This window comes from Pseudomonas sp. Pse1 (genome assembly GCF_024519635.1).
GTDB lineage: Bacteria > Pseudomonadota > Gammaproteobacteria > Pseudomonadales > Pseudomonadaceae > Aquipseudomonas.
This window is the reverse complement of record NZ_JALJRO010000010.1, coordinates 56,260-171,602: the sequence shown is the minus strand read 5'-3', so window position 1 is coordinate 171,602 and position 115,343 is coordinate 56,260. Positions and strand designations below refer to the sequence as shown.

Below are 115,343 nucleotides of genomic sequence, written 5' to 3'. Positions count from 1 at the left end.
CGATCTGATGTTGCTCGGCGTAGGCCAGGCCGCGTTCCGGGCCGAGGATCAGCAACAGGGTGGACAAGCCGTCAGCCATCAACGCCGAACGATCAATCACCGCCACCGACGCCAGTTGATGCCGCACCGGCGCACCGGTGCGGGCATCGAAGGTGTGGGAATAACGCTGGCCGTCCTGCTCGAAATAGTTACGGTAGTCGCCTGAAGTGGATACACCATAGCCGTTCAGTTCGATCACCCGCTCCAGCACCTGGCGATCGTCGCGGGGCTCCTCCAGGGCAATCTTCCAGGCACTGCCGTCGAGTTTCCTGCCCACGGCCTTGAGCTCGCCAGTGACTTCGACCAGAAAGCTGTTGATGCCCTGCGCCTGCAGCATCGCGGTTATTCGGTCAACCGTGTAGCCAGCGGCAATGCTGTCGAAGTCGACTTCCACCGCAGCGTCCTTGCACAGCTGGTCGCCTTCGATGCGCAAATGCCCATAGCCGACCCGCTGCCGGGCCGAGGCCAAGGCCTGCGCGCTGGGCACCTGTTCGTCCCGGGCCTGTGGACCAAAGCCCCAAAGGTTCATCAGCGGACCTACCGTCAGATCGTAGGCACCTCCGCTCTGCTGCGACAGCTGCTCGCCGACACTGACCAGTTCCAGAACCGGCGCGGGCATCGCCTGACAGCTATCGGCCGGCGAACGATTGAAACGCTCGATGTCGGAGTCGCCACGATAAGTGGACATTTGCCGATCCACCTCATCCAGAATAGCCTCGACCTGCCGGCGCACTTCCACCGGGCCTGCCACCGTCGGCCTACGAACATATTGGATCGAATAGCTGCTGCCCATGGTCGGACCGCCAAAGCTTTCCTGAGAGTCGCCGCTGCCACAGCTGGTCAGGCCAACTATCATCAGCCCGCAGCAAAGCCCATGCAGCCATTTCATCGACAGCATTAATGCGCAAGCTCACTCAGGATCAGGTGCGCCAACTGCACGCGCGGTTCGTTGGGATAGCTCTTGTTGGCCAGAATCACGATGCCGATTTTCTTCTCCGGCACAAAGGCCACATAGGCCGAGAAGCCGCCGGTCGATCCAGTCTTGTTGACCCAGACCGCCTGCCGCGGTGGCCGTGGTGGATTCAGGGCTGTCACCGGATGGCTGCCCAGGATCATTGCGCTGGAGTTACCGTCGAGCAACGTTTGCAGCGGCGCCGGATAGTCGTACTGCTCCCAGATCAGATCCTGAGTCATCGCGCCCACCTGGTAATAACCGGTACGGGTCTGTTGCAGCGCCTGGGCCAGTTTGGCCTCGACCTTGACCACTCCCAGATTGGCCTCGACGAAGTGGATCATATCGGCGGAACCGGTTTTCACCCCATACGCCTCATCGGCCAGTACCCCGGGATTCAGACGCACAGGCGCGTCCTGCTTGTTATAGCCCTGGGCGTACTGCGCCATCTTGCTCGCCGGCACCTGGACAAAACTGTTGCGCATGCCCAGCGCGGGAAACAGTTGCTGCTCCAGCGCCGAGGCGAACGGCACGCCAAGGCTGGCGGCGGTGATCATGCCCAGGGCGCCGATGCTCGGGTTGGCGTAGGTGCGCTGGGTGCCGGCGGCATAGGACGGCTGCCAGACCTTGAAATAGTCCATCAGTTGACGGTTGTCCTGGACTTCATCCGGCACCTGCAGCGGGAAGCCGCCCGCGGTGTGGGTGCCCAGATTGATCAGATTGACCCTATCGAACGCACTCCCGGCGAGCTCCGGCAGGTATTTGCCGGGATGATCGGTGAGCGACAGCTTGCCTTCAACTTCGGCGTAGGCCGCGAGGGTGGCGGTGAAGGTCTTGCTGATGGAGCCAATTTCGAACAGCGTCTCGTCCGTGACCTTTTGCTGCGTCTGCTTCGAGGCCACGCCATAGCTATAGAAAGTACGATGGCCATCGACCGTCACCGCAATGGCCAGGCCAGGAATGCTGTACTGCTGCATGAGTTCCCGGGCAGCGTTGTGCACCTTGCTCTCCATCGAGCTCTGATCGGCGCTGGCCACGGCCGCTGTGCAGGTTAATGCGAGCAACGCGGTACAGCAGTGTTGGATCAAGCGCATGCCAGTCGTCCTTAGATGTTCAGGTTGCACGAAAAGCGCTCCAACTTATCACTCCACTGCCCGACCACAAACAAAAACGCCCCGAGCATGTCGGGGCGTTTTTTAACTGCGGCTAAGACTTAGCGCGGGAATGCAGGCGGGTTGACCCCGGCCATGTCTTCCATCACGCGAACGACCTGGCAGCTGTAGCCGAACTCGTTGTCGTACCAGACGTACAGTACAACGCGGTTGTCCTGGGTGATGGTCGCTTCCGCGTCCACTACGCCTGCGTGGCGCGAGCCAACGAAGTCGGTGGAAACCACTTCCTGGGAGCTGACGTAGTCGATCTGCTTGTGCAGGTCCGAGTGCATGGCCATCTGGCGCAGGTACTCGTTGATTTCGTCACGGGTGGTGGCTTTCTCAAGGTTCAGGTTGAGGATGGCCATCGACACGTTTGGCGTTGGAACGCGAATCGCGTTACCGGTCAGCTTGCCCTTGAGCACTGGCAGCGCCTTGGCGGCTGCAGTGGCGGCACCGGTCTCGGTGATCACCATGTTCAGTGGCGCGGCACGGCCACGACGGCTGCCCTTGTGGAAGTTGTCGATCAGGTTCTGGTCGTTGGTGAACGAGTGAACGGTTTCGACGTGGCCGTTGACGATGCCGTACTTGTCGTCGACTGCCTTGAGCACCGGCACGATGGCGTTGGTGGTGCAGGACGCTGCCGAGATGATCTTGTCATCGGCAGTGATGTCGCCGTGGTTGATGCCGTGCACGATGTTCTTCAGCGCGCCCTTGCCAGGTGCGGTGAGGATCACGCGGGCAGCGCCCGGGCAAGCCAGGTGCTGGCCCAGGCCGTCGGCGTCACGCCATACGCCGGTGTTGTCGACGATCAGAGCGTTCTCGATGCCGTACTGGGTGTAGTCGACTTCGGCCGGGCTCTTGGCGTAGATAACCTGGATCAGGTTGCCGTTGGCGGTGATGGTGTTGTTGGCTTCGTCGATGGTGATGGTGCCATCGAACGGACCGTGTACCGAGTCGCGGCGCAGCAGGCTCGCGCGCTTGACCAGGTCGTTTTCGGCGCCCTTGCGGACAACGATGGCGCGCAGGCGCAGGCCGTCGCCACCACCGGTTTTTTCGATCAGGATGCGCGCCAGCAGACGGCCGATACGACCGAAGCCGTAGAGGACAACGTCAGTGCCTTTGCGAGCGGAAGCGTTCTGCTGGCCAACCACATCGGCCAGTTCTTCACGGACGAACTGTTCGGCAGTGCGGCCTTCGCCTTGGGCTTTGAACTTGCTCGCCAGCTTGCCCAGGTCGACCGAAGCGGCGCCGAGCTTGAGTTCGCTCATCGCCTTGATCAGCGGGAACGTTTCGTGGACGGACAATTCGGTCTCGTCGGACTGACGGTGACGAGCAAAGCGGTGGGCTTTGAGAATCGCGATGACTGAACGGTTGATCAGGCTGCGGCCATAGATCGAGCTCACCACGTTGTTATTGCGGTAGAGCTGGCCGATCAGCGGAATCATCGCTTCTGCGAGTGCTTCACGGTCGATCCATTCACCAAGACACTGGTCGGGCTTCTGAGTCACGGGAACCTTCCACATGTAGGGGCTGAAAAAAGGGGCTACATTATGCCGCCGTGTCCCTCCCGTAGCAATGCGCGCTTGTCGTGCAAGCGGTAACAATTTTCCTGTACGAAAAAAACGACCCCGCTGAAGCCCAGTAAAACCGGGGCTTTCAGCACACCCCCAAATTCACGGACAGCGCTGTCTTGTCTGTAACCCTCCGTAACACTCACCCGTTTCGGCACTACATAACCGCTAAAATTCCGCGGTTTTTTGTCATTACCACTACATTTCACCCAACCTGCGCATTAGACACAGTCAGCAACTGACAGGCGGCACCCGGGACCGCTACAATTACCGACTTTGTCGCAACGCTGGAGCTCAACCTTCCGTGTCTGTCCTGCGTCTACCGCTTCTCCCTGCCGCGGCAGGTAAACAGCACTGGGGCAATCTGCCCGGTGCCGCCCTGAGCCTGGCCATTGCCGAGGCCGCCAGCGCTGCCAAGCGCTTCACCCTGCTCCTGACCGCCGACAGCCAGAGTGCCGAAAGGCTGGAGCAGGAGCTGGGGTTCTTCGCCCCCGATTTGCCGGTGCTGCATTTCCCCGACTGGGAAACCCTGCCCTACGATCTGTTTTCGCCGCACCAGGACATCATTTCCCAGCGTATTGCCAGCCTGTATCGCTTGCCGGAACTGAGTCACGGCGTGCTAGTGGTGCCGATCACCACAGCCCTGCATCGCCTGGCGCCGACCAAATTCCTGCTCGGCAGCAGCCTGGTGCTGGACATCGGCCAGAAACTCGACGTCGAGCAAATGCGCACGCGCCTGGAAGCCACCGGCTATCGCTACGTCGATACCGTCTATGAGCATGGCGAATTCACCGTGCGCGGCTCGCTAATCGATCTGTTCCCGATGGGCAGCAAGCTGCCGTATCGGATTGACCTGTTCGACGACGAAATCGAAACCCTGCGCACCTTCGACCCGGAGAACCAGCGTTCGATCGACAAGGTCGACTCGGTCAAGCTGTTGCCGGCCAAGGAATTCCCGCTGCAGAAAGAGGCTGTCACCCGTTTCAAGGCGCGCTTTCGCGAGCGCTTCGACGTCGACTTCCGCCGCTGCCCGATTTTCCAGGACCTGAGCAGCGGGATTACCCCGGCCGGTATCGAGTACTACCTGCCGCTGTTCTTTGAAGAAACCTCGACCCTGTTCGACTACCTGCCCCAGGACACACAAGTGTTCTCCCTGCCGGGCATCGAGCAAGCCGCGGAAAATTTCTGGAATGACGTGCGCAACCGTTACGAAGAGCGCCGCGTCGACCCTTCGCGCCCTTTATTGCCACCGGCGGAACTGTTCCTGCCGGTCGAGGACTGCTTCGCCCGCCTGAAAAACTGGCCACGGGTGGTCGCCAGCCAGCAGGACGTGGATACCGGAGCCGGCCGCGAACGCTTCCCGGCGCAGCCGCTGCCGGATCTGGCGATCGAAGCCAAGGCCACCCAGCCGCTGCAGGCCCTGGCCAACTTCCTCGACGAGTTTTCCGGCCGCGTGCTGTTCACCGCCGAATCGGCCGGCCGCCGCGAAGTGTTGCTGGAGCTGCTGGAGCGCCTGAAGCTGCGGCCGAAAACCGTCGACAGCTGGCCGGACTTCGTTGCCGGCAAAGAGCGCCTGGCCATCACCATCGCCCCGCTAGACGAGGGTCTGCTGTTGAACGACCCTGCCCTGGCGCTGGTGGCGGAGAGCCCGCTGTTCGGCCAACGGGTCATGCAGCGCCGGCGTCGCGAGAAGCGTGCCGACGCCAACAACGACGCAGTGATCAAGAACCTGACCGAGCTGCGTGAAGGCGCGCCGGTGGTGCATATCGATCACGGCGTAGGCCGTTACCTCGGCCTTGCCACCCTGGAGATCGAAGACCAGGCCGCCGAATTCCTCACCCTCGAATACGCCGAGGGCGCCAAGCTCTATGTGCCGGTGGCCAACCTGCACCTGATCGCCCGTTACACCGGCAGTGATGACGCCCTCGCTCCGCTGCACCGACTCGGCTCCGAAACCTGGCAGAAAGCCAAACGCAAGGCCGCCGAACAGGTGCGCGACGTGGCCGCCGAGCTGCTCGACATTTACGCTCGAAGGGCTGCCCGCGAAGGTTATGCCTTTGCCGACCCGAAAGCCGACTACGCGACCTTCAGCGCCGGCTTCCCGTTCGAGGAAACCCCGGACCAGCAAACCACCATCGAGGCGGTGCGCGCCGACATGCTCGCGCCCAAGCCGATGGACCGGCTGGTCTGTGGCGACGTTGGCTTCGGCAAGACCGAAGTGGCCATGCGCGCCGCCTTCATTGCCGTGCACGGCGGTCGCCAAGTGGCGATCCTGGTGCCGACTACCCTGCTCGCCCAACAGCACTACAACAGCTTCCGCGACCGCTTCGCCGATTGGCCAGTGACGGTGGAAGTGATGAGCCGCTTCAAGTCGGCCAAGGAAGTCAACGCGGCGGTGGCCGACCTGGCGGAAGGCAAGATCGACATCGTGATCGGCACCCACAAATTGCTGTCCGACGACGTCAAGATCAAGAACCTCGGCCTGGTGATCATCGACGAAGAACACCGCTTCGGTGTGCGTCAGAAAGAACAGCTCAAGGCCCTGCGCAGCGAAGTCGATATCCTCACCCTGACTGCCACGCCAATTCCACGCACGTTGAACATGGCCGTGTCGGGCATGCGCGACCTGTCGATCATCGCCACGCCCCCGGCGCGACGCCTGTCGGTGCGCACCTTCGTCATGGAGCAGAACAAAAGCACGGTCAAAGAAGCCTTGCTCCGTGAGCTGCTGCGCGGCGGCCAGGTCTACTACCTGCACAACGATGTGAAAACCATCGAGAAATGCGCCGCCGACCTCGCCGAACTGGTGCCGGAAGCGCGGATCGGTATCGGTCACGGACAGATGCGCGAGCGCGAACTCGAACAGGTGATGAGCGACTTCTATCACAAGCGCTTCAACGTGCTGATCGCCTCGACCATCATCGAGACCGGGATCGACGTGCCGAGCGCCAACACCATCATCATCGAGCGCGCCGACAAGTTCGGCCTGGCGCAGTTGCACCAGTTGCGCGGACGTGTCGGTCGCAGCCACCACCAAGCCTACGCCTACCTGCTGACGCCACCGCGCCAGCAAATTACCGGTGATGCCGAAAAGCGCCTGGAAGCCATTGCCAATACCCAGGACCTCGGCGCCGGCTTCGTGCTGGCCACCAACGACCTGGAGATCCGTGGCGCCGGCGAATTACTCGGCGACGGTCAAAGCGGGCAGATCCAGGCAGTGGGTTTCACCCTCTACATGGAAATGCTCGAGCGTGCGGTGAAGTCGATCCGCAAGGGCGAACAGCCGAACCTCGAGCAGCCGTTGGGCGGCGGTCCGGAAGTCAACCTGCGGGTGCCTGCACTGATCCCCGAGGACTACCTGCCGGACGTTCATGCACGGCTGATCCTCTACAAACGCATCGCCTCGGCTACCGACGAGGACGGCCTCAAGGACCTGCAAGTGGAGATGATCGACCGCTTCGGCCTGCTGCCGGAACCGACCAAGAACCTGATCCGCATCACGGCACTGAAGCTGCAGGCCGAGCAACTGGGGATCAAGAAGGTCGACGGTGGCCCCCAGGGCGGGCGCATCGAGTTCGGCGCGCAGACGCCGGTCGATCCGCTGGTGCTGATCAAACTGATCCAGAGCCAGCCCAAACGCTACAAATTCGAAGGCGCCACGATGTTCAAATTCCTGGTGCCAATGGAGCGCCCGGAAGAGCGCTTTAATACTGTAGAGGCGCTGTTTGAGCGCCTCATCCCGAAAACTGCTTGAAGGACGCCGCATGCGCCTGTTTCGCTCACTGACCTTGCTGCTGACGCTGATTGCTCCGACTGCGTTCGCCGACGATTTGTACCAGGTTGAAATGATCCTCGTGCGGCAGAACGCCGTACCGGCCATTGCCAGCCCTGCACCACCAGAAGATTGGGCGCGCGGTGCGCAACCGATCAGCGCCGACAGCCTGCGTACGCCAGCCCTCAATGGCGTAGTGGAAAAGCTCACCGCCAGCACCGACTACACCGTGCTGCTGCATAAAAGCTGGCAGCAGAACCTCGGTGAAGTGTCGAGCAAAGTGCTGATCAGCGAAGGCCAGGAACAGTATGGGCAGTTTCCAATCCAGGGCACTCTGGACCTGAAATTGGGCCGCTTTACTGATGTCTACGCCAACTTCTGGGTCAACCAGCTCAACAATGATGGTCTCGTCAGCGGCAGCGAACGCCTGCAACAGGAGAGCCACACCCGCAATGGCCAGCTGAATTTTCTCGACAACGGCCACCTCGGCCTGCTGATCAAGATCACCTCCCTGACGGCGCCCGCGCCGCGCCAGGCGCCTGACGTCGTTCCGGACTGATTGAAGTTCCTATGTCCGCGAGCATGAGCAAACCCCTGGCTCCGTCCTGGGTCACCCGATTCAAGGAACAGAGCCTGGAGCGCGGTCGGCGCTACGCGCTGGAGAACCGCGTCAGGATCGTCGAGGCCGGCGACAGCATCATCACCGCCAGTTGCGAAGGCTCTGGCGGCAACGTCTACCGCCAGACCATCACATTGCGCGAGTCGGCGAAAAACACCCTGCTGCTGGTCGATGCATCCTGCAGTTGCCCAGTGCGAATGAACTGCAAACACTGCGCGGCCGTGCTGATGCAAGTGCAGGACACCCTCGAGTTCCCGGCCGCAGCCAAGGACGCCCTGCTGCTGGAAAAGCTCCAGGCCGTATTGGAAAACCGCGCTCCGCCGCCGCTGCCACAACAGTTGCTGGACAATGTGCAGCCGGTTCCGCGCCTGTGGCTGGCCAGCGTCGAGTTCAGCGCCTTCGAGCCACGCAACGGCAAGATGCAGCGCTACATTCAGCACCGCGCGGCGCTGTCCTTCAGTTACCTGGACGAATACGTCAGCGGACAGAAAAACACCGACGTGGTGATTCGCCAGGAACATCAGACCCTGCGCATCAAACGCCAGACGGATGTGGAAAAAGCCTACCGCGAACAACTACGCGTCCTAGGCTTCAAGATCGCCACCCGGCAAAGCAAAGCCCTGCCGGAAAGTGCCGGCGAACTCTACGAGATGGTCAACGACAGCGCTTGGCTGACCTTCACCCTCAACGAGCTGCCGAAGCTGCGCAGCCAGGGCTGGGAATTGCAGATCGACGACGAGTTCGGTTTCGATCTGACTGCCGTCGACGACTGGTACGCCACGGTCGACGAGGCCCCGGAGCGTGACTGGTTCGACCTTGAACTGGGCATCATCGTCAATGGCGAGCGCCTGAGCCTGCTGCCGATCCTGCTCAACCTGATGCGCTCGCACACCGAGATTCTCAACCCGGAACGCCTGGCCAAGCGTCGCGACGACGAGTTGATCCTGGTCAACATTCCCCATCGCCCCAACTCGGAACAGGGACCGCTGCAAGTGGCGTTGCCGCTCGGTCGCTTGAAACCGGTGCTGGCCACTCTCGGCGAGTTCTATCTGCAGGAACCAGGCGAGACCACCCTGCGCCTGAGCAGCGCCGACGCCACCCGGCTCAATCCGCTGGAAGACATGCCGCTTCTATGGGAAGGCGGCGAGCATATCCGCACCTTTGCCCAGCGCCTGCGGGACATCAAGGACTACAGCGCCGATGCCCCCGAAGGTCTCAACGCGACCCTGCGCCCGTATCAACTCGAGGGCCTGAGCTGGATGCAATCGCTGCGACAGCTGGAGGTAGGCGGGATTCTCGCGGACGACATGGGTCTGGGCAAAACCCTGCAGACCCTGGCCCATGTGCTCAGCGAAAAAAACGCTGGACGCCTCGACCGGCCGTGCATGGTGGTGATGCCCACCAGCCTGATTCCCAACTGGCTCGACGAAGCGGCACACTTTGCCCCGCAGCTCAAGGTCCTGGCCTTGTACGGCGCCACGCGCAAAAAGCATTTCGAGCATCTGGCCGACTACGACCTGATCCTCACCACCTACGCCCTGCTGCCCAAGGATATTGAACGCCTGGCCCTGCAACCCCTGCATATCCTGGTGCTCGACGAAGCCCAATACATCAAGAACCCGACCAGCAAGGCCGCGCAAGCCGCGCGGGAGCTGAACGCGCGCCAGCGCCTGTGCCTGAGTGGCACACCGCTGGAAAACCACCTGGGCGAGCTGTGGTCACTGTTTCATTTCCTGCTGCCGGGCTGGCTCGGCGACGTCAAAAGCTTCAACCGGGACTACCGGGTGCCGATCGAAAAGCATGCCAGCGACGTCCGCCTGCAACACCTCAACGCCCGAATCAAACCGTTCCTGCTGCGCCGCACCAAGGAACAGGTGGCCACTGAACTGCCGCCGAAGACCGAAATCATCCATTGGGTCGACCTCAACGAGGCCCAACGTGACGTTTACGAAACCATGCGCCTGGCCATGGACAAGAAAGTTCGCGACGAAATCACCCGCAAAGGCGTGGCACGCAGCCAGATCATTATCCTTGAGGCACTGCTCAAACTGCGCCAGGTGTGCTGCGATCTGCGCTTGGTCAATGAAGCTGCCCTGCCCGCCCGTGGCAGCACCTCAGGCAAGCTCGACAGCCTGATGGAAATGCTCGAGGAACTGTTCGAGGAAGGCCGCAAGATCCTGCTGTTTTCCCAGTTCACCTCGATGCTCTCGCTGATCGAAGACGAACTGAACAAACGCGGGATCGCCTACGCCCTGCTGACCGGACAAACCCGCGACAGGCGCACACCGGTGAAGGACTTCCAGAGCGGTAAGCGGCAGATCTTTCTGATCAGCCTGAAGGCTGGCGGCGTCGGTCTGAACCTGACAGAAGCCGACACGGTGATCCACTACGACCCCTGGTGGAACCCGGCCACGGAAAACCAGGCCACTGACCGCGCCTACAGAATCGGTCAGGAGAAGCCGGTGTTCGTCTACAAGATGATTGCCCGAGGCACGGTCGAAGAGAAAATCCAGCACCTGCAGAAGGAAAAGTCGGACCTCGCCGCCGGCGTGCTGGACGGCCGCACCACCGGTGACTGGAAGTTGCAGAGTGAGGATATTGATGCGCTGTTTGCGCCACTGCCGGACAAATCGAAGCTGTAGCAAGGCGGCTTGAAGTGCCGCCTTGCAAGGGGCTTAATCGATCAGTTGCGCTTCCTTGAGCGCACCGATGGCGGCGAGCCAGCGCGGATCCTGACGGTAATCGGTGCTGGCGAACGACTGCCCGCGCATCCGTGCAATGCGTGCAGAAGGCGTGACCTTCAAGCGCTGCGCAGCTGACAAGGCCAGTTCGGCGGCCGCCCGATCATTGCACACCAGGCCCATGTCGCAACCCGCACTCAGCGCCGCCTCGATCCGGCTGGCCGCATCGCCCACCACATGGGCGCCCGCCATCGACAGGTCATCACTGAAGATCACGCCGTCGAACTGCAACTCGCCGCGCAGGATGTCCTGCAACCAGCGCCGCGAGAAACCCGCTGGCTGGGTGTCGACCTGCGGATAAATGACATGGGCCGGCATTACTGCCGCCAGCTGTTTGCTCAGGCGTGTGAATGGCACCAGGTCGTTGGCGCGGATTTCGTCCAGGCTGCGCTCATCATTGGGGATGGCGACATGGGAATCGGCCTCGGCCCAGCCGTGACCCGGGAAGTGCTTGCCGGTCGCGGCCATGCCCGCCTGGTTCATGCCTCGGATGAATGCCCCTGCCAGTCGGGCAGCACGCTCAGGGTCACCTTCGAAGGAGCGGGTGCCAACCACCGCACTGCGCTGGTAATCGAGATCCAGCACTGGCGCGAAACTCAGGTCGAGGCCGACCGCCAGCACTTCGGTAGCCATGATCCAGCCACACTGCTCGGCTAAATGCTCCGCGTTCGGATTATCGGCAATTGCGCGCATCGCTGGCAGGCGCACGAAGCCCTGACGCAGACGCTGCACCCGACCACCTTCCTGATCGACGGCGAGCAACAGGTCCGGGCGCACGGCGCGAATCGAGGCGCTCAACTCACGCACCTGGCGTGGGTGCTCAATATTCCGGGCAAAGATGATCAGGCCGCCCACTTCGGGCTGACGCAACAGTTGGCGATCTTCAGCCGTCAGCCAGGTACCGGCGACGTCCACCATCAACGAGCCTTGCAGGCCAGCAGTCATAGAGATTCCTTGATAACGAATGGCGCGCACGCAACGATTCCGCCCGGCACACAGCCCGGCGGATCAGAATAGGTAACGCAGAAATGCAGTAGGCCTGCAACGAGAGTCGGCATGGGCGGCTAGCTTAGCGGATGTCCGCTGCCGCGCCCACCCGCGGCCGCTTAAACCTTGGCGCCAGCCGCTACGGTCTTGCTGCGCGGACGCAACTGGGCAGCGGCCATGGCGTCGTCGGTAACGCCCGTTTCAGCACGCATGCCGGCCGCCAGGAACGGCACCATCAGGCGCATGACTTGCTCGATTGAGGTGTTGACGCCGAAATCGGTCTCGGCAATCGCACGCAACGCCTTGATCCCGGACATGCTGAACGCTGCTGCGCCGAGCATGAAGTGCACGCGCCAGAACAGCTCGATAGGAGGAATTCGCGGGGCAGCTTCGTTGACCAGCAGCATGTAGCGACGGAACACCTTGCCGTACATGTCTTCCAGGTAACGCCGCAGGTGACCCTGGCTTTGGCTGAAGGCCAGGCCCAACAGGCGCATGAAGATCGACAGGTCATTGCCGCTGCGCGGCTGCACCACGAGGGCCTGCTCGACGAGGATTTCCAGCAATTCTTCCAGGCTCGGCTTGTTGTCCGGCTTGGCTGAACGCCGCTCCAGTTCACGGTCGAGACTGATGCAGAACGGACCGAGGAAACGCGAGAAGACTGCCTGGATCAAGGCCTTCTTGGAGCCGAAATGGTAGTTCACCGCCGCCAGATTGACCCCAGCCTTGCTGGTAATCAGCCGCAATGAAGTTTCGGCAAAACCTTTTTCCGCGAACAATTGCTCGGCTGCATCGAGAATGCGTTCAACGGTTTCCGACTGGGCCATGGCTACTCCGCCTGACAAACACTTGTTTGAAACATACGTTTCAGTCTGTGAATTGTCAAGTCCGGCCATTCTTTTTGAGAACGGTCAGTCAGACATTTAACCATAGATACCCGCGGCTGTAGCTGATCTGCGAGACAAGATTTGCCAGACCGCAAACCGACCGTCCGGCGCCCTCCCATAAAAGGAGGATTGCCAAGATCATTCCACTGTATATAATCCCAGTCACTGTATAAAAAGACAGAGCGATCGAGATGCTAAAACTGACGCCACGCCAAGCTGAGATTCTGGCTTTTATCAAACGTTGCCTTGAAGACAACGGCTATCCCCCGACCCGTGCGGAGATAGCCCAGGAGCTCGGTTTCAAATCGCCCAATGCGGCGGAAGAACACCTCAAGGCCCTGGCCCGCAAGGGCGCCATCGAAATGACCCCTGGCGCCTCCCGCGGCATCCGCATTCCGGGTTTCGAAGCCAAGCCAGACGACTCCACCCTGCCCATCATTGGCCGAGTCGCTGCCGGCGCGCCGATTCTCGCGCAGCAGCACATCGAAGAGTCCTGCAACATCAACCCCACCTTCTTTCATCCTCGCGCTGACTACCTGTTGCGTGTCCATGGCATGAGCATGAAGGACGTGGGGATTTTCGATGGCGACCTGTTGGCCGTGCACACCACTCGCGAAGCCCGCAACGGCCAGATAGTCGTGGCGCGGATTGGCGATGAAGTGACGGTCAAACGCTTCAAGCGTGATGGCAGCAAGGTCTGGCTCATCGCCGAAAACCCCGAGTTTGCCCCGATCGAAGTGAACCTGAAAGATCAGGATCTGGTGATCGAAGGCTTGAGTGTCGGCGTCATTCGCCGCTAAAGGAGGCGTTATGCATTTCCCACACGCACCACAGCACACACAACTGACGCTGTTCGAAGCGTTCATGGCCCAGCCATTGGCGCCGGCCCTCAAGGACGTGGTCGAGACACCCTGGAACGCCGAGCCCGAAGCGTTCAGCGAACTGTCTCTACGTGGTGCGGCGGGGAACTGCCTGAGCCTGCTGGCACCCATTCTTCGCGAACTGAGTCAGGACCAGGACGCCCGCTGGCTGACGCTGATTGCCCCGCCCGCCAGCTTGACCCAAGCCTGGCTGCGGGATGCCGGCCTGAACCGCGAGCGCATCCTGCTGCTGCAACCACGCGGTAATCAAAGCGCCCAGCAACTGGCCTGCGAGGCCCTACGCCTGGGCCGCAGCCATACTGTGGTCAGTTGGCTGAATCCTCTGAGCAGCAACGCACGGCAACAGTTAGTCGGTGCTGCCCGCGTCGGGGATGCACAAAGTCTGAATATTCGATTGGGCTAAGCGTAAAAGACACAGGGCTTCTCCAGGACAGAGAAGCCAATCTGTAATGATGTTCTGTGATGATGGCTTGCGAAAACAGCCGACCAGCGGGAATCAATGCAGAACCCGCGGCCCCTCTTCCTTGTCGAGCTCGCCCTCAACCAGACGACCCGCCATTTGCACACCGACGCTCAACATCGCCTTGGCCACTTCAACGTGTTGGCCTTGCAGGAATACCTTGGCGTCTTCGGAGAAGTCCAAAGTAACCAGAGAACCCTCGTCCTCAGCCCGGCGCAGCTCGATTCGGCCGTCTGGCAGTTCAACAATTTCTAGAAAGGACGTTGGCATAAAAGTCTGTTCTCCACGAAAGGCGGGGATTATATAGGCATCGGTGGCGCTGCGCTCGGGATCTTGACCGGCTGCATACCACCTATTGACGGCCTCCATGACCACGCAGCGTCCTGTTACTTCCCCGCTGGGCTCAGCACTCGTTCAAGCCCTCACGGAAACGCAGGGCCAGACTTTTCAGATTCTGACGCCAGCTCTCCAACTCTTCCCTGCTCAACTCAGCCTCAGGCTCTTCATCCAGACTCACCGCAACAATCAACGGCTGAGTGACATCACCCTTGGGCTTGTGCGGCGCACGGGGTGGCTGGAACAAATCGGCATGAGCCTGGAGCAGTTTCGCCAGCCAGGTCTCGCGGTTATGGGCCAGCTCGACCATTTCTGCCATTTCCGGGATGGCAATGGTTTCCAGTACTTCACGGGTCAACAGCATCTCTGCCCGGGGCGCATTGGCCTGGGGCAAGCGGTAGAAGCCGGCAATTTCATGGCACAGGCCCAACAGAGCACCGTACAGATGAAACAGTGCTGATTCGCGTCCCGCCTGGATCAGCGCCGGAGAATTCATGGCCCGCCCATCTTCGGCACGGGCCAGCGCCTCAAGCGACAGACCGGCAAAGTAGATCTTCTGATTGGTACGGGTATAGAGCTCGTGGGCCATGGCGGCAGTCTCCACAACGAAAAAGGGCACGTAATGCTGGCCCGACAGTGTCAAGGATCAGGCAACCCCACTGCAAGCGCAAAAAAAACCGCATGCGAACCCGAGGGTTGGCATGCGGCCTTTTTAAAGACGCGGTGCGGGCTTACTTGGCCACGCGCTTGTCTTCAACTACCCATTTACCGCCGTCGTAGAACGCCTTCCAGCCCGTAGGCTTGCCGTCCACTTCGGTCTGCACGTACTGCTCCTTGGTCTTGCGGCTGTAGCGGATCACCGCCGGCAGGCCGTCCGGATCCTTCTTCGGCGCTTCACAGAGGAAGTGATACTTCGGATCGATCTCATCCTTGTGCGGCACGATCTCGAGCACCAGCGGAGCACGGGTCTCGCGGTTTTTCGGGAACTGACTGGCTGCCAGGAACAGGCCGGAGGCACCGTCACGCAGGATGTAGGTGTCGTTGACCTTCTCGCACTTGAGTTCCGGCATTTTCACCGGATCCATCTTCGGCGGTGCCGCGTCGCCGCTTTTCAGCAGTTTGCGGGTGTTCTTGCAAGTGGCGTTGGTGCAGCCGAAGAATTTGCCGAAACGACCGGTCTTCAATTGCATTTCACTGCCGCACTTGTCGCATTCCAGGCTCGGACCTTCGTAGCCCTTGATGCGATAGCTGCCCTCTTCGATCTCGTAGCCGTCGCAGTCAGGGTTGTTACCGCAGATGTGCAGCTTGCGCTTCTCATCCAGCAGGTAAGCGTCCATCGCGGTGCTGCAGATCGGGCAACGGTGCTTGCCGCGCAGGACCAACGACTCGGACTCACCCTCGTCGTCCGCGGCGATTTCATCGCCTGGCACCAAATTGACAGTGGCCTTGCAGCGTTCTTTCGGCGGCAGGCTGTAGCCCGAGCAACCGAGGAACACGCCAGTCGAAGCGGTACGGATCTGCATTGGACGACCGCAGGTCACGCACGGGATATCGGTCATCACCGGCTGGTTGGCGCGCATGCCGTTTTCCGGGCTCTCGGCCACTTCGAGTTTCTTCTTGAAGTCGCCGTAGAACTCATCCAGCACGTTTTTCCAGTCACGCTCACCCTGAGCGACGTCATCGAGGTTCTCTTCCATGCCTGCGGTAAAACCGTAGTCCATGAGGTTGGAGAAGCTCTCCGACAGACGCTCGGTGACGATGTCGCCCATTTTTTCCGAGTAGAAACGGCGGTTGTGCAGCGCGACGTAGCCACGGTCCTGGATGGTGGAAATGATTGCCGCGTAGGTCGACGGACGACCGATCCCGCGTTTTTCCATTTCCTTGACCAGGCTCGCTTCCGAGTAGCGCGCCGGCGGCTTGGTGAAGTGCTGGCTTGGATCAAGCTTGATCAGCTTGAGCACGTCGCCCTGAGCCATGTCCGGCAACACATCGTCATCGCCCGGCTTGGTCATTTGCGGCATGACCCGGGTGTAGCCGTCGAACTTCAGGATCCGACCCTTGGCACGCAACTCAAAGCCGCTGGCAGCGACGCTGACGGTGGTCGACAGGTATTTCGCCGGGAGCATCTGGCAGGCGACGAATTGGCGCCAGATCAGCTCGTAGAGCCGCTCAGCGTCACGCTCCATGCCCGACAGCTTGCTTGGATCAGTGTTGACGTCGGAAGGACGAATCGCTTCGTGAGCCTCCTGGGCGCCTTCCTTGCTGCTGTAGACGTTCGGGGTTTCCGGCAGGTACTTGCTGCCGAACTCGCCTTCAATATAGGTACGGGCCATCGCCACGGCATCGGCCGAAAGGTTGGTCGAGTCGGTACGCATATACGTGATGTAGCCGGCCTCGTACAGCCGCTGAGCCATCATCATGGTTTTCTTCACGCCAAAGCCCAGGCGGTTACTCGCGGCCTGCTGCAGGGTGGACGTGATGAACGGGGCCGACGGCTTGCTGCTGGTCGGTTTATCTTCGCGCTTGGCGATGGTGTAGCTGGAAGATTTCAGCTTCTCCAGGGCCGCCATGGCCTGGGCTTCGTTGAGCGGCTTGAAGGCTTCGCCGTTTTCGCGGGCCACTTCAAAGCGCACATTGGCGCCCTTGGCGGTGCCGAGGTCGGCGTGCACTTCCCAGTACTCTTCCGGGACGAAGGCACGAATCTCGCGCTCACGCTCCACTACCAGCTTCACCGCCACCGACTGCACTCGACCTGCCGACAGGCCGCGAGCGATCTTCGACCACAGCAATGGCGAGACCATGTAACCCACTACACGGTCAAGGAAGCGCCGCGCCTGCTGCGCGTTGACTCGATCGATATCCAGCTCGCCCGGCTCGGAGAAGGCTTCCTGAATCGCCTTCTTGGTGATTTCGTTGAACACCACGCGCTTGTAGCGGCTGTCATCCCCACCGATGGCTTCGCGCAGGTGCCAGGCAATGGCTTCCCCCTCGCGATCCAAGTCCGTTGCGAGATAGATGGTGTCGGCGTCTTTGGCGAGCCGACGCAGTTCTTCGATGACCTTTTCCTTGCCCGGGAGGATCTCGTACTTGGCTTTCCAGCCATGATCGGGATCGACACCCATGCGCGCGACCAGCTGCTTGCGCGCCTTTTCCTTTGGCGACAGCGCCGGCGCTTCGCCAGCAGCGGCCTTGCCACGCTTGGCGGCAGGCTCCTTGCTGGCGCTCGCCGAACCACTGGTGGGCAGGTCTCGGATATGGCCGATACTCGACTTCACCACGTATTGGTTGCCCAGATACTTGTTGATTGTCTTGGCCTTAGCCGGGGATTCCACAATGACCAGCGATTTGCCCATGGATCAGAAAATTCCTGAATTCGAGAAGTGAAAGGCGGTTGGCGCCTGACGCGGCACCGCTATATATAGTGGCAACAAGGTGAGGTCAAGCGCAGGGTTCGCTGCGCCTTACGCCTACGGCTTGGAAAAAACGCTGGGTTCGGCCTGCACCAAAGCAAAGCGCGGGACCTGCTCGCCGTCAACTTCGACCGACTCCAGAAACATGTTCAACGGCCGCACCCAAAAACCGTAATCGCCATACAGGGCTTGGTAGAAGACCACTTCTTCTTCGGTTTCAGAGTGCCGCGCAACGCTGAAAACACGGTACTGCGGACCTTTGTAATGCTGGTAGAGCCCGGGTTCGATCGGCATGCTCTGGGCCTCATTAAATTCAGTAGAAATAAAAAACAAAAAAAATCTTCGGAAAAACAAAAACCGGGGCACTTGGCCCCGGCTTGCGTCAAACGAACGCTTAAACGCGTTCGAAGACGGTGGAGATGCCTTGGCCGAGACCAATGCACATAGTGGCCACCCCGAAGGTGCCGCTATTCTGCTTCATCACGTTCAACAAGGTGCCGGAGATACGGGCACCGGAGCAACCGAACGGGTGACCCAGGGCGATCGCGCCGCCGTGCAGGTTAACCTTCTCGTTCATCTTGTCGAGCACTTTCAGATCTTTCAGCACTGGCAGGGCCTGTGCGGCGAAAGCTTCGTTGAGCTCGAAGAAGTCGATGTCGGCAATACCCAGGCCCGCACGCTTCAGAGCTTTTTGGGTCGCCGGTACTGGACCATAGCCCATGATCGCCGGATCCACACCCGCCACCGCCATCGAACGGATCACCGCCATTGGCTGGATACCCAGGTCCTGGGCGCGCTGCGCCGACATCACGATCATGCACGAAGCACCATCGGTGATCTGCGACGATGTACCGGCTGTCACGGTGCCGCCCTTGGGATTGAAGGCCGGCTTGAGGGCCGCCAGGCTTTCCAGGGTGGTTTCCGGACGAATGGTTTCGTCGTAGTCGAACAGTTTCAGGAAACCGTTCTCGTCGTAGCCCTGCATCGGGATGATTTCGTCCTTGAACTTGCCTTCCACGGTCGCCTTGTGGGCGAGTTGGTGGGAGCGCACGCCGAAGGCATCCTGCTGCTCGCGGGTAATGCCGTGCATCTTGCCAAGCATTTCTGCGGTCAGGCCCATCATGCCCGAGGCTTTCGCCGCATACAGCGACATGTGCGGATTCGGATCGACACCGTGCATCATGCTCACGTGCCCCATATGCTCGACGCCGCCAACCACGAATACGTCACCGTTACCGGTCATGATTGCTTGTGCAGCGGTGTGCAAGGCGCTCATCGACGAGCCACACAGGCGGCTGACGGTCTGGCCGGCGGCAGTGTGCGGGATCTGCGTCATCAAAGAAGCCATGCGGGCAATGTTCCAGCCCTGCTCCAGGGTCTGGTTGACGCAGCCCCAGATCACGTCCTCGACTTCATTCGGGTCGACCTTGACGTTGCGCTCCAGCAATTTGCTGATCAGGTGCGCCGACATGTCTTCAGCACGGGTGTTGCGGTGCATGCCGCCCTTGGAGCGGCCCATCGGAGTACGACCGAAGTCGACAATCACGACGTCTCTTGGATTCAAGCTCATAAATATTCTCGCTCTAGTCGTGGGCGCTTAACCGAAGAAGCTCTGGCCGTTCTTGGCCATTTCGCGCAGCTTCGCGGTCGGGTGGTACAGCGGGCCCAAATCAGCGTACTGGTCAGCCAGGGCAACGAATTCGGCAACACCGACCGAGTCGATGTAGCGCAGCGCACCGCCACGGAATGGAGGGAAACCAATACCGTAGACCAGGCCCATGTCGGCTTCGGCAGCGGTTTCGACGATACCGTCTTCCAGGCAGCGCACCGTTTCCAGGCACAGCGGGATCATCATCCAGTTGATGATGTCTTCGTCGGTGACTTCGCGCTGTTCATAGACGATCGGCTTGAGCACTTCCAGTACCGACGGGTCGGCAACCTTCTTCTGCTTGCCGCGCTTGTCGGTCTCGTACGCGTAGAAGCCCTTGCCATTTTTCTGGCCCAGGCGCTTGGCTTCGTACAGCACGTCAACGGCCGAGCGACGGTCGTCCTTCATGCGATCCGGGAAGCCCTCAGCCATCACGTCACGACCGTGGTGGCCGGTGTCGATGCCAACGACGTCCATCAGGTACGCCGGGCCCATCGGCCAGCCGAATTTTTCCATGATCTTGTCGATGCGCACGAAGTCCACGCCCGCGCTGACCAGCTTGGCGAAACCGCCGAAGTACGGGAACAGCACGCGGTTGACCAGGAAGCCCGGGCAGTCATTGACCACGATCGGGTTCTTGCCCATTTTCTTGGCGTAGGCAACGGTGGTGGCGACGGCCAGTTCGCTGGACTTCTCGCCACGAATCACTTCCACCAGCGGCATCATGTGCACCGGGTTGAAGAAGTGCATGCCGACGAAGTTTTCCGGGCGCTTGAGGGCCTTGGCCAGCAGGCTGATGGAAATGGTCGAGGTGTTCGAGGCAAGGATAGTGTCTTCCTTGACCTTGTCTTCGACTTCAGCCAGCACCGCTTGCTTGACTTTAGGGTTCTCGACGACCGCTTCAACCACCAGGTCGACGTGACCGAAGTCGCCGTAGGACAAAGTAGGACGAATGCCATTAAGCACTTCAGCCATCTTCGCCGCCGTCATGCGACCTTTCTCAACGCGACTCACCAGCAGCTTGGCGGCCTCGGCCAGCCCCTGCTCGATACCGTGTTCGTTGATGTCCTTCATCAGGATCGGCGTGCCTTTGGAGGCCGACTGGTAGGCGATACCGCCACCCATGATACCGGCGCCCAATACGGCAGCCTGTTTCACATCCTGGGCGATTTCGTCGTAGGCCTTGGCCTTTTTCTTCAGCTCCTGATCGTTCAGGAACAGGCCGATCAAGCTCTGCGCGGCAGAAGTCTTGGCCAGTTTGACGAAACCGGCAGCTTCGACTTCCAGCGCTTTGTCACGACCGAAGTTCGCGGCTTTCTGGATGGTCTTGATCGCTTCAACCGGCGCCGGGTAGTTCGGGCCAGCCTGACCGGCCACGAAACCCTTGGCGGTTTCGAAGGCCATCATTTGTTCAATCGCGTTCAGCTTGAGCTTTTCCAGCTTCGGCTGGCGCTTGGCCTTGTAGTCGAACTCGCCGGAGATGGCGCGCTTGATCAGTTCCAGCGCAGCGGCCTGCAGCTTATCGGCGTCGACCACAGCATCGACTGCACCGACTTTCAAGGCGTCTTCGGCACGGTTCTCCTTGCCAGCGGCAATCCACTCAATGGCGTTGTCGGCACCGATCAGGCGCGGCAGGCGCACGGTACCGCCGAAGCCCGGGTAGATACCCAGCTTGACTTCCGGCAGGCCGATCTTGGCGGTGCTGGACATGACGCGGTAGTCCGCGGCCAGGCACATTTCCAGACCGCCACCCAGCGCGATGCCATTGATCGCGGCGACGGTCGGCACGTTGAGGTCTTCGAAATCGCTGAAAATCTTGTTGGCTTCGAGGTTACCCGCCACAAGCTCGGCATCCGGCAGCTTGAAGTTGTCGACGAATTCAGTGATGTCGGCGCCGACGATGAACACGTCCTTGCCGCTGCTGACGATCACACCTTTGACCGACGCATCTGCCTTGATGGCGTCCACGGCCTGACGCAGTTCGTTCAGGGTTAGACGGTTGAACTTGTTGACGGACTCACCCTTGAGGTCGAACTTGAGTTCGACGATGCCACTTTCAAGAGCCTTAACCGTGATGGCTTTACCTTCGTAAATCATCAACTGATCTCCACGATATGGAAGCTGAACAGTACACGTCGGACGCTGATGTTCTGGGTCGGCACTGACGCTACCGTCGATACTGACACCTATCCACCAGACACACACCCGCCAACGCGATAGTCGGGATTCTGTAGGAGCGGTCTGAAATACAAACGCTCAATTCATACGCCCGTTTGATTTGGGTACGCCACCTTCACGGAATTTCTTACAATTGTCAATCGCCTGAAACACAGGTTGAAACACGACTTTGCAGTCATTTACGCAGCACGAAGACCAGCAACACGCTGGTGCATGCACTGTCATTCATAGAATCAATATTTAGAAACGTCGCCCTAATCTGTTGCAGATCGCGTGCAAGCCGCTACGCTGGCGGGGACGATAGACGAAAGACCGCATGCGTGCGGCCAATGCCCTGACGCGGTTTCAGCTGTAAAACGAAATTCCGGCCTGCCTGGCCAACTCCAGCCCGATGCTGATTGTCGGGCTTTTTATTGCCTGTGATTGACGCTCAGGCGAGCGCCTTGAGGGTTGCGTCGATCTGCTGCAGCACCTCGGCCTCGCCCTTCTCGCCCCAGTACAGGGTGATCATTTGCTTGTCCGCCTCGACTTTGTAGACGTTGCCCGGCAATTTTTCGAAATGAATCAGCATGGCCGGATCTTCACAGACTTCCTGCCACTGATTGACCCATTGCCCCGGGGCCTTCTGCCAGTAACTCCAGCACGCCGGCTGATTGCCACGGCGCGGCCGATGGTACTGCGCACAGGGGTTCGGCGGCTCAGGCAGCAACCAGTGCGGCCACTCCTGGGGTGCCAATTGCATGGCCAGGCCGATGCGGCGCGCTTCCATGCGCAAGGCCATCCGACCACCCTGGCGGCGGGATGGCGCGAGCCATGCCAGGGGGCTGAGCATCACTGCAAGGATTGACACCACTATCCAGACCGTCATATCTGTACTCCCGTTTTTTGATCGGCGCATTGATCTCTGTCGAAACCAATCCGCCTGAAACCAGCCATACTTATTACTATCGCCATCCACAGGAGGTGCACCTCATGCCTTACACCCATATCCTGGTCGCTGTAGACCTGACCGAAGAGTGCGACCCCGTGATTCACCGCGCTCGCGAGCTGGCAACGAGCAATGGCGCCAAACTGTCGCTGGTGCACATCGTTGAGCCAATGGCCATGGCCTTTGGCGGTGACGTACCGATGGACCTGTCGCAACTGCAACAACAGCAGTTCGACCAAGCCAAGGAGCGCCTCGAGCGCCTGATCCTGAAATATCCGGAACTGTCCAAGGAAAACAGCCATTTGACCTATGGTCAGCCGCGCCAGGAAATCCACACTTTGGCCAAGGAGCAAGCCTGCGACCTGATCGTGGTTGGCAGCCATGGTCGCCACGGCCTGGCGCTGCTGCTGGGCTCCACCGCCAATGACGTGCTGCACGGAGCACCCTGTGACGTGCTGGCCGTACGCCTGCAAAGCAAAAGTAAATAACAGCGCTTCTGATATGTGAAAAGCCCGGCACTCATCACTGAGGCCGGGCTGCAGGAGCGAGCTTGCTCGCGATGCACCGGAGAACACCACACAGCGTCGCGACCATCGCGAGCAAGCTCGTTCCTACATCGGAAGAATCAATCAGGCATCCAGCTCGGCCCAACGCTCAACCAAGACGTCCAGCTCAGCCTGCAGCTTTTCCAGTTGTGCGATCACCGCGGCGGTTTCGGTCGATGGACGCTGGTAGAAGCCGGAGTCGGCCATTTGCGCCTCGACCGCTGCGATCTGCTGCTCCATGGCGTCGATCTGCCCTGGCAGGGCTTCCAGCTCGCGCTGCAACTTGTAGCTGAGCTTCTTCTTCGCCGCCGGTGCTTCCACAGCGGCCACGGGTGCCGGGGCTGCGGTAACCACCGCCGAGTTCAGGTCAGCCTTGCCGGACTTACTCTCGGTCACGCCCAGCAGGCGTGGCGAACCACCCTGGCGCAGCCAGTCCTGATAGCCACCGACGTATTCACGGACCTTACCTTCGCCCTCGAAGACCAGGGTGCTGGTGACCACGTTGTCGAGGAATGCCCGGTCGTGGCTGACCATCAGCACGGTGCCGTTGAAGGTCAGCAGCACTTCTTCCAGCAACTCGAGGGTTTCCACATCGAGGTCGTTGGTGGGTTCGTCGAGCACCAGCAGGTTCGCCGGCTTGCTGAACAATTTAGCCAGCAACAAGCGCGCACGCTCGCCGCCCGACAGCGCCTTGACCGGCGTGCGCGCACGCTGCGGGCTGAACAGGAAGTCGCCGAGGTAGCTCAGCACGTGGCGGCTCTGGCCGTCGATATCGATAAAGTCGCGACCTTCGGCAACGTTGTCGATCACAGTCTTTTCCAGATCCAACTGATGACGCAACTGGTCGAAGTAGGCAACGTCGATCCTGGTCCCCTCTTCCACTTTGCCGCTGGTCGGTTGCAGACCGCTGAGCATCAATTTGAGCAAGGTGGTCTTGCCGGTACCGTTGGCGCCGAGCAGACCAATGCGGTCACCGCGCTGCAGGACCATGGAGAAATCCTTGATCAGGAACGGGCCGCCCGGGTGGGCGAAGCTGACGTCCTCGAGGACCATCACCTGCTTGCCGGACTTCTCGGCGGTGTCCAACTGGATGTTGGCCTTGCCAGTGCGCTCACGACGCTCGCTGCGCTCGACACGCAGGGCCTTGAGGGCACGCACACGACCTTCGTTACGGGTACGGCGAGCCTTGATGCCCTGGCGAATCCACACTTCTTCCTGGGCCAGACGCTTGTCGAACAGCGCGTTGGCCGTGGCCTCGGCGGCAAGCTCGGCTTCTTTGTGCACGAGGAAACTGGCGTAGTCGCCGTTCCAGTCGATCAGGCCACCGCGATCCAGTTCGAGGATGCGGGTCGCGAGGTTTTGCAGGAAAGAACGGTCGTGCGTGATAAACAGTACGGCCCCCTGGAAATCCTTCAGCGCTTCTTCAAGCCAGGCGATTGCACCGATGTCCAAGTGGTTGGTCGGTTCGTCGAGCAGCAGCAGATCCGGCTCGGACACCAGCGCCTGCGCCAGCAGCACGCGACGACGCCAGCCGCCGGACAATTCGGCGAGGGTCTTGTCGGCAGGCAGTTGCAGGCGGCTCAGGGTGCTATCGACCAGGGTCTGCAAGCGCCAGCCGTCGCGGGCTTCGAGGTCATGCTGGACGTGCATCAACTTGTCCAGGTCAGCATCGGTGACGATGTTCTGGCTCAGGTGGTGATATTCGGCGAGCAGCGCGCCAACGCCATCCAGGCCTTCAGCGACCACGTCGAACACCGTCCGCTCGTCGGCAACCGGCAATTCTTGCGGCAATTCGCCGATTTTCAGACCGGGGGCACGCCACACCGAGCCGTCATCGGGCTTCTGGTCGCCCTTGACCAGTTTCATCATGCTGGACTTGCCAGTGCCATTGCGGCCGATGATGCACACCCGCTCACCACGGGCGATCTGCCAGGACACCTTGTCCAACAACGGCATCGCGCCGAATGCAAGGGACACATCGCTGAATTTGAGCAGGGTCATGAGCTTCTCCAAAAACCGGGCGCGCATTCTACCTGAGTTGGGACTGCAGAAGGCCGGCATTTTCACTGTGGGAGCACTCTGCCCATTAATTGTTGCGAACTTGTGCCGATGGGCCGGCAAAGCTTTCGCCGGTTGCTGGCAAAAGGCTAAGCTACAAATAATCAGTGCTGGCTCCTACTGGCACTTGTCATGTTTTCTCTGCCCGGATGTCACATGCGCAGTCGCCTTTTCAGCTTTTTATCCTGCCTGCTCCTTTCTGCCTCCGCCGTCCAATCCGCCCAGGCGGTGGACCTCTCCACCCAACGCCAGTATTACGATGAAGCCAAGCGCGCCCTGGCCAAGGGCGACACCGGCCCGTATTTCCGCTACAGCCAGGCCCTCGCCGACTACCCGCTGGAACCTTATCTGGCGTACGACGAACTGACCGCACGGCTGAAAAGCGCGAGCAACGAGGAAATCGAGAAATTCCTCGCCGAGCACGGCGACCTGCCGCAAGCCAACTGGATGAAATTGCGCTGGTTGCGCTGGCTGGCCGATCGCGGCGACTGGTCGACCTTCGTCAAGTATTACGACCCCAAGATGAACTTCACCGAACTGGACTGCCTCAACGCGCAGTACCAGATCAGCCATAACCTCAAGGCCGAAGGCTATGCCAACACCGAAAAGCTGTGGCTGACCGGCAAATCCCAGCCGGCAGCGTGCGATGCGTTGTTCGGCATGTGGGCGGCACAAGGCCAACTGACCGAGCAGAAGCGCTGGGAGCGCGCCAAACTGGCCGCCCAGGCCCACAACTATGCGCTGGCCAATAGCCTGGTCAACAGCATGACCACCCTCGCCCCCCGTGGCCGCCTGCTGGTGGACGTGGCGCAAAAGCCGGAACTGCTGAACACCCCGTCACGCTTCACCCCGGCCGATGAACCGATGGCCGACGTGGTCAGTCTCGGTCTGCGGCGTCTGGCGCGCCAGGACCCGGACAGGGCGATGGCCCTGCTCGACGGCTACGCCAGTAGCATGCACTTTTCCCGCGATGAAAAAGTGGCGATCGCCCGGGAAATTGGCCTGACCCTGGCCCGCCGTTTCGACGGCCGTGCGCTTGATGTCATGACCAAATACGACCCGGAACTGCGCGACAACACCGTGTCCGAATGGCGCCTGCGCCTGCTGCTGCGCCTGGCTCGCTGGGACGACGCCTACCAACTGACCCGCCGTCTGCCACAAGACCTCGCCACCACCAACCGCTGGCGCTACTGGCAGGCCCGCAGCCTGGAACTGGCGCAACCGCAAAACCCGGAAGCGCAGACCCTGTACAAGAACCTCGCGCGCGAACGTGACTTCTACGGCTTCCTCGCCGCAGATCGCTCGCAATCGCCCTATTCACTGAACAATAAGCCGCTGGTATTGAGCCAGGCGTTGATCAACAAGGTACGCAACACACCCGGTGTGCGCCGTGCCCTGGAGTTTCACGCGCGCGGGCAGATCGTCGACGGCCGGCGCGAGTGGTACCACGTCAGTCGCCACTTCAATCGCGATGAAATGGTCGCCCAGGCCAAGCTAGCCTACGACCTGAAATGGTATTTCCCGGCCATTCGCACCATCAGCCAGGCACAGTACTGGGACGATCTGGATATCCGCTTCCCGATGGCCCACCGCAACACTTTGGTCCGCGAAGCCAAGGTCCGTGGCCTGCATTCGAGCTGGGTATTCGCCATCACTCGCCAGGAAAGCGCCTTCATGGATGACGCCCGCTCCGGCGTCGGCGCCAGCGGCCTGATGCAATTGATGCCCGGCACCGCCAAGGAAACCGCGCGCAAGTTCAGCATTCCGCTGGCCTCGCCGCAACAGGTGCTGGATCCGGACAAGAACATCCAACTCGGCGCCGCCTACCTGAGTCAGGTCCACAGCCAGTTCAACGGCAACCGCGTCCTTGCCTCCGCCGCCTACAACGCCGGCCCCGGCCGTGTACGACAGTGGTTACGCGGCGCCGATCACCTGAGTTTCGACGTCTGGGTGGAAAGCATCCCGTTCGACGAAACCCGCCAGTACGTGCAGAACGTCCTGTCCTATTCGGTGATCTACGGCCAGAAGCTCAATTCACCGCAACCGCTGGTGGATTGGCATGAGCGGTATTTTGATGATCAGTGAGGCGATTTGAGGCGCTGATGAAAATGCCCGCATTGAGAAATGCGGGCATTTTTTATTGCAAAAAAATGATAGCGACCTTACGTGCAAACCCGTTCACACCTGCAGATCGTCAAGTGCCCGCAGCGACCTTGCTACTGAGTCCGTTACTTAGTCGGCTACTTGGTCGGTCGAAAGGTGTCCGCCGGTTCAAGCCATTGTCCGCCCATCATTGAACTGCAACGCCGCCAGTCGCGCATATAGCGCATTGCTGGCAATCAGCTCCTGATGGGTGCCTACCGCCACCAACTTGCCCTGGTCCATCACCGCAATCCGGTCAGCGTTTTTCACCGTAGCCAGGCGGTGGGCGATGACCAGGGTGGTGCGGTTTTGCATCAGGCTCGGCAGTGCTTGCTGGATCAGGTGTTCGCTTTGCGCGTCGAGGGCGCTGGTGGCTTCGTCGAGCAGCAGGATCGGCGCATCCACCAGCAAGGCGCGGGCGATGGCCAGGCGTTGGCGCTGGCCGCCGGATAGGCCGAGCCCGCCGTCCCCCAGATGGGTTTGGTAGCCCTGGGGCATCTGTTCGATGAAGTCGTGGGCGTAAGCAATCCGCGCGGCCTCCTGGACTTCTTCCAGGGTCGCATCGGGTTTGCCGTAGCGGATGTTCTCTTCAATGCTGCCGAAAAACAGCGCCGGGGTTTGCGAGACCAGGGCGAAGCAGCGGCGCAAGTCCTCGGGATCGAGTTGGGTCAGTGGCACGCCGTCGAGCAGGATGCGCCCATGCAGCGGGTCGTAGAAACGCAGCAGCAGGTCATAGACCGTCGACTTGCCCGCCCCTGAAGGTCCGACCAGCGCTAGGGTTTCGCCGGCATTGATCGTCAGGCTCACGCCATCGACGGCGTAGCTTTCCGGGCGTGACGGGTAGGAAAAGCGCACCTCTTCCAGTTGCAATTCGCCACGCACCCGTTCGGGCAAGCTGACCTGGCCGCTTTGCGGCGGCTGAATGATGTTCTGCGCACGCAGCAGTTCGGCAATCCGTTCGGCGGCACCGGCCGCCCGCTGCAGTTCGCCAATCACTTCGCTCAGGGTGCCAAAGGCGCTGCCGACGATCAGGCTGTAGAACACGAACGCCGCCAACTCACCGGCACTGATCCGTCCGGCGATCACGTCCATGCCGCCGACCCAGAGCATGACACCCACCGCCCCCAGCACCAGGATGATCACCAGGGTAATCAGCCAGGCACGCTGCAGGATGCGCTTGCGCGCGGTGTCGAACGCCTGCTCCACGGTCACCGCGAAACGCCGCTCGTCCTGCGGCTGATGGTTGTAGGCCTGCACGGTTTTGATCTGGCCCAGGGTTTCCGAGACGTAACTGCCGACATCGGCAATCCGGTCCTGGCTCAGGCGCGACAGGCTGCGCACCCGCCGGCCGAAAATCAGGATCGGGGCCAGCACCAGCGGCAAGGCCACCACCACGATGCTGGTCAATTTGGGGTTGGTGATAAACAGCAGCACGATGCCACCAAGGACCATCAGCGCATTACGCAAAAACAGCGAAAGGGAGGAACCGATCACCGACTGCAACAGCGTGGTATCGGCGGTCAGCCGCGACTGGATCTCGGAACTGCGGTTGTCCTCATAAAAACCCGGATGCAGGTAAATCAGATGGTTGAACACTTGCCGGCGAATGTCCGCCACGCAGCGTTCGCCAATCCACGACACCAGGTAGAACCGGGCAAACGTACCGATCGCCAACCCCACCACGAGCAGCAGGAACAGGCCGATGCTTTCATTGAGCAGATGCGGAGACTGGGTCATGAAGCCCTGGTCGACCAGCAGGCGAATGCCCTGCCCCATCGACAGGGTGATGCCGGCGGTGACGATCAGTGCAAGCAACGCCCCCAGCGCCTGCCAACGATAAGGGGCAATAAAATCCATAGATAAGCGAATGGCACGGCGGTGACGGGCAGACAGCATCAGAATCATCCGAATCGGTAAGTCGTGGAAATGAGCGTACACCGACAAGTGGCCGGGAACCCGGTGAATCGCAATCAGTCGGATTGAATATGTCCGCCAATACTAGAAGCTAGATGCTATCGGTCTAAAGTTCGGCTGGAAGTTACCGGATATTTCTGTTGGACTGAGATACCGCCTACCCACGTGAGCGATTTGTCACAGTGTGGTCATTTGGTGGATTTAGAGTAAGCGCACAACCTGATGAGGAGACAGGCCATGTCCTTGCAACACCGCAGCGATGACAAGATTCAAGTGATCCGCACGCAGCCGCAGCAGTCTCTGGGGTGCGCCATTATCGACGCTCAAGGGCGCGAGGTACCGATCACTGAAGACATGATCCAGGACGCATGCCGCGAACTGGACCAGCGATTGGTCAAGCCTGCCGAACAAAAGTGACTCAAGCCTGAAGTCTTCAAACCCGGCCCCATTTGCGCCGGGTTTTTTATGCCCGCAGCTTTATACCAACTGCGCGCCAAGCGCCTGGACGATCTGGCGTAACTGCGCTGAATCTCCGTCAATCCGCACGCTCAGGCCGTCGATCTCGCGGCGCTCCGGATAATGCTTGCGCAGCAGATCAAAGGCGCTGCGTTGCTCCGCACCGGCGACCACCAGACTGCGGCGGAAGTCGGCATCGTCACGGCGCGGGTCGTAAACGCCACGGCACAGCATGGCCAGGGCCCAGGCCGGATCGCTGCTGGCACTCAGGCCAACCTGCGCCAGCCAGGGAGCGGGCAGCAACTGATCAAGAGACACCGTCGGCGGCTGGCCGAGGAACTGGCAGAACGCCTGATAAATCTGCGCCGTGCCGCGCTGCTTGCCGTCCAGGCTATAGCCGGCAATGTGCGGGGTAGCAATCACGCACAACTCAGCCAGGGCGATGTCGACACTCGGCTCGCCTTCCCAGACATCCAGCACCGCTTGCAGGTCCTCGCGTTCCAGCATCACTTCGCGCAGGGCGCTGTTGTCCACCACCGGGCCACGACTGGCATTGATCAACCAGGCGCCGGGTTTGAGCTGCTGCAAGCGCTGACGGTCGAACAGGTGCCAGGTCGGATGTTCGCCGGCCTGGGTCAGGGGGGTGTGCAGGCTGATGACGTCGCATTGCGCGATGATCTGTTCCAGCGCCACGTAGTCGCCGCCAGCCGCTTCGCGCGGCGGGTCGCAGACCAACACATTCCAGCCCAGCCCCTTGAGCACCTTGACCAACCGACCGCCAACCTCACCGGCACCGACCACGCCGTAAGTGCGTTCGTTCAGCGCCACACCTTCGATCTCAGCCAGAGTCAGCAAACTGCCCAACACATAGTCGACCACGCCCCGAGCGTTGCAACCGGGAGCGCTGGACCAGGTGATCCCGGCCTGTTGAAAATAATCGAGATCCAGATGATCAGTGCCGATAGTGCAAGTGCCGACGAAGCGGACCTTGCTGCCCTCCAGCAGCTCACGGCTGACATGAGTCACCGAGCGCACCAGCAGTACGTCTGCCTGCTCGACCGTGGCGCGGTCGATGGCCCGGCCCGGCACCCGGCGAATTTCGCCGAAACCTTCGAAGAAGGCGTCGAGCAACGGAATATTTTCGTCAGCAACAATCAGCATGGCAGGCTCCTTTGGCGGACCGGCAGTGTAGCGCAGCGCCCTGGAGACGGCTTTACAAATCCCTAACAGAGGAGTTTTCCTGACTGCCGCGTCAAGGCGTAGAATGCGCCGCCTTGCGCATCAAAACCTTTTGGACGCTTCGCCTGTGAATTCCGTGACCAACACCCCCGACACCCTGCCCCGCACCACGCCGGTTCGCCTGGAACTCAAGGGCTTGCTCGCCCTGGCCGTGCCGATCATGATCGCGCAGCTCGCGACCACCGCGATGGGCTTCGTCGATGCGGTCATGGCCGGCCGGGTCAGCCCGCGGGACCTGGCAGCAGTGGCGCTGGGCAACTCGATTTGGATTCCGGTCTACCTGCTGATGACCGGCGTGCTGCTGGCCACTACTCCAAAGGTCGCCCAACGTTTCGGCGCGCAACAGCATGACGAGATTGCCCCGCTGGTGCGCCAGGCGCTGTGGTTGGCGCTGTTTGTCGGCCTGCTCGGCAGCGCCCTGCTGCTCAGCGCCGAGCCGATCCTGCACTGGATGAAAGTCGATCCGCTGTTGATCGAACCGAGCATGGGCTACCTGCAGGGCATCGCCTTCGGCTTCCCCGGTATCGCCTTCTATTATGTGCTGCGCTGCTACAGCGACGGCATGGGCCGCACTCGCCCGAGCATGATCATTGGCGTCTGTGGCTTGCTGCTGAACATCCCGCTGAACTATGCGCTGATCTACGGTCACTTCGGCCTGCCGGCCCTGGGCGGCGTCGGCTGTGGCTGGGCCAGCGGAATTGTCATGTGGTTCATGGCCCTGAGCATGGCCGGCTGGACTCGCTGGGCGCCGTTCTATGCCCGAACGCGAATTCTGGTGCGCTTCGACCGTCCGCAATGGGCGCCCATCAAGCGTCTGGTCAGCATTGGCTTGCCGATCGGTATCGCGGTGTTCGCCGAGTCGAGCATCTTCGCGGTGATTGCGCTGCTGATCGGTAGCCTCGGTTCAACCGTAGTCGCCGGGCACCAGATTGCGCTGAACATCAGCTCGCTGCTGTTCATGATTCCGTATTCGCTGGGAATGGCAGTAACGGTGCGGGTCGGTCAGGCGCTGGGCGCCGGCAATCCTTATCAGGCACGCTTTGCGGCGAAGGTCGGACTGGGCGCGGCGCTGGTGTTTGCGGCCTTCTCGGCAACCTTGATCCTGGTACTGCGCGAACCCATTGCTTCGATTTACACCCCGGACCAGACGGTAATCCAGATTGCTTCGATGCTGATCGTATATGCCGCGCTGTACCAGTTCTCCGACGCGATCCAGGTAATCTGCGCCGGCGCCCTGCGCGGTTACCAGGACACCCGGGTGACGATGATCCTGACCCTGTTCGCCTACTGGGGCATCGGCTTGCCGGTGGGTTATGTGTTGGGACTGACCGACTGGTTCGGCCCGGCCAGCGGCCCGAGCGGGCTGTGGGAAGGCCTGATCGCCGGCCTCAGCTGCGCGGCGCTGATGCTGTCGATCAGGCTGGTGCGCAGTGCGCGCAAGCGGATTCGGCTGGTGCAGTAAGAGCCTTCCTACAGGTTTTGTCTCGATCACCCATGGTGTGAGCGCAAAACCCTGTAGGAGCCAGCCTGCTGGCGATAGCGATGTCTCAGCCAGCAACGATGTTGAATGTGCCGACCTCATCGCGAGCAGCGGAACGCCGCCCGGCTGCTCCTACAGGGGTTATGTTGTCAGGTCTTCTTGCGAATCCAGTACAGATAGGTGCCCGCCTCTTCATGCTGGCCTACCAATTCATGGTCGAGGAACACGCAGAACTTGGGAATATCGCGGCGGGTCGAGGGGTCGGTGGCGATGACTTTGAGCAGGCCACCGGGGACCAGGTCGCGGATGTGCTGGTGCAGCATCATCACCGGCTCCGGGCAATTCAGGCCTGTGGCGTCAAGGGTGCCGTCGACCGGCGTGTTGATCATTTCACTCATGATGGACTCCTGAAACTGACCGGCATTGTCGCGCAATGCCGGGGATAACGTCATCTGGGGTGCCGGCTCAGCGTTTCTTGGGCTTGCTCACGTCGTGCCGACGAAGGTGGCAGGTCACTTCCTCACGGTCGTGGTACAGCTGTTTGCAGCCGATATCGACCTTGATCCCGCGGGCCTTGAAGCCTTCCTCGATACGTTCGAGCAAGCGCTTGACCTCGGCATACCGCTGCTTCATCGGCAACTTCAAGTTGACCACCGCCTCACGGCAATGCCCTTCGCCGATCCACTCTTCGAGCATCGCGGCGTTACGCGCCGGCTTCTCGACGATGTCGCAGACCATCCAGTCCACCGGCTGCTTGGGCTTGAAGGTAAAACCATCAGCCATGAGGTGCTGCACCAGACCTGTGTCCATCAGGCTTTCGGCCATCGGACCGTTGTCGATGGCGGTGACCAGCATGCCGCGATTGACCAGTTGCCAGGTCCAGCCGCCCGGCGCGGCGCCCAGGTCTACGCCGGTCATGTCGCTGTGCAGGCGCTCGTCCCATTGCTCACGGGGTATGAAGTGGTGCCAGGCCTCTTCCAGCTTGAGGGTCGAACGGCTCGGCGCCTCACGAGGAAATTTCAGGCGCGGAATGCCCATTGGCCACATCGCCGAGTTGTTGGCTTCAGCCAGGCCGAGGAACACTTCGCGACCGCTCTTGAAGGTCAGCAGCAGGCGCGGCTTGTGTGCGTCCTCCACCAACTTCCCAGCGGCCATCAGCGCCTTGCGCAGGTGCACTTCGAATTTTTTGCAGAAATTCGACAGCTCTTTGCCGTCATTGGTATCGACCATCTCCAGCCACAGACTGCCACACACCGGGAAGTCGGCCATGTGGGCGAGGATCACACTGATGCGGTCGGTTTCCGGCAAGTCGATGAAGGTGCCGCGCGCCCATTGCCGCGGGAAGATCAACTGCGAGAAGCGCTGGCCACGCATCAGGCGCTCGGCACCGTCGGCTTCAGTGCAGACAAATTCGGCACAGGCGGTGCTTGGCTTGGCCTTGGCGTAACCGGACACATTCAGGTGTGCAGCGAGATCGGCGATTTCCGAGCAGACTTCACCTTCGAAACCTGGACGGCAATGCATAAAGAGCGTGTTCATTAAATCTCCTGGGCAATTGTGCGCAAACTTGCCCTGTAGCAAAGCCTGTCACGAAAACCGGCGCATGATAGCTGACTTCGGAACCTTGGACTTGCCCATAGAGTCCAGTTATTAGCCAGCTACTTAAAACAGCGCTAGCTTTAGTGCTCTGCCCGTCCCGTCAGTCCGTAGCCGTGCGGACTCAAAGGAGTGAATTCAATGCCGTCCCTCGATAGCCTGAAAACCCTTAAGACCCTGCAAGTCGACGACCGGACCTACCATTACTTCAGCTTGCCGGAAGCCGCCAAATCCCTGGGCAACCTCGACTCGTTGCCGATGTCCCTGAAAGTCCTGCTGGAAAACCTGCTGCGCTGGGAGGACGGCAAGACCGTCACCGGCACCGACCTCAAGGCACTCGCCGCCTGGCTCAAGGAGCGACGCAGCGACCGGGAGATCCAATATCGCCCCGCGCGCGTGCTGATGCAGGACTTTACCGGGGTACCGGCGGTGGTCGACCTGGCGGCCATGCGCGCCGCCATGGCCAAGGCCGGTGGCGACCCGCAGCGAATCAATCCGCTGTCGCCGGTGGACCTGGTGATCGACCACTCGGTGATGGTCGATGCCTTCGCCAGCAGCGGCGCGTTCGAGCATAACGTCGACATCGAAATGCAGCGTAACGGGGAGCGTTATGCGTTCCTGCGCTGGGGCCAGAGCGCGTTCGATAATTTCAGCGTGGTGCCGCCCGGCACCGGCATCTGCCACCAGGTCAACCTTGAGTACCTCGGCCGCACGGTCTGGACCAAGGAAGAAGACGGTCGCACCTACGCCTTTCCCGACACCCTGGTGGGCACCGATTCGCACACCACCATGATCAATGGCCTCGGTGTGCTTGGCTGGGGCGTCGGCGGAATCGAGGCGGAAGCGGCGATGCTCGGGCAACCGGTGTCGATGCTGATTCCGGAAGTGATCGGCTTCAAGCTCAGCGGCAAGCTCAAGGAGGGCATCACCGCCACCGACCTGGTGCTGACGGTCACCCAAATGTTGCGCAAGAAAGGCGTGGTGGGAAAATTCGTCGAGTTCTATGGTGACGGCCTTGGCGAACTGCCATTGGCCGACCGCGCGACCCTCGCCAATATGGCGCCGGAGTACGGCGCCACCTGCGGTTTCTTCCCGGTGGATGAAGTCACTCTGGACTACCTGCGCCTGTCCGGGCGGCCCGACGCCTTGGTCAAGCTGGTCGAGGCCTACAGCAAGGCCCAGGGCCTGTGGCGCCTGCCCGGCCAGGAGCCGCAGTTCAGCGACAGCCTGGCGCTGGACATGGGCAGTGTAGAAGCCAGCCTTGCCGGCCCGAAGCGCCCGCAGGACCGGGTATCGCTACCCAACGTCGCCCAGGCCTTCAGCGACTTCCTCGGTCTGGCGGTCAAACCCACCAGCAAGGAAGAGGGTCGCCTTGAAAGTGAGGGCGGCGGCGGTGTCGCGGTGGGCAACGCCGATCTGGTCGGCGAGGCGGACTATCAACATGAAGGCCACACCTACCGCCTGAAAAACGGCGCAGTGGTGATTGCCGCGATCACTTCCTGCACCAACACCTCCAACCCGAGCGTGATGATGGCCGCCGGGTTGCTGGCGAAGAAGGCCGTGGAAAAGGGCCTGACCCGCAAACCCTGGGTCAAGAGTTCCCTGGCCCCCGGCTCCAAGGTGGTCACCGACTATTACAATGCCGCCGGCCTGACGCCTTACCTCGATCAGCTCGGCTTTGCCTTGGTGGGTTATGGCTGCACCACGTGCATCGGCAACTCCGGGCCGTTGCCGGAACCGATTGAGAAAGCCATCCAGGGCTCCGACCTCACCGTCGCCTCGGTGCTGTCGGGCAATCGAAACTTCGAAGGCCGGGTCCACCCGCTGGTGAAAACCAACTGGCTGGCCTCGCCACCGTTGGTAGTGGCCTATGCCCTGGCCGGCACTGTACGGATCGATATCGCCAGCGAACCATTGGGCGACGATAGGGACGGCAATCCGGTGTACCTGCGGGATATCTGGCCGACCAGCCAGGAGATCGCGGCGGCGGTCAGCCAGGTCTCCACCGCCATGTTTCACAAGGAGTATGCCGAGGTGTTTGCCGGCGATGCGCAATGGCAAGCGATTGAAGTGCCACAAGCGGCGACCTACGTCTGGCAGGATTCTTCCACCTACATCCAGCACCCACCGTTTTTCGACGGTATTGGTGGCCCTCCGCCGGTGATCGAGGACGTCAACGGCACGCGCATCCTGGCCCTGCTCGGCGACTCGGTGACCACCGACCACATCTCCCCTGCCGGCAACATCAAGGCCGACAGCCCGGCCGGGCGCTACCTGCGTGAGCAAGGCGTGGAACCACGGGATTTCAACTCCTACGGCTCACGGCGCGGCAACCATGAAGTGATGATGCGCGGCACCTTTGCCAACATCCGGATCCGCAATGAAATGCTTGGCGGCGAGGAAGGGGGCAACACCCTGTACATCCCCAGCGGCGAAAAACTGGCGATCTACGACGCGGCCATGCGCTATCAGGCCAGCGGCACGCCACTGGTGGTCATTGCCGGCCAGGAATACGGCACCGGCTCAAGCCGTGACTGGGCGGCCAAGGGTACCAACCTGCTGGGAATCAAGGCGGTGATCGCCGAGAGCTTCGAGCGGATACACCGCTCCAATCTGGTGGGCATGGGCGTCTTGCCGCTGCAGTTCAAGCTTGATCAGAACCGCAAGAGCCTGAAGCTCACCGGCAAGGAAACCTTGAGCATTCAAGGGCTGAGCGGGGTCGAATTGGCGCCGCGGATGAATTTGCCGCTGATCATTACCCGGGAGGACGGCAGCAGCGAGCGGATTGAGGTGTTGTGCCGCATCGATACCCTGAATGAGGTGGAGTACTTCAAGGCAGGGGGGATTTTGCATTATGTATTGCGGCAGTTGATTGCGGGATGACAGCCATTGTGAGACTGCAATGCTGTTCAAATGGTTAACCCGGTCCATTGTGGGAGCGAGCAGGCTCGCTCCCACAGGGGCAGATCATTCGGCTTCAAAGAACATGACGCACCAGTCATTTTGCGACGCATCACCCATTGTTGAAAAATAATTTCAATATTTCGCCAGGCTGGCCGACACCCTGTCAAAGCCTTGCGGATTGAAACAGCCATGCGTAATAACCAGCCCATCACACAGCGCGAACGGACCTTCCCGGCTCAGCAACGGTTGATCTCCACCACCGATGCCAAGGGTGTGATCAACTACTGCAACGATGCATTCGTCGAGATCAGTGGTTTTTCCCGTGAAGAACTGATCCGTGCGCCGCACAACCTGGTTCGTCACCCTGACGTGCCATCGGCGGTGTTCGCGCACATGTGGGGCACATTGAAACAAGGCCTGCCATGGATGGGCATTGTCAAGAATCGCTGCAAGAACGGTGACCACTATTGGGTCAACGCCTACGTGACGCCGGTGTTCGACGGCAACCAGGTCGTCGGCTATGAGTCGGTGCGGGTCAAGCCGACCGCGGAACAGATCCGGCGCGCCGAAACCCTGTACCAGCGCCTCAACCAGGGGAAGTCCGCTGTTCCCCAGCGCGACAAGTGGTTGCCGGTGCTGCAGGATTGGCTGCCGTTCATTCTGGTCAGCCAGTTGAGTTTTATGATCGGCGCCACCCTCAACTCGCAATGGGGCTTTGCCTTGGCCGCCGGCCTCTCCGTGCCGCTGGGCCTGCTCGGCTTGAGTTGGCAGCAGCGTGGCCTCAAGCGATTGCTGCGCCTGGCCGAGCAAACCACCTCTGACCCACTGATCGCGCAGATGTACACCGACAGCCGCGGCGCGCAGGCGCGTCTGGAGATGTCGATCCTCAGTCAGGAAGCACGCCTGAAAACCTGCCTGACCCGCCTGCAGGACACCGCCGAGCACTTGACCGGACAGGCGCGTCAGTCCGATCAACTGGCCCACGACAGCTCCATTGGCCTTGAGCGTCAGCGCCTCGAGACCGAGCAAGTGGCGACAGCAGTCAACCAGATGGCCGCTACCACCCAGGAAGTCGCCAGCCATGTGCAGCGCACCGCCGACGCTACGCAGGAAGCCAATCGCCTGACCGGACGTGGCCGTGACATCGCCGGGGAAACCCGCGAAGCGATCCAGCGCCTGTCGGTAGTGGTCGGCGAAACCGGCCTGACCGTCACCCAACTGGCCAAGGACAGCGACGAGATCGGCGGTGTTGTCGATGTGATCAAGGGCATTGCCGACCAGACCAACCTGCTGGCCCTCAACGCCGCCATCGAAGCCGCCCGCGCCGGCGAAATGGGCCGGGGCTTTGCCGTAGTCGCCGACGAAGTACGGCAACTGGCGCAACGCACCAGCGAATCCACCGGGCAGATCCACAGCCTGATCGCCAAGCTCCAGCAAACCGCCAGCACCGCCGTACAAACCATGGAAGCCGGGCATCGCCAGGCGGAAGAAGGGGTGGCCCGGGTACTGGAAGCCGATCAGGCGCTGGTGGGGATCAGCGAGGCGGTGGCCAACATCACAGACATGACCACCCAGATCGCCGCCGCCACCGAAGAGCAAAGCGCGGTGGCCGAGGAAATCAGTCGCAACATCAGCAACATTTCCGAGCTGGCCGACCAGACCTCGGAACAGGCGCAGAACTCGGCGCTGTTGAGTGAAGAGCTGACCAAGACCGCGAATACCCAGTATTCGTTGGTGGAGCGGTTTAACCGCTGATCGCCCTGGCAACCCCAAAAAAACCGGATGGCGAGAGCTTCCGGTTTTTTTATTGCCTGGCTGAAAGGTGTGCTCTCGCAGGCCTTATCGCCGGCAAAGGTCTCACTGAAGAAACGCCGCCACCCGCCCCGCCGCCGTCGCCAGATGCTGCTCATGGGTAAAGCCTGAAGCTTTCAACGGCTTCAGGTCATGGTCGCCGGACACCAGCCACAACACCTCAATACTCGGTGACAAGGTATAGCCCGCCACCGCCGCACGATCCCCCAGCGCATCGCGCTCGCCTTGCACGATTAGGGTCGGAGCCTTCAATCCGGGCAAATGCTCGACGCGAGGCTTCTCCGGTTTCCCCACTGCATAAAACGGATAACCCAGACACACCAGCGCATCCGCCCCCAACTCATCCGCTACCATACTGGCCATACGCCCGCCCATTGACTTGCCGCCGATGGCCAGCGGCCCAGCGACATGGCGTCGCACCACCCCATAGACTTCCCGCCAGTGCTCGAGCAGCTTTGGTGTGGTGTTCGGCGGACGCTTGCCGCCGTCCAGGCGTCGCTGCGCCATGTAAGGAAACTCGAAGCGCAGCACGTTGATCCCAAGCGCAGCGAGGCGTGCAGCGAAATTCGTCATGAATCCGCTGTCCATCGGTGCGCCGGAACCGTGGGCCAAAATCAGGGTTGGCGTTTGCTTCGAAACCTTGCCAGCCGCCGCATCCCACAGCCAGCCATTGTCCCGCACACACTGCGCCCATTGATCCCCGTCAATACTGGCGTTGTGCTCATTGTCCATGCTTGCCTCGCTTTTAATCTGCCTATAACTCCAGGCGAAGGGAGAGTCGCTGCCTTGCAGTCGCTCGCTTCGGCTGAACCGTGGATGGGGAACCATGAACACTTCTACAAGTACCGCCTATAACTACAAGGTGGTCCGCCAATTCGCCATTATGACGGTGGTCTGGGGCATCGTCGGCATGGGCCTCGGGGTTTTTCTCGCGGCGCAATTGGTCTGGCCCGAACTGAACTTCAACTTGCCGTGGACCAGCTTCGGTCGCCTACGCCCGCTGCACACCAACGCGGTGATCTTCGCCTTTGGTGGCTGCGCGCTGTTCGCCGCCTCGTTCTACTCGGTACAACGGACCTGCCAAACCCAACTGTTTGCGCCGAAAATCGCCGCGTTCACGTTCTGGGGCTGGCAACTGGTGATTCTGCTGGCAGCCATCACCCTGCCACTGGGCTACACCAGTTCCAAGGAGTACGCCGAACTGGAGTGGCCGATCGATATCCTGATCACCATCGTCTGGGTCGCCTACGCCATCGTATTCTTCGGCACGCTGATGAAGCGCAAGACCAAGCACATCTACGTCGGCAACTGGTTCTTCGGCGCCTTCATCATCACCGTCGCCATCCTGCACATCGTCAACAACATGGAACTGCCGGTCAGCCTGACCAAGTCCTACTCGGTGTATGCCGGTGCGACCGATGCCATGGTGCAGTGGTGGTACGGACATAACGCGGTAGGCTTTTTCCTAACCGCTGGCTTCCTCGGGATGATGTACTACTTCGTGCCGAAACAGGCCGAACGTCCGGTGTACTCGTATCGCCTGTCGATCGTGCACTTCTGGGCGCTGATCACCCTGTACATCTGGGCCGGCCCGCACCACCTGCACTACACCGCGCTGCCAGACTGGGCGCAGTCGCTGGGCATGGTGATGTCGCTGATCCTCCTGGCTCCGAGCTGGGGCGGCATGATCAACGGCATGATGACCCTCTCGGGTGCCTGGCATAAGCTGCGCAGCGACCCGATCCTGCGTTTCCTCGTGGTATCCCTGGCGTTCTACGGCATGTCGACCTTCGAAGGTCCGATGATGGCGATCAAGACCGTCAACGCCCTCTCCCACTATACCGACTGGACCATCGGCCACGTTCACGCCGGCGCGCTCGGCTGGGTGGCAATGATCTCGATTGGTGCGCTGTACCACATGATCCCGAAAATCTTCGGGCGTGCGCAGATGCACAGCATCGGCCTGATCAATGCGCACTTCTGGCTGGCCACTATCGGCACCGTGCTCTACATCGCCTCGATGTGGGTCAACGGCATCGCCCAGGGCCTGATGTGGCGTGCAGTCAACGAAGACGGGACCCTGACCTACTCCTTCGTCGAAACCCTGGTGGCCAGCCACCCAGGCTTCGTCGTGCGTCTGGTCGGCGGCGCGATCTTCTTCAGCGGCATGTTGCTGATGGCCTACAACACCTGGCGCACCGTGCGTGAAGCCCAACCTGCCGAAGTCGCCGCCGCGGCGCAGATGGCCTGAGGAGTCCGCCATGAAACACGAAACGATTGAGAAAAACGTCGGCCTGCTCCTGCTGCTGATGGTGTTTGCGGTGAGCATCGGCGGTCTGACCCAGATCGTCCCGCTGTTCTTCCAGGACGTCACCAACAAGCCGGTCGAAGGCATGAAGCCTTACACCGCGCTGCAACTCGAAGGCCGCGACATTTACATCCGCGAAGGCTGCGTTGGCTGTCACTCGCAGATGATCCGGCCGTTCCGCGCCGAGACCGAGCGTTATGGCCACTACTCGGTGGCCGGTGAAAGCGTCTGGGACCATCCGTTCCTCTGGGGCTCCAAGCGTACCGGTCCGGACCTGGCCCGCGTCGGCGCCCGCTACTCCGATGACTGGCACCGCGCGCACCTGTACAACCCGCGCAACGTGGTGCCCGAGTCGAAGATGCCCGCCTACCCGTGGCTGGTGGCCAATCAGCTCGACAGCAGTCACACCGAGACCAAGATCAAGGCCATGCGCACCCTCGGCGTGCCGTACACCGACGAAGACATCGCCGGCGCCACCGAGTCGCTCAAGGGCAAGTCGGAGATGGACGCGCTGGTCGCCTACCTGCAAGTGCTCGGCACTGCGATCAAGAGCAAGAGGTGAGCCATGGTGATTGATTTGAGCACTGGAATGATTCGCGGCCTGGGTACGCTCGTGGTGTTCGTGGCCTTTATCGGCCTGACGCTGTGGGTGTTTAACAGCAAGCGCACCCCGGAATTTGCCGAAGCGCGCCTGTTGCCGTTTGCCGATGAGCCGCAACCCGACAGCACCCAAGAAACTGGCACAAGGAGCACCCGGCCATGACCACCTTCTGGAGTACGTGGATCTGCGTACTGACCATTGGCAGCCTGATCGGCCTGACCTGGCTGCTGGTCGGCACCCGCAAGGGCGAGACCAAGGGCAGTGTCGACCAGACCATGGGCCATGCCTTCGATGGCATCGAGGAATACGACAACCCACTGCCGCAATGGTGGTTCCTGCTGTTCGCCGGCACCCTGGTGTTCGCCGTCGGCTACCTCATCCTGTATCCGGGCCTGGGTAACTGGAAAGGCATCCTGCCGGGTTATCAGGACGGCTGGACCCAGACCAAGGAATGGGACAAGGAAATGGCCAAGGCTGACGCAAAGTTCGGGCCGATCTTCGCCAAATTTGCAGCGATGCCGGTGGAAGAAGTGGCCAAGGACCCGCAAGCGTTGAAAATGGGTGGACGCCTGTTCGCCTCCAACTGCTCGGTGTGCCACGGCTCGGACGCCAAGGGCGCCTTCGGCTTCCCCAACCTGGCCGACAGCACCTGGCGCTGGGGCGGCAGCGCCGAGGCGATCAAGACCACGATCATGGGTGGACGCATCGCGGCGATGCCGGCCTGGGGCGACATGCTCGGCGAAGCCGGCGTGAAGAACGTGGCAGCCTATGTGCGCCACGAACTGGCGGGCCTGCCGTTGCCTCAGGACAGCGGTGCCGACCTGGAAGCCGGACAGCAGGCGTTCAGCACCACCTGCGTAGCGTGCCATGGCGCCAACGGTCAGGGCATGGAAGCGATGGGCGCTCCGAACCTGACCCAACCGGCCGCTTTCATCTACGGCACCAGCTTGGCGCAACTGCAGCAGACCATTCGCCATGGTCGCCAGGGCCATATGCCGGCGCAGAACGAACTGCTCGGTAATGACAAAGTGCAGTTGCTGGCGGCCTACGTCTACAGCCTCTCCCATGGCACCGGCGGACAACCCCTGCAAGCAGAAGCCAAAGGCGAATAACTCTCATCCGCATCACTGCCGCATCTTCCGATGCGGCAGTTCCCGCCTCCTTTGCGACCCATTGTCGCACCCCCAAAAAGCGCTGCCTTTCGGTTCCGCAGATTCGCGTCTAAGCTTGCTGCGAAGCGGACTGGCAACGGCCGGTCGCAGGTCAACCGTACAGGATGGTTTCGACGAATCTGTTCGATGACAGGCCGCAAACGCCGGTAGATACCGGCTGTCGACCAAGTTGCCGTCTGTCACCTGAACGCCTCGTTTAAACACACCCCGTTACAACTGACTCGACCCCCTCGCCTTTTTCGTCCGCCGGGACATTTTGCCCCCGGGTAAATTTGACCCTACGCGGCGCATGGAAAGGCCGCAGAATCAGCTTTTGAAAGCATTGACCCAGGTCATGGCGCGTTGCAATGACCCCCCGCTTTCTCCATACTTGCGGCCGATTTTTATCCCTAATAAAACACCCAAACCGTGGAACCTTAGAATGAGCACAGCAATCAGTCCGACTGCTTATAACTATAAGGTAGTCCGCCAGTTCGCCATCATGACGGTGGTCTGGGGGATCCTTGGCATGGGGCTCGGTGTATTCATCGCCTCGCAACTGGTCTGGCCGGAGTTGAACTTCGGTCTGCCATGGACGAGCTTTGGACGCCTGCGCCCACTGCACACCAACCTGGTGATTTTCGCCTTCGGTGGTTGTGCGTTGTTTGCCACTTCCTATTATGTCGTGCAGCGAACCTGCCAAACGCGACTGATTTCCGACAGCCTCGCCGCCTTCACCTTCTGGGGATGGCAAGCGGTGATCGTCGGCGCGATCATTACCTTGCCGCTGGGTTACACCACCACCAAGGAATACGCGGAACTGGAATGGCCCCTGGCTATTCTGCTGGCCATCGTCTGGGTAACCTACGGTCTGGTGTTCTTCGGCACCATCACCAAGCGCAAGACCAAGCACATCTATGTGGGCAACTGGTTCTACGGTGCGTTCATCGTCGTGACGGCGATGCTGCACATCGTCAACCACGCCTCGCTGCCGGTCAGTTTCTTCAAGTCCTACTCGGCCTATTCCGGTGCGACTGACGCGATGATCCAATGGTGGTACGGCCACAACGCCGTAGGTTTCTTCCTGACCACCGGCTTCCTGGGGATGATGTACTACTTCGTGCCGAAACAGGCCGAACGTCCGATCTACTCCTATCGCCTCTCCATCGTGCACTTCTGGGCACTGATCACCCTGTACATCTGGGCCGGTCCGCACCACCTGCACTACACCGCACTGCCGGACTGGGCTCAATCCCTGGGCATGGCAATGTCGATCATCCTGCTGGCACCAAGTTGGGGCGGCATGATCAACGGCATGATGACCCTGTCGGGCGCCTGGCATAAGCTGCGTACCGACCCGATTCTGCGCTTCCTGGTCGTCTCGCTGGCGTTCTACGGCATGTCGACCTTCGAAGGCCCGATGATGGCCATCAAGACCGTCAACTCGCTGTCTCACTACACTGACTGGACCATCGGCCACGTACACGCCGGTGCCTTGGGCTGGGTAGCGATGATCTCGATCGGTGCCATCTACCACATGATCCCGAAACTGTTCGGTCGTGCGCAGATGCACAGCACCGCACTGATCAACACCCACTTCTGGCTCGCGACCATCGGTACCGTGCTCTACATCGCTTCGATGTGGGTCAACGGCATCACCCAGGGCCTGATGTGGCGTGCAATCAACGACGACGGCACCCTGACCTACTCGTTCGTTGAAGCGCTGCAAGCCAGCCACCCGGGCTTTATCGTTCGCGCCCTGGGCGGTGCATTCTTCGCTAGCGGCATGCTGTTCATGGCCTACAACGTATTCCGTACCGTACGTGCCTCGGACCCAGCCGAAGCTGAAGCCGCTACCAAGATCGCTGTAGTTGGAGCTCACTGATGAAGCATGAAGCAGTCGAGAAGAATATTGGCCTGCTGGCCTTCTTCATGGTCATCGCCGTCAGCGTTGGCGGCCTGACCCAAATCGTTCCGCTGTTTTTCCAGGACGTCACCAACAAGCCGGTCGAAGGCATGAAGCCGCGCACCGCCCTTGAACTGGAAGGCCGCGACGTTTATATCGCCAACGGCTGTGTCGGCTGCCACTCGCAGATGATCCGTCCGTTCCGTGCTGAAACCGAACGTTACGGCCACTACTCGGTTGCCGGTGAAAGCGTCTGGGACCACCCGTTCCTGTGGGGCTCCAAGCGTACCGGTCCGGACCTGGCCCGTGTCGGCGGTCGTTACTCCGATGACTGGCAGCGTGCGCACTTGTACAACCCGCGCAACGTAGTGCCCGAGTCGAAAATGCCGGCCTACCCGTTCCTCGTGGAAAACAAGCTCGACGGCAAGGACACCGCCAAGAAAATGGAAGTCCTGCGCACGCTCGGCGTCCCTTACACCGACGAAGACATCGCCGGTGCCAAGGATGCCGTGAAGGGCAAGACCGAAATGGACGCGCTGGTGGCCTATCTGCAAGGCCTGGGCACCATCATCAAAAGCAAACGGTGATCTAAATGGATATCGGGATGATTCGTGGCCTGGGCACCGTTGTCGTGATGGTTGCCTTTATCGGCCTGGCCCTGTGGGTGTTCAGCCCCAAGCGCAAGTCCGAGTTTGAAGACGCGACCTTGCTGCCTTTCGCGGATGATCCCGAAGCCATCAAGCACGTCGAGCAAGCTTCTAGGAGTAACAAAGAATGACTACGTTCTGGAGTCTGTACGTCACAGTCCTCAGTCTGGGTACCATCTTCGCCCTGACCTGGCTGCTGCTGTCGACCCGCAAGGGCCAGCGCGCCGAGCAGACGGATGAAACCGTTGGCCACTCGTTCGACGGGATCGAGGAATACGACAACCCGTTGCCGAAATGGTGGTTCATGCTGTTCGTCGGCACCATCATCTTCGCCTTGGGTTACCTGGCGCTGTACCCGGGCCTGGGTAACTGGAAAGGCCTGCTGCCAGGCTACACCTACCTGGACAACGAGAAGCAGACCCCCTTCGCCAACGGCCAGTCCGGCTGGACCGGTGTTCACGAGTGGGAAAAGGAAATGGCCAAGTCGGATGCCAAGTTCGGGCCGATCTTCGCCAAATTCGCGGCCATGCCGATTGAAGAAGTGGCCAAGGACCCACAAGCCCTGAAGATGGGAGGCCGCCTGTTCGCCTCCAACTGCTCGGTTTGCCACGGTTCCGACGCCAAGGGCGCCTACGGCTTCCCGAACCTGACCGACGCCGACTGGCGCTGGGGCGGTTCGCCGGAAGAAATCAAGACCACCATCATGGGCGGTCGCCACGCCGTCATGCCGGCCTGGGCTGAAGTGATCGGCGAGCAAGGCGTCAGCGATGTGGCTGCATTTGTCCTGACCAACCTCGATGGTCGCAAGCTGCCGGAAGGCACCAAGGCCGATCCGGTTGCCGGGCAGAAACTGTTCGCCACCAACTGCGCGGTTTGCCATGGTCCTGAAGGTAAAGGCACACCCGCCATGGGCGCGCCAAACCTGACGCACCCGGCCGCCTTCATCTACGGTTCGAGCTTCGCTCAACTGCAGCAGACCATCCGTTACGGCCGTCAGGGCCAGATGCCTGCGCAAGAGCAAATGCAGGGTAACGACAAGGTTCACCTGCTGGCCGCCTACGTTTACAGCCTGTCTCACGGTGAGAAGGCTGCGGACGCCGAGTAAGGCTAACGCTGCTTGATGCAACACTAAAACGGCCCCGCCAGATAACTGACGGGGCCGTTTTGCATGATGGCGCAAAGCCTTTTAGTAACGGACTTCAATCTCCGACTCGACCTGCCGGCTGGGCCAATTGTTTGCCCTAACCCGATTGACCGTCAGGGTCTTGCGGTCCTTGGAGAAACTGGCAATCAGATAGGTCTGCTGTGACGCCGAACCGCTGAGAAACACCGGCACCGTACCGAACTGCTCCGACGCGCTCCAGTAGCGGCCCGAATACTCGTGATAATGACCGGCGAACACCGCCGTCACCCGATATCGCTCGACCATGCTGCGCAACCGCTCGAGCTGTTGCCCATCCCCAGCCCAGTCCCGCGGTTTGTGCATGCTCAGGATGACAATCCGGCCCTGCTCACGGGCCTTCCTCAAGATGCCTTCCAGCCAGTCCAGCGAATCATTGATCTCGAACTCTTTGGCGCTGATCCAGGGCACCCCGGTGCTGAAGGTGGCGGTGTAGGTCGGCTCATTGTGCAACTGGACCAACAACAGATCGCCAAAGGTTTTCGCATAGGCCAGGCTGCCGTAATAAATGTCGGTATTGCCCAACACCCGTACGCCGAAATCCATGCTGTCGACCTTGCCCCAGTAACGCTCCTTGATGGCCTCGACACTGGCGGCGGCACAACGATTGAGAAAGCAGTCATCGACGTTGTTTTCGTAGTCGTGATTGCCCAGGCCGTAGTCGTAGGTCCGTTCCAGCTTGGCATCGAGGATCGGCATCACCACTGAACGCTGCCAGTCATGACCGTACGCGGTGATGTCGCCATTGATCATCACCGGCACCCGGCTGGCGCCGCCGAAGTTCTTCCTGAAGTCGGCAACATCCGCGTATTGGGTTTCGATCAGCCACTTCGAGCGGGCGTCTCTTTTTGCATCGGTCTCGGGCTGCCCTTCGTCGGAGCTTTCGCTCCAGGGATACTGAGGATCGGAGGTGAAGACAAGATGAGCGGGTGGATCATGGGTAGCTGCAGACAGGGCTGCCGGCGCAACGCAAAAAACCGCCAGCAGTGCGGCGATCCTGTAACAGGTCATGGGCTTCATAAAAGTCCTTTTTCATAAAGGGTGAGTGGTGTCGTTTCAGGCCGAACCTGAACGGAACACAACTTACTGACCCTCAATGAATCGGGACAGCCCCCTGACCCGATGCAATTAATTGCCGATATTTCAGGGTAATGGCGGCGCGCCACCTGCTGATCGCGAGAGTGGTGCCGGCAAAATCGTCCATACTGAACAAGTCAATTGACCTGCATCATGATTTGTTACATTTGCTACACCATTCAGGGCCTTCCCCCAACGCGACCAAAGGTCGCACCCTTGAGCTAGAGCTACAGGCGTATCATTAAGCCACTGCAATAGCCTTTTTGACCCCGGTTGGCACGTACTGACCGAGGCATTTTTCCACTGCCGTGGGATGCATCGATGAGCAATCAGATTCCTGTACACGACGTCACTCCGCCCGCCAAGAACGCGAACAACAGCGTCGACCTCTACGCCTCCCGGGAAAAAATCTACACCCGCGCCTTCACCGGTCTGTTCCGCAATTTGCGGATGATGGGCGGCGCCGGCCTGTTCCTGCTGTACTTTGGCACGGTCTGGCTCAATTGGGGTGGCCACCAGGCCGTCTGGTGGAACCTGCCGGAACGCAAATTCTTCATTTTTGGCGCGACATTCTGGCCCCAGGATTTCATCCTGCTGTCCGGCCTGCTGATCATCGCCGCCTTCGGCCTGTTCTTTATTACCGTGTACGCCGGACGCGTCTGGTGCGGCTATACCTGCCCGCAGAGTGTCTGGACCTGGATCTTCATGTGGTGCGAAAAAGTCACCGAAGGTGATCGCAACCAACGCATCAAGCTCGACAAAGCGCCGATGAGCGCCAACAAATTCCTGCGTAAACTCAGCAAACACTCGCTGTGGCTATTGATCGGCTTCGTCACCGGCATGACCTTTGTCGGTTATTTCTCGCCGATCCGCGAACTGGTGATCGAGTTTTTCACCGGGCAAGCCGATGGCTGGTCGTATTTCTGGGTCGGCTTCTTCACCCTCGCCACCTATGGCAACGCCGGCTGGCTGCGTGAGCAAGTGTGCATCTACATGTGTCCGTATGCGCGCTTCCAGAGCGTGATGTTCGACAAGGACACCCTGATCGTCTCCTACGACCCGCGCCGTGGCGAAGCCCGTGGTCCACGCAAGAAAGGCGTGGACTACAAGGCCCAGGGCCTGGGCGACTGCATCGATTGCACCATGTGCGTCCAGGTCTGCCCCACCGGGATCGATATTCGTGACGGCCTGCAGATCGAATGCATCGGCTGCGCGGCCTGCATCGACGCCTGCGACAGCATCATGGACAAGATGAACTACCCACGCGGGTTGATCAGCTACACCACCGAGCACAACCTGTCCGGGCAAAAAACCCATAAACTGCGCCCGCGCCTGATTGGCTACGCCCTGGTCCTGCTGGCGATGATCACCCTGCTGATCACCGCGTTCTTCATGCGCCCGCTGGTGGGTTTCGACGTCAGCAAGGACCGCGTGCTGTACCGCGAGAACGCCGAGGGGCGGATCGAGAACGTCTACAGCCTGAAAGTCATGAACAAGGATCAGCGCGACCACACCTACGTCCTCGAAGCCGCCGGCCTGCCGGACCTGCGACTGCAGGGCAAGCGCGAGATCAACGTCGGTGCCGGTGAGATTTTCAGCATGCCGGTCGAGCTGTCCAGTTCACCAGAACAATTGCCGTCGAGCACCAACGAGGTGAAATTCATCCTCCGCGATGCCGAAGACGACAGCGTCCACGTTGAAGCCAAGAGCCGATTCATCGGCCCACAAATTCGTTGAGAGAAGTCATCATGCCTGCAGCAAACGTCACCAGCCCCTGGTACAAGCACCTCTGGCCATGGATCATCATCGGCATCCTGGCCTGCTCGGTGACACTGACCCTATCGATGGTGACCATCGCGGTGAACAACCCGGACAACCTGGTCAACGACAACTACTACGAGGCCGGCAAAGGCATCAACCGCTCGCTCGACCGCGAGTTGCTGGCCCAGAACCTGCAATTGCGCGCCAACGTACACCTGGACGGCATGACGGGCGAAGTCACCCTGCACCTGACCGGCGACAGCCAGCCACAGACCCTGGAACTCAACCTGATCTCGCCGACCCAGCCGGAGAAGGACCGCAAGATCATCCTCACCCGCAGTGAAACCGAGCAAGGTCGCTACGTCGGCCAGGTCAACGACAAGGTTGAAGGCCGGCGTTTTGTCGAATTGCTGGGCAGCCAGGACGACCATATCTGGCGCATGTTCGAAGAAGAACAGGTCAGCCACGACAAGGACCTGCTGCTGGGCGATGAGCCGCTGCAAGGTGCTGAAGACCTGAAGCGGTAACCCTGCGCTTCGCGCATTCGCGAGCAGGCTCGCTCCCACAATGGATCTCCAGTGTCCAAGAAACAGGTGGGAGCGAGCCTGCTCGCGAAGAGGCCCTTGCGGACAACATAGATTTATCAGATGACCACCCCACTCCCCTGCTACCACTGCGCCCTGCCCGTCCCCTCCGGCAGCCGCTTCACCGCCGTCGTGCTCGGGGAGTCCCGCGAGTTCTGCTGCCCGGGTTGCCAGGCGGTGGCCGAAGCGATTGTCGCCGGCGGCCTGGACAGCTATTACCAGCACCGCAGCGAAGCCTCGGCCAATCCCGACGCCTTGCCAGTGCAACTGGTGGACGAACTGGCGCTGTACGATCGGGCCGATGTGCAGCAACCTTTCGTGCGTCATGAAGGCGACCTCGCCGAAACCACTTTATTGATGGAAGGTATCAGCTGCGCCGCCTGCGGCTGGTTGATCGAAAAACACCTGCGCAGCCTGCCCGCCGTGGCCGAGGCCCGGCTGAACCTGTCGAACCATCGCCTGCACGTGCGCTGGGCCGACAGCCAACTGCCCCTGAGCCAGGTGCTCAGCGAACTGCGGCACATCGGCTACGCCGCCCACCCTTATCAGGCCGACCGCGCCAGCGAGCAATTGGCCAGCGAAAACCGCCTGGCCTTGCGTCAACTGGGAGTCGCCGGGCTGCTGTGGTTCCAGGCGATGATGGCAACCATGGCCACCTGGCCGGAATTCAACATCGACCTCAGCCCGGAACTGCACGCCATCCTGCGCTGGGTCGCGCTGTTTCTCACCACACCCATCGTGTTCTACAGTTGCGCGCCGTTCTTCAAGGGCGCCATGCGCGATCTGCGCACCCGCCACCTGACCATGGATGTATCGGTCTCACTGGCCATCGGCGGCGCGTACCTGGCCGGCATCTGGACCTCGATCACCGGGGTCGGAGAACTCTACTTCGACGCGGTCGGCATGTTTGCGCTGTTCCTGCTGGCCGGTCGCTACCTCGAACGTCGCGCCCGCGAGCGCACCGCCGCGGCCACCGCGCAACTGGTCAACCTGCTGCCGGCGTCCTGCCTGCGTCTGGGAGCCGATGGTCAAGCCGAGCGGATCCTCCTCAGTGAACTGCGCCTGGGTGATCGAGTGCTGGTCCATCCCGGCGCAATCCTGCCGGCGGACGGCAAGATTCTCGAGGGCCAATCAAGCATTGATGAGTCGCTGCTGACCGGCGAATCCCTGCCACAAGCACGCGCCCGTGGCGATGCCGTGACCGCCGGCACGCTGAACGTCGAAGGCGCGTTGACCGTCGAAGTCCTCGCCCTGGGCCAGGACACCCGGCTGTCCGCCATCGTCCGCCTGCTGGACCGCGCCCAGGCGGAAAAGCCGCGACTGGCGGAAATCGCCGACAAGGCAGCGCAGTGGTTCCTGTTGCTGTCGCTGGTGGCCGCCGCTGCTATTGGCCTGCTGTGGTGGCAACTGGACGCCAGCCGCGCCTTCTGGATTGTTCTGGCGATGTTGGTCGCCACTTGCCCTTGCGCCCTGTCGCTGGCGACGCCGACCGCCCTGACCGCCGCCACCGGCACCCTGCACAAGCTCGGCCTGCTGCTGACCCGAGGCCATGTGCTCGAAGGCCTGAATCAGATCGACACAGTGATTTTCGACAAGACCGGCACGCTCACCGAGGGCCGCCTGGCGTTGCGTGCGATCAGGCCGCTGGCGGACCTCGACAGCGATCAGTGCCTGGCCCTCGCCGCCGCCCTGGAAAACCGCTCCGAACACCCGATTGCCCGCGCATTCGGTCGCGCTCCGCTGGCCGCCGACGAAGTCTTCAGCAGCCCCGGGCTGGGCCTTGAGGGTCAGGTCGGGACGCAACGCCTGCGCATTGGCCAGCCGGCCTTCGTCTGCGCCCTCAGCGGCTGCGCGGTGCCGGCAATGCCCGACGAGGCCGGCCAGTGGTTGCTCTTGGGCGATAGCAGTGGCCCCCTCGCCTGGCTGGTCCTCGACGATCGACTGCGGGCCGACGCGCCTGCCTTGCTCGCGGCCTGCAAGGCGCGGGGTTGGCGCACGCTGCTGCTGTCGGGCGACAGTTCGCCGATGGTCGCCAGTGTTGCCGCCGAGCTGGGCATAGACGAAGCCCGAGGCGGCCTGCGCCCGGACGACAAACTGCAGGTATTGCAGCAACTGCATCAACAGGGACGCAAAGTGTTGATGCTCGGTGACGGGGTCAACGACGTGCCGGTGCTGGCCGCCGCCGACATCAGCGTGGCCATGGGCTCGGCCACCGACCTGGCAAAAACCAGCGCCGATGCGGTGCTCTTGTCCAACCGCCTGGACGCGCTGGTACAGGCCTTCAGCCTGGCACGCCGGACCCGCCGGGTGATTATCGAGAACCTGCTGTGGGCCGGGCTGTACAATGGCCTGATGTTGCCGTTCGCCGCCCTCGGCTGGATCACTCCGGTGTGGGCCGCCGTCGGCATGTCCATCAGTTCGTTGACCGTGGTGCTCAATGCCTTGCGCCTGACCCGCCTGCCCAAGCAGGTTGCCAGCACCCCGACACAGACCCGCGCGTTGCCGGCCTGAGCCGCTCGCCATGGAGTACCGATGCCAGCACTCTACGTGATGATCCCGGCGGCGCTGCTGATTGTCGCCATCGCCATCTACATCTTCTTCTGGGCCGTCGACAGCGGCCAGTACGACGACCTCGACGGTCCGGCCCACAGCATTCTGTTCGACGACCAGGATCCGAACCACAAGGCGGCGATCAACGAGGCCGACGGCACGCCAACGCCGCCAGCCAACCCCCAAGACAAGACACCTCCCCATGCTTGAACTGGCGCCACTGCTGGTCTCGGCACTGATCCTCGGGCTGCTCGGTGGCGGCCATTGCCTGGGCATGTGCGGTGGCCTGATGGGCGCCCTGACCCTGGCGATTCCCAAGGAACAGCGCAGCCGGCGTTTTCGCCTGCTGCTGGCGTACAACCTGGGTCGAGTGCTCAGCTACGCCACTGCCGGCCTGCTGATTGGCCTGGCGGGCTGGGCAATGGCCAACAGTCCGGCGGCGCTGTTCATGCGAGTGCTGGCCGGCCTGCTGCTGATTGCCATGGGCCTGTACCTCGCGGGCTGGTGGAGCGGCTTGACCCGCATTGAAAGCCTCGGACGAGGTCTGTGGCGGCATATCCAGCCAATGGCCAACCGCCTGCTACCGGTTTCCAGCCTGCCTCGCGCCCTGCTGCTGGGCGCTCTGTGGGGCTGGCTGCCGTGCGGACTGGTCTACAGCACGCTGCTGTGGTCGGCCAGTCAGGGCAACGCCCTCGACAGCGCCTTGCTGATGCTCGCCTTCGGCCTCGGCACCTGGCCGGTATTGCTGGCCACCGGCCTCGCCGCCGAACGGGTCACGGCGCTGCTGCGCAAACGCAGCGTGCGCACGAGCGGCGGCCTACTGGTCATCCTGTTCGGCCTTTGGACCCTGCCTGGGCCGCACCAGCACTGGCTGATGGGGCACTAGACGCCGGCAGGCCCATGTCAGCGTTGATACAAATCAACATGCCCCGCCGGGCATCCCCCTAGACTGGCGCCATTGCCAGCCTCTCCGGGAAATGCCCGCATGCTCGACACCATTCGTTGGGACACCGATCTGATCCGCCGCTACGACCTCGCGGGCCCCCGCTACACCTCCTACCCGACAGCGGTGCAATTCCACAGCCAGGTCGGCAGCTTCGACCTGTTGCACGCCCTGCGTGACAGCCGCAAGGCCCAGCGCCCGTTGTCGCTGTACGTGCACCTGCCGTTCTGCGCGAACATTTGCTATTACTGCGCCTGCAACAAAGTCATCACCAAGGACCGAGGCCGGGCCCTGCCCTACCTTCAACGCCTGGAGCAGGAGATCCAGTTGATCGCCTGCCACCTCGACCCCGGACAGACCGTCGAACAACTGCACCTCGGCGGTGGCACCCCGACTTTCCTCAGCCACGACGAACTGCGCCAACTGATGGCGCAACTGCGCAAACATTTCAATTTGCTGGAGGGCGACTCCGGGGACTACGGTATCGAGATCGACCCACGGGAAGCCGATTGGTCAACCATGGGGCTTTTACGCGAACTGGGCTTCAACCGGGTCAGCATCGGCCTGCAGGACCTCGACCCGGCCGTGCAACGTGCCGTCAATCGCCTGCAGAGCCTGGACGAAACCCGTGCCGTGATCGACGCCGCGCGCACCCTGCAGTTTCGCTCAATCAACATCGACCTGATCTACGGCCTGCCCAAACAGACCGCAGAGAATTTTGCCCGCACCGTCGAAGAAGTCATCAGCCTGCAACCGGACCGGCTCTCGGTCTTCAACTACGCCCATCTCCCTGAGCGGTTCATGCCGCAGCGGCGCATCAACAGCCAGGACTTGCCCAGCCCTGCGGAAAAACTGCAGATGCTGCAGCGCACCATCGAACAATTGACCGCCGCCGGATATCGCTACATCGGCATGGACCACTTTGCCCTGCCCGATGACGACCTGGCCATTGCCCAGGAGGAGTCGACCCTGCAACGCAACTTTCAGGGCTACACCACCCATGGTCATTGCGACCTGATCGGCCTCGGCGTATCGGCCATCAGCCAGATCGGTGATCTGTACTGCCAGAACAGCAGTGACCTGACCGAATACCAAAACGCCTTGGCCAGCTCGCAACTGGGCACCAGCCGCGGCCTGATCTGCAATCAGGATGACCGGATTCGTCGTGAGGTCATTCAGCAACTCATCTGCAATTTCCGCCTCGACTTCGCTCATATCGAACACCGCTTCAATCTGGATTTTCGCGGCTACTTCGCAGAACTTTGGCCCCAATTGATGGCCATGGCCGATGACGGCCTTATTTCGCTCGACAGTCAGCGCATTGAGGTATTGCCGGCGGGACGGCTGCTGGTGCGCTCGGTGTGCATGGTGTTTGACGCGTATTTGGAACAACAGAATCGCCAGCGCTTCTCGCGGGTAATTTGACCCTTTTATTTTCCCCGGATGGCCTGCGCCATAATGCCGCGCACTGGTCTGATGGTCCTCACGTGGGTTACCCTTACACCTTATGTGTGTTCTTCCCACAAGGATCTAAGAAATGTCCGAGCCAGTTAAGCTGCGCGCTCACAGCCAGGCCCATTGCAAGGATTGCAGCCTGGCCCCCCTCTGCCTTCCGCTTTCGCTGAATCTGGAAGACATGGATGCGCTGGACGACATCGTTAAACGCGGTCGACCGCTGAAAAAAGGCGAATTTCTGTTTCGTCAGGGCGACAAGTTCGACTCAGTGTTTGCCGTACGCTCAGGTGCACTGAAGACCTTCAGCCTCAGCGACACTGGCGAGGAGCAAATCACTGGCTTCCATTTGCCGAGCGAGCTGGTCGGCCTGTCGGGGATGGACACCGAGACCCATCCGGTGTCGGCCCAGGCCCTGGAAACCACCTCCGTGTGCGAAATCCCCTTCGAGCGCCTCGACGAACTGGCCCTGCAACTGCCGCAATTGCGTCGTCAGTTGATGCGGGTGATGAGTCGGGAGATTCGCGACGATCAACAAATGATGCTGCTGCTGTCGAAGAAAACCGCTGACGAACGCATCGCCACATTCCTGGTCAACCTATCCGCGCGTTTCCGAGCCCGCGGCTTCTCGGCCAACCAGTTCCGCCTGGCCATGTCACGCAACGAAATCGGCAATTATCTGGGCCTGGCGGTGGAAACCGTGTCGCGCGTGTTTACCCGCTTCCAGCAGAACGAGCTGCTCGCCGCCGAAGGCAAGGAAGTGCATATCCTTGACCCGATCCAGCTGTGCGCACTGGCCGGCGGCTCCGTCGAAGGCTGATGCCGTGCACGCGGCCGGGCGAACCTGCCCGGCCGCCGTTATACTCCTGCGTTTGCAGCCTGCCAGGACATCTCGACGATGCTCATCGACACTTTCGACATCAAATCCCTGATCCGCCCCGTGATCGACTTCCCCAAACCAGGCGTGATTTTCCGTGACATCACCCCGTTGTTCCAGTCGCCCAAGGCCCTGCGCCTGGTGATGGACAGCTTTGCCCATCGTTATGTCGAAGCCGAGTTCACCCACATTGGCGCCATGGATGCCCGCGGTTTCCTGATCGGCTCAGTGCTCGCCTACCAGTTGAATAAGCCCCTGGTGTTGTTCCGCAAGCAGGGCAAACTGCCAGCGGACGTGCTGGCCGAGGGTTACCAGACCGAGTACGGCGAAGCCTTCCTCGAAGTCCACGCCGACAGCCTGTGCGAAGGCGACTCGGTGCTGATGTTCGATGACCTGATCGCCACCGGCGGCACCCTGATCGCCGCCGCCAACCTGGCACGGCGCATGGGCGCGAAAATTTTCGAAGCGGCGGCGATCATCGACCTGCCGGAACTCGGCGGCTCGCAGCGCCTGGAAGACATGGGCATCCCGACCTTCTGCCTGACGCAGTTTGGGTTGTCCGAACAGTAGGCGGTGTCGGTCCTGGCGCTATCGCGAGCAGGCTCGCTCCACACAGATTTGGGGGTGACTGCGATATCTGCGCCTGTGGAGAGAGAATCTGCTTGGGTGGTGACCTCTGGGCCGACCGGGATTTGGATATGTACTCCGCCTCCCCCCAGAGGCCGCCATAGCGCAATCTACAGCCCCATCTGCTTGCTGATGATCTCGTTCATCACCTCCCGCGTGCCGCCGCCGATCGACAGGATGCGGTTATCGCGGTACAGACGTTCAACCAGACTGTCACGCATGTAACCCATTCCGCCGAGGATCTGCACCGCGTCGTGGGTGATGCGGTCGGCGGTGTCGGTGGCGAAGTTCTTGGCCATGGAAATTTCCTTGATCACACTCTTGCCGGCGGCCATTTTCGCCGCCTGGCGATAGGTGAACTCGCGGGAGACTTCCAGCGCCGTGGCCATTTCCGCCAGGCGATGCTTGAGCACCTGGAACTTGCCGATCGGTTTGCCGAAGGCTTCGCGCTGGCGCGCCCAATTCAGGCTCTCTTCCAGCGCGAGTTGGGCGGTCATGTTAGCCATGAGGGCCAGGGCCAGGCGCTCACTCTGGAAGTTGCCCATGATGCAGGCAAAGCCCATGTTCTCGGCGCCGATCAGGTGCTCCACCGGCACCCGGCAATCGTCAAAAAACAGCTCAGCGGTGTCCGAAGCCCACCAGCCCATTTTTTTCAGCGAGCGCCCGACGGTGAATCCGGGCGTGTCCTTCTCGATCAGTAACAGGCTGATGCCGCCAAAACCGGGCTCGCCGGTGCGCACCGCGACTGTGTAGAAATCCGCGCGCACGCCGCTGGTGATAAAGGTTTTGCTGCCGTTGACCCGGTAGTGGTCGCCGTCGCGCACAGCGCGGGTCTTCAAGTTGGCGACGTCGGAGCCGCCGCTGGGTTCGGTCACCGCCAGGGCACTGATTTTTTCGCCGCTCAGCACTTGGGGCACGACGCGCTCACGCACCTGGGCACGCGCCCATTTGAGGATCGGTGGCAAAGCGATATCCAGCGACCCCAGCCCGGCGACCAGTCCGCCCGATCCGCAGCGCATCAGTTCCTCGCTGGCCGCGACCTTGGCAAACAGGTCGCCTTCATGGCTGCCCCCCAGGGCTTCGGGGTAACCGATGCCAAGGATCCCGGCGGCGCCGGCCTTGCGGTAGAGCTCGCGAGGAAAGCTCTCAGCCTCTTCCCACTGCGCAATGTCGGGCAATATTTCGCGCTCGACGAAGCGTCTTACGCTATCGCGGATACATTCATGGCTGGGATCGAAGTATTCCTGAAAGGCAGGCATCGGCGAACTCCACTGAAGGGTTCAGCGAAGTTAACCGAGCGCTTGCTTGGTTTTCAACCGAATTGTGCGTACAGCCCCTTAGAGGGAAATCGGTTTGCGCCCTGCAAACGAATGCGCCAGGGTGCCGCCGTCCACCAGTTCCAGTTCGCCACCCAAGGGCACGCCATGGGCGATACGCGAGGTGATCAGGCCCTTGTTGCTGAGCAGTTGGGCGATGTAGTGGGCCGTGGCTTCACCTTCCACCGTCGGGTTGGTGGCCAGGATGACTTCTGTAAAGGTACCCGCCGCTTCGATGCGCGCCAACAGCTGCGGAATGCCGATGGCCTCCGGCCCCAGACCGTCAAGCGGCGACAAATGCCCCTTGAGCACGAAGTAGCGACCACGAAAGCCGGTCTGCTCGACGGCATAGACGTCCATCGGGCCTTCCACCACACACAGCAGGCTGTCGTCGCGTCGACTGTCTGAACACTGCGGGCACAGGTCGTCTTCGGTCAGCGTCCGGCACAGGCGGCAATGCCCGACCCCTTCCATCGCCTGGCTCAGGGCCGAAGCCAGTCTTGAACCACCGCTGCGGTCGCGTTCGAGCAGTTGCAACGCCATGCGCTGGGCGGTTTTCTGACCCACGCCTGGCAAGGTGCGCAGGGCGTCGATCAGTTGGCGAATCAAAGGGCTGAAGCTCATGGGGAAAGGTCCGACAAAACAACGAGACGCGGTTTATACCCGCGCCTCTGGCCAGCGTCAAATGCTCATGTTCGGCTCAGTCATTGGCAACCCGCACCACCAGCTTGCCGAAGTTGCGCCCCTCCAGCAGCCCGATAAACGCCTCAGGCGCCTGCTCCAAACCGTCGGCCACGTCCTCGCGAAATTTCACCTTGCCCTCACGCACCCACGGCGCCATGGCCTTGAAGAATTCCGAGTGACGATCACCGTAGTCGTCAAACACGATAAAGCCCTGCATTCGCACGCGCTTGGTCAGCAAAGTACGCTGCAGCAGCGGCATGCGATCGGGGCCCGCCGGGGCCTCAGTGGCGTTGTACTGGGCAATCAAGCCACAGACCGGAATCCGTGCCCTGGGCTTGAGCAATGGCAGCACCGCATCGAACACCTTGCCGCCGACGTTCTCGAAATAGATATCGATGCCGTCGCCGCAGGCCCGGGCCAATTGCTCGGCAAAGTCCTCTGCCTTGTGGTCGAGACAGGCATCGAAGCCCAGCTCATCCACCACGTAGCGGCATTTATCGGCGCCGCCAGCCACGCCAATCACGTTCAGGCCCTTGATCTTCGCCACCTGCCCCACCACCGACCCCACGGCCCCGGAGGCCGCCGCCACCACCAGGGTTTCTCCGGCCTGGGGCTGACCGATGTCCATCAGGCCCATGTAGGCAGTCATCCCCGGCATGCCGAGCACACCCAGCGCCATGGACGGGCTGGGCAACCCCGACGGCAGCGGAATCAGCGCCCGGCCATCGCTGATGCTGTGGCTCTGCCAGCCCGTGGCACCCACCACCAGGTCGCCCTCCTGGAACTTCGGATTCAGCGAGCGCTCGACCCGACTGACAGCGCCACCGGTCATTACTTCACCGATCTCCACCGGCGCCGCGTAGGACGGTGCGTCACTCATGCGACCGCGCATGTAAGGATCGAGCGACAGGTACAGGGTCTTGAGCAACACCTGGCCCTCGGCCAGGTCCGGCAGGGCTTCACGCTCCAGGCGAAAGTTCTCCGGGGTCGGCGCACCGACCGGCCGGGAAGCCAGTACGATTCGTTGGTTGAGGGTCAGTTCGTCAGGCATGTCAGCGTCTCCTTGAGCGATGGATTCAGGGGTATAGGAGCAGACCGCGGGACACCGCAGGTGTTCGATGTTTCGCTGGCCGTGGTGACCAGGCGGGCGCCGGAAACAAAAATGCCAGGCGGGTTGCCTGGCATTTCTTGTAGTCCATCTGCCGCGCTGATGCGAATCAGAATGGCAGTTTCATGCCCGGCGGCAGTTGCATGCCAGCGGTCATGCCGGACATTTTGTCCTGGCTGTTGGCTTCGATCTTGCGCACGGCATCGTTGACGGCCGCAGCGAACACCGCCTCGAGCATCTCTTTGTCGTCTTCGCTCAGGCCTTCAACCAGGCTTGGGTCAATGGTCACGCGCTTGACGTCGTGACGACCAGTCATTACCACGGTGACCATATCGCCACCGGCTTTACCGGTGACTTCGGCGTTGGCCAGCTCTTCCTGCATCTTGGCCATTTTTTCCTGCATCTGCTGCGCCTGCTTCATCAGGCCGGCCATGCCACCTTTCATCATGGGAATCACCTCAAAGTACGTGGATCAAAACGGCGCTCGGCCAGTGGGCCGAACGCCTTCAGTTATTAACCCTGGGTGACCAGGGCCTCGACAGGTTCAATAGTATCGTTACGGATCACCGCACCGAACTGCTGCATCATTTGCTGGATGAACGGATCACCGTGGATCGAATCCTCAGCCTCGCGCTGGCGATCGGCACGGCGCCGCGACGCCGCCTGGGCCGGGGTTTCCTGCTCCGGCTTGATCAGCTCGATGGTCAGCGTCAGGGTGCGCTGGTGATACTGGTTCAGCGCATCGTTGAGCCGGCGCTGTTGGGTCGCATTGAACAGGGCACTATGCGCCGGGTCCAGGTGCAGCAGCCAATGGTCGCCATCGACGGCAATCAGCGTGCAGTTGGCGGCAATGCTCCCGGTCATCCCGGAAATCGGCAGTTTGGCGAACAGTTCCAGCCATTGCAGGGCCAGGCCCGTCGCCGGCATCGCAGCGGGTTCCGGTTCCGGCTCGGGCGCAGGTTCGGCAGCGTGCTCGCTGGCCAGTTCATCCAGGTAGCTGTAGGCCGAATCCATGTCCGGCTCGATGTAATCCTCATCCAGCGGTGGCTCGTCGTCCAGGTCCATGCCTGGCGTGGCGGCGTCGACTTCGGCCACGGACGGCTCGGGAATCGGCGCGGCGGCCCATTCCGGTGCGTCGGGGACCACGCTGTCGGGTACTGGCACGGGCATCGGCGTCAGGTCCGGCTGCTCGGCGACGGTCTCCAGCACAGGCTCGTCCTGCACCGGGATCGGATCGTTCCACGGCAGGTCGACGACCTCCTCCGCCACCACCGGCGCAGGCTCCACTTCGGCGACCACAGCCGGCGTCTCAGGCTGCGGCACGGGGGCCACGGGCGGCGCTGCTGAAGGTGCAGGCGGCACTACGCGCTGCGGGACCGCCACTGATTGAGCGGAATCAACTGTGGCCTGGCTGATCCCCACTGGCTTTAGTGGCTGTCTCGGCGCATCGGCGGTGTCCGCCGGGCGGAAAGCCAGCATCCGCAGCAGGACCATCTCGAAGCCGCCACGGGGGTCTGGCGCCAAGGGCAAGTCGCGGCGCCCGATCAAGCCCATCTGGTAATAGAACTGCACGTCTTCGGCGGGCAGGGCCTGGGCCAGCGCCAACACCCGGTCACGGTCGCCGTGGCCGTTGTCGACGCCTTCCGGCAACGCCTGAGCAATCGCCACCCGATGCAACACGTTGAGGATTTCCGAGAGCACGCCGTTCCAGTCCGGGCCCTGCTCGGCCAAATGGCGTACTGCCTCAAGCAGCGCCTTGGCGTCGCCTTCGATCAACGCATGCAGGACATCGTAGACCTGGCCATGATCCAGGGTGCCGAGCATCGCCCGCACATCGGCAGCCATCACCTTGCCTTCACCGAAGGCGATCGCCTGGTCGGTCAGGCTCATGGCATCACGCATCGAGCCGTCGGCCGCGCGACCGAGCAACCACAGCGCGTCGTCTTCGAACGGCACATTCTCGACACCCAGGACGTGGGTCAAATGCTCGACCACCCGTTCCGGCGTCATGTTCTTCAGAGAGAACTGCAGGCACCGCGACAAAATCGTTGCAGGAAGTTTCTGCGGGTCGGTGGTCGCCAGGATGAACTTGACGTACGGTGGCGGCTCTTCGAGGGTTTTCAGCAGCGCATTGAAGGAATGGCTGGAGAGCATGTGCACTTCGTCGATCAGGTAGACCTTGAAGCGCCCACGGCTCGGCGCGTACTGCACGTTGTCGAGCAGCTCCCGGGTGTCCTCGACCTTGGTCCGGCTCGCGGCGTCGATTTCGATCAGGTCGACGAAGCGCCCTTCGTCGATTTCCCGGCACACCGAGCAGGTGCCACAAGGCATCGACGTGATGCCTGTTTCACAGTTCAGGCATTTGGCTATGATCCGCGCAATGGTGGTCTTGCCCACGCCGCGCGTACCGGTGAACAGATAGGCGTGGTGCAGCCGCTGGCTGTCCAAGGCATTGATCAGAGCCTTGAGCACATGGGTCTGGCCGACCATTTCGCGGAACGAGCGCGGACGCCATTTACGTGCAAGAACCTGATAACTCATCGAAAACCGTCGCGACTGGGAAACAGAAGCCGGTAATGCTAGCGGAGCAAGGGCAAAATTGCATCCGGTGTGCTTGGCTAATCTGGCTAAGCTGGTGTTCGGGGGGCGTTTTAATCGGCGTCTGGCAGTATTTGTTGGAGACTGTATGCGTTCAGCCTTGGGGGCTTTGATGTTATTCAGCGCCAGCACGATCGCGGCGCCGACGCCACTGCGTTTCGCCATCACCGACAGTTGGACGATGCCCATGGTGCAGATCGAACAGGGTCGTCCGACCCAGGGCATCCTCCACGATGCGATGCTCAGCCTGGCAACCCAGGTGGGCATGCCTGCCGAATTTCATGTCCTCGCTCGCGCCCGGGTGCAAAACGCCATGGAGCACGGCGAAGTCGACATCCGTTGTTATGCCGCGCAATCCTGGCTGCCCAACCAATCCGGCGACTATATCTGGAGTGTTCCCCTGTGGTTTCAACGCGACCTGCTGCTAAGCAGCCAGGCCAGCCACGCGCCGGTGACGCTCGCCCAGTTGGCGCCGCAGAGTATCGGCACCGTGCTGGGCTACGACTACCCTGCCCTGCAACCGCTCTTCGACAGCGGCCAATTGCGACGCGATGACGCACGCAACCAGCAGCAAGTCCTGCAAAAACTGCGGGCCGGGCGCACGCACTATGCCGTCAGCAATCAATGGACACTGGAATGGTTCAACCAGAAACTGCCGCCCGAGCGGCAGATGAGCGCCGTCGCGGTACTCCAGGAAAACCACCTCGGCTGCTACCTGCGCAATGATCCTGCCCTGCCGGTACAACGGATTCTGCGCACCTTGTTGAAGATGAAAATGTCCGGGGAGATCGACGCCATCATCCAGCTGTACACCGGCACGCCACCGACGCAGCCCTAGACGCCAGACCGACGGTGGGTCGCCTTGACCTCGTGATCACGGCGCACATCGAAAAAATGAAAGCGATTGCGCCCGCTTTGCTTGGCCACGTACATCGCCTGGTCGGCGTGACGCAGCAGGGTATCGGCATCTTCGTTGTCGAACGGAAACTGGGTAACGCCAATACTGGCGCAGACCTGGACCTCATGCCCGAGGATCGAATACGGAGACGAAATCGCCCCGAGTATGCGGTTGAGCACCCCGCGCAACTCGGCGATATCGTATACATAGCGCAAGATCAGCACGAACTCGTCGCCGGCCAACCGTGCCACTACATCTTCGCTGCGCACCATGCTGCGCAGGCGCTTGGCGACCTCGACCAATAGCAAGTCACCGCTGGCATGGCCATAGCCGTCATTCACCGCCTTGAAGCCATCGAGGTCGAGCATGCACACCGCCAGGGGCACTTCTTCGATTCGCGAGCCCTCAAGCGCCTGATTCAACAAGTCGGAAAGGAACGCCCGATTGGGCAGCCCGGTCAGTACGTCATGCCCCACCCGCCACTGCAGTGCGTGCAGCAGCCGGCGCTTTTCACTGGCATCAAAGGCAATCGACAGATAACGATGGACCCGCCCGGACACCGGCTCCAGCACCGGCAACAGGGTGCAGTCGATCCAATACAGGCTGCCGTCCTTGGCACGATTGCAGATTTCACCCTTCCAGACGTTGCCCAAGGCAATGGTGCGCCACAATGTGGCGAAGAATTCCGCCGGGTGCAGGCCGGAATTAACCAAGCGATGGTCGGCGCCCAGCAGCTCGTCTCGCCGATAGCCGGAAACACTGCAGAATTGATCGTTGACGTAGGTAATCCGGCCATCGAGGTCGGTTTCGCAGAACAAGGCAGCGGCATCCACTGCCTTGCGGTATTTCTCATCCATGAGTCTGGCCCGTTGTGGCTAGCGGTCGTAAGGTTCGACCAGTGCGCAACGCCCGGAAGAGGTGTGTAAGCGGGAACAGGATTGCCCGGCAGCGGGTGAAATCAGATGCACATCAACACTCCATGAACGGCGGGTGATGGCCCACGAATAGCCAAAGAACAACTAGTCTTAGCGACCTCGTACCCGCCTTACGCGACGCCTCGATCGGCGAAATCGCGGCCGATGATGGCCGTTTCATATCGTCTCAACCCCGATATTCAGGTGCCGAAATACCCGTAAGAAAGCGCGATTCTACGAAATACATCACATTTTGCAAGACAAGGTGATGAATCATGCAGTTGTGCAATGCCAAAATCTATCGTTAAGTTCTTGATTCTAAATGGGAATTGAGCGATGCAGATTTCAAGTTTGGGTCCAGCCATCAAACGCTATCGCAAGGTAGCGGGGCTCACTCAGGCTGAACTCGGCGAAAAAACCGGTTTTGACCCCAAAACCATCAGCCGCTTCGAAACCGGCACCTATACCCCCAGCGTGGAAGCACTGTTCACGCTTGCCAGCGCTCTGGGAGTGAAGCTCAAGGTATTTTTCGCCGATTATGGCGACGAAGACGAACAGCGAGCCTATCTATTCGGTGTCATACACAAAGCCCCCCCAAAGGATCTGGGAAAGCTGATCGCAGCGGTTGATCACGCCTTGTCCAAGCCTTAGAGCCGGTTACAGAACACAGCAGTGGCAACGCCCGACGTTGCCACTGCTGTGTTGCGCGCGCGATAAAAACCCTGGGTAGCGCCGCTCAACCGGCGGAGAGCGACGCATGAGCGCCACGGGTGCGATCCACCAGGCGGATTCGGTCGCGACCGCTGCGCTTGGACTCATACAAAGCCGAGTCGCCCTGCTCAATCAAGGAGGCGAGACTGGCGGGTGGCTGGTCGAACAGGCTTGCGCCCATGCTCAGGGTGACCGGCTCAGGGGTCACGAACGCTTGCTCGGCGGCGTGCTGGAACTGCTTGCGCAGCGCTTCGCCCAGGCCGACAACCTTATCGTTCGAGGCGTCGTTCAACAGGATCACGAACTCATCGCCACCCAAGCGGGCGACCAATGCCCCCTCGGGCAATACCCCACGAATCAACTCGCTGAGGGTGACCAGCAGGCGATCCCCGGCGGTATGCCCATACAGGTCATTCACCAGTTTGAAGTTATCGATATCGATCAACAGCACCGCACCCGGATGCGTCGCAGAGACCGAGCCCAGCAGGCGCGGCGCCCGCACCTCGAGGGCCCGCCGGTTGTACAGCGCGGTCAGCGGATCACGCGCCGCCAGGCGGGCGATCTGCCGCTCCCGCCGGTAGCGCTCGGTGCCGGTCATCGACAGCGCGATCAACATGATTGCTATCGCCCCCTCGACCAGCGAAATCTGAATGATCTCGCCGCGAAAGGCCGCCAGATCAATAAGGGTGCCAGGAATGACCGCGGTCATGGCTTTGATCAAATAGAAAAGCCCATGACCCAGCAGCACGTAGCGCAACTGCACCGCACCAATACTCAACGACCGGCCATGGGGCCGCAGCAACAAGCTGGCCCGCATCATCAGCACGGCAACCAGCAGGGAGTTGGCCATCAGCATGATCTTCGACCACGACGGCTCATTCGGCAGCAACAGCAGGCCCAGCCAAAGCAGGAAAATCAGATACCAGCCACGAGACAGCCGCTGCTGGGTAAACCGCGCCACTCCCAGCAGGAACAACCAGTGAGCAACGATCAGCAAGCCGTTGGCGAACCAGATACCGATCAGCAAAAAGCCATTGACCCGCAGCAGGGCCAGGGTCGAACCCACGGAAATCGTCGCAAAGCCCGCACTCCACAACAGCAGCGACGACTCCCCAATAATCCGCCACTCGATCGCCAGATACAGCGCAGCTGCGCCGGCAAGGGCAATTGAAAGCATCAATAGCGTGGGGGGATCGAGCGCCATGGGAGACTGCCTGGGAGAAATCGGCTGATAGGCCGCGAGTGTAAGCGTTTGCCAGGGATTTTCGCAGCAGAAGCGCTTCAGTTGAGCGATCGGAAACGACGAATAGCGCACAGAGCGCTGACAATTTGAAATTTTTTCGAGGAGCGCCCTGAGAACTCAAGGACTTAGAGATAGGTGGTAACCCCACCAGCCACACCCCGGCACACAATGTTCCCGCTGTGGCTGCTTCCTTCCGGATCTGACCAGGTTCACGGGTAATCGTTGCGGGGGGACCGATGGGGTCACCATAACGACACTCGCCAGTCGGCGAGCCGCGCCATTGTACCTATCTGCGACGAAGTTACAACCGTTCACGCAGATTAAAAAACATGAGTCCGTTCAATGACCTGCGATAGCCCCGGTTTCATTGCACGAGCACCTCGTCAGCCCTGCCGCCCTGCTCCTGAATCACCAGGTGGATGAAATGCAATTTGCCGATGACGGCGGGCGATAGGACGAAGGGGTAGAAGTCTGGCTGCCCCATGCTGCGCGACAGTTCGTTGAGCATGCCAGCCAGTTCGATCCAGGCATTGACGAAGGCGAGGAACGCCGGTGCACTGGGGTCCTGCGGATCGTAGAGCACGTTCAAAGGGAAGGGTTGATAGTCGAGGTCCATTTCCCGCGCGCTCATGCCGAAACCCAGGGCTGTGTCGAGGGCATCCATCATGTGCAGGTAATGCGCCCAGGTTTCCGCCCAGTCCTCCCAGGGATGCATGCTGGCATAGGCGCTGACATGCCGTTCCGGCCACCCCAGGGGCGCACCCTGACGATAATGGCGTTGCATCGCTTGAGCGTAGTTGTCGCGCTCGTCGCCGAATAAACGGCGAAAGTCATCGAGCCACGGACCGCCAGCGATCAGCCGATCCCAATAGTAGTGGCCGACTTCATGACGAAAATGCCCGAGCAAGGTGCGATAGGGCTCGTGCATCTGCAGTCGGACCTGCTCGCGGTGCGCATCGTCGGCCTCGCGGATATCCAGGGTGATCAGGCCGGCGGCGTGGCCGGTGGTAGGCAACTGGCCCTCAAGGTCGACACCGACAAAATCAAAGGCCAAGCCGCGTTCGGCGTCGGCATACTTGCCCATCACCGGTAAACCCAGGCCAAGTAACTGCGCCACCAGTCGCCGCTTGGCGGTCTCGACCTTGCGCCACAGCTCATGGTTTTGCCGGATCGACAGGTCGGGGATGGTCTGGTTCAGGCTGCAGGCCAGGCAATGCGCGCCGGGATCCGCGAGCGGCACCAGCCAATTGCAGGCCGCCGGGGTATCGAGGTTGGCGCAACGGCGAAATAGCCCGGCGTCCGCTCGCGCATCGAGCAGCCAGGTGCCCGGCTCAATACCCGCCTGTAACGACGAAACGCAGGCATGTCCAGGCGCATAGCCCAGCACCGCCGAACAGGCCAGGCACTGGCTGTTGCGAAAAAACACCGCCTGCCCGCAACGACACTGCCAGACCTTGCTGTCGCGCGGGCTTGCGCCGATGAAGGGTGCGGCAATACGCGAGCTGAGTTGTTCGAAGAAGCGCTGCATGACGATCTCTCCCGGGGCACCCAAGTCTAGATCCCCCGGCAGCGCCGAACGTTCCTTTTTTTCGCCGCAATCAGACGCTGATACCGTGCCCCGCGAGAAACGCGACAAATGCCTCTTCGTCCAGCACCTTGAGTCCCAGCTCATTGGCTTTGACCAGTTTCGAGCCAGCGCCCGGCCCCGCCACCACGCAATAAGTCTTCGCCGACACCGAACCCGCCACCTTGGCACCGAGGCTTTCCAGTTTGTCCTTGGCCACGTCGCGACTCATCAGCTCCAGCGACCCGGTGAGGACCCAGGTCTGCCCGGCCAGCGGCAAGCCTTCGACGACCTTTTTCTCGCTCTGCCAGTGCATGCCGAAGTCGCGCAGTTGCTGTTCGGCCTGCAAGGCTTGCTGGCGGTGTTCAGGGACTGCAAAGAACTCACGCACCGCATTGGCCTGTTTTTCCGGCAGCGCCTGGCGCATATCCAGCCAGTCGGCGTCGATCACGGCCTGCAAGCTGCCGAATTTGTCCGCCAGTTTTTGCGCGCCGCCAGGGCCAACCGAGGGAATGTGCAGCTTGTCGAGCAGGCCACCTAGAGTGGTACTGGCGGCAAACTCGGCACCCAGTTCGCCCTGATCCTGAATCTGCAGGCCGTGCTCCAACAGTTGCTTGATCACCTGCTGGTTATGCTCGTCGCTGAAAAAGCTGTGGATCTCGTAGGCCACTTCCAGGCCAACGTCCGGCAGATAGGTCAGCACCTGCGGCAATGCCTGCTGCACCCGCGCCAGCGAGCCGAGGGAGCGCGCCAACACCTTGGCGGTCTCCTCGCCGACATCGGGAATGCCCAGCGCATAAACAAAGCGCGCCAGTGTCGGTTGTTTACTGTCGGCAATCGCCGCCAGCAGATTCTTGCTCGACAGTTCGGCGAAGCCTTCGAGATCGACGATCTGCTCGAAGGTCAGTGCGTACAGATCGGCCGGCGAACTGACCAACCCCTCGTCGACCAGTTGCTCGACGCTCTTCTCCCCCAGGCCTTCGATGTCCATGGCCCGGCGCGATACGAAATGAATGATCGCCTGCTTCAACTGCGCGCCACAGGCCAGGCGCCCAACGCAACGGTAGACCGCACCCTCAGTCACGGTTTCCTTGCCCTTGCTGCGCTTGACCAGTTGCGTGCGTTCGACGTGGGAGCCACAGACCGGGCAGCTTTCGGGAATCTGCACCGCGCGTGCGTGCTCCGGACGCCGCTCGACGACCACCTGCACCACTTGCGGGATCACGTCGCCGGCGCGGCGGATAATCACGGTGTCGCCGATCATCAAGCCCAGGCGCGCCACTTCATCCATGTTGTGCAACGTCGCATTGGAGACGGTGACGCCCGCCACTTTCACCGGCTTGAGCCGTGCTACCGGCGTGACCGCCCCGGTACGACCGACCTGGAATTCCACATCGAGCAACTCGGTCAGTTCTTCCATGGCCGGGAATTTGTGGGCAATCGCCCAGCGAGGCTCACGCGCGCGGAAACCCAACTCACGCTGTGCGGCAATGCTGTTGACCTTGAACACTACGCCGTCGATCTCGTAGGGCAGCGCATTACGCCGCTCGCCGATATCGCGGTAGTAATCCAGGCACTCATCAATGCCCTTGGCCAGTTTCAGCTCGCGACTGACCGGCATGCCCCAGGCCTTGAGTTGCTGCAAGTTGCCGATGTGGGTGTCGGCAATGTCTTGCGAGACCTGACCAATGCCATAGCAGCAGAACTCCAGCGGACGGCTGGCGGTGATTTTTGAATCCAGCTGGCGCAGGCTGCCCGCCGCCGCATTGCGCGGGTTGGCAAAGGTCTTGCCACCGACTTCCAACTGCGTGGCGTTGAGGCGCTCGAAGCCGGCCTTGGACATATAGACTTCGCCGCGCACTTCGAGGGTTGCCGGCCAGCCGCTGCCCTGCAGCTTGAGCGGGATGTTGCGCACCGTGCGCACATTGACGCTGATGTCTTCGCCGGTGGTGCCATCGCCGCGCGTGGCGCCACGCACCAGCGCACCGTCCTGATACAACAGGCTGACCGCCAGGCCGTCGAGCTTCGGCTCGCAGCTATATTCCACCGAGGCGCCGCCGCCGAACAGGTCACCGACCGGCAAATCCAGGCCTTCGGTGACGCGTCGATCGAACTCACGCATGTCGACTTCTTCGAAGGCGTTGCCCAGGCTGAGCATCGGCACTTCGTGACGCACCTGGGTGAACGCGCTCAGCGCCGCGCTGCCGACGCGCTGGGTTGGCGAATCGGCCGTGATCAGCTCCGGATTGGCCGCTTCCAGCGCCTTGAGCTCATGAAACAGGCGATCGTACTCGGCATCCGGAATGCTCGGCTCATCCAGCACGTGGTAGCGGTAGTTGTGCTGATCGAGCTCAGCGCGCAGGGCCAGGATGCGTTTTTCGGCGGCGTTCATCGGTGTTCTCTCATAATGCAAAAGAGCAGCCGAGGCTGCTCAATTTGTAGATGCGGTGCAGATTCATTGTCGGCGTTGGCGACTTCAAAGACGCCATCGCCGGCAAGCCGGCTCCTACAAGGATCATTCACAACGGGGCAATATCAGCGCTTCTGGGTCAGGGCGCGACGTTCGAACTCGACGATGCGCTGACGGTAATGCTCGATGGTTTGCGCGGTCAGTACGCTGCGCTGATCATCCTTGAGCTCGCCGTTCAGTTCCTGGGACAGCTTGCGCGCCGCTGCCACCATCACGTCGAAGGCCTGCTTCGGATGACGCGGGCCCGGCAAGCCGAGGAAGAAGCTCACCGCCGGGGTGCTGAAGTGATCGATGTCGTCCAGGTCGAAAACACCCGGCTTGACCGCGTTGGCCATGGAGAACAACACTTCGCCGTTGCCGGCCATGCTTTCGTGGCGATGGAAGATATCCATCTCGCCGAAGCGCAGGCCGCTTTCGAGAATGTTCTGCAGCAGCGCCGGACCTTTGAAGCCGGCGGCATCACGGCAGATCACGCTGATCACCAGCACTTCTTCCGCTTGCGGCTGCTCCTTGTCGGAGGCGCTGCTGGAAACTTTGCCTTCGTCCGGGAAATCATCGTCACGGCTGCTGAAGCTCGGGCCGCCATCCAGATCCAGGTTGAGGTTCAAGTCACCCTGCGCCGGCTCGCTGTGACCGCGCTTGCCACGCTTGGAACCCGATTCACGAGGCTCGCGGGCCGGCATGCTCACCGACGGCAGATCATGCTCGTCCAGTTGCGGTTCTTTGTGGGTATCCAGCACGCGCGGTGGGCCCAGCACTTCGGCGCCGCTGTCTTCGTCGGGCAGGTTGGACAGGTTGCGGTCCAGGCGAAACTTGAGCTTGCCCTTGCCGCCGCGCATGCGCCGCCAGCCATCAAAAAGAATACCGGCAATGACAATAATGCCGATGACGATCAGCCACTCGCGCAGACCGATTTCCATGTAATCCCGTGCCTCTATGAAAAATGCTGAAAAATAAGGGGTTTACAACCTGTAAACCGCTTTAAAACGTGGAGCCAACTCTATGTTCTGACAGGCTTTTGCCCACGTACACGAAAAATTGATCTTAAACTAGCACGACCAAAGGTAACTTTACAGCGCTGCGCGGCGACAAGTTTCAAGGGCCAGGCCGCAACTTGTCCTACTTGCCTCTCGCCCCTTGCAACCTGCTGTGTGCCGTCAGGCGTCCACCATCGCCATCGCCTCCTCGACATCCACCGCCACCAGGCGCGAACAGCCCGGTTCATGCATGGTTACGCCCATCAATTGGTCAGCCATTTCCATGGCAATCTTGTTGTGGGTGATATAGATGAATTGCACGGTTTGCGACATTTCCTTGACCAGTTTGGCGTAGCGTCCGACGTTGGCGTCATCCAGCGGGGCATCAACTTCATCGAGCATGCAGAACGGCGCCGGATTGAGTTTGAAGATGGCAAAGACCAAGGCCAAAGCCGTCAGGGCTTTTTCGCCGCCGGAGAGCAAATGGATGGTGCTGTTCTTCTTCCCGGGTGGACGCGCCATGATTGTCACCCCTGTATCGAGTAGATCTTCGCCCGTCAGTTCCAAATAAGCGCTGCCACCACCGAAAACTTTTGGGAAAAGAGCCTGTAAACCGCCATTGATCTGATCAAAGGTATCCTTGAAGCGGTTGCGGGTTTCCTTATCGATCTTGCGAATGACGTTTTCCAGGGTTTCCAGCGCTTCCACCAGATCCGCGTCCTGGGCATCCAGATAGCGCTTGCGCTCGGACTGCTGCTGATACTCGTCGATGGCCGCCAGGTTGATCGCGCCCAGGCGCTGTATACGCGCGGCAATCCGCTCGAGTTCTTCCTCGGCGTCTTTCTCGTTGGCCTCGGCCACCAGGGTCGCCAGCACGCCGTGCAAGTCGTAGCCGTCTTCGAGCAGTTGATCCTGCAGCGTCTTGCGCCGCACGCTCAGCGCCTGCCATTCCATGCGCTGCTGTTCCAGCTGACCACGTATCAATTGCGATTGCTGCTCGGCCTGGGTCCGGCGCTTCTCCGCTTCGCGCAGCTCGCGATCGGCGTCTTCGAGGGCGATCTGCGCAGTGCGCAACTCTTCGTCGACGCTCATGCGTTTTTCCAGCAGCTCTTCCAGGCGCAGGCGCATCTCTTCCAGCGGCGCCTCGCCCTCCTCCAGATTGAGGCTCAGTTGTTCGCGCTTCTCCGTCAGGCGCTCGGACTGCAACTCCAGGCGCTCCAGGGCCTGGCGCGTGGAATCGTGCTGGGCCTTGAGCGAGCCCAGGCGCACCGCCAGTTGATGGGCGTGATCCTTGTGCTGACGGGCTTCCTGGCGCACCCGATCGAGGCGTTCACGCAAGCTGTCGCGCTGGGCCATGAGCAGTTCGCGCTGCTCGGTGTCCAGGGCCATGCTGTCGAGGGCTTCCTGCAATTGCAGGCGCGCCTCGCCGATCTGTTCGTGCTCCAGCTCGCGCTGCTCGGCCAACTCCGCCAACTCTTCATCGAGACGACGGCGGCGCAGGGTCAACTGCTCGGCCTTGGCTTTGCCGGCGGAGAGCTGGGCTTTCAATTCGCCTTGCTGGCGCGCTTCGTCCTGAAGCAGGCGGCGCAAGTGTTCGCGGCCGTTTTCCTGCTGACGCTGCTGGGCGCGCAGGTTCTGCAAGGTGCTTTCAAGAGTCTCGACCGTGGCTTCGCGTTCTTCGCGCTCAAGCCCCAGTCGCTGAATTTCCTGACCTCGGGCCAATACACCGCTTTCGGCTTCACTGGCGCGCCGCACCCGCAGAAAGTGCCGGCCGATCCAGTAGCCGTCGCGGCTGATCAGACTCTCGCCGGCCGCCAGGCGGGTGCGCAGCGCCAACGCCTGCTCGAGGCTGTCGACTGGCTTGACCTGGCCCAGCCAGGGCGACAGGTCGATGGACGCCTCGACCTTGTCCAACAGACTGCCGGCAACGCGCACGCCGTCGCTGGCCGGACTGAGCAGACGCAGATCGCCCTGGGCAAACCCGGACAGGTCATAACCGCCGACATCGTCTACCAGCACCGCCTGCAAATCGGCCCCGAGCACGGTTTCCACCGCCAGTTCCCAGCCGGCCTCGACCTTGAGGCCTTCGGCCAGTCGCGGACGTTCGGCCAACTGTTGCTCGCGCAACCACTCGGCGGTACCGGTGCCCGGATCCAGCGCGGCTTGCTGCAAGGCTTCGAGCGAAGCCAGGCGACCATTCAGGCGCTGCAGATCGCCCTGGGCCTGTTGCTGGTTGTGCAAGGCGGTTTGCAGTTCCTGGCGCAATTGTTCAAGGCGCTCGACCTGGGACTCTTCGCTGGCTTGCAGGTCTTCCAGGGTCGCTTCGCTGGCGGCGAGCTGCTCGCTGAGTTCGAGCATCGCCGCGTCTTCCGGATTCGCCGCCAACTGGTCACGCTCTTCAGCCAACCGGCGCTGACGCTCGGCCAGGCGTTCGACGCTGGTTTCCAGTTGCTGGATGCGCGACTGCTGCACTTCCGCCTGGCGCCGAGGCTCCGCAGAGGTCAGGTTGAAACTGTCCCACTGTTCCTGCCAGCCATGCATGGTGGTTTCGGATTCTTCCAGCGCGGCGGCAGCTTCCTCGGCGGCGGCGCTGGTGAGTTCCTGCTCAGGGGTGAGCATGTCCAGCTCTTCGCCGAGGGTCAGCAGCAGCGTGCGGTCGTGGCCCAGGTGCGACTCGGTTTCCAGGCGCGCGCGCTCGGCTTCCTTGAGATCGTCCTGCAATTGACGCAAACGCTGCTGACCGTGCTGGATGCTCTGCTCGACCCGGGCGATGTCGCCGCCGACCGAATAGAAGCGTCCCTGCACCAGATTGAAGCGCTCGGAGAGGTCGTGGTGGCCGTCTCGCAACCTTTCGATGCTCGCGTCGGCATTGCGCTGCTCGGCCACCAGGGCTTCGAAACTGATTTCCTGATTGCCAATGATCGCTTCACGCTGGCCGACCTGCTCGTTCAGGGCCTGCCAGCGCAACGCCGAGAGTTGGGCCTTGAGCTGACGCTCCTCGGCTTTGTATTCCTGATACTTCTTGGCGGCCTCGGCCTGGCGGTGCAAACGCTCGAGCTGACGCGTCAGTTCTTCGCGCAGGTCGGTCAGTCGCTCAAGGTTTTCGTGGGTGCGACGGATCCGGTTTTCCGTCTCGCGCCGGCGCTCCTTGTACTTGGAGATCCCTGCCGCTTCCTCGATGAAGTTGCGCAGGTCTTCGGGCTTGGACTCGATCAACTTGGAGATCATCCCCTGTTCGATGATCGAGTAACTGCGCGGCCCCAGGCCCGTGCCGAGGAAAATGTCGGTGATGTCACGGCGCCGGCACTTGGTACCGTTGAGGTAATAGGTGGTCTGGCTGTCACGGGTGACTTTGCGGCGAATCGAAATCTCCGCATAGGCTGCGTATTCACCGAGCAAGGTGCCGTCGGAGTTATCGAACACCAGTTCGATACTGGCCTGGCTCACCGGCTTGCGGCTGGTGGAGCCGTTGAAGATGACGTCAGTCATCGACTCGCCACGGAGGTTCTTCGCCGAACTCTCGCCCATCACCCAGCGCACGGCGTCGATGATGTTCGACTTGCCGCAACCGTTGGGACCGACCACTGCCGCCATGTTACTGGGGAAGTTCACCGTGGTCGGGTCGACGAAGGACTTGAACCCCGCCAGCTTGATGCATTTGAGCCGCATGCTCAGGCAGCCGGCAAGGCAGACAGCACCAAGTCGCAACTGCGCTGGGCGTAGGCCGAGAGCACAAGGCGGATCTGTGGCAGGTCACGGGCCAGCACCGCCGCGAGCAGGCGGTCGAACAGTTCGAGGTACTCGCTCATTTCCGCCTTGCGCTGGTCCAAAGCCAGGAAGTAGGCACGGCTCATGGCCGGCTGCAGGTTCTCGACGGTTTCCTGCAGGTACGGATTATCGGCGAACGGGTACGCCGCGCGCATCACGTTGAAGCTGTCGTCGACGAAGGTGCGGATATCCTGGCGCTCGTAGCTGGCGTTCAGGCGCTCCTGGATCTGCAGGAACGGCGCCATGTCGGCCTGGACCTTCCAGCCATTGGCCACCGCATTGCCGAGCAGGATGTACAGCTCGCTCATCAGCGTGCACAGGCTCTGCACCTTGTGCGCCGTAAGCTCGGTGACATGCGCGCCGCGTCGCGGCAGGATTGCGATCAGGTGGCGCCGTTCAAGGATCAGCAAGGCTTCACGGACCGAACCGCGGCTGACGTTGAGCGCCAGCGTGACCTTCTGTTCCTGGATGCGCTCTCCTGGCTTCATTTCGCCGCGAATGATGCGCTCGGCGAGGTGTTGAGCAATTTGCTCGGCGAGGCTATCCGGCGCCTTGAACGTCATGGTTTTCCTTCAAACTCTTCGAACTGTACAAGCGGCGCAGTGTAGCGCACTTGGACACAGATAACGCAGGACCCGGGCCGGGTAAATTGGCACGATTCAAGCAAAAAGCGAGTCATGTCCAAAGGGTCAATAATGAAAGCAACGACAGTTTATCGACAAATTGCAATTTCCTGACCTTTAAGTCAGAAAATCATTGACCGTAAAGTCAGACCTGATAGATTCAGGCACAACGGTTAACAACAATAAATACGTCTGCGAGGCCTTCCGTGATCCAGTTTTTACTTAACCAGGAACTCCGTAGCGAGCACGCCCTGGACCCGAACCTGACCGTGCTGAATTATCTGCGCGACCATTTGGGCAAGCCCGGCACCAAAGAAGGCTGTGCCAGCGGTGACTGCGGTGCGTGCACGGTGGTGGTCGGCGAGTTGCAGGCCGACGACCAGGGTCGCGAACACATTCGCTATCGCAGCCTCAACTCATGCCTGACCTTTGTCTCGTCGCTTCACGGCAAACAGCTGATCAGCGTCGAAGACCTCAAGCACCAAGGTCAATTACACAGCGTGCAGCAGGCGATGGTCGAGTGCCACGGCTCGCAGTGTGGTTTCTGCACCCCGGGCTTCGTCATGTCGCTGTTCGCCCTGCAGAAAAACAGCGATCAGCCGGATCGCCACAAAGCCCACGAAGCCCTGGCCGGCAATCTCTGCCGCTGCACCGGCTACCGGCCGATTCTCGAAGCTGCGCAGCAGGCCTGCTGTGGCAAACAGCCCGATCAGTTCGATGCCCGCGAGGCCGAGACCATCGCCCGGCTGAAGGCCATCGCCCCGAGTACCACCGGTGAGCTGAACAGCGGCGACAAGCGCTGCCTGGTGCCGCTGACCGTCGCCGATCTCGCCGACCTTTACGACGCTTACCCGCAAGCCCGTCTGCTGGCCGGCGGTACCGACCTGGCGCTGGAAGTCACGCAATTCCATCGCACGCTGCCAGTGATGATCTATGTCGGCAACGTCGCCGAAATGAAGCGCATCGAACGCTTCGACGACCGCCTGGAAATCGGTGCGGCCACTGCCCTCTCCGACTGTTATGAAGCACTCAAGGCCGAGTACCCGGACTTCGGTGAACTGCTGCAACGCTTCGCCTCGCTCCAGATCCGCAACCAGGGCACCCTCGGCGGCAACATTGGCAATGCTTCGCCTATTGGTGATTCGCCACCGCTGCTGATCGCCCTCGGCGCGCAAATCGTCCTGTGCAAGGGCGAAACCCGCCGTACGCTGGCACTGGAAGACTACTTCATCGATTACCGGGTCACGGCGCGCCAGGAAAGCGAATTCATCGAGAAGATCATCGTGCCACGGGCCAGCGCGGAAAAACTGTTCCGTGCCTACAAGGTCTCCAAGCGTCTGGACGATGACATTTCCGCCGTGTGCGCAGCGTTCAACATCCGCCTGGAAAACGGCGTGATTGCCGAAGCCCGCGTGGCATTCGGCGGCATGGCGGCGATCCCGAAACGGGCGGCTGCCTGCGAAGCGGTGTTGCTCGGCTCGCCGTTCAACCACGCCACTGTGGAACGCGCCTGTACCGCCCTGGCCGATGATTTCACGCCGCTCTCGGACTTCCGCGCGAGCAAGGAATACCGCCTGCTCAGCGCACAGAACCTGCTGCGCAAATACTTCATCGAACTGCAAACACCGCACATCGAGACTCGGGTGACCGCTTATGTCTAATCATCACGCCATCGAGAAGACCCAAGCCGAATTGGCTGAATTGTTCGCCAAGGACCTGACCACCGGTGTCGGCCGCAGCGTCAAGCACGACAGCGCCGCCAAACACGTGTCCGGCGAAGCCCAGTACATCGACGACCGCCTGGAATTCCCCAATCAGCTGCATGTCTATGCACGCCTGTCGGACCGCGCCCATGCCCGGATCATCAGCATCGACACCGCGCCCTGCTATGCCTTTGAGGGTGTGCGCATCGCCATCACCCACGAAGACGTGCCAGGCCTGAAAGACATCGGCCCGCTGCTGCCCGGCGATCCGCTGCTGGCCATCGACACCGTGCAGTTCGTCGGCCAGCCAGTGATCGCCGTCGCCGCCAAAGACCTGGAAACCGCACGCAAGGCGGCCATGGCCGCAGTCATCGAATACGAAGACCTGGAGCCGGTGCTGGATGTGGTCGACGCGCTGCGCAAGCGTCATTTCGTGCTCGACAGCCACACCCACCAGCGTGGCGATTCGGCTGGCGCACTTGCATCCGCTGAACATCGGATCCAGGGCACGCTGCACATCGGCGGCCAGGAACACTTCTATCTGGAAACCCAGATCTCTTCAGTAATGCCGACCGAAGATGGCGGCATGATCGTCTACTGCTCGACCCAGAACCCCACCGAAGTGCAGAAACTGGTGGCCGAAGTACTCGACGTTTCGATGAACAAGATCGTCGTCGACATGCGCCGCATGGGCGGTGGTTTCGGCGGCAAGGAAACCCAGGCCGCCAGCCCGGCGTGCCTGTGTGCGGTGATCGCGCACCTCACCGGCCAGCCGACCAAGATGCGCCTGCCACGAGTCGAAGACATGCTGATGACCGGCAAGCGTCACCCGTTCTACGTCGAGTACGACGTCGGCTTTGACAGCACCGGGCGCCTGCACGGCATCGCCCTCGACCTGGCCGGCAACTGTGGCTGCTCGCCTGACCTGTCGGCGTCGATCGTCGACCGGGCGATGTTCCACTCGGACAACTCCTACTACCTGGGCGATGCGACCATCAACGGTCACCGCTGCAAGACCAACACCGCCTCCAACACCGCCTACCGGGGTTTCGGTGGCCCGCAGGGGATGGTGGCGATCGAGGAAGTGATGGACGCGATTGCCCGCCACCTGGGACTCGACCCACTGACGGTGCGCAAGGCCAACTACTACGGCAAGACCGAGCGTAACGTCACTCACTACTACCAGACCGTCGAGCACAACATGCTCGAGGAAATGACCGCCGAACTGGAAGAAAGCAGCCAGTACGCCGAGCGCCGCGAAGCGATCCGTCGCTACAACGCCAACAGCCCAATCCTGAAAAAAGGTCTGGCGCTGACCCCGGTGAAATTCGGTATCTCCTTCACCGCCAGCTTCCTCAACCAGGCCGGCGCTCTGATCCACATCTACACCGACGGCAGCATCCACCTCAACCACGGTGGCACCGAGATGGGCCAGGGCTTGAACACCAAGGTCGCGCAGGTGGTGGCCGAGGTGTTCCAGGTGGAAATGGACCGCGTGCAGATCACCGCGACCAACACCGATAAGGTGCCGAACACCTCACCGACCGCCGCATCCAGCGGTGCTGACCTCAACGGCAAGGCCGCGCAGAACGCCGCCGAAACCATCAAGCAACGCCTGGTGGAATTTGCTGCGCGCCAGTACAAGGTCAGCGAAGAAGACGTCGAGTTCCACAATGGTCACGTGCGCGTTCGCGATCACATCCTGACGTTCGAGGCGCTGATTCAGCAGGCGTATTTCAACCAGGTGTCGCTGTCGAGCACCGGCTTCTACAAGACCCCGAAAATCTACTACGACCGCAGCCAGGCGCGGGGGCGTCCGTTCTACTACTTCGCCTTTGGCGCCGCTTGCTGCGAAGTGCTGATCGACACCCTGACCGGCGAGTACAAGATGCTGCGGACCGACATCCTGCATGACGTCGGCGCCTCGCTGAACCCGGCCATCGACATCGGCCAGGTGGAAGGCGGTTTCATCCAGGGAATGGGCTGGCTGACCATGGAAGAGCTGGTGTGGAACAACAAGGGCAAGCTGATGACCAACGGCCCGGCCAGCTACAAGATCCCGGCAGTGGCCGATATGCCCCTGGATTTGCGCGTGAAGCTGGTGGAAAACCGCAAGAACCCGGAAGACACGGTGTTCCACTCCAAGGCCGTGGGCGAGCCGCCGTTCATGCTCGGCATCGCCGCCTGGTGCGCGATCAAAGACGCCGTGGCCAGCCTGGGTGACTACAAACACCAACCGAAAATCGACGCCCCGGCGACCCCGGAGCGGGTGTTGTGGGGCTGTGAGCAGATGCGTCAGTTGAAGGTGGCGAAGGCTGTCGAGGCTGAAACCGAGTTGGCTCCGCTCTAGGATCGAGGCGCTGCCTTCGCGAGTAGGCTCGCTCCCACAGGGTTATGTGGTGATTTATGAATCAATACACATCCAATGTGGGAGCGAGCCTGCTCGCGAAGAGGCCGGGAAAGACAACAGAGATGTTGAGGTGAAACATGTACAACTGGATCGACGCCCTCGCCGACCTGCAGAACCAGGGTGAGCCCTGTGTGTTGGTGACGATCATCGAAGAACTTGGCTCGACGCCACGCAATGCCGGCTCGAAGATGGTCATCAGCGCCAATCAGGCCTACGACACCATCGGTGGCGGGCACCTGGAATACAAGGCCATGCACATCGCCCGGGAAATGCTCGCCAGCGGCAAACAGGAAACTCACCTGGAACGCTTCAGCCTCGGCGCCAGCCTCGGCCAGTGCTGCGGCGGCGCCACGGTATTGCTGTTCGAGCCCATGGGCCAGGTACAGGCGCAGATCGCCGTGTTCGGCGCCGGCCACGTCGGCCGCGCACTGGTGCCGCTGCTGGCCAGCCTGCCGTGCCGGGTGCGCTGGATCGACTCGCGGGAAGATGAATTCCCCGAACAGATCCCCCATGGCGTGCGCAAGATCGTCAGCGAAGAGCCGGTGGATGAAATCGACGACCTACCCGCCGGCAGCTATTGCATCGTCATGACCCACAATCATCAACTCGACCTCGAACTCACCGCCGCGATCCTCAAGCGCAATGACTTCGCCTACTTCGGCCTGATCGGCTCGAAGACCAAGCGCGTGAAGTTCGAACACCGCCTGCGTGATCGCGGCTTTGAAACCAGCGTCGTGCAACGCATGCGCTGCCCGATGGGGATTGGCGAGGTCAAGGGCAAGCTGCCAGTGGAAATCGCCATCTCCATCGCCGGCGAAATCATCGCCACCTACAACGCCAACTTCGGCCAGCAAAGCTCCAGCGCCGAACCGATTGCCAAACTGCTGCCCGCTTCACGCCGCAGCCAAACTGCAAACCTGAAAGCCTCGAATTGAGAATCCCATGCCTCAGACTCGCAAAGCCTACCGCGCCGCCATCCTGCACAGCATCGCCGACCCTGCCGTAGTCGGTATCGACGCCTCCTACGAGTATTTCGAGGACGGCCTGCTGGTCACGGAAAATGGCCGGATCAGTGCCATCGGCCACGCCAGCGAACTGCTCCCCAGCCTGGCGGCGGACGTTGAAGTGGTTCACCACAAAGATGCATTGATCACCCCGGGCTTCATCGACACCCACATCCACCTGCCGCAAACCGGCATGGTTGGCGCCTATGGCGAGCAATTGCTGGACTGGCTCAACACCTACACCTTCCCCTGCGAAAGCCAGTTCGCCGACAAGGCCCACGCCGAGGAAGTCGCCGGGATCTTTATCAAGGAACTGCTGCGCAACGGCACCACCACCGCGCTGGTGTTCGGCAGCGTGCACCCGCAGTCGGTGGATTCGTTCTTCGAGGAGGCGCAAAAGCTCGACCTGCGGATGATCGCCGGCAAGGTGATGATGGACCGCAACGCGCCGGACTACCTGACCGACACCGCCGAATCCAGCTACCTCGAGAGCAAGGCGCTGATCGAGCGCTGGCACGGCAAGGGCCGCCTGCATTACGCCGTGACCCCGCGCTTCGCGCCGACCAGCACGCCGGAACAACTGACCCTCGCCGGCCAGTTGCTGGGCGAATACCCCGACCTGTACATGCAGACCCACATCAGCGAGAACCTGCAGGAAATCCAGTGGGTCAAGGAACTGTTCCCGGAGCGCAAGGGCTACCTCGACGTCTACGATCACTACCAACTGCTGGGTGAGCGCTCGGTGTTTGCCCACGGTGTGCACCTGTGCGACGACGAATGCGCGCGCCTGGCGCAGACCGGCTCAGCCGTGGCCTTCTGCCCGACCTCGAACTTCTTCCTCGGCAGCGGCCTGTTCAACCTGCCGATGGCCGAGAAGCACAACCTCAACGTCGGCCTGGGCACCGACGTTGGCGCCGGCACCAGCTTCTCGCTGCTGCATACGCTGAACGAAGCCTACAAGGTCATGCAATTGCAAGGCGCGCGCCTGAGCCCGTTCAAATCGCTGTACCTGGCCACCCTCGGCGGCGCCCGCGCCCTGCGTCTCGAGGACAAGATCGGCACCCTGCAACCGGGCACCGACGCCGACTTCCTGGTACTCGACTACAACTCGACACCGCTGCTCAGCTACCGCTTGAAACAGGCCAACAACATTGCCGAAACGTTGTTCGTGCTGATGACTTTGGGCGATGACCGCACAGTGCTGCAGACCTATGCGGCGGGTAATCTGGTGCATCAGCGCTAGGTTTCCACAGGCATAAAAAATCCCCCAGCGCTTTGCAGCCTGAGGGATTTTTCTTGTCCGCGATGGGCGCGACACAATTTCGGATCAGAGTTTGGCCGGCGAACGCCCTGGCTTCTTGGTCTGCAACAGATGCGAGAACACCGCATGCAGATCATCCGAGGCACTTTCCTCGTCGAGGTTGAGCTTGCTGTCGATGTGATCCATGTGATGCATCATCAGGTTCACCGCCAGGGTGGCGTCGCGGGCCTCGATGGCGTCGATCAACTGGGTGTGCTCATCGTAGGAACAGTGCGAGCGGTTGCCGCTTTCGTACTGGGCGATGATCAGCGAAGTCTGCGACACCAGGCTGCGCTGGAAGCTGATCAGCGGGGCATTTTTTGCCGCTTCGGCCAGTTTCAGGTGGAATTCGCCGGACAGGCGAATACCGGCGCCACGATCGCCGCGGGAAAAGCTGTCGCGTTCGTCGTTGACCATCTGCCGCAACTGGCTGAGTTCCTCGGCGGTGGCATGCTCGACCGCCAACTCGGTGATCGCCCGCTCCACCAAACGACGCGCCATGAACACCTGACGTGCTTCATCCACGCTCGGGCTGGCAACCACCGCACCGCGATTGGGCCGCAGCAGGACCACGCTTTCATGGGCCAAACGCGACAGGGCGCGACGGATAATGGTGCGGCTGACCCCGAAAATCTCGCCCAGCGCCTCTTCACTCAATTTTGTACCGGGCGCCAGGCGCTGTTCGAGAATGGCCTCGAAAATGTGCGCGTAGACAATATCGTCCTGGGTTCCGCTGCGGCCGGCCTTGCCAGCTCGCGGTTGTTTCTTGAGGGGCTGCAACTGTTCGTTCATGGGCGCTCGGGGTCGGGAAAATTGCGGCGAATTACCGTGACTGTAATACGGCACAGCAGGTCGCTGGCAAGTATCGCGTAAAAAACAGGGCACATTGTACACAACTGCTGGTGGCAAGACGACTGTACGGCCAACTACGCCCCCGGCTGTATTGCAACGATCAGTTACGTTTGAGTTTAGGCTTGTCCCCAGAGTCTGCGGACATCTTCATCTGTATAAGGAACCACAGCCGTCATGAACGACGCCAGCCACACTCAACTCCGCCCGTTGGCCGACACCTCGCCGTCCGCTATCGTCGCCGGCTTTATCGCGATGATGACCGGCTACACCAGTTCGCTGGTGCTGATGTTCCAGGCCGGGCAAGCCGCCGGCCTGACCAGCGGACAAATTTCCTCGTGGATCTGGGCGATCTCGATCGGCATGGCGGTGTGCTCCATCGGTTTATCCCTGCGCTACCGCACCCCGATCACCATTGCCTGGTCGACACCCGGCGCCGCCCTGCTGATTACCAGTCTGTCGGGTGTCAGCTATGGCGAGGCGATTGGTGCCTACATTACCTGCGCGGTGCTGGTGACCCTGTGCGGCATGACCGGCAGCTTTGAACGCCTGGTGAAAAAAATCCCCGCCTCACTGGCCGCCGCCCTGCTGGCCGGGATTCTGTTCAAGATCGGCAGCGAAATCTTCGTCGCCGCCCAGCACCGCACCGCACTGGTGCTGGGAATGTTCTTCACCTACCTGGTGGTCAAGCGCCTGTCGCCGCGCTACGCCGTGCTCGCTGCACTGCTGATCGGCACCGCGCTGTCCGGGTTAATGGGGCTGCTGGATTTCAGCGGTTTCCACCTGGAAGTGGCAACCCCGGTGTGGACCACTCCACACTTCTCCCTGGCAGCAACCATCAGCATCGGTATCCCGCTGTTCGTGGTGGCCATGACCTCGCAGAACATGCCTGGCATCGCCGTGCTGCGCGCCGACGGCTACAACGTACCCGCCTCGCCGCTGATCACCGCGACCGGCATCGCCTCGCTGCTGCTGGCGCCGTTCGGTTCCCACGGGATCAATCTGGCGGCCATCAGCGCGGCCATCTGCACCGGGCCGCATGCCCACGAAGACCGCAACAAGCGCTACACGGCTGCCGTCTGGTGCGGGATTTTCTACGGCATCGCCGGGGTCTTCGGCGCCACGCTGGCCGCCCTGTTCGCCGCCCTGCCCAAGGAACTGGTGCTGTCGATCGCCGCGTTGGCGCTGTTCGGCTCGATCATCAATGGCCTGAGCATCGCCATGAGCGAGGTCAAGGAACGGGAAGCGGCGTTGATCACCTTCATGGTCACGGCGTCGGGGCTGACGCTGTTCTCCATCGGCTCGGCCTTCTGGGGGATTGTCGCGGGGGTGGTGACGCTGATGGTGTTGAACTGGCGCAAAGCCTAGGCGAAAAAAAACGGCGACCCTGAGGTCGCCGCTTTTTTTAACATCAAGCTACCGGATTGATCGGCTTTTCCGGGTACCAGACGTCCAGCAGCGGGCTGACTTCAACGCCGGTCAGCTCGGTGCGGCCTTTGAGCCAGGCTTCGACTGCAGCGCGCTGTGCTTCGGTGACCGAGCCACGCTTCTGCAAGCAAACCAGACCGTAGTCGTCGCCGCCAACATAACCCAGACCGTTGGCTTCCATGGCTTCTTTGAGGAATGCATCAAGGAAAGCGTCAATGGCTTCATCAGCCAAATCTTCCTTGAAATCCAGGTTCAGTTCGAAACCCAGCTCTTGAAATTCATCAACGCACAGTTTTTTGCGCAGACGCTGGGAACGGTTAGTCGCCATTGGAACAATCCTCATAAGTAATATCGGGCGGCACTTTAGCATTTTCGGCCACCGATTGCCCGACTCTCTGGCAACGCAGGTCTACCGCCGGTAAAAAAAATCCCGCAATAGCTCACCGGTATGCGGCACAAAGCGCTATACCTTGGGCATAATGCCGACAATTTCGTGACCACCGAGGGAATTCATTTTCATGCCCTCATCTCTTTTCCCCTCGACTGCAGGGTCTTATTTCCAATGATCAAATCTTTGCGTCCATTGTTGCTGGCCAGCCTGCTTGTTCCTCTGGCTTTCCCCGTTTCTGCCGCTCCCGTCAACACCGCCCTGACCCCTAATGTCGAAAAGGCCCTCAAGGCCAGCAAGTTGCCAGACAGCGCCTTGTCGCTGGTGATGATTCCCCTGAACGGCCCGGGCACCCCGACTGTGTTCAATGCCGACGTGTCGGTGAACCCGGCGTCGACGATGAAACTGGTGACCACCTACGCCGCCCTGGAAATGCTCGGCCCCAATCATCAGTGGAAAACCGAGTTCTACACCGACGGCACCCTCAGCGGCGGCATCCTGCGCGGCAACCTGTACCTCAAGGGCGGCGGCGATCCCAAGCTGAACATGGAAAAACTCTGGCTGCTGATGCGCGACCTGCGGGCCAATGGCGTGCAACAAGTGACCGGCGACCTGGTGCTCGACCGCAGCTTCTTCAACCAGCCACAGTTGCCGCAGTTCAATGACGATGGCAACGACGACAACAAGCCATTCCTGGTCAAACCCGATGCCGCGATGGTCAACCTCAAGGCCCTGCGCTTCGTCGCCCGCAACGATTCCGGACGCGTGCTGGTCTCGGTCGAGCCGCCGATCGCCAGTATCCGCATCGAGAACACGGTCAAGGCCATCAACTCCAAACAATGCACCGGTGGCGTGCGCTACAACCCGGTGACCCAGGCCGACGGCAGCGTGACCGTGACCGTGGCCGGCCAATTGGGCGATGGCTGCAGCTCGCAGACCTACCTGTCGCTGCTCGACCACGCCACCTACACCGCCGGCGCCGTAAGGGCGATCTGGCAGGAACTGGGCGGCAGCATCCAGGGCCGTGATCTGCAGGGCGCCGTACCGAAAGACGCCAAGCTCCTGGCCCGGGCCTTCTCCCCTGACCTGGCGGAAATCATCCGCGACATCAACAAGTACAGTAACAACACCATGGCTCAGCAGTTGTTCCTGAGCCTGGGCGCGAAGTACCGCACCAGCGCCGACAGCGACGACGCCATGGCGGCTCAGCGCGTGGTGCGCCAGTGGCTGGCGAAGAAAGGCATCACTGCGCCCCACCTGGTAATGGAAAACGGCTCCGGCCTGTCCCGCGCCGAGCGTGTCAGCGCCCGGGAAATGGCCAACATGCTGCAAGCGGCCTGGCACAGCCCGTACTCGGCCGAGTTCGTCAGCTCGATGCCGATTGCCGGCATGGACGGCACCATGCGCAAGCGCCTGAAGACCACCGCGATGCGCGGCGAGGCCCATGTCAAGACCGGCACCCTGAATACCGTTCGCGCGATCGCCGGGTTCAGCCGCGACAACAACGGCAACACTTGGGCCGTGGTCGCGATCCTCAACGACAAAGCACCGTTTGGCGCTTCGTCGGTGCTCGATCAAGTGCTGCTGGACCTGTACCGCCAGCCGAAACTGGCCGCCACCGCCTCCAACCTTTGAGCACCGCCTCAGCAGAAGATCGTCACCGGCGATCTTCTGCTCGTCCCCTACGGCAGTTCTTCTTCGACCCGATCGCGCCCCGCCTGCTTCGCCGCGTACACCCCTGAATCGGCACGCAGCAGCATGTCGTCGGCGCCCTCCGGGGCACGCCAACTGGCAATCCCGAAGCTCGCGGTGACCGTGCCCACCCCATCGAAAGGCAGCGTGCGCAAACTCAACCAGAGTTCCAGCGCCAGACTGTATGCCTGGTGTCCGTCCGTGTCCGGGCACAACACCATGAACTCCTCGCCGCCCAGGCGACAGAACACATCGGTGCGACGCAAGCGATGGCCGATGCGCTCACAGACCACTTGCAGCACCCGATCACCAGCAGCATGGCCATGGCAATCATTGATGGCCTTAAAGTGATCGATATCCAGCATGATCACCGCCAGGTCGCCGCTGCCTCGCGACACCCGAGCCATCTCCAGGGTCAGGCGCTCCTGGAAATAGCGCCGATTGTGAACGCCGGTCAGCGCGTCGGTCACCGACAAGGCGCGCAGCTCATCCTCGACCCGCTTCATATCGGAAATGTCCGAGATATAGCCGTGCCACAGTACGCCACCGCCCGGCAGCTCCTCCGGGGTGGCCTCGCCACGCACCCAGCGCAACCCCCGGCTCGGCAGCAGCACCCGGTATTCTTCACGCCAAGGCGTGAGTTTTTGCGAAGACTGATAAATGGAACCGCGCACTCGACTGACATCCAGCGGATGGATGCGCTCGAAAATCGTCTCGGCGTGCTTGAGCAACACCTCCGGCTCCAGCTCATAAATATCGCGGATACCGTCACTGGCATAGATCACGCTGAAGTGACCGTCCGCTGCCATCATGAATTGGTAGATACCGCCCGGCACATGGGCACTGAGCTTTTTCAACAATAAGTCGCGGGCCGCGAGTGTTTCGTGCACCCGTTTGCGCTCGGTGATGTCGATGCAGATCGCCAAGTGACCGACCCACAACCCTTGGTCATCGAGCACCGCGGTGGCAAGCATGTTCACCGCCAGGTGACTGCCATCGGCACGCACCAGCGTCCATTCGCGCGGCACATGCCCGGGTTCCTTGGCGTCCGCCACCAGCATCGCCTGGCACGCCGGGACCGACTTGCCGTAACGCTGGCCAAGCTCGGCAGCCCGCACCTCCAGCTCTTTCGGCAGGTGCAGGCTTTCTAGCGTGACGCGCCCCAGCACCTCGCTGCTGTGATAGCCCAGCATCTGTTCGGCACCGGCGTTGAATGTGGTGATCACGCCCCGCAGGTCGGTGGCGATGATGGCGACCTGGGTCGCCGCATCGAGCAAGCCGCGCAGCTGTGCGTGAGCCCTACGCAATTCCTGCTCGCGCAGGTGCAACTCGCGGGTACGCCGCTCCACCAGGGCCAGCGCACGCTGGCGTTGGCTGACCAGGCTGTACAGCAAGGCACTGAGCAACAGGCTCAAGAGCCCACCCATCACTACCAGGCTGACGAAAGGTGGCTGATTGGCCCGCTCGAATGCGGCGCTGGCCTGGATGTCCAGATCGTAGACCTGATCACCGAAACGCAGCATTGAGGCGTAATGCAGGGGATTGCGGGCCGCTGCGTTGGTGGATTCGTAGAACGCTTCGCGCTGGCCGTTCGCTGCGCGGCCAATGATATCCACCACCAGGTCGTCCTGCTCCGAAGAGGGAAAACCATCGGCCACCAGTTGGCGCATGTTGATCAACGCCATCACGTACCCGGCCGGTATGCCGACCTCTCTATCGGGCAGTCCCTTACGCATCACCGGCTCAACCAGCAGCACGCCCCGGCTGAAGGGCGGCTCGACACCATTGATCTGCATCGGCTGCGAGACCACCATCGCCCCCTGCTCACGCGCCCTTTGCAGGACCGCTCGACGGGCAGGCTGAGCGAGTAGATCGGTGCCCAGGGGCGCAGCCGGTACCGCCAACGTCTGCTTGTACAGCAACGGCGCATATTCTGCGCGCTGGTCCGCCACCTGCGCACGCCCCATCGCATCCAGATCAATAATGGAAAAGTCCTTGATGCCTTCCTCGCGTACTTCCTGTTCAAACGCTGCACGCTGGTCATGACTGATCAACGGCGCCCAGCCATAGGCCTGGGACCGCTGCAATAAAGGCTGGGTGTAACCGTCGAATTCCTCGCGGGAAACCCTTTGGGTATTGACGAAAAAACGGCGCAGGCTGGCGAGACGCTGCTCCTGATCCTGGAAACGCTCGGCGATTCGGCTTTTGCGCTCACTGGCCAGTAATTGGAAACGCTGCACCACCTGCTGGTGTTGCGCGCTGAGGGTGGCCCACGCCAGCAGGCCCGTCAGCAGACCGCCGACCATAAGGGCCAGCAGGGCTATGAGCCAGGCCGACGCATCTTCATTGATGAGGCCGAGAATTTTGGGGCGTGCGACATGCAACGGCATAAGCAAAACTCAAACGCCAGTGAGCTTTGGCGTCACCTTGACCATGTCTGAAGTTATAGCTATTAGCCACTAGATTAGCCAGCACAAAAAACCATGGAACCCTGACAGATCAAGGCTCCATGGCTCCATTCAGACGTTAACGCGCCATGATTTTCCAGGCGCGGTGGATCTTGCCGTTACGGGCAAAGTCCGGGTCGATGGTGTGTGCGGTGATTTCCTCGACGGCGTAGCGTGCCGAGAGGTTCTCTTCGAGCTGGAACTTGCGGAAGTTGTTGGAGAAATACAACACGCCGCCCGGCGCCAGGCGCGCCATGGCCAGGTCGAGCAACTGCACATGGTCCCGCTGCACGTCGAAAATGCCTTCCATACGCTTGGAGTTGGAGAAGGTCGGCGGATCGATGAAGATCAGTTCGAACTCGTCACGATTGGCCTCCAGCCAGGCCATGACATCGCCCTGCTCCAGGCGGTTCTTGTCGGAGAAGCCATTGAGCGAGAGATTGCGGCGCGCCCAATCGAGGTAGGTCTTCGACAGGTCGACGCTGGTGGTACTGCGTGCGCCGCCCTTGGCAGCGTGCACGCTGGCGGTCGCGGTGTAGCAGAACAGATTGAGGAAGCGCTTGCCGGCGGCCTCTTTCTGGATACGCATGCGCATTGGCCGGTGATCGAGGAACAGGCCGGTGTCGAGGTAGTCGGTCAGGTTGACCAGCAACTTGACGCCACCTTCGTTGACCTCGACGAACTTGCCCTGGGCTGCCTGACGCTCGTACTGCTTGGTGCCGCTCTGGCGCTCGCGACGTTTGACCACCACGCGGCTCTTGTCGACGTTCAATGCCTGGGGAATGGCCGCCAGGGCATCGAACATCCGCGCCGAGGCCTTTTCCGGGTCGATGGATTTTGGCGCAGCGTATTCCTGCACATGCACCCAATCGTGATACAGGTCGATGGCCATCGAGTACTCGGGCATGTCGGCATCGTAGACGCGGTAGCAGTCGATGCCTTCACGCTTGACCCACTTGGCCATGGCCTTGAGGTTCTTCTGCAGGCGGTTGGCAAACATTTGCCCGCCTTCGCTCAGGCGTGGCTGCTCAATCACTGGCGCCGGCGCGGGCACGGGCTTGATCGGGTTGCCATTCTTGTTGTACTTGCGTTCCTCTGGCTCGACCGGCAACTGCTCATAGGCCGCCTGTTCGCGCTCGGCCTGGCGTTGCTCGGGGGTGCGGCGCTCGCCAGTGACGAACTGGTCCGGCAGAACCTTGATCAGCAGCAGCTTGCACGGCAGCGCGCCGTTCCAGAACGAATACTGTTTGTGGCTGCGAATGCCCATGCGCTTGCCCAGGTCCGGGGCGCCGGTGAACACTGCCGCCTCCCAGTTCAGGCAGGCCTGGCGTAGGCGCTCGCCGAGATTCTGGTAGAGGTAGAGCAGGCTCGCCTCGTCGCCCAGGCGCTCGCCGTACGGCGGGTTGCAGATCACCAGGCCTTTCTGGTTTTGGTCCGGGCGCGGCTCGAAGGTGGCGACTTCGCCCTGATAGATCTTGATCCACTCGCTTAGGCCCGCACGCTCGACGTTGTTGCGGCCCGGTTGAATCAGGCGCGGGTCGGCTTCGTAACCGCGAATCCACAGCGGCGGCTTGGCCAGGCCAGCCGCGGCACGTTCGGTCGCCTCTTCATGGAGTTTTTTCCACAGCGCCGGCACGTGGCCGAGCCAGGCGGTGAAGCCCCACTGCTCGCGACGCAGGTTCGGTGCCATATCGGCGGCGATCATCGCAGCTTCGACGAGGAAAGTCCCCACACCACACATCGGGTCAGCCAGTGCGCCACCTTCGGCGGCAATACGTGGCCAGCCGGAACGGATCAGGATGGCTGCCGCAAGGTTTTCCTTCAGCGGCGCGGCACCTTGCTGCAGACGATAACCGCGCTGGTGCAGGCTATGACCGGAGAGGTCGAGGGACAGGATCGCTTCGCCACGGTCCAGGCGCAGGTGAATGCGCAGGTCCGGGTTGAGCTTGTCGATCGAAGGGCGTTCGCCGGTTGGCGTGCGCAATTTGTCGACAATGGCGTCCTTGACCTTCAGGGCGCCAAAGTGGGTGTTGTCGATGCCCGAACCATGACCGCTGAACTCCACCGCCAGGGTGCCGTCCGCCAGCATGTGATCTTGCCAGTCGACGTCGAGCACGCCGTGGTACAGGTCTTCGGCGTCCTTCATCGGGAAGCGCTTGAGGACAAACAGTACCCGGTTCGCCAGGCGCGACCACAGGCACAGGCGATAGGCGGTTTCCATGGTGGCCATGCCACGCACGGCCGAGGTGTGCTCGCGCGCTTCCTCAAGGCCAAGCCCGACGGCTTCCTCGATAAGCAGGCCTTCAAGACCTTTGGGGCAAGTGAGGAAGAGTTCGTAACGATCCGACATGGGGTTCCAGTGCCTTAGGCAATAAGTGAACGGGCAACGCATTGACCGCTCGGTTTTCAATCAAGCGCTTTTCTAAAAGAACGCTCGCGTGGCACGAAAGTGTGCCGTCCCACCCCGGCCACTCATCCAGCCAACCGGCTGGAGTGAGCTTAGATGCCCGGGCAGATAAAAAATTATGCGCAACAAAATGTCATAACTCGACCCTTCGTCGAATAGTACCTGAGTGCAACAGGTGGACATTCTCACTAAGGGATTAACCTCATCATTCTGCAAGAGGCTGATCATACCGGGGTTTGGCCGATACCCCGGCAAAACGCGGCAAATTACTTATGGCCATAACATCTTTATCGTTACGTCCTTATGACAAAACGATCATTCCATCCATGTGACGCATTGGTTAGAACTCAACTCAGGTTGACGCCGCAACGACGTCAACACCTTGGCTCGCCACGCCGGCAGCGAGCCGCCATTGGCAGAGTTTTCTGCCTGACCTCGATAGGGGTCGACGCGATACATACAGTCAACAAGTGAGGGCAACACCCTATGAGAAGACTTAAGCGTGATCCGTTGGAAAGAGCATTTTTGCGCGGATATCAATATGGCGTTGGTGGCAAATCCCGTGAGCTTTGCCCATTTACTCTACCGTCGGTACGCCAAGCCTGGATTAACGGCTGGCGAGAAGGACGCGGCGACAACTGGGACGGTATGACCGGCACTGCGGGAATCCATAGACTCAACGAACTTCACGCCGTCGGCTAATCAGGGCACACATCCGACACGACAATTTGAGCAGTTAACGTCTTAACCACGCACGTCCTCTCCGGACGGCGGGCTTCGGCCCAGGGGCTCCTTCGAGGAGCCCTTTTTTATGCCTGCGAAACAGCCTCAGCGCATCGCGGCAATAGCGTCTACCGATTCGCGGATCAACGCCGGGCCCTTATAAATGAAGCCAGAATAGATCTGCACCAGGCTGGCGCCCGCAGCGATTTTCTCAGCCGCGTGCTTGCCCTCGGTAATGCCACCGGCAGCGATGATCGGCAGGCGACCGCCCAGCTCCGAAGCCAGTACCGTCACGGTGTGGGTGCTCTTTTCGCGAACCGGTGCACCCGACAGGCCGCCCATCTCGTCACCGTGTTCCATGCCTTCGACACCGACGCGGCTCAGGGTGGTGTTGGTGGCGATGACCGCATCCATACCGGTTTCGATCAGCGCTTGCGCAACCTGTGCGGTTTCTTCGTCGCTCATGTCCGGCGCGATCTTGATCGCCAGAGGGACATGCTTGCCGTGACGCAAGGCCAACTCCGCACGACGCTCGGCCAGATCGGCGAGCAACTGCTTGAGCGAATCACCGAATTGCAGGCTGCGCAGGCCCGGAGTGTTTGGCGAGCTGACGTTGACCGTGACATAGCTGGCGTAGGCGTAGACCTTGTCCAGGCAGATCAGATAATCGTCGACCGCGCGCTCGACCGGCGTATCGAAGTTCTTGCCAATATTGATCCCCAGTACGCCCTTGTACTTGGCTGCGGCAACCCGGGCCAGCAAGTGATCGACGCCGAGGTTGTTGAAGCCCATGCGATTGATGATCGCCTCGGCTTGCGGCAGGCGGAAAATCCGTGGTTTTGGATTGCCCGGCTGCGGTCGTGGGGTGATGGTACCAATCTCGACGAAACCAAAGCCCAGCTGGGCGAAGCCATCGATGGCCGCGCCGTTCTTGTCCAGGCCAGCCGCCAGACCCACCGGGTTCGGGAAGTTCAGGCCCATGACCGTCACCGGCAGCGACGCCGGTGCCTTGCACAGCAAACCGTTCAGGCCCAGGCGCCCGCCCGCACCGATCAGGTCCAGAGACAGATCGTGGGAGGTTTCCGGGGAGAGTTTGAACAGCAGTTGGCGGGCCAGGGTATACATGGGCGATTTTGACTCGATGGGCGGCGAAATGAGCCGGCGATTATAGCCGGGCACGGGCCCGCACGCGAGGCACACGAGCAAATCCGTAGGCGATGGCATATGCCTTGCACTCGCTGCGCTATCAGCAACGCAGTCCCTGTGGAATGGGCTTGCCCGCGAAAAAATTGCGCCCGCGCCGTTCCCCCAGTTTTTTGCAAGGTGCTCCAGCAATGAACGAATCGACAGTCGACCCACTGGCCTGGGTCAATGGCAGTGATGCTCCGGAAAAAACCACGATCAACCTGGGCTTCATGGCCTTGAGTGACTGCGCCTCGGTGGTGGTCGCCGCCACCCAGGGGTTCGCCCAGCCCTATGGCCTGACGCTGAACCTCAAGCGCCAGTCGTCATGGGCCAACCTGCGGGACAAGCTGGTCAGCGGCGAGCTCGACGCCGCCCACAGCCTTTACGGCCTGATCTATGCGGTCCACCTGGGTATCGGCGGCCCGCCTGCCACCGACATGGCGGTGCTCATGGGCCTGAATCAGAACGGCCAGAGCATCAATCTTTCCCACGGCCTGCAAGCACTGGGCGTGAGCAGTCCTGAAGCACTGCATCGGCACGTGCACCAAAGTCGCTCAAAACTGACCTTCGCCCAAACCTTTCCTACCGGTACTCATGCCATGTGGCTGTACTACTGGCTGGCGAGTCAGGGTATTCACCCCTTGCAGGATGTCGACAGTGTGGTGGTGCCGCCGTCGCAAATGGTCGCGCACCTGCAGGCCGGCCGCATCGATGGCTTCTGCGTCGGTGAGCCGTGGAGCGCCAGCGCGGTCAAGCAGAACCTCGGCTTCACGATGGCCACCAGTCAGGCGATCTGGCCGGATCATCCCGAGAAAGTCCTCGGCTGCACCCGCGCCTTTGTCGAGCAATACCCCAACACCGCCAGGGCGCTGGTGATGGCGATCCTCGAAGCCAGCCGGTTCATCGAGCAAAGCCCGGAGAATCGCCGCAGCACTGCCCAATTACTGAGCGCCAGCGAGTACCTCGACACACCGCTGGCATGCATCGAGCCGCGTCTGCTCGGTGAATACGACGATGGCCTGGGCCACCGCTGGCAGGATCCCCATGCCCTGCGCTTTCACAATGACGGCGAGGTGAATCAGCCTTACCTGAGCGATGGCATGTGGTTCATGACCCAATTCCGTCGCTGGGGCCTGCTGCGGGAAGACCCGGATTATCTGCAGGTGGCCCGTCAGGTCCAGCAACTGGACCTGTACCACGATGCCGCAAACGCTCTGGGCGTGCCCTGCCACAGACAAGACATGCGCAGCAGCCAACTGATTGACGGTATCGTCTGGGACGGCTCCGACCCGGCGGCCTATGCCCGCGGTTTCCGGCTGCACGCCATGGCCGACACCGCCCCCCGGCACGCCAGTCGCTGACAGGAGACCCAGAGCATGTTGCGTATTCTGCTGATCAACGACACGGCAAAAAAAGTCGGACGCCTGAAGACCGCGCTGATCGAGGCCGGCTTTGACGTGATCGATGAGTCCGGCCTGACCATCGACCTGCCGGCGCGCGTCGAAACAGTGCGCCCGGACGTGATTCTGATCGATACCGAGTCACCCAGCCGCGATGTGCTGGAACAAGTGGTGCTGGTCAGCCGCGACCAACCCCATCCCATCGTGATGTTTACCGACGAGCACGACCCCGGCGTGATGCGCCAGGCGATCAAATCCGGGGTCAGTGCCTACATTGTCGAGGGCATTCACGCGGCGCGCCTGCAACCGATCCTCGATGTCGCCATGGCCCGTTTCGAGAGCGACCAGGCACTGCGTGCCCAGTTGCATGCCCGCGACCTGCAACTGGCGGAGCGCAAGCGCATTGAACTGGCCAAAGGCCTGCTGATGAAAATGAAGGACTGCAATGAAGAGCAGGCGTACACCCTGATGCGTCGCCAGGCCATGAGCCGTCAGCAGAAACTGATTCAGGTCGCCGAACAAATCATCGCCATGAGCGAGCTGCTTGGCGGTTAGCCGCTGACGCCCGGGCTGTTGGCACAGATCTGGCTAAGTAATCCTTACAGGTAACCAACGGCGGTTGCCCCACCTACGACAACGACGTCGCACACCCCTTACGCGCAAGCGCAGCGGGTTGCGGCGTTTTTTTCGTTTTGGCCCCAGAGCCCGGGGCCGGTGGTGCGGCCGTTGTGGCGCCCCACCGCAAAGCTCACGACTCCCTTTTTAACCGCTGAGGTGCGCGATGAATTCAAGCTTCTGGAAATCCGGCCATACCCCGACCCTGTTCGCGGCCTTCCTGTATTTCGACCTGAGCTTCATGGTCTGGTACCTGCTCGGCCCGCTGGCGGTGCAAATCGCCGCCGACCTGCAGTTGACCACTCAACAGCGCGGCCTGATGGTCGCCACGCCGATCCTCGCCGGTGCCGTGCTGCGCTTCGTGATGGGCTTGCTGGCCGACCGCCTGTCGCCGAAAACCGCCGGGCTGATCGGCCAGGTGATCGTCATCTGTGCACTGTTCGGCGCCTGGAAGCTGGGCATCCACAGCTACGAACAAGCCTTGCTGCTCGGGGTGTTCCTGGGCATGGCCGGCGCCTCGTTCGCCGTTGCCCTGCCCCTGGCCTCGCAGTGGTACCCGCCGCAGCACCAGGGCAAGGCCATGGGCATTGCCGGAGCCGGAAACTCCGGCACGGTCCTGGCGGCCTTGATCGCTCCGCTGCTGGCGGCGGCGTTTGGCTGGGGCAATGTCTTCGGCTTCGCCCTGATTCCGCTGATCCTGACTCTGGTGATCTTTGCCTGGCTGGCAAAAAACGCCCCAGAGCGGCCGAAAGCCAAATCGATGGCCGACTACTTCAAGGCCCTGGGCGATCGTGACAGCTGGTGGTTCATGTTCTTCTACAGCGTGACCTTCGGCGGTTTTATCGGCCTGGCCAGCGCCCTGCCCGGCTACTTCAACGACCAGTACGGCCTGAGCCCGGTGACTGCCGGCTACTACACCGCGGCCTGCGTGTTCGGCGGCAGCCTGATGCGCCCCCTCGGCGGCGCGCTGGCGGATCGCTTCGGCGGCATCCGCACCCTGCTGCTGATGTACAGCGTAGCCGTCATCTGCATCGCGGCCGTGGGCTTCAACCTGCCTAATTCCTACGCGGCACTGGCACTGTTCGTCTGCACCATGCTCGGTCTCGGTGCCGGCAATGGCGCGGTGTTCCAACTGGTCCCGCAACGTTTTCGTCGCGAGATCGGGGTGATGACCGGGCTGATCGGCATGGCCGGCGGCATTGGCGGCTTTGCTCTCGCCGCAGGCATGGGCGCGATCAAACAGAGTACCGGCAGCTATCAGTTGGCCCTGTGGCTGTTCGCCAGCCTCGGCGTGCTCGCCTGGTTTGGCCTGCATGGCGTCAAGCGTCGCTGGAGAACCACTTGGGGCTCGGCGGCCGTGACCGCGGCGCGGGTCTGATCAATCGATGAGCCTGCAACTGAGTTTTGCCGAGGCCAGCGCCATCGGTCCACGGGAGGAAAACCAGGACGCCCTGCGCCTGGTGACGCCGACCGCTGACATCGCCGCCAGCAAGGGCTTTCTGTTTGCCATCGCCGACGGCGTCAGCCAATGCGCCGACGGCGGACTCGCGGCGCGCACCACCCTGCAGGCGCTCGCGCTGGACTACTACGCGACGCCGCAGACCTGGGGTGTCGCGCAGTCCCTGGACCGCCTGCTGCTGGCGCAGAACCGCTGGTTGCAGGCCAACGGCGGCGGCTTGCCGCTGTTGACCACGGTCAGCGCGCTGGTGTTGCGCGGGCAACGCTTCACCCTGGCCCATGTCGGCGATTGCCGGGTCTACCGCTGGCACGCCGGGCAGTTGCAGCGCATCAGTGAGGATCACGTCTGGGAACAACCGGGCATGCAACATGTGCTCAAGCGCGCCCTGGGCCTGGATCAACACCTGGTGCTGGATTTCCTCGATGGCGAACTGCGCGCCGGCGAATGCTTCGTGCTGCTCAGCGACGGTGTCTGGGCGACGCTGGGCGACACCGCCATCGCCGCCATCCTGCGCGACCAACCCAACCTCGACAGCGCCGCGCAGACCCTGGTCAACGCCGCGCACCTGGCCGGCAGTCAGGACAATGCCAGCGCCTTGCTGGTGCGGATCGATGCCCTCGGAGAAGCGAGCATCGGCGATGCGCTGATTCACTTACAACAATGGCCGTTGCCGCCGCCGCTCAAGCCGGGTCAGCCGTTCGAGGGCTGGCAGGTAGAATGCCTGTTGGGACAAAGCCAGCAATCCTTGCTTTATCGAGTACGCGACAGCCAGCAGCAACCCTGGCTGTTGAAGACCTTGCCAATGGGTAATGACCCGGCGGCAGCCCAGGCCTTGTTGTCCGAGGAATGGTTTCTCAAACGGGTTGCCGGTCGCAGCTTCCCGGAAATTCATCCGGCGACCCAGCGTCAGCACCTGTACTACGTGATGCGCGAATACCCCGGCCAGACCCTGGCGCAACGGTTCAGCGAGCACGGACCGTTGCCCATCGAACAATGGCGGGCGTTGGCCGAGCGCTTGTTGCGTGCGGTGGGTATGCTCCATCGACGACAGATCCTGCACCGCGATATCAAACCGGAGAATCTGCTGCTGGCGGCTGACGGCGAGTTGCGCCTGCTGGACTTTGGTTTGGCCTATTGTCCGGGGCTGTCCGCCGATCCCTCCAACCAACTGCCCGGCACCCCCAGCTACATCGCTCCGGAAGCCTTCAACGGCGACGCTCCTACAGCCCAGCAGGACCTGTATGCCGTTGGCGTGACCCTGTATTACCTGGCCACCGGACACTATCCCTACGGTGAGATCGAAGCCTTCCAGCGCCCACGGTTCGGCGTGCCGGTCAGCGCTCAGCGCTATCGGCCCGATCTCCCGGACTGGCTGGGCCAGAGCCTGGAGCGCGGGGTCAATGCCGACCCGACTGAGCGCTATGAAACCGCCGAAGAATGGCTGCTGGTGCTTGAGCAAGGCGAACGCCGCAGCCTGAGCGCCCGGCCACGGCCGTTGCTCGAACGCGAACCGCTGAAGGTCTGGCGCACCCTGGCCCTGATCTCACTGCTGAGCAACCTGCTGCTGTTGTTCGCCCTGTTCCACGGCTGAAACCCGCTGCGCCATCACTGTGCGCACTGCCTTCAATCGGTGCACATTTGCACGCCCCTTCACCTGCTCAGGTCGCCTGCAGGCCGCTGATTGCGCGCTTGCCCTGACTTGGCACAACGGCTGCATTAATCCTCTCACCATACATAACGCCCGGTCTCCAACGTTGGAGGCCAGGCCGCCCGATAGAACGGGCCCAGGACAAAGGTGTCCTCGCCAGGTAACTGGCGGGACGCCTTTTTTTGTTTGCGCGAAAAACATCGAGCCAGGTACAGGGCTTGCGGAGAACCTGATGAAAAAACTCAAACTGGTGATGATCGGCAACGGTATGGCCGGGGTCCGCACGCTCGAAGAACTGCTCAAGCTGAGCAACGAACTGTATGACATCACCGTCTTCGGTGCCGAGCCCCATGCCAACTACAACCGCGTCTTGCTGTCGCCGGTGCTGGCCGGCGAGCAGACCTTCGACGAGATCGTGCTCAACGACCTGAACTGGTACCAGGACCACAACATCAAGTTGCTGCTCAACCGAAAAGTGGTGGAAATCGACCGCATCAAGCGCCGGGTGATTGCCGAGGACGGCACCGAAGCCGAATACGACCGCCTGCTGATCGCCACCGGTTCGACCCCGTTCATACTGCCAATCCCCGGCAATACCCTGCAGGGTGTGATCGGCTACCGCGACATCGCCGACACCCAGGCGATGATCGACACCGCCAGAACCCACACCCACGCGGTCGTCATCGGTGGCGGCCTGCTCGGTCTCGAAGCGGCCAACGGTCTGATGCTGCGCGGCATGCACGTGACCGTGGTGCACATCGGCGAATGGCTGCTGGAACGGCAACTGGACCAGACCAGCGGCCAATTGCTGCAAGCCGCACTGGAGCAGCGTGGCCTGCACTTTCGCCTGAGCGAGCAGACCCAGGCCCTGCACGATGCCGGCAACGGCCGGGTCGGCTCGGTGCAGTTCAAGAATGGCGAGGTGATTCCCGCCGATTTGGTGGTGATGGCTGCCGGCATCCGCCCCGCCACCGAACTCGCGGAAAAAGCCGGTCTGCCCTGCAACCGCGGAATCCTGGTCAACGACACCCTGCAAACCTACGATCCTCGGATTTACGCGATCGGCGAATGCGCCAGTCATCGCGGCATCGCCTACGGCCTGGTGGCGCCGCTGTTCGAGCAGGCCAAGGTCTGCGCCAATCACCTCGCGCAGTTGGGCTATGCCCGTTACCCGGGCTCGGTCACCTCGACCAAATTGAAAGTCACCGGCATCGACCTGTTCTCCGCCGGCGACTTCAAGGGTGACGAAGGCACCGAGACCATCACCCTGCGTGACCCCATCGGCGGCATCTACAAGAAGCTGGTAATCAAGGATGACGTGCTGGTGGGCGCCTGCCTATACGGCGACACCGCCGACGGCAGTTGGTACTTCCAGCAGATCCGCGAAAACTGCAACATCCGGCAGATCCGTGATCACCTGATGTTTGGCGACACGCTGGCAGTGCAGGAAGCATGCTGATGAACCGTCAGACAACTGCCTCGACCTGCTGCTACTGCGGGGTTGGCTGCGGCGTGCTGATCGAACACGACGGCGAACACATCCTCGGCGTCAGTGGCGATCCAACGCACCCGGCCAACTTCGGCAAGCTGTGCAGCAAGGGCTCGACCCTGCACCTGACGGGCGACCACGCAGCCCGTGCCCTGTATCCCGAATTGCGTCTGGGCAAGGGCCTGGCTCGCAGCCGCGCCGACTGGGACAGCGCCCTCGACCACGCCGCTACGGTGTTTGCCCGGACCATCGCGGAGCATGGTCCTGACAGTGTCGCGTTCTATATTTCGGGGCAACTGCTGACGGAGGACTATTACGCCTTCAACAAACTCGCCCGGGCGCTGGTGGGCACCAACAACATCGACAGCAACTCGCGCCTGTGCATGTCCTCGGCCGTGGTCGGCTATAAGCGCAGCCTCGGCGCCGACGCCCCGCCCTGCAGCTATGAAGACCTTGAGCTGAGCGATTGCGTGATGATCGTCGGCAGCAACATGGCCTACGCCCACCCCGTGCTGTTTCGCCGTTTGGAGCAGGCCAAGGCGCGCCGTCCGCAGATGAAGATCATCGTCATCGACCCGCGACGCACCGACACCTGCGACCTGGCCGATTTGCACCTGGCAATTGCACCGGGCTCCGATGTCGCTCTGTTTCACGGAGTACTGCACCTGCTGCTGTGGGAAGACTGGATCGACCGCAGATTCATCGAGAGCCACACCGAGGGTCTGGCGGAACTGAAAAACCTGGTGCGCGATTACACCCCGGGAATGGTCGCGCAACTGTGCGACATCAGTGTCGAGCAACTGCAGCAATGTGCCGAGTGGATTGGGACTTCGCCGAGCTTCCTGTCGCTGTGGTGCATGGGCCTGAATCAGTCCACCGCCGGCAGTGCAAAAAACAGCGCACTGATCAATCTGCACCTGGCCACAGGGCAAATCGGCCGCCCTGGCGCCGGACCTTTCTCGCTGACGGGTCAGCCAAATGCCATGGGCGGTCGCGAAACCGGCAGCCTGTCGAACCTGTTACCGGGCCATCGCGATGCGGCCAACCCTGAGCATCGCGCCGAAGTCGCAGACTATTGGGGAGTCGATAGCCTGCCCGACAGCCCGGGGCTGAGCGCCATCGAATTGTTCGAGCAGGTCCGCAACGGACAAATCAAAGCCCTGTGGATCGCCTGCACCAACCCGGCGCAGTCCCTGCCCGACCAACACAATGTGCGTGCCGCCCTTGAGGCGTGCCCCTTTGTGGTCCTGCAGGAAGCCTTCCGCACCACCGAAACCGCACCCTTTGCCGACCTGTTGCTGCCCGCCGCCAGTTGGGGCGAAAAAGAAGGCATGGTGACCAACTCCGAACGGCGCATTTCTCACGTGCGCCGAGCCATAACCCCGCCAGGTGAAGCACGCGCGGATTGGGCAATTACCGTAGATTTCGCTCAACGTCTGGAGAAACAGCTACGTCCAGGTCAACCCAGCCTGTTTGCGTTCGAGCATCCAACGCAGCTATTCGACGAGTTCAAGCACCTGACCCAGGGTCGCGACCTCGACCTGTCGGGTATCAACCACGCCCTGATCGACCGCCTGGGCCCGCAACAATGGCCGTTCCCTCAAGGGGCCGTCAGCGGTACGCCACGCCTTTACACCGACGGGATCTTCCCGACCGCCAACGGCCGCGCACGGTTCATGACCGAGCCTTACCGCGCCGCCAGGGAACAGCGTGACGCCCATTACCCGCTGACCCTGATGACCGGCCGCCTGCGCGATCAATGGCACGGCATGAGTCGCACCGGCACCGCGGCGCAATTGTTCGGACATGTCAGCGAAGCGCTGTTGAGCCTGCATCCGGACGACCTGCGCGAGCATCACCTGAGCAGTGGCGACCTGGTCAGCCTGAAGAGTCGTCGAGGCAGCGTGATTGTGGCGGTCGGCGCCGACGACAGCGTGCGACCGGGCCAGGCTTTTCTGCCCATGCACTGGGGCGATCGCTTTCTCAAGGGCGGAGTGAATGCCCTGACCCAGCCGGCGTTCGACCCGCTGTCCAAACAACCGGAATTGAAGCACAGCGGAGTGCGCATCGAGCCCGTTGCGCTGGCGTGGAAGCTGTTTGCCCTGGTGGAGGGTGACGTTCAACGACACTTTGAGGCGTTGCGACCGCTGTGCGAAGACTTTGCCTACGTCAGCCTCAGCCTTGCCGGACGTGAACGCCCGGCGCTGCTGATACGCGCGGCCAACACTCAGGCACCGGACCTGCAACGCTTGCAGGAGATCGATCACCACTTGGGCCTCATCGACGGACCCGTGCTGGCCTATGACGACCCGCAACGCTCAATCGGCAAACGAGTGCGTATCGAACAGGGACGCATCACCGCGATCCGCCTGGCGGGCGAAACCCTCGCCCAATATTGGCTGCAGGATCTCTGGCTCGAAGGGCGTGTCGACGAGCAACTGCGGCGCTGGTTGTTGGCGCCGTTGAGTGCCGCGCCTGGCAGCACCAGTGGCGTGTCAGGCGCGCAGAAAATTCTCTGTAACTGCAAAAACGTCAGTCAGGGCGCGGTGTGTCGCGAAATTGAAAACGGCCTGAATCTGCAGGAACTGAAGCAACAACTGGGTTGCGGCACGCAATGCGGCTCCTGCGTCCCGGAAATCAAGCGTCTATTGGCTGCCAACCTGCAGCCGTTAGCCATCACCTCGTGAGGAATCGAACATGAGCGCAAAAGTCTGGCTGGTAGGTGCTGGCCCCGGTGACCCAGAATTACTGACCCTCAAGGCCGTGCGGGCACTGGGCTCAGCCGATGTGGTGATGATCGATGACTTGGTCAATCCGGCGGTGCTGGAACATTGCCCACAGGCACGGGTAATAGCCGTGGGTAAACGCGGTGGTTGTCGATCGACCCCACAGGCATTTATCCATCGCCTGATGCTGCGCTACGCCCGTCAAGGCAAATGCGTGGTGCGACTCAAAGGAGGTGATCCGTGCATCTTCGGGCGCGGTGGCGAAGAGGCGCAGTGGTTGCGCGAACGCGACATAGACGTTGAACTGGTCAATGGCATCACCGCCGGCCTGGCGGGAGCGACTCAATGCGATATCTCCCTGACCCTGCGCGGTGTGGCCCGCGGCGTGACGCTGGTGACGGCCCATACCCAGGACGACAGCGAGCTTAATTGGAGCGCCCTGGCACAGGGTGGCACGACACTGGTGGTCTACATGGGCGTGGCCAAGCTTGCGGACATTCGCCAGCAACTGTTGACGGGTGGAATGGCGGCCGATACGCCGGTGGCCATGATTGAAAATGCCTCATTGCCGCATCAGCGCGAATGTCGGAGCAATCTTGCAAACATGCAGGAAGACGCCCACAGCTTTCATCTGAAAAGCCCGGCGATCCTGGTAATAGGCGCAGTAGCAGCTCGCATAGCCGCTGCCGATGTATTGCCGGAGCACGATTGGCGCACCCGGGCAGCCGTGTAAAACCCAAATCCCAGACAAAGAAAAACCCGGCCTCGGCCGGGTTTTTCAGAGCTGCGAAGCTAATTACTTAGCTTGAGCTTCAACCTGCGCTTCTACGCGACGGTTAACAGCGCGGCCAGCTTCAGTTGCGTTGTCAGCAACTGGGCGGGATTCGCCGTAACCAACGGAGCTAACGCGGCTAGCGTCGATGCCGTCTTTAACCAGAACTTGCTTAACAGCGTCAGCACGACGCTGGGACAGCTTCTGGTTGTAAGCGTCTGGACCTACGGAGTCAGTGTGACCTTCAACCACGGTGGTGGTCTGTGGGTACTGCTTCATGAAGTCAGCCAGGTTTTTCACGTCAGCGTAGCTGTTTGGCTTAACAACGGATTTGTCGAAGTCAAACTTGACGTCCAGCTCAACGCGAACAACTTCAGCAACCGGAGCTTCTGGCTCTGGTTCTGGAGCCGGTGCTACGACTGGAGCTGGAGCTACTGCGCCAGCGTTGCCGCCGAAGTTCACACCCAGACCAACCAGGGCGGAGTAGTCCCACTTGCCGTTGTCCAGACCGTAGTCAGCTTCAACGCCAGCACGGGCGAACAGGTTGTCGGTGAAGTAGTACTTAACACCGGTACCGATGATGGCTTGAGTGGTCTGATCGCGACCGCTGTGGCCGTCAGCCTGTACGTTGGTACGGCTCTGGTGACCGAAACCACCGGAAACGTATGGACGCAGGGAATCTACGCCAGCCTGACCGAAGTGGTAGGTACCCAGCAGGGAACCAGTGTCACCTTTGATCTTCTGGTTGCCAGTACCGTCGTTCGAACGGGTGTGGTGGGTCTGATCGTAGTTCAGATCGATCGAAACGTCGTCGGTCAGGAAGTAACCGATACGAGCGCCTGGGTTGAAGCCGTCTTCGATGTGCTTGACGCTATCGTTGTACTGCTTCTTGTAGAACAGCTCGCCTTCAACTGCGCCTTGGCCTTGTGCCAGAACGCCGAAAGAAGTAGCGGCAATAAGAGAACCAATGGCCAAGCCCAAGGTGTTTTTCAGTTTCATCCGTTAAATCCCCATCTGGTGATTGTAAAGCAGTCCCACAAACCGGGGGACAACTCGGCGACAAGTCTATCAGAACTTGCCTACACGTAAGAGATATTTGCGCCGAACTAAGTTTCAGCAATGCCTGCAAATTTCTCACGCAATTTATCTAGAGCGCGTTTGTACCGCATTTTTGTTGCACTCAAACCCATGTGCATGATGTCTGCGATCTCCTGAAACTCCAGCTCTGCGACAAATCGTAGCACCAGAATTTCCCGGTCAATCGGATTCACATACACCAACCAGCGATCAAGTCCGCCCTTCTCTTCAGGTTTCGGCGCCTTTTCTTCAGACGCTTCCTCGAGGGGGTCCAGACTCAAAGCGTCCATCAAGCGACGCTTTCGCCGTTCCTTTCGATACTGTGTGATGCACTCGTTGTACGTGATGCTATATAGCCATGTCTTGAACTTCGATTTGCCCTCGAAGTTCTTCAGACCGTACAGGACCTTGAGCATCACTTCCTGACAGACATCGTCCGCGTCGCGATCGTTCCCAAGATATCGTGCACAGACGTTAAATAAAGTTCTCTGGTAACGCCGCATCAGCTCTTCGTAAGCGCGCGTTACGTGAAACAGCTCGGTGTGCGAGCGCGCGACCAACTCCTCATCAGAGAGCTCGCGGGGGTCGTAGCGCGTGGATAGCGATTGGGCTTTATTCAAAACAAGTCGGGCCGACAGTCAGGTCAATGTCCACCGCAGCCCGAGGGTATCGGGCATTTTGCGGCGGCATACATTAGCAGGGTTTGCCGGGTTAGCGGCTACTAACATGCTGCTCCAGGAGGATCCGATTCGACAGTGAGACTAGCTCACCCTCATCAGTCAGCAATGTAGTTTTAACCGTGCCGATCTCTTCGATCTGCCCTTCGACCTCGCCAACACGCACTTGTTGCCCAACCTGATACAGCTCACGCACATAAATTCCCGCGAGAATCTGACCGGCGATTTCCCGGCTCCCCAATCCCATGGCCAATGCAACAGCCAGACCAACGGTTATCAAAACGATGACGATGACGTGGTTGAGCAGGTCGGTCTTGACCTCCAACTGGCTGATCGCCACCGAAATACTGATGATGATCACCAGCCCCTGGGCAATTCGCCCAAGGCCCGACGCGTAATCCAGACCTACCCCTTCAGCGGCGCCGCGCACCAGGCCATTGGCCAGTTGCGCCAGCAAAACCCCCACCAGCAACACCAGCGCGGCGCCGAATACTTTCGGCAAATACAACGCAAGCATGTCGAGCGTAGCCGAAACTCGCTCCAAGCCAAGGGATTCGGCGGCTGAAACCAAAAAAATTAGTAAAACGAACCAATAAACGATCTTGCCGATCAAGGTCGAGATCGGCACCTGCAGCCCTGCGCGGGACATCAGCTTGGTCAGTCCGGTCCCGCCCATCAGGCGATCCAGGCCCAGCTTTGCCAGCAATTTGGACAACAAGGTGTCCAGCAGCTTGGCCACGACAAAGCCCAGCAACAGCACCACCAGGGCGCCGAACAGGTTGGGAATAAAGTTCGCTACTTTGGTCCACAAGGCGGTCATTGCCGTGACGAGGCTCTGAGTCCAGAGATCAAGTTCCATATTCAATCAGCCTTATCAGCAGTGCGAGCAGAGGGTTTACGACGGGAAACCGGCGAGACATGGGCCGATCCGTTATTCAGGGCGATCATCAGCGCGGGCAGCCAGCGGCCCAACAGGCTGAACAGGTCACCGGCGCCGACCTGGCGGTTGGCGGTTTTCAGCACACGCCCCAGGCACGCATCATCGTCGCGAGTGGACGGAGACGCCTGGAGCATGTCACGCAAAGACTGTTCAAACGGATCGTGCATACGCACCTCTCGTGATATCTGTGAAAGACGCGATCAAATTTCTTCGGGTCACATGACGCGCCTTCATACCCAACGCAAACGCCGGAACAACCACCACTGGCCAAGCGCCACGGAGACCATCAGCAGGCAGGCAATCAAAAAGCCATAGGGGCTCGCGGAAAACGGAATGCCACCAACGTTGATACCCAGCAGACCGGTCAGAAAACTCATCGGCAAAAAGATTCCGGTGATGATTCCGAAGCGGTACATCGTGCGATTCATCTTCACCGAAAGACGCCGGTCTTCGGCCTCCAGCACCAGCCCCACGCGCTCTCGAGTCAATTCCAGCTCTTCGAGATATCGGGTCAGGCTGTTGTTCAATTCGTTCCAGTAGTCGCCGTCATCTTCGACGAACCAGGGCAGTTTGATCCGCGTCAACTGACCGAAAATATCCCGCTGCGGAGCCAGAAATCGCTTGAGCCCGGCGGCCCGGCGACGGATCTGCAGAATAGAGCCATGCTCCGGGGCATACCGTTCGTCGGCATCCAGTTTTTCTTCTTCCTCATCGACCACTTCCGAGAGGTCGCCCACCAGATCCTGCACCTTGTGGGTAAGGAACTGCGCCATATAGAGGATAAGTTCGGAGGTGGTTTTAGGCCCCTTGCCCTCTGCCAGATGCACCAACAATTCGTCGGTGGCGCGCAAGGGCCGCAAACGCAGGGAAATGACCCGCTGGGCGGAGGCGAAGATGCGCACCGAGACCATATCTTCCGGCTCGGCGCCCGGATTGAGGTTGACCCCGCGCAGAAACAGCAGCAACTCGGCGTCCGGCAGCGCCAACAGGCGCGGCCGGGTGTTTTCTTCGAGCAGCAGGTCGCAGCTGAACTCACTCAGGCCGCTGGATTTACGCAGCCAGGTCTGGGTCTGCGGGTGACTGCGATCCCAGTGCAGCCAAAGGCTTTCGTGGGCCTGCAGTTGCAGGTCATCGAGTTCAGTCCGGGCAATCGAACGCGCACCGCCTTTGCCATCCAGCACCAGGGCGTGAACCAGCCCCCACTGCGCGTTTTCTTCCTCGAACATCCTTACCCCTGTCTGCTCAGTGTTTATTCAGGCATTTTCAGCGGGCTTGGCGAGACGATCACGCCGTTGTTGTCCGCATAAATGTACTGACCCGGATGGAAGGTGATACCGGCGAAGGTCACCGGGACATTCATCTCACCGAGACCGCGACGGTCGGTCTTCTTCGGATGGCTGGCGAGCGCCTGCACCCCGAGGTCGGTTTGCGCGATCACGTCGACATCGCGGATGCAGCCGTAGATCACCAGGCCTTCCCAACCGTTTTTCGCGGCTTTCTCGGCGATCATGTCGCCCAGCAGCGCGCAACGCAGGGAACCACCGCCATCGACCACCAGCACCTTGCCCTTGCCATCCAGTTCAGCCTGTTCCTTGACCCGCGAGTTGTCTTCAAAACACTTGATGGTCACGATTTCGCCGCCGAAGGAATCACGGCCGCCAAAATTGCTGAACATGGGCTCCAGCACCTGCACCAGTTCCGGGTAGGCATCGCACAAGTCGGGAGTGATGTAATGATTCATCGAAAAACTCCTGTAAAGAGGAAGACAACCGAGGCTGTCACGATAAATGAAACGAGCGCCGAGGGGTGTGGTTTAACGCGCATTTATCACGAACACCAGGATCACATCGCCACTTAAAGTGACCAGAAAAGCTCAATTCGTCATATCTTAACCGCTGGCTACCCGAAGCGAAACGCCCTTGTCAGAGCCTCCGGTTCAGCTGACAGCGGCAAGATTGGCAGTATTTGCCAGCAGCGGCGCCTGCGGATTCGCCAGCCAACGTTGAACCAGCGGCCAGACCTCGGCTTGCGCGGCCTTGCTGACGAGCATTTCGACATGCCCGAAGTTGTCGGCAAAGCCTTGCTCACGGCCCAGGCACACGAACTGCTTGTGCGCCGAGCCGATCTGCGCGAACAGTTTGCGACAAGCCCAGTCCGGATCCTGGTGATCGTTGCTGGCACTGACCGCCAATACCGGCACTGTGACCTCGGCGAGGCCGGCCCACCAGTCCTTGTCGGCATCGCCAAAGCGACCGAACAAGCCGTACCAACGCATGCTTTCGATGGCCAGGCCGATCGGTTCGTCTTCCGGGCCGCGCTTGAGGCGTGAACCCGACAGTTGCGCGAAACGCTTGAGAATGAAGCGCCCGCTCCACTCCACCGGAGGGATTTTCAACGGCCAGTAGGTGCGGCTGACCTGAGTGCCGAAAAACGCCGCACTGGCGACCTCGGTTTCGGTCAGGTATTGCCCGCCCAAGGCAGCAGCCAGTGTGATGCCGCCCAGGGAGTGACCGATCCAGTGCGGCGCCTGGCCGCTCTGCTCGCAAACGAACGCGGCGATGGCCGGCAGGTCGTAGCGGGCGTAGTCGGCAACACGGTTCTTGCGGTATTGCTGATTGCGCTGCGACAGGCCATGGCCGCGCATTTCCGGAATCCACACATCGAAACCGGCGCGCGCCAGGTACGCGCCCAATCCAAGGCCCTTGGGGGAAAACCAGAACCGCCGGTTGGAAAAACTGCCGTGCAGCAAGATCACCGGAACGCCGCGCAATGCGGGTTCGTCGGCCATGCCCAGGCGGGTGACCGCGATCTCGACGGTGCCATCCGGGCTGTTGCCCGGTTTCAGGCGATAGACGTCCTCGCTCAGATCGCCACGACGTTCGGCGCTGATCAAGGCGACAGGAAACAGGTTACTGCTGCTTTGCATATTCTTCTTGCACAAAAAAGGGCGGCGTCCAGAGGAGCCCGCCCTGCTTTAAATCCGAACAACTCCCCGCCCTTTGCAGGAGCGAGGGAGCCGCTCACACTACATCAAGCCGAAGCCTGACCTTCTGCCAGGAAGAACCAGGTTTCCAGTACGGAGTCCGGGTTCAGCGAAACGCTTTCGATGCCCTGCTCCATCAGCCACTTGGCCAGGTCCGGGTGATCGGAAGGCCCCTGACCGCAGATGCCGATGTACTTGCCGGCCTTGTTGCAAGCGGCAATCGCGTTGGCCAGCAGCTTCTTGACCGCCGGATTACGCTCATCGAACAGGTGCGCGATGATTCCGGAGTCGCGGTCCAGGCCCAGGGTCAGTTGGGTCAGGTCGTTGGAGCCGATGGAGAAGCCGTCGAAGAATTCGAGGAACTCTTCAGCGAGGATCGCGTTGGACGGCAGTTCGCACATCATGATGATGCGCAGGCCGTTTTCACCGCGAGCCAGACCGTTCTCCGCCAGCAGGTCGATCACCTGGCTCGCCTCGCCCAGGGTGCGGACGAACGGCACCATGATCTCGACGTTGGTCAGGCCCATCTCGTTGCGCACGCGTTTCAGGGCGCGGCACTCGAGCTCGAAGCAGTCACGGAACGCTTCGCTGATGTAACGCGAAGCGCCACGGAAGCCGAGCATCGGGTTTTCTTCTTCCGGCTCGTAGAGCTTGCCGCCGATCAGGTTGGCGTATTCGTTGGACTTGAAGTCCGACAAGCGCACGATGACCTTTTTCGGATAGAAGGCAGCGGCCAGAGTGCTGATACCCTCGACCAACTTCTCGACGTAGAAGCCGACCGGGTCGTCGTAACCGGCGATACGCTTGTCGACGCTTTCCTTGATGTCAGCCGGCAGGCCGTCGTAGTTCAGCAGTGCCTTGGGGTGCACGCCGATCATGCGGTTGATGATGAATTCCAGACGGGCCAGGCCGACACCGGCGTTCGGCAGCTGGGCGAAGTCGAAGGCGCGGTCCGGGTTGCCGACGTTCATCATGATCTTGAACGGCAATTCAGGCATGGCGTCGACCGAGTTCTTCTTCACGTCGAAGCCCAGTTCGCCTTCGAAGATGAAACCGGTGTCGCCTTCGGCGCAGGAAACAGTCACGCCCTGGCCGTCTTTCAACAGTTGAGTGGCGTTACCGCAACCGACGACTGCCGGAATACCCAGTTCGCGAGCGATGATCGCCGCGTGGCAGGTACGACCGCCACGGTTGGTGACGATGGCGCTGGCGCGCTTCATGACCGGCTCCCAGTCCGGGTCGGTCATATCGGAAACCAGTACGTCGCCTGGCTGGACCTTGTCCATCTCGGACACGTCCTTGATGATCCGCACCTTGCCGGCGCCGATGCGCTGGCCAATGGCACGGCCTTCCACCAGCACGGTGCCGGTTTCCTTCAACAGGTAACGTTCCATGACGTTGGCCTGGGTGCGGCTCTTCACGGTTTCAGGACGCGCCTGAACGATGTACAGCTTGCCGTCGTCACCGTCCTTGGCCCATTCGATGTCCATCGGGCACTGGTAGTGCTTCTCGATGATCATCGCCTGCTTGGCCAACTCGCTGACTTCGGCATCGGTCAGGCAGAAACGCGCGCGCTCGGCCTTGTCGACATCGACAGTCTTGACCGAACGACCGGCCTTGGCCTCGTCGCCGTAGATCATCTTGATCGCTTTGCTGCCCAGGTTACGACGCAGGATCGCCGGACGACCAGCCGCCAGCGTGCCCTTGTGCACGTAGAACTCATCCGGGTTCACCGCGCCTTGTACGACGGTTTCGCCCAGGCCGTAAGCGCCGGTGATGAACACCACGTCACGGAAGCCGGATTCTGTATCGAGGGTGAACATCACGCCGGCGGTGCCAGTTTCCGAACGCACCATGCGCTGCACACCGGCAGACAGGGCGACCAGTTTGTGGTCAAAGCCCTGGTGGACGCGGTAGGAAATGGCACGGTCGTTGAACAGGGAAGCGAAGACTTCCTTGGCGGCGCGGATGACGTTCTCGACGCCACGGATGTTCAGGAAGGTTTCCTGCTGGCCGGCGAACGAAGCGTCCGGCAAGTCTTCGGCGGTGGCCGACGAACGCACGGCTACGGCGACGTCCGGGTTGCCAGCCGACAGCGCAGCGAACGCGGTGCGGATTTCGGCATTCAGTTTTTCAGGGAACTCGGCTTCCATGATCCATTGACGGATCTGTGCGCCGGTCTTGGCCAGGGCGTTGACGTCGTCGACGTCCAGGGCATCCAGGGCGTCGTGAATCTGCTGGTTCAGGCCGCTCAGTTCGAGGAAATCACGATAAGCCTGTGCGGTCGTGGCAAAGCCACCAGGTACCGATACACCGGCACCTGCGAGGTTGCTGATCATCTCGCCCAGGGATGCGTTCTTGCCCCCCACATGCTCAACATCGTGTTTGCCGAGCTTATCGAGGGAAACTACGTACTCTACCAAGGTGATCTCTCCACTAACTGTGTTGGAAAAGCTCAGGGTACCGGCGGCTCAGGGGAGCATTTGCCAGCAATATGGCCTGGACCTGGAAAATAAGTGAGAATGCGGGCCAATCCGGGCCGGCAAAATCGCGCCTATCATATCCAAGAATCGTCACTAGCTTAAGGCCCAAGGTGCAAATGAAACGATCTGCGTTCTTTATTTCCGACGGCACGGGCATCACTGCCGAAACCCTGGGTCAAAGTCTGTTGGCGCAGTTCGAAAATGTTACTTTCAGCAAATTCACGCGGCCCTATATCGACAGCGTGGATAAAGCCCGCGCCATGGTACAACAAATCAATACAGCCGCCGAAAAGGACGGCTTCCGGCCGATCATCTTCGACACCATCGTCAACCAGGACATTCGTGAGATCCTCGCCACGTCCAACGGTTTCATGATCGACATTTTCTCGACCTTCCTGGCGCCCCTGGAGCAGGAATTGAGCGAGCACTCGTCCTACTCCGTAGGCAAATCCCACTCCATCGGGCACAACTCCAATTACATGGAGCGCATCGAGGCGGTGAACTTCGCGCTGGACAACGACGACGGCGCCCGCACCCACTACTACGACAAGGCCGACCTGATCCTGGTGGGCGTGTCGCGCTGCGGCAAGACCCCGACCTGCCTGTACATGGCCATGCAATTCGGCATCCGCGCGGCCAACTACCCGCTGACCGAAGACGACATGGAACGCCTGCAATTGCCGGCCGCCCTGCGCGCCCACCAGCACAAACTGTTCGGCCTGACCATCGACCCCGACCGCCTGACCGCGATCCGCAACGAGCGCAAGCCCAACAGCCGCTATTCGAGCTACGCCCAGTGCGAGTTCGAAGTGCGCGAGGTGGAAAACCTGTTCCGCCGCGAGAACATCCCGAATATCAACTCCACGCACTTTTCGGTAGAAGAAATCTCGGCGAAGATCCTCGTTGAAAAAGGTGTCGAACGCCGGTTCAAGTGACCCCGCCGGCGACTAAATCGGGGGGCGATCACGCCCCCATCGCCGCAATGTCCATGCCCTGCCCCAATGCGCTTGCCACCGCTTCAACCCCCTCCAGTAGCAACCGGTCATCACCGCTGGCGTTGCAGACACTCAGCCGAATCCCCTGGGGCACCGCGCCATGACCGACGGCGAACGCCTCGGCCGTGGCGACCAGGTAGCCACGCTGCTTCAGTTCGGCCTCAATCTGAGAGGCGCGCCACGGTTCCGGTACTTCGATCCAGACATGCGGGCTGTGTCGCTGAGTTCGATAAATCAAGCCTTGCAGCAGCGGCATCACCAACGCTTTACGACGGCTGATTTCGGTAACCTGCTGCGCAAGCAGTCGCTGGGCCGTACCGCTTTCAATCCACGATCGAGCCAGTTCCATGGACAAAGGTGTCGCCATCCAGCAAGACGCCCGTACCGCTGCCGACAGACGAGTGGCCAATGCCTGCGGCGCATGCAAATAACCCACCCGCAATCCTGCCGATACGGCCTTGCTGAGGCTGGCAATCAACACCGTGCGTTCAGGGGCAAAATAGCTCAGCGGCAGCGGTCGATCCTGAGCCAATACAGCGTGGGCTTCGTCCTCGATAATCAACAGATTATGCGCACGACACACCTCGACCAGTTCCGCCCGCCTGGCAAGTGACATCACTGCCGCCGTGGGATTTTGGATAGTCGGCGTGCAATACAGCGCCGCGACCCGATGATGACGACACACTTCATCCAGCGCTGCCGGTATCAGTCCTTCAGCGTCCATCGCCAGACCGATGAGTTTTATGCCGAGACCGCGTGCGATGCTGATCAGCCCCGGGTAGGTCAATTGCTCGGTGACCAGCGTGTCGCCGGCCTTGAGCAACGCCATCAAGGTGCAGGACAGACCGTGCTGGGCGCCGTTGACGCAAATCACCTGCTCGGCGTCGGCAACAAAACCGCCATGACTGATCCACTGCGCACCCGCTACGCGACAGGCCAAAAAGCCGGCTTCATCGGTGTAGCCGCCAATGCGCTGCATGGCTTGGAAATCAGCGGCCAGGGCCTGCAATCCCTGACTCATCAACAGGGTGTCATACCCGGGAATCGGCTGGTTGCGACTCATGTCGAAATACGGCTGTGGCTCAACGCTGACGTTTCGAAAACCGCCATCACGCACGCGCTCCAAACCTTGCTCGCGGACATAGGTGCCATCACCTACCCGGGCGACCACTTTGCCCAGGCGCTCCAGTTCGGCATAAGCGCGACTGATGGTCCCCACTGTCACGCCGAGGCTGTCGGCCAATAGCCGGTGGGGCGGTAACTTGCAGCCCGCCGCAATCACACCGTCGGCGATGCCCTGCTCCACGCCGTCCGCCAAGCGCTGGTACTTGACCCCGGCACCATTGAGCAAGGCATCCCGCAGGATTGACACCATGGCAATACTTACTTTGACAGCCATATCAACCCCTAATAGCGTGCCGAAAACAGGTTCAATTAGAGATAGACCTTTTTCATGACCAGATCAATTGTCGCAAGCGACACTGCAAGGACGGCTAACACCCACTGGCTAGCGGGTATGGTAACCAGCCTGCTGTTTCTCGTTGTGTGCCTGAGTTGGGGCACTACCTGGCTGGGGATCAAAATCGCCGTCGAGAGCGTGCCGCCGCTGACGGCGGCCGGGCTGCGCTTTTTGATTGCGTTCCCGCTGTTCCTGGGCTTCGCCGCCTGGCGCCGCGAACCGCTGATGTTCCCCAAGGGCAGCCGCTGGTTTTTCCTGTTCGTCACCCTGGCGTACTTCAGCCTGCCGTACTACTTGCTCAACTACGGCGAGATGCACGTCTCATCGGGGCTCACCGCATTGCTGTTCAGCTGCATGCCGGTGTTCATCCTGATCTTCACCGCGCTGTTTCTGCGCGAAAGAATTTACGCCTCGCAAGTACTGGGAATCGCCATTGGCTTTGCCAGCCTGTTCATGATCATTCGCAGCCAGGGCTTGCACCTGGATCATGCGGAGCTGTTCGGTGTGCTGGCAATTCTGACGGCGGCGATCCTGCACGCGCTGTGCTACGTGGTGACCAAGAAACACGGCAGCGCCATCAGCGTCATCACCTACAACACCCTGCCCATCGGCATTGCCGGGCTGATGCTGTTTGTCGCCGGCCTGGGGCTGGAGAACCCAAACTTTTCGGCCATCAGCGCACGCTCATGGGGCGCCCTGCTGTACTTGGGATTGGTGGCTTCGGTGGGCGGATTTATCGTGTACTTCCTGCTGCTCAAGCGCTTGAGCCCAATCATCCTGTCGTTCGTGTTCATCATCTTTCCGGTGTTCGCGGTGATGATTGGCGCGTGGTACGAGGGGCAGGAGATTTCAGCGCAATTGATGGGTTATTCGGCGGTGCTGCTGGCAGGGTTTGCGATTACCAAACTGCCGGTGGAGAGGTGGTTCAAACGCTGAAAACTTGCTGTGGGAGCAGCCCGGGCGGCGTTCCGCTGCTCGCGATGGCAGAGTGTCAGGCAACATCAATTCTGCCTGTGCCAACACCATCGCGAGCAAGGGTGCGGGGTGACTAGAAGCAGTCACCCGGCACGCGCACCCAGCCTTCCATCAACACCCGCGCACTGCGGCTCATGATGGCTTTGGTGACGGTCCATTCGCCATCGACCAGATTAGCCTCGGCGCCGACGCGCAAGGTGCCGGATGGGTGGCCGAAGCGTACAGCGTTGCGCTCGATACCGCCGGCCGCCAGGTTCACCAGGGTGCCGTTGATTGCAGCCGCAGTGCCGATGGCCACGGCGGCGGTGCCCATCATGGCGTGGTGCAATTTGCCCATGGACAAGGCCCGCACCAGCAGGTCGACATCCCCGGTCGCCACCGGCTTGCCGCTGGAAGATACGTAATCGGTCGCCGGCGCAACGAACGCCACTTTCGGCGTGTGCTGACGCTTGGCCGCTTCGTCGACATTGGCGATCAGGCCCATGCGCAACGCGCCGTAGGCACGGATGGTTTCGAACATCTGCAGCGCTTTCGCGTCACCGTTGATCGCGCCCTGCAGCTCGGTCCCGGTATAGCCGATGTCCTGTGCATTGATAAAAATTGTCGGGATGCCAGCGTTAATCATGGTCACTTTCAAGGTGCCAACGCCTGGAACCTCGAGATCGTCGACCAGGTTGCCGGTGGGGAACATTGAACCACCCGCGCCCTCTTCCTCGGCTGCCGGGCTGATGAATTCCAGCTGCACTTCGGCGGCCGGAAAGGTCACGCCGTCGAGTTCGAAATCACCGGTTTCCTGCACCGCGCCATCGGTCACTGGTACGTGAGCGATGATGGTCTTGCCGATGTTGGCCTGCCAGATGCG

General features: G+C 61.1%; 89 protein-coding genes, 1 other RNA gene and 2 pseudogenes (2 of these 92 only partly in view). 45 read left to right on the top strand and 47 right to left on the bottom strand.

Annotated features, from left to right (window positions below):
* The 3 genes from NR126_RS16710 to NR126_RS16700 form a co-directional block, all read right to left on the bottom strand.
* On the bottom strand, positions 1 to 895 hold the 5' portion of the coding sequence (locus NR126_RS16710) for an FAD:protein FMN transferase (protein WP_256830675.1). It extends 89 nt beyond the left edge of the window; 895 of the gene's 984 nt are visible here — the first part of the coding sequence; it begins with the start codon at positions 893 to 895; its stop codon lies off the left edge, out of view.
* Positions 896 to 936: 41 nt separating this feature from the next.
* Complete coding sequence (gene ampC, locus NR126_RS16705; protein ID WP_256830658.1) at positions 937 to 2,085, bottom strand: class C beta-lactamase; 1,149 nt, start codon at positions 2,083 to 2,085, stop codon at positions 937 to 939.
* Positions 2,086 to 2,204: 119 nt separating this feature from the next.
* Positions 2,205 to 3,668, bottom strand: coding sequence for a glyceraldehyde-3-phosphate dehydrogenase (locus NR126_RS16700; protein WP_105754528.1), 1,464 nt, complete (start codon positions 3,666 to 3,668; stop codon positions 2,205 to 2,207).
* Positions 3,669 to 4,020: 352 nt separating this feature from the next.
* Here NR126_RS16700 and mfd point away from each other — a divergent pair, with 352 nt between their 5' ends.
* From mfd to NR126_RS16685, 3 genes are read left to right on the top strand one after another with little or no spacing between them, the layout of a single operon-like run.
* Positions 4,021 to 7,470 (top strand): transcription-repair coupling factor, encoded by a 3,450-nt coding sequence (mfd, locus tag NR126_RS16695; protein ID WP_027617968.1) that lies wholly within the window; start codon positions 4,021 to 4,023, stop codon positions 7,468 to 7,470.
* A 10-nt stretch (positions 7,471 to 7,480) separates the two neighbouring features.
* Positions 7,481 to 8,047 (top strand): CsiV family protein, encoded by a 567-nt coding sequence (locus NR126_RS16690; protein WP_027617969.1) that lies wholly within the window; start codon positions 7,481 to 7,483, stop codon positions 8,045 to 8,047.
* Positions 8,048 to 8,058: 11 nt separating this feature from the next.
* Entirely contained in the window at positions 8,059 to 10,749 is a 2,691-nt protein-coding gene (locus NR126_RS16685; protein ID WP_027617970.1) for a DEAD/DEAH box helicase, read from the top strand.
* Between the two features lie 33 nt (positions 10,750 to 10,782).
* On the opposite strand, the gene nagZ is transcribed toward NR126_RS16685, so the two are convergent.
* Both nagZ and psrA read right to left on the bottom strand, forming a co-directional pair.
* Positions 10,783 to 11,793 carry a beta-N-acetylhexosaminidase gene (gene nagZ / locus NR126_RS16680; RefSeq protein ID WP_027617971.1) on the bottom strand — a complete coding sequence of 337 codons (1,011 nt, stop codon included), beginning with the start codon at positions 11,791 to 11,793 and terminating at the stop codon, positions 10,783 to 10,785.
* A 161-nt stretch (positions 11,794 to 11,954) separates the two neighbouring features.
* Entirely contained in the window at positions 11,955 to 12,662 is a 708-nt protein-coding gene (gene psrA / locus NR126_RS16675; protein ID WP_027617972.1) for a transcriptional regulator PsrA, read from the bottom strand.
* Between the two features lie 251 nt (positions 12,663 to 12,913).
* Here psrA and lexA point away from each other — a divergent pair, with 251 nt between their 5' ends.
* Both lexA and sulA read left to right on the top strand, forming a co-directional pair.
* Positions 12,914 to 13,522: a transcriptional repressor LexA gene (lexA, locus tag NR126_RS16670; RefSeq protein ID WP_027617973.1), complete on the top strand. Its 609-nt coding sequence runs from the start codon at positions 12,914 to 12,916 to the stop codon at positions 13,520 to 13,522.
* A 10-nt stretch (positions 13,523 to 13,532) separates the two neighbouring features.
* Positions 13,533 to 14,006, top strand: coding sequence for an SOS-induced cell division inhibitor SulA (sulA, locus tag NR126_RS16665; protein ID WP_256830657.1), 474 nt, complete (start codon positions 13,533 to 13,535; stop codon positions 14,004 to 14,006).
* A 93-nt stretch (positions 14,007 to 14,099) separates the two neighbouring features.
* Here the strand turns inward: sulA and NR126_RS16660 are convergent, their stop codons facing one another.
* The 7 genes from NR126_RS16660 to NR126_RS16630 all read right to left on the bottom strand — a co-directional run bounded on the left by NR126_RS16660 (position 14,100) and on the right by NR126_RS16630 (position 22,503).
* On the bottom strand, positions 14,100 to 14,333 hold the full coding sequence (locus tag NR126_RS16660) for a hypothetical protein (protein WP_027617975.1): 234 nt from the start codon (positions 14,331 to 14,333) through the stop codon (positions 14,100 to 14,102).
* 133 nt (positions 14,334 to 14,466) lie between these two features.
* Entirely contained in the window at positions 14,467 to 14,988 is a 522-nt protein-coding gene (locus tag NR126_RS16655) for a DUF6586 family protein (protein WP_027617976.1), read from the bottom strand.
* Positions 14,989 to 15,130: 142 nt separating this feature from the next.
* The gene (gene topA / locus NR126_RS16650) at positions 15,131 to 17,752 is read right to left on the bottom strand and encodes a type I DNA topoisomerase (RefSeq protein ID WP_027617977.1); all 2,622 of its coding nucleotides are present in this window, start codon (positions 17,750 to 17,752) and stop codon (positions 15,131 to 15,133) included.
* Between the two features lie 114 nt (positions 17,753 to 17,866).
* On the bottom strand, positions 17,867 to 18,103 hold the full coding sequence (locus NR126_RS16645) for a DUF1653 domain-containing protein (RefSeq protein WP_256830656.1): 237 nt from the start codon (positions 18,101 to 18,103) through the stop codon (positions 17,867 to 17,869).
* A gap of 100 nt (positions 18,104 to 18,203) precedes the next feature.
* Complete coding sequence (gene fadA, locus NR126_RS16640; RefSeq protein WP_027617979.1) at positions 18,204 to 19,379, bottom strand: acetyl-CoA C-acyltransferase FadA; 1,176 nt, start codon at positions 19,377 to 19,379, stop codon at positions 18,204 to 18,206.
* Positions 19,380 to 19,406: 27 nt separating this feature from the next.
* Positions 19,407 to 21,554 carry a fatty acid oxidation complex subunit alpha FadB gene (gene fadB, locus NR126_RS16635; RefSeq protein ID WP_027617980.1) on the bottom strand — a complete coding sequence of 716 codons (2,148 nt, stop codon included), beginning with the start codon at positions 21,552 to 21,554 and terminating at the stop codon, positions 19,407 to 19,409.
* Between the two features lie 511 nt (positions 21,555 to 22,065).
* Positions 22,066 to 22,503 carry a hypothetical protein gene (locus NR126_RS16630; RefSeq protein ID WP_027617981.1) on the bottom strand — a complete coding sequence of 146 codons (438 nt, stop codon included), beginning with the start codon at positions 22,501 to 22,503 and terminating at the stop codon, positions 22,066 to 22,068.
* A gap of 104 nt (positions 22,504 to 22,607) precedes the next feature.
* Here NR126_RS16630 and NR126_RS16625 point away from each other — a divergent pair, with 104 nt between their 5' ends.
* Positions 22,608 to 23,051: a universal stress protein gene (locus NR126_RS16625; RefSeq protein ID WP_027617982.1), complete on the top strand. Its 444-nt coding sequence runs from the start codon at positions 22,608 to 22,610 to the stop codon at positions 23,049 to 23,051.
* 141 nt (positions 23,052 to 23,192) lie between these two features.
* Here the strand turns inward: NR126_RS16625 and NR126_RS16620 are convergent, their stop codons facing one another.
* On the bottom strand, positions 23,193 to 25,109 hold the full coding sequence (locus NR126_RS16620) for an ATP-binding cassette domain-containing protein (protein WP_027617983.1): 1,917 nt from the start codon (positions 25,107 to 25,109) through the stop codon (positions 23,193 to 23,195).
* A gap of 213 nt (positions 25,110 to 25,322) precedes the next feature.
* Between NR126_RS16620 and NR126_RS16615 the strand changes: the two genes are divergently transcribed.
* Entirely contained in the window at positions 25,323 to 27,251 is a 1,929-nt protein-coding gene (locus tag NR126_RS16615; protein WP_256830654.1) for a transglycosylase SLT domain-containing protein, read from the top strand.
* A 186-nt stretch (positions 27,252 to 27,437) separates the two neighbouring features.
* Here NR126_RS16615 and NR126_RS16610 read toward each other — a convergent pair whose 3' ends face one another.
* Entirely contained in the window at positions 27,438 to 29,213 is a 1,776-nt protein-coding gene (locus NR126_RS16610; RefSeq protein WP_177327230.1) for an ABC transporter transmembrane domain-containing protein, read from the bottom strand.
* A 246-nt stretch (positions 29,214 to 29,459) separates the two neighbouring features.
* Here NR126_RS16610 and NR126_RS16605 point away from each other — a divergent pair, with 246 nt between their 5' ends.
* On the top strand, positions 29,460 to 29,639 hold the full coding sequence (locus NR126_RS16605; RefSeq protein ID WP_027617986.1) for a PA1571 family protein: 180 nt from the start codon (positions 29,460 to 29,462) through the stop codon (positions 29,637 to 29,639).
* 60 nt (positions 29,640 to 29,699) lie between these two features.
* Here NR126_RS16605 and pdxB read toward each other — a convergent pair whose 3' ends face one another.
* Positions 29,700 to 30,839 (bottom strand): 4-phosphoerythronate dehydrogenase PdxB, encoded by a 1,140-nt coding sequence (gene pdxB / locus NR126_RS16600; RefSeq protein ID WP_256830653.1) that lies wholly within the window; start codon positions 30,837 to 30,839, stop codon positions 29,700 to 29,702.
* Between the two features lie 145 nt (positions 30,840 to 30,984).
* Between pdxB and NR126_RS16595 the strand changes: the two genes are divergently transcribed.
* The gene (locus NR126_RS16595; protein ID WP_027617988.1) at positions 30,985 to 32,379 is read left to right on the top strand and encodes an MATE family efflux transporter; all 1,395 of its coding nucleotides are present in this window, start codon (positions 30,985 to 30,987) and stop codon (positions 32,377 to 32,379) included.
* Between the two features lie 167 nt (positions 32,380 to 32,546).
* Here NR126_RS16595 and tusA read toward each other — a convergent pair whose 3' ends face one another.
* Together tusA and rlmM are read right to left on the bottom strand one after the other, a co-directional pair.
* Positions 32,547 to 32,795: a sulfurtransferase TusA gene (tusA, locus tag NR126_RS16590; protein ID WP_027617989.1), complete on the bottom strand. Its 249-nt coding sequence runs from the start codon at positions 32,793 to 32,795 to the stop codon at positions 32,547 to 32,549.
* 67 nt (positions 32,796 to 32,862) lie between these two features.
* Positions 32,863 to 33,936 carry a 23S rRNA (cytidine(2498)-2'-O)-methyltransferase RlmM gene (gene rlmM, locus NR126_RS16585; RefSeq protein ID WP_027617990.1) on the bottom strand — a complete coding sequence of 358 codons (1,074 nt, stop codon included), beginning with the start codon at positions 33,934 to 33,936 and terminating at the stop codon, positions 32,863 to 32,865.
* 198 nt (positions 33,937 to 34,134) lie between these two features.
* Between rlmM and acnA the strand changes: the two genes are divergently transcribed.
* Both acnA and NR126_RS16575 read left to right on the top strand, forming a co-directional pair.
* On the top strand, positions 34,135 to 36,876 hold the full coding sequence (gene acnA, locus NR126_RS16580; protein WP_256830652.1) for an aconitate hydratase AcnA: 2,742 nt from the start codon (positions 34,135 to 34,137) through the stop codon (positions 36,874 to 36,876).
* A gap of 210 nt (positions 36,877 to 37,086) precedes the next feature.
* A complete protein-coding gene (locus NR126_RS16575; RefSeq protein WP_027617992.1) occupies positions 37,087 to 38,652 on the top strand; it encodes a PAS domain-containing methyl-accepting chemotaxis protein in 1,566 nt (521 codons plus the stop codon).
* 102 nt (positions 38,653 to 38,754) lie between these two features.
* On the opposite strand, the gene NR126_RS16570 is transcribed toward NR126_RS16575, so the two are convergent.
* Positions 38,755 to 39,441, bottom strand: coding sequence for an alpha/beta family hydrolase (locus tag NR126_RS16570; RefSeq protein WP_027617993.1), 687 nt, complete (start codon positions 39,439 to 39,441; stop codon positions 38,755 to 38,757).
* Between the two features lie 94 nt (positions 39,442 to 39,535).
* On the opposite strand from NR126_RS16570, the gene ccoN (NR126_RS16565) reads away from it, so the two are divergent.
* From ccoN (NR126_RS16565) to ccoP (NR126_RS16530), 8 genes are all read left to right on the top strand, one after another.
* Positions 39,536 to 40,960: a cytochrome-c oxidase, cbb3-type subunit I gene (ccoN, locus tag NR126_RS16565; RefSeq protein ID WP_027617994.1), complete on the top strand. Its 1,425-nt coding sequence runs from the start codon at positions 39,536 to 39,538 to the stop codon at positions 40,958 to 40,960.
* Positions 40,961 to 40,970: 10 nt separating this feature from the next.
* Positions 40,971 to 41,579 carry a cytochrome-c oxidase, cbb3-type subunit II gene (gene ccoO, locus NR126_RS16560; RefSeq protein WP_027617995.1) on the top strand — a complete coding sequence of 203 codons (609 nt, stop codon included), beginning with the start codon at positions 40,971 to 40,973 and terminating at the stop codon, positions 41,577 to 41,579.
* A gap of 3 nt (positions 41,580 to 41,582) precedes the next feature.
* Positions 41,583 to 41,780 carry a cbb3-type cytochrome c oxidase subunit 3 gene (locus tag NR126_RS16555; RefSeq protein WP_027617996.1) on the top strand — a complete coding sequence of 66 codons (198 nt, stop codon included), beginning with the start codon at positions 41,583 to 41,585 and terminating at the stop codon, positions 41,778 to 41,780.
* Positions 41,777 to 42,730, top strand: a complete 954-nt coding sequence (gene ccoP / locus NR126_RS16550; protein ID WP_027617997.1) for a cytochrome-c oxidase, cbb3-type subunit III — start codon at positions 41,777 to 41,779, stop codon at positions 42,728 to 42,730. The genes NR126_RS16555 and ccoP (NR126_RS16550) overlap by 4 nt, the downstream gene beginning before the upstream one ends.
* Positions 42,731 to 43,211: 481 nt before the next feature.
* Positions 43,212 to 44,654 carry a cytochrome-c oxidase, cbb3-type subunit I gene (ccoN, locus tag NR126_RS16545; protein ID WP_027617998.1) on the top strand — a complete coding sequence of 481 codons (1,443 nt, stop codon included), beginning with the start codon at positions 43,212 to 43,214 and terminating at the stop codon, positions 44,652 to 44,654.
* The gene (ccoO, locus tag NR126_RS16540) at positions 44,654 to 45,262 is read left to right on the top strand and encodes a cytochrome-c oxidase, cbb3-type subunit II (protein ID WP_007905434.1); all 609 of its coding nucleotides are present in this window, start codon (positions 44,654 to 44,656) and stop codon (positions 45,260 to 45,262) included. The genes ccoN (NR126_RS16545) and ccoO (NR126_RS16540) overlap by 1 nt, the downstream gene beginning before the upstream one ends.
* A gap of 5 nt (positions 45,263 to 45,267) precedes the next feature.
* The gene (locus NR126_RS16535; protein WP_003175465.1) at positions 45,268 to 45,453 is read left to right on the top strand and encodes a CcoQ/FixQ family Cbb3-type cytochrome c oxidase assembly chaperone; all 186 of its coding nucleotides are present in this window, start codon (positions 45,268 to 45,270) and stop codon (positions 45,451 to 45,453) included.
* Entirely contained in the window at positions 45,450 to 46,427 is a 978-nt protein-coding gene (ccoP, locus tag NR126_RS16530; RefSeq protein WP_027617999.1) for a cytochrome-c oxidase, cbb3-type subunit III, read from the top strand. The genes NR126_RS16535 and ccoP (NR126_RS16530) overlap by 4 nt, the downstream gene beginning before the upstream one ends.
* Positions 46,428 to 46,508: 81 nt before the next feature.
* Here the strand turns inward: ccoP (NR126_RS16530) and NR126_RS16525 are convergent, their stop codons facing one another.
* Positions 46,509 to 47,513 (bottom strand): metallophosphoesterase, encoded by a 1,005-nt coding sequence (locus NR126_RS16525; protein ID WP_033866084.1) that lies wholly within the window; start codon positions 47,511 to 47,513, stop codon positions 46,509 to 46,511.
* Positions 47,514 to 47,900: 387 nt separating this feature from the next.
* Between NR126_RS16525 and ccoG the strand changes: the two genes are divergently transcribed.
* The 8 genes from ccoG to NR126_RS16485 all read left to right on the top strand — a co-directional run bounded on the left by ccoG (position 47,901) and on the right by NR126_RS16485 (position 56,316).
* Entirely contained in the window at positions 47,901 to 49,316 is a 1,416-nt protein-coding gene (ccoG, locus tag NR126_RS16520) for a cytochrome c oxidase accessory protein CcoG (RefSeq protein WP_105754520.1), read from the top strand.
* Between the two features lie 11 nt (positions 49,317 to 49,327).
* The gene (locus tag NR126_RS16515; protein ID WP_027618002.1) at positions 49,328 to 49,867 is read left to right on the top strand and encodes a FixH family protein; all 540 of its coding nucleotides are present in this window, start codon (positions 49,328 to 49,330) and stop codon (positions 49,865 to 49,867) included.
* Between the two features lie 120 nt (positions 49,868 to 49,987).
* Positions 49,988 to 52,435, top strand: coding sequence for a heavy metal translocating P-type ATPase (locus NR126_RS16510; protein ID WP_256830651.1), 2,448 nt, complete (start codon positions 49,988 to 49,990; stop codon positions 52,433 to 52,435).
* A 21-nt stretch (positions 52,436 to 52,456) separates the two neighbouring features.
* Entirely contained in the window at positions 52,457 to 52,684 is a 228-nt protein-coding gene (gene ccoS, locus NR126_RS16505) for a cbb3-type cytochrome oxidase assembly protein CcoS (protein WP_027618004.1), read from the top strand.
* On the top strand, positions 52,677 to 53,360 hold the full coding sequence (locus tag NR126_RS16500) for a sulfite exporter TauE/SafE family protein (RefSeq protein ID WP_027618005.1): 684 nt from the start codon (positions 52,677 to 52,679) through the stop codon (positions 53,358 to 53,360). Before ccoS ends, NR126_RS16500 begins: the two co-directional genes overlap by 8 nt.
* Before the next feature lie 99 nt (positions 53,361 to 53,459).
* Positions 53,460 to 54,842: an oxygen-independent coproporphyrinogen III oxidase gene (hemN, locus tag NR126_RS16495; protein WP_256830649.1), complete on the top strand. Its 1,383-nt coding sequence runs from the start codon at positions 53,460 to 53,462 to the stop codon at positions 54,840 to 54,842.
* 112 nt (positions 54,843 to 54,954) lie between these two features.
* Positions 54,955 to 55,689, top strand: coding sequence for a fumarate/nitrate reduction transcriptional regulator Fnr (gene fnr / locus NR126_RS16490; RefSeq protein WP_027618007.1), 735 nt, complete (start codon positions 54,955 to 54,957; stop codon positions 55,687 to 55,689).
* Positions 55,690 to 55,767: 78 nt separating this feature from the next.
* A complete protein-coding gene (locus tag NR126_RS16485; protein ID WP_027618008.1) occupies positions 55,768 to 56,316 on the top strand; it encodes an adenine phosphoribosyltransferase in 549 nt (182 codons plus the stop codon).
* A 167-nt stretch (positions 56,317 to 56,483) separates the two neighbouring features.
* Here the strand turns inward: NR126_RS16485 and NR126_RS16480 are convergent, their stop codons facing one another.
* The 5 genes from NR126_RS16480 to dnaX form a co-directional block, all read right to left on the bottom strand.
* The gene (locus NR126_RS16480; RefSeq protein WP_256830647.1) at positions 56,484 to 57,632 is read right to left on the bottom strand and encodes an acyl-CoA dehydrogenase family protein; all 1,149 of its coding nucleotides are present in this window, start codon (positions 57,630 to 57,632) and stop codon (positions 56,484 to 56,486) included.
* Positions 57,633 to 57,710: 78 nt separating this feature from the next.
* Complete coding sequence (gene recR / locus NR126_RS16475; RefSeq protein ID WP_105754516.1) at positions 57,711 to 58,313, bottom strand: recombination mediator RecR; 603 nt, start codon at positions 58,311 to 58,313, stop codon at positions 57,711 to 57,713.
* A gap of 76 nt (positions 58,314 to 58,389) precedes the next feature.
* The gene (locus tag NR126_RS16470) at positions 58,390 to 59,424 is read right to left on the bottom strand and encodes an NADP-dependent oxidoreductase (RefSeq protein WP_256830646.1); all 1,035 of its coding nucleotides are present in this window, start codon (positions 59,422 to 59,424) and stop codon (positions 58,390 to 58,392) included.
* 166 nt (positions 59,425 to 59,590) lie between these two features.
* Positions 59,591 to 59,929, bottom strand: a complete 339-nt coding sequence (locus NR126_RS16465; protein ID WP_008028561.1) for a YbaB/EbfC family nucleoid-associated protein — start codon at positions 59,927 to 59,929, stop codon at positions 59,591 to 59,593.
* A gap of 65 nt (positions 59,930 to 59,994) precedes the next feature.
* Entirely contained in the window at positions 59,995 to 62,022 is a 2,028-nt protein-coding gene (gene dnaX / locus NR126_RS16460) for a DNA polymerase III subunit gamma/tau (RefSeq protein ID WP_256830645.1), read from the bottom strand.
* A 145-nt stretch (positions 62,023 to 62,167) separates the two neighbouring features.
* Here dnaX and NR126_RS16455 point away from each other — a divergent pair, with 145 nt between their 5' ends.
* Positions 62,168 to 62,917 (top strand): ABC transporter substrate-binding protein, encoded by a 750-nt coding sequence (locus NR126_RS16455; RefSeq protein WP_027618013.1) that lies wholly within the window; start codon positions 62,168 to 62,170, stop codon positions 62,915 to 62,917.
* An 11-nt stretch (positions 62,918 to 62,928) separates the two neighbouring features.
* Here the strand turns inward: NR126_RS16455 and NR126_RS16450 are convergent.
* Positions 62,929 to 63,834: pseudogene (locus tag NR126_RS16450) on the bottom strand (diguanylate cyclase domain-containing protein); the annotation flags it as partial.
* A gap of 393 nt (positions 63,835 to 64,227) precedes the next feature.
* Between NR126_RS16450 and NR126_RS16445 the strand changes: the two are divergent.
* Positions 64,228 to 64,542: a helix-turn-helix domain-containing protein gene (locus NR126_RS16445; RefSeq protein ID WP_027618014.1), complete on the top strand. Its 315-nt coding sequence runs from the start codon at positions 64,228 to 64,230 to the stop codon at positions 64,540 to 64,542.
* 85 nt (positions 64,543 to 64,627) lie between these two features.
* Here the strand turns inward: NR126_RS16445 and NR126_RS16440 are convergent, their stop codons facing one another.
* The 7 genes from NR126_RS16440 to NR126_RS16410 all read right to left on the bottom strand — a co-directional run bounded on the left by NR126_RS16440 (position 64,628) and on the right by NR126_RS16410 (position 75,187).
* Positions 64,628 to 65,806 (bottom strand): GGDEF domain-containing protein, encoded by a 1,179-nt coding sequence (locus tag NR126_RS16440; protein WP_256830644.1) that lies wholly within the window; start codon positions 65,804 to 65,806, stop codon positions 64,628 to 64,630.
* A 181-nt stretch (positions 65,807 to 65,987) separates the two neighbouring features.
* Positions 65,988 to 66,084, bottom strand: an RNA gene (gene ffs, locus NR126_RS16435) — signal recognition particle sRNA small type.
* A gap of 125 nt (positions 66,085 to 66,209) precedes the next feature.
* On the bottom strand, positions 66,210 to 67,373 hold the full coding sequence (locus NR126_RS16430) for a putative zinc-binding metallopeptidase (RefSeq protein ID WP_027618016.1): 1,164 nt from the start codon (positions 67,371 to 67,373) through the stop codon (positions 66,210 to 66,212).
* A gap of 70 nt (positions 67,374 to 67,443) precedes the next feature.
* Positions 67,444 to 69,801, bottom strand: coding sequence for an NAD-dependent DNA ligase LigA (ligA, locus tag NR126_RS16425; RefSeq protein WP_256830643.1), 2,358 nt, complete (start codon positions 69,799 to 69,801; stop codon positions 67,444 to 67,446).
* 143 nt (positions 69,802 to 69,944) lie between these two features.
* Positions 69,945 to 70,799, bottom strand: a complete 855-nt coding sequence (zipA, locus tag NR126_RS16420; protein ID WP_027618018.1) for a cell division protein ZipA — start codon at positions 70,797 to 70,799, stop codon at positions 69,945 to 69,947.
* A gap of 237 nt (positions 70,800 to 71,036) precedes the next feature.
* Complete coding sequence (gene smc, locus NR126_RS16415; protein WP_256830641.1) at positions 71,037 to 74,525, bottom strand: chromosome segregation protein SMC; 3,489 nt, start codon at positions 74,523 to 74,525, stop codon at positions 71,037 to 71,039.
* 2 nt (positions 74,526 to 74,527) lie between these two features.
* Positions 74,528 to 75,187 carry a GntR family transcriptional regulator gene (locus tag NR126_RS16410; protein WP_027618020.1) on the bottom strand — a complete coding sequence of 220 codons (660 nt, stop codon included), beginning with the start codon at positions 75,185 to 75,187 and terminating at the stop codon, positions 74,528 to 74,530.
* A 266-nt stretch (positions 75,188 to 75,453) separates the two neighbouring features.
* On the opposite strand from NR126_RS16410, the gene xdhA reads away from it, so the two are divergent.
* The 4 genes from xdhA to guaD all read left to right on the top strand — a co-directional run bounded on the left by xdhA (position 75,454) and on the right by guaD (position 81,607).
* Positions 75,454 to 76,908: a xanthine dehydrogenase small subunit gene (gene xdhA / locus NR126_RS16405; RefSeq protein WP_256830640.1), complete on the top strand. Its 1,455-nt coding sequence runs from the start codon at positions 75,454 to 75,456 to the stop codon at positions 76,906 to 76,908.
* Positions 76,901 to 79,300 carry a xanthine dehydrogenase molybdopterin binding subunit gene (xdhB, locus tag NR126_RS16400; RefSeq protein ID WP_256830638.1) on the top strand — a complete coding sequence of 800 codons (2,400 nt, stop codon included), beginning with the start codon at positions 76,901 to 76,903 and terminating at the stop codon, positions 79,298 to 79,300. Before xdhA ends, xdhB begins: the two co-directional genes overlap by 8 nt.
* A 137-nt stretch (positions 79,301 to 79,437) precedes the next feature.
* Positions 79,438 to 80,295 (top strand): xanthine dehydrogenase accessory protein XdhC, encoded by an 858-nt coding sequence (gene xdhC / locus NR126_RS16395; RefSeq protein ID WP_027618023.1) that lies wholly within the window; start codon positions 79,438 to 79,440, stop codon positions 80,293 to 80,295.
* Positions 80,296 to 80,302: 7 nt separating this feature from the next.
* On the top strand, positions 80,303 to 81,607 hold the full coding sequence (guaD, locus tag NR126_RS16390) for a guanine deaminase (protein WP_027618024.1): 1,305 nt from the start codon (positions 80,303 to 80,305) through the stop codon (positions 81,605 to 81,607).
* An 84-nt stretch (positions 81,608 to 81,691) separates the two neighbouring features.
* Here guaD and NR126_RS16385 read toward each other — a convergent pair whose 3' ends face one another.
* The gene (locus NR126_RS16385; protein ID WP_027618025.1) at positions 81,692 to 82,456 is read right to left on the bottom strand and encodes a GntR family transcriptional regulator; all 765 of its coding nucleotides are present in this window, start codon (positions 82,454 to 82,456) and stop codon (positions 81,692 to 81,694) included.
* 234 nt (positions 82,457 to 82,690) lie between these two features.
* On the opposite strand from NR126_RS16385, the gene NR126_RS16380 reads away from it, so the two are divergent.
* Complete coding sequence (locus NR126_RS16380) at positions 82,691 to 83,881, top strand: benzoate/H(+) symporter BenE family transporter (RefSeq protein WP_027618026.1); 1,191 nt, start codon at positions 82,691 to 82,693, stop codon at positions 83,879 to 83,881.
* A 43-nt stretch (positions 83,882 to 83,924) separates the two neighbouring features.
* On the opposite strand, the gene NR126_RS16375 is transcribed toward NR126_RS16380, so the two are convergent.
* The gene (locus NR126_RS16375; RefSeq protein WP_027618027.1) at positions 83,925 to 84,269 is read right to left on the bottom strand and encodes a YggL family protein; all 345 of its coding nucleotides are present in this window, start codon (positions 84,267 to 84,269) and stop codon (positions 83,925 to 83,927) included.
* A 234-nt stretch (positions 84,270 to 84,503) separates the two neighbouring features.
* On the opposite strand from NR126_RS16375, the gene dacB reads away from it, so the two are divergent.
* Positions 84,504 to 85,964 carry a D-alanyl-D-alanine carboxypeptidase/D-alanyl-D-alanine-endopeptidase gene (dacB, locus tag NR126_RS16370; protein WP_027618028.1) on the top strand — a complete coding sequence of 487 codons (1,461 nt, stop codon included), beginning with the start codon at positions 84,504 to 84,506 and terminating at the stop codon, positions 85,962 to 85,964.
* Positions 85,965 to 86,011: 47 nt separating this feature from the next.
* On the opposite strand, the gene NR126_RS16365 is transcribed toward dacB, so the two are convergent.
* Both NR126_RS16365 and rlmKL read right to left on the bottom strand, forming a co-directional pair.
* Positions 86,012 to 88,411, bottom strand: coding sequence for a GGDEF domain-containing protein (locus NR126_RS16365; protein WP_256830636.1), 2,400 nt, complete (start codon positions 88,409 to 88,411; stop codon positions 86,012 to 86,014).
* A 136-nt stretch (positions 88,412 to 88,547) separates the two neighbouring features.
* Positions 88,548 to 90,818 carry a bifunctional 23S rRNA (guanine(2069)-N(7))-methyltransferase RlmK/23S rRNA (guanine(2445)-N(2))-methyltransferase RlmL gene (gene rlmKL / locus NR126_RS16360; RefSeq protein ID WP_027618030.1) on the bottom strand — a complete coding sequence of 757 codons (2,271 nt, stop codon included), beginning with the start codon at positions 90,816 to 90,818 and terminating at the stop codon, positions 88,548 to 88,550.
* Positions 90,819 to 91,361: 543 nt separating this feature from the next.
* Between rlmKL and rmf the strand changes: the two genes are divergently transcribed.
* Positions 91,362 to 91,577 carry a ribosome modulation factor gene (gene rmf / locus NR126_RS16355; RefSeq protein WP_003223300.1) on the top strand — a complete coding sequence of 72 codons (216 nt, stop codon included), beginning with the start codon at positions 91,362 to 91,364 and terminating at the stop codon, positions 91,575 to 91,577.
* Between the two features lie 126 nt (positions 91,578 to 91,703).
* Here rmf and NR126_RS16350 read toward each other — a convergent pair whose 3' ends face one another.
* Positions 91,704 to 92,723 (bottom strand): quinone-dependent dihydroorotate dehydrogenase, encoded by a 1,020-nt coding sequence (locus tag NR126_RS16350; protein ID WP_027618031.1) that lies wholly within the window; start codon positions 92,721 to 92,723, stop codon positions 91,704 to 91,706.
* A gap of 209 nt (positions 92,724 to 92,932) precedes the next feature.
* Between NR126_RS16350 and NR126_RS16345 the strand changes: the two genes are divergently transcribed.
* From NR126_RS16345 to cobA, 7 genes and pseudogenes are all read left to right on the top strand, one after another.
* Entirely contained in the window at positions 92,933 to 94,144 is a 1,212-nt protein-coding gene (locus tag NR126_RS16345; protein WP_256830635.1) for a CmpA/NrtA family ABC transporter substrate-binding protein, read from the top strand.
* Positions 94,145 to 94,159: 15 nt separating this feature from the next.
* Positions 94,160 to 94,738 carry an ANTAR domain-containing response regulator gene (locus NR126_RS16340; RefSeq protein WP_027618033.1) on the top strand — a complete coding sequence of 193 codons (579 nt, stop codon included), beginning with the start codon at positions 94,160 to 94,162 and terminating at the stop codon, positions 94,736 to 94,738.
* 226 nt (positions 94,739 to 94,964) lie between these two features.
* Positions 94,965 to 96,176: a NarK/NasA family nitrate transporter gene (locus tag NR126_RS16335; protein WP_027618034.1), complete on the top strand. Its 1,212-nt coding sequence runs from the start codon at positions 94,965 to 94,967 to the stop codon at positions 96,174 to 96,176.
* Positions 96,177 to 96,183: 7 nt separating this feature from the next.
* Complete coding sequence (locus NR126_RS16330; protein ID WP_256830634.1) at positions 96,184 to 97,848, top strand: bifunctional protein-serine/threonine kinase/phosphatase; 1,665 nt, start codon at positions 96,184 to 96,186, stop codon at positions 97,846 to 97,848.
* Positions 97,849 to 98,137: 289 nt separating this feature from the next.
* A pseudogene (locus NR126_RS16325) lies at positions 98,138 to 99,337 on the top strand (NAD(P)/FAD-dependent oxidoreductase); the annotation flags it as partial.
* Positions 99,338 to 99,363: 26 nt separating this feature from the next.
* The gene (locus NR126_RS16320; protein ID WP_256830633.1) at positions 99,364 to 102,081 is read left to right on the top strand and encodes a nitrate reductase; all 2,718 of its coding nucleotides are present in this window, start codon (positions 99,364 to 99,366) and stop codon (positions 102,079 to 102,081) included.
* Positions 102,082 to 102,091: 10 nt separating this feature from the next.
* Complete coding sequence (gene cobA / locus NR126_RS16315; RefSeq protein WP_051550494.1) at positions 102,092 to 102,853, top strand: uroporphyrinogen-III C-methyltransferase; 762 nt, start codon at positions 102,092 to 102,094, stop codon at positions 102,851 to 102,853.
* 63 nt (positions 102,854 to 102,916) lie between these two features.
* On the opposite strand, the gene NR126_RS16310 is transcribed toward cobA, so the two are convergent.
* The 8 genes from NR126_RS16310 to ppsA form a co-directional block, all read right to left on the bottom strand.
* Positions 102,917 to 103,891 carry an OmpA family protein gene (locus tag NR126_RS16310; protein WP_027618037.1) on the bottom strand — a complete coding sequence of 325 codons (975 nt, stop codon included), beginning with the start codon at positions 103,889 to 103,891 and terminating at the stop codon, positions 102,917 to 102,919.
* 107 nt (positions 103,892 to 103,998) lie between these two features.
* Positions 103,999 to 104,589 carry an RNA polymerase sigma factor SigX gene (gene sigX / locus NR126_RS16305; RefSeq protein ID WP_017337463.1) on the bottom strand — a complete coding sequence of 197 codons (591 nt, stop codon included), beginning with the start codon at positions 104,587 to 104,589 and terminating at the stop codon, positions 103,999 to 104,001.
* Positions 104,590 to 104,680: 91 nt separating this feature from the next.
* Complete coding sequence (locus NR126_RS16300; RefSeq protein WP_007916401.1) at positions 104,681 to 105,505, bottom strand: mechanosensitive ion channel domain-containing protein; 825 nt, start codon at positions 105,503 to 105,505, stop codon at positions 104,681 to 104,683.
* 2 nt (positions 105,506 to 105,507) lie between these two features.
* The gene (locus tag NR126_RS16295; RefSeq protein ID WP_027618038.1) at positions 105,508 to 105,753 is read right to left on the bottom strand and encodes a hypothetical protein; all 246 of its coding nucleotides are present in this window, start codon (positions 105,751 to 105,753) and stop codon (positions 105,508 to 105,510) included.
* Between the two features lie 63 nt (positions 105,754 to 105,816).
* Positions 105,817 to 106,812 (bottom strand): zinc transporter ZntB, encoded by a 996-nt coding sequence (locus NR126_RS16290; RefSeq protein WP_027618039.1) that lies wholly within the window; start codon positions 106,810 to 106,812, stop codon positions 105,817 to 105,819.
* 23 nt (positions 106,813 to 106,835) lie between these two features.
* Complete coding sequence (gene rraA, locus NR126_RS16285) at positions 106,836 to 107,327, bottom strand: ribonuclease E activity regulator RraA (protein ID WP_027618040.1); 492 nt, start codon at positions 107,325 to 107,327, stop codon at positions 106,836 to 106,838.
* A 195-nt stretch (positions 107,328 to 107,522) separates the two neighbouring features.
* A complete protein-coding gene (locus NR126_RS16280) occupies positions 107,523 to 108,512 on the bottom strand; it encodes an alpha/beta fold hydrolase (protein WP_027618041.1) in 990 nt (329 codons plus the stop codon).
* Positions 108,513 to 108,616: 104 nt separating this feature from the next.
* Positions 108,617 to 110,992, bottom strand: a complete 2,376-nt coding sequence (gene ppsA / locus NR126_RS16275) for a phosphoenolpyruvate synthase (RefSeq protein ID WP_027618042.1) — start codon at positions 110,990 to 110,992, stop codon at positions 108,617 to 108,619.
* Positions 110,993 to 111,168: 176 nt separating this feature from the next.
* Here ppsA and NR126_RS16270 point away from each other — a divergent pair, with 176 nt between their 5' ends.
* Positions 111,169 to 111,987, top strand: coding sequence for a pyruvate, water dikinase regulatory protein (locus tag NR126_RS16270; RefSeq protein WP_027618043.1), 819 nt, complete (start codon positions 111,169 to 111,171; stop codon positions 111,985 to 111,987).
* A 28-nt stretch (positions 111,988 to 112,015) separates the two neighbouring features.
* Here NR126_RS16270 and NR126_RS16265 read toward each other — a convergent pair whose 3' ends face one another.
* Positions 112,016 to 113,446, bottom strand: coding sequence for a PLP-dependent aminotransferase family protein (locus NR126_RS16265; protein ID WP_256830631.1), 1,431 nt, complete (start codon positions 113,444 to 113,446; stop codon positions 112,016 to 112,018).
* Between the two features lie 54 nt (positions 113,447 to 113,500).
* Between NR126_RS16265 and NR126_RS16260 the strand changes: the two genes are divergently transcribed.
* Positions 113,501 to 114,442 (top strand): DMT family transporter, encoded by a 942-nt coding sequence (locus NR126_RS16260; RefSeq protein WP_256830630.1) that lies wholly within the window; start codon positions 113,501 to 113,503, stop codon positions 114,440 to 114,442.
* Between the two features lie 112 nt (positions 114,443 to 114,554).
* Here NR126_RS16260 and prpF read toward each other — a convergent pair whose 3' ends face one another.
* On the bottom strand, positions 114,555 to 115,343 hold the 3' portion of the coding sequence (gene prpF / locus NR126_RS16255) for a 2-methylaconitate cis-trans isomerase PrpF (RefSeq protein WP_027618046.1). 402 nt of this gene lie beyond the right edge of the window; the window shows 789 of its 1,191 coding nt (coding positions 403-1,191); the start codon falls outside the window, past its right edge; the stop codon is at positions 114,555 to 114,557.

What these genes read in the sequence shown, in the direction of transcription:
- ccoS (WP_027618004.1), top strand. Translation starts at nt 52,457, where the DNA reads ATGCCAGCACTCTACGTGATGATCCCGGCGGCGCTGCTGATTGTCGCC.
- NR126_RS16645 (WP_256830656.1), bottom strand. Translation starts at nt 18,103, where the DNA reads ATGCCGATCGAACCCGGGCTCTACCAGCATTACAAAGGTCCGCAGTAC.
- ccoN (WP_027617994.1), top strand. Translation starts at nt 39,536, where the DNA reads ATGAACACTTCTACAAGTACCGCCTATAACTACAAGGTGGTCCGCCAA.
- ligA (WP_256830643.1), bottom strand. Translation starts at nt 69,801, where the DNA reads ATGAACGCCGCCGAAAAACGCATCCTGGCCCTGCGCGCTGAGCTCGAT.
- psrA (WP_027617972.1), bottom strand. Translation starts at nt 12,662, where the DNA reads ATGGCCCAGTCGGAAACCGTTGAACGCATTCTCGATGCAGCCGAGCAA.
- NR126_RS16445 (WP_027618014.1), top strand. Translation starts at nt 64,228, where the DNA reads ATGCAGATTTCAAGTTTGGGTCCAGCCATCAAACGCTATCGCAAGGTA.
- dacB (WP_027618028.1), top strand. Translation starts at nt 84,504, where the DNA reads ATGATCAAATCTTTGCGTCCATTGTTGCTGGCCAGCCTGCTTGTTCCT.
- NR126_RS16465 (WP_008028561.1), bottom strand. Translation starts at nt 59,929, where the DNA reads ATGATGAAAGGTGGCATGGCCGGCCTGATGAAGCAGGCGCAGCAGATG.
- xdhC (WP_027618023.1), top strand. Translation starts at nt 79,438, where the DNA reads ATGTACAACTGGATCGACGCCCTCGCCGACCTGCAGAACCAGGGTGAG.
- NR126_RS16620 (WP_027617983.1), bottom strand. Translation starts at nt 25,109, where the DNA reads ATGACCCTGCTCAAATTCAGCGATGTGTCCCTTGCATTCGGCGCGATG.
- rmf (WP_003223300.1), top strand. Translation starts at nt 91,362, where the DNA reads ATGAGAAGACTTAAGCGTGATCCGTTGGAAAGAGCATTTTTGCGCGGA.
- NR126_RS16440 (WP_256830644.1), bottom strand. Translation starts at nt 65,806, where the DNA reads ATGGCGCTCGATCCCCCCACGCTATTGATGCTTTCAATTGCCCTTGCC.
- NR126_RS16630 (WP_027617981.1), bottom strand. Translation starts at nt 22,503, where the DNA reads ATGACGGTCTGGATAGTGGTGTCAATCCTTGCAGTGATGCTCAGCCCC.
- fnr (WP_027618007.1), top strand. Translation starts at nt 54,955, where the DNA reads ATGTCCGAGCCAGTTAAGCTGCGCGCTCACAGCCAGGCCCATTGCAAG.
- NR126_RS16295 (WP_027618038.1), bottom strand. Translation starts at nt 105,753, where the DNA reads ATGCACGATCCGTTTGAACAGTCTTTGCGTGACATGCTCCAGGCGTCT.
- NR126_RS16380 (WP_027618026.1), top strand. Translation starts at nt 82,691, where the DNA reads ATGAACGACGCCAGCCACACTCAACTCCGCCCGTTGGCCGACACCTCG.
- pdxB (WP_256830653.1), bottom strand. Translation starts at nt 30,839, where the DNA reads ATGCTGATTGTTGCTGACGAAAATATTCCGTTGCTCGACGCCTTCTTC.
- NR126_RS16535 (WP_003175465.1), top strand. Translation starts at nt 45,268, where the DNA reads ATGGATATCGGGATGATTCGTGGCCTGGGCACCGTTGTCGTGATGGTT.
- NR126_RS16260 (WP_256830630.1), top strand. Translation starts at nt 113,501, where the DNA reads ATGACCAGATCAATTGTCGCAAGCGACACTGCAAGGACGGCTAACACC.
- sulA (WP_256830657.1), top strand. Translation starts at nt 13,533, where the DNA reads ATGCATTTCCCACACGCACCACAGCACACACAACTGACGCTGTTCGAA.
- xdhB (WP_256830638.1), top strand. Translation starts at nt 76,901, where the DNA reads ATGTCTAATCATCACGCCATCGAGAAGACCCAAGCCGAATTGGCTGAA.
- NR126_RS16480 (WP_256830647.1), bottom strand. Translation starts at nt 57,632, where the DNA reads ATGCCTGCCTTTCAGGAATACTTCGATCCCAGCCATGAATGTATCCGC.
- NR126_RS16340 (WP_027618033.1), top strand. Translation starts at nt 94,160, where the DNA reads ATGTTGCGTATTCTGCTGATCAACGACACGGCAAAAAAAGTCGGACGC.
- NR126_RS16615 (WP_256830654.1), top strand. Translation starts at nt 25,323, where the DNA reads ATGCGCAGTCGCCTTTTCAGCTTTTTATCCTGCCTGCTCCTTTCTGCC.
- zipA (WP_027618018.1), bottom strand. Translation starts at nt 70,799, where the DNA reads ATGGAAATCGGTCTGCGCGAGTGGCTGATCGTCATCGGCATTATTGTC.
- NR126_RS16470 (WP_256830646.1), bottom strand. Translation starts at nt 59,424, where the DNA reads ATGCCTGACGAACTGACCCTCAACCAACGAATCGTACTGGCTTCCCGG.
- NR126_RS16575 (WP_027617992.1), top strand. Translation starts at nt 37,087, where the DNA reads ATGCGTAATAACCAGCCCATCACACAGCGCGAACGGACCTTCCCGGCT.
- NR126_RS16335 (WP_027618034.1), top strand. Translation starts at nt 94,965, where the DNA reads ATGAATTCAAGCTTCTGGAAATCCGGCCATACCCCGACCCTGTTCGCG.
- ampC (WP_256830658.1), bottom strand. Translation starts at nt 2,085, where the DNA reads ATGCGCTTGATCCAACACTGCTGTACCGCGTTGCTCGCATTAACCTGC.
- NR126_RS16660 (WP_027617975.1), bottom strand. Translation starts at nt 14,333, where the DNA reads ATGCCAACGTCCTTTCTAGAAATTGTTGAACTGCCAGACGGCCGAATC.
- NR126_RS16455 (WP_027618013.1), top strand. Translation starts at nt 62,168, where the DNA reads ATGCGTTCAGCCTTGGGGGCTTTGATGTTATTCAGCGCCAGCACGATC.
- NR126_RS16375 (WP_027618027.1), bottom strand. Translation starts at nt 84,269, where the DNA reads ATGGCGACTAACCGTTCCCAGCGTCTGCGCAAAAAACTGTGCGTTGAT.
- fadB (WP_027617980.1), bottom strand. Translation starts at nt 21,554, where the DNA reads ATGATTTACGAAGGTAAAGCCATCACGGTTAAGGCTCTTGAAAGTGGC.
- NR126_RS16500 (WP_027618005.1), top strand. Translation starts at nt 52,677, where the DNA reads ATGCTTGAACTGGCGCCACTGCTGGTCTCGGCACTGATCCTCGGGCTG.
- hemN (WP_256830649.1), top strand. Translation starts at nt 53,460, where the DNA reads ATGCTCGACACCATTCGTTGGGACACCGATCTGATCCGCCGCTACGAC.
- NR126_RS16485 (WP_027618008.1), top strand. Translation starts at nt 55,768, where the DNA reads ATGCTCATCGACACTTTCGACATCAAATCCCTGATCCGCCCCGTGATC.
- NR126_RS16625 (WP_027617982.1), top strand. Translation starts at nt 22,608, where the DNA reads ATGCCTTACACCCATATCCTGGTCGCTGTAGACCTGACCGAAGAGTGC.
- NR126_RS16685 (WP_027617970.1), top strand. Translation starts at nt 8,059, where the DNA reads ATGTCCGCGAGCATGAGCAAACCCCTGGCTCCGTCCTGGGTCACCCGA.
- ccoP (WP_027617999.1), top strand. Translation starts at nt 45,450, where the DNA reads ATGACTACGTTCTGGAGTCTGTACGTCACAGTCCTCAGTCTGGGTACC.
- NR126_RS16365 (WP_256830636.1), bottom strand. Translation starts at nt 88,411, where the DNA reads ATGCCGTTGCATGTCGCACGCCCCAAAATTCTCGGCCTCATCAATGAA.
- nagZ (WP_027617971.1), bottom strand. Translation starts at nt 11,793, where the DNA reads ATGACTGCTGGCCTGCAAGGCTCGTTGATGGTGGACGTCGCCGGTACC.
- NR126_RS16655 (WP_027617976.1), bottom strand. Translation starts at nt 14,988, where the DNA reads ATGGCCCACGAGCTCTATACCCGTACCAATCAGAAGATCTACTTTGCC.
- NR126_RS16290 (WP_027618039.1), bottom strand. Translation starts at nt 106,812, where the DNA reads ATGTTCGAGGAAGAAAACGCGCAGTGGGGGCTGGTTCACGCCCTGGTG.
- tusA (WP_027617989.1), bottom strand. Translation starts at nt 32,795, where the DNA reads ATGAGTGAAATGATCAACACGCCGGTCGACGGCACCCTTGACGCCACA.
- smc (WP_256830641.1), bottom strand. Translation starts at nt 74,525, where the DNA reads ATGCGGCTCAAATGCATCAAGCTGGCGGGGTTCAAGTCCTTCGTCGAC.
- NR126_RS16515 (WP_027618002.1), top strand. Translation starts at nt 49,328, where the DNA reads ATGCCTGCAGCAAACGTCACCAGCCCCTGGTACAAGCACCTCTGGCCA.
- NR126_RS16330 (WP_256830634.1), top strand. Translation starts at nt 96,184, where the DNA reads ATGAGCCTGCAACTGAGTTTTGCCGAGGCCAGCGCCATCGGTCCACGG.
- dnaX (WP_256830645.1), bottom strand. Translation starts at nt 62,022, where the DNA reads ATGAGTTATCAGGTTCTTGCACGTAAATGGCGTCCGCGCTCGTTCCGC.
- ccoG (WP_105754520.1), top strand. Translation starts at nt 47,901, where the DNA reads ATGAGCAATCAGATTCCTGTACACGACGTCACTCCGCCCGCCAAGAAC.
- NR126_RS16345 (WP_256830635.1), top strand. Translation starts at nt 92,933, where the DNA reads ATGAACGAATCGACAGTCGACCCACTGGCCTGGGTCAATGGCAGTGAT.
- NR126_RS16350 (WP_027618031.1), bottom strand. Translation starts at nt 92,723, where the DNA reads ATGTATACCCTGGCCCGCCAACTGCTGTTCAAACTCTCCCCGGAAACC.
- recR (WP_105754516.1), bottom strand. Translation starts at nt 58,313, where the DNA reads ATGAGCTTCAGCCCTTTGATTCGCCAACTGATCGACGCCCTGCGCACC.
- NR126_RS16270 (WP_027618043.1), top strand. Translation starts at nt 111,169, where the DNA reads ATGAAACGATCTGCGTTCTTTATTTCCGACGGCACGGGCATCACTGCC.
- NR126_RS16385 (WP_027618025.1), bottom strand. Translation starts at nt 82,456, where the DNA reads ATGAACGAACAGTTGCAGCCCCTCAAGAAACAACCGCGAGCTGGCAAG.
- NR126_RS16605 (WP_027617986.1), top strand. Translation starts at nt 29,460, where the DNA reads ATGTCCTTGCAACACCGCAGCGATGACAAGATTCAAGTGATCCGCACG.
- ccoO (WP_027617995.1), top strand. Translation starts at nt 40,971, where the DNA reads ATGAAACACGAAACGATTGAGAAAAACGTCGGCCTGCTCCTGCTGCTG.
- guaD (WP_027618024.1), top strand. Translation starts at nt 80,303, where the DNA reads ATGCCTCAGACTCGCAAAGCCTACCGCGCCGCCATCCTGCACAGCATC.
- NR126_RS16525 (WP_033866084.1), bottom strand. Translation starts at nt 47,513, where the DNA reads ATGACCTGTTACAGGATCGCCGCACTGCTGGCGGTTTTTTGCGTTGCG.
- NR126_RS16265 (WP_256830631.1), bottom strand. Translation starts at nt 113,446, where the DNA reads ATGGCTGTCAAAGTAAGTATTGCCATGGTGTCAATCCTGCGGGATGCC.
- rraA (WP_027618040.1), bottom strand. Translation starts at nt 107,327, where the DNA reads ATGAATCATTACATCACTCCCGACTTGTGCGATGCCTACCCGGAACTG.
- ccoN (WP_027617998.1), top strand. Translation starts at nt 43,212, where the DNA reads ATGAGCACAGCAATCAGTCCGACTGCTTATAACTATAAGGTAGTCCGC.
- NR126_RS16280 (WP_027618041.1), bottom strand. Translation starts at nt 108,512, where the DNA reads ATGCAAAGCAGCAGTAACCTGTTTCCTGTCGCCTTGATCAGCGCCGAA.
- NR126_RS16310 (WP_027618037.1), bottom strand. Translation starts at nt 103,891, where the DNA reads ATGAAACTGAAAAACACCTTGGGCTTGGCCATTGGTTCTCTTATTGCC.
- lexA (WP_027617973.1), top strand. Translation starts at nt 12,914, where the DNA reads ATGCTAAAACTGACGCCACGCCAAGCTGAGATTCTGGCTTTTATCAAA.
- rlmKL (WP_027618030.1), bottom strand. Translation starts at nt 90,818, where the DNA reads ATGTCGGATCGTTACGAACTCTTCCTCACTTGCCCCAAAGGTCTTGAA.
- NR126_RS16610 (WP_177327230.1), bottom strand. Translation starts at nt 29,213, where the DNA reads ATGATTCTGATGCTGTCTGCCCGTCACCGCCGTGCCATTCGCTTATCT.
- ccoP (WP_027617997.1), top strand. Translation starts at nt 41,777, where the DNA reads ATGACCACCTTCTGGAGTACGTGGATCTGCGTACTGACCATTGGCAGC.
- NR126_RS16690 (WP_027617969.1), top strand. Translation starts at nt 7,481, where the DNA reads ATGCGCCTGTTTCGCTCACTGACCTTGCTGCTGACGCTGATTGCTCCG.
- NR126_RS16300 (WP_007916401.1), bottom strand. Translation starts at nt 105,505, where the DNA reads ATGGAACTTGATCTCTGGACTCAGAGCCTCGTCACGGCAATGACCGCC.
- ccoO (WP_007905434.1), top strand. Translation starts at nt 44,654, where the DNA reads ATGAAGCATGAAGCAGTCGAGAAGAATATTGGCCTGCTGGCCTTCTTC.
- NR126_RS16320 (WP_256830633.1), top strand. Translation starts at nt 99,364, where the DNA reads ATGAACCGTCAGACAACTGCCTCGACCTGCTGCTACTGCGGGGTTGGC.
- acnA (WP_256830652.1), top strand. Translation starts at nt 34,135, where the DNA reads ATGCCGTCCCTCGATAGCCTGAAAACCCTTAAGACCCTGCAAGTCGAC.
- NR126_RS16555 (WP_027617996.1), top strand. Translation starts at nt 41,583, where the DNA reads ATGGTGATTGATTTGAGCACTGGAATGATTCGCGGCCTGGGTACGCTC.
- NR126_RS16430 (WP_027618016.1), bottom strand. Translation starts at nt 67,373, where the DNA reads ATGCAGCGCTTCTTCGAACAACTCAGCTCGCGTATTGCCGCACCCTTC.
- NR126_RS16700 (WP_105754528.1), bottom strand. Translation starts at nt 3,668, where the DNA reads ATGTGGAAGGTTCCCGTGACTCAGAAGCCCGACCAGTGTCTTGGTGAA.
- rlmM (WP_027617990.1), bottom strand. Translation starts at nt 33,936, where the DNA reads ATGAACACGCTCTTTATGCATTGCCGTCCAGGTTTCGAAGGTGAAGTC.
- NR126_RS16570 (WP_027617993.1), bottom strand. Translation starts at nt 39,441, where the DNA reads ATGGACAATGAGCACAACGCCAGTATTGACGGGGATCAATGGGCGCAG.
- fadA (WP_027617979.1), bottom strand. Translation starts at nt 19,379, where the DNA reads ATGAGCTTGAATCCAAGAGACGTCGTGATTGTCGACTTCGGTCGTACT.
- NR126_RS16410 (WP_027618020.1), bottom strand. Translation starts at nt 75,187, where the DNA reads ATGACGTTCAAGGCGCCGGATAGCCTCGCCGAGCAAATTGCTCAACAC.
- NR126_RS16510 (WP_256830651.1), top strand. Translation starts at nt 49,988, where the DNA reads ATGACCACCCCACTCCCCTGCTACCACTGCGCCCTGCCCGTCCCCTCC.
- cobA (WP_051550494.1), top strand. Translation starts at nt 102,092, where the DNA reads ATGAGCGCAAAAGTCTGGCTGGTAGGTGCTGGCCCCGGTGACCCAGAA.
- topA (WP_027617977.1), bottom strand. Translation starts at nt 17,752, where the DNA reads ATGGGCAAATCGCTGGTCATTGTGGAATCCCCGGCTAAGGCCAAGACA.